This window comes from Streptomyces sp. NBC_00554 (assembly GCF_041431135.1).
GTDB lineage: Bacteria > Actinomycetota > Actinomycetes > Streptomycetales > Streptomycetaceae > Streptomyces.
The window spans coordinates 8,487,940-8,570,000 of the sequence record NZ_CP107799.1 but is presented as its reverse complement, the minus strand read 5'-3'; the positions used below and the strand labels follow the sequence as shown (position 1 = coordinate 8,570,000).

65 protein-coding genes (1 of these 65 running past the window's edge) are annotated in these 82,061 nt (G+C 70.7%); 35 read left to right on the top strand and 30 right to left on the bottom strand.

What is annotated here, in order from left to right; all coding sequences use genetic code 11:
- The first annotated feature begins 3 nt into the window (after positions 1-3).
- Both OG266_RS37840 and ptsP read left to right on the top strand, forming a co-directional pair.
- Positions 4-453, top strand: a complete 450-nt coding sequence (locus OG266_RS37840; protein ID WP_326724462.1) for a PTS glucose transporter subunit IIA — start codon at positions 4-6, stop codon at positions 451-453.
- 77 nt (positions 454-530) lie between these two features.
- On the top strand, positions 531-2,201 hold the full coding sequence (gene ptsP / locus OG266_RS37835; protein WP_371551237.1) for a phosphoenolpyruvate--protein phosphotransferase: 1,671 nt from the start codon (positions 531-533) through the stop codon (positions 2,199-2,201).
- 69 nt (positions 2,202-2,270) lie between these two features.
- On the opposite strand, the gene OG266_RS37830 is transcribed toward ptsP, so the two are convergent.
- Together OG266_RS37830 and OG266_RS37825 are read right to left on the bottom strand one after the other, a co-directional pair.
- Positions 2,271-3,161, bottom strand: coding sequence for a hypothetical protein (locus tag OG266_RS37830; protein WP_329548846.1), 891 nt, complete (start codon positions 3,159-3,161; stop codon positions 2,271-2,273).
- A 135-nt stretch (positions 3,162-3,296) separates the two neighbouring features.
- Positions 3,297-5,264, bottom strand: coding sequence for an acetoacetate--CoA ligase (locus OG266_RS37825; protein WP_371551235.1), 1,968 nt, complete (start codon positions 5,262-5,264; stop codon positions 3,297-3,299).
- A gap of 213 nt (positions 5,265-5,477) precedes the next feature.
- Here OG266_RS37825 and OG266_RS37820 point away from each other — a divergent pair, with 213 nt between their 5' ends.
- Positions 5,478-7,844 (top strand): TIM-barrel domain-containing protein, encoded by a 2,367-nt coding sequence (locus OG266_RS37820; RefSeq protein ID WP_371551233.1) that lies wholly within the window; start codon positions 5,478-5,480, stop codon positions 7,842-7,844.
- A 44-nt stretch (positions 7,845-7,888) separates the two neighbouring features.
- Here the strand turns inward: OG266_RS37820 and OG266_RS37815 are convergent, their stop codons facing one another.
- The gene (locus OG266_RS37815) at positions 7,889-8,431 is read right to left on the bottom strand and encodes an NUDIX domain-containing protein (RefSeq protein ID WP_371551230.1); all 543 of its coding nucleotides are present in this window, start codon (positions 8,429-8,431) and stop codon (positions 7,889-7,891) included.
- Positions 8,432-8,726: 295 nt separating this feature from the next.
- Between OG266_RS37815 and OG266_RS37810 the strand changes: the two genes are divergently transcribed.
- From OG266_RS37810 to glpK, 5 genes are all read left to right on the top strand, one after another.
- Entirely contained in the window at positions 8,727-9,155 is a 429-nt protein-coding gene (locus OG266_RS37810; RefSeq protein WP_266470898.1) for a Zn-ribbon domain-containing OB-fold protein, read from the top strand.
- A gap of 28 nt (positions 9,156-9,183) precedes the next feature.
- A complete protein-coding gene (locus OG266_RS37805; RefSeq protein ID WP_371551228.1) occupies positions 9,184-10,374 on the top strand; it encodes a lipid-transfer protein in 1,191 nt (396 codons plus the stop codon).
- 100 nt (positions 10,375-10,474) lie between these two features.
- On the top strand, positions 10,475-12,142 hold the full coding sequence (locus OG266_RS37800; RefSeq protein ID WP_371551226.1) for an EAL domain-containing protein: 1,668 nt from the start codon (positions 10,475-10,477) through the stop codon (positions 12,140-12,142).
- A gap of 468 nt (positions 12,143-12,610) precedes the next feature.
- Positions 12,611-13,351: an MIP/aquaporin family protein gene (locus tag OG266_RS37795; RefSeq protein WP_266467924.1), complete on the top strand. Its 741-nt coding sequence runs from the start codon at positions 12,611-12,613 to the stop codon at positions 13,349-13,351.
- Positions 13,352-13,364: 13 nt separating this feature from the next.
- Positions 13,365-14,885, top strand: coding sequence for a glycerol kinase GlpK (gene glpK / locus OG266_RS37790; RefSeq protein ID WP_371551224.1), 1,521 nt, complete (start codon positions 13,365-13,367; stop codon positions 14,883-14,885).
- 156 nt (positions 14,886-15,041) lie between these two features.
- Here glpK and OG266_RS37785 read toward each other — a convergent pair whose 3' ends face one another.
- Genes OG266_RS37785 through OG266_RS37765 form a run of 5 tightly spaced genes read right to left on the bottom strand, consistent with a single transcriptional unit; the run spans position 15,042 to position 23,141 of the window.
- Complete coding sequence (locus OG266_RS37785; RefSeq protein WP_266467917.1) at positions 15,042-15,647, bottom strand: ATP/GTP-binding protein; 606 nt, start codon at positions 15,645-15,647, stop codon at positions 15,042-15,044.
- Entirely contained in the window at positions 15,628-19,242 is a 3,615-nt protein-coding gene (locus OG266_RS37780) for a hydantoinase B/oxoprolinase family protein (protein ID WP_371551222.1), read from the bottom strand. Before OG266_RS37780 ends, OG266_RS37785 begins: the two co-directional genes overlap by 20 nt.
- A gap of 24 nt (positions 19,243-19,266) precedes the next feature.
- The gene (locus OG266_RS37775; protein WP_329548836.1) at positions 19,267-19,662 is read right to left on the bottom strand and encodes a DUF742 domain-containing protein; all 396 of its coding nucleotides are present in this window, start codon (positions 19,660-19,662) and stop codon (positions 19,267-19,269) included.
- A gap of 21 nt (positions 19,663-19,683) precedes the next feature.
- Positions 19,684-20,124 (bottom strand): roadblock/LC7 domain-containing protein, encoded by a 441-nt coding sequence (locus OG266_RS37770; protein WP_266467908.1) that lies wholly within the window; start codon positions 20,122-20,124, stop codon positions 19,684-19,686.
- Positions 20,121-23,141, bottom strand: coding sequence for a nitrate- and nitrite sensing domain-containing protein (locus OG266_RS37765; protein WP_371551218.1), 3,021 nt, complete (start codon positions 23,139-23,141; stop codon positions 20,121-20,123). The genes OG266_RS37770 and OG266_RS37765 overlap by 4 nt, the downstream gene beginning before the upstream one ends.
- 422 nt (positions 23,142-23,563) lie before the next feature.
- Between OG266_RS37765 and OG266_RS37760 the strand changes: the two genes are divergently transcribed.
- Positions 23,564-24,232 (top strand): hypothetical protein, encoded by a 669-nt coding sequence (locus tag OG266_RS37760; RefSeq protein ID WP_371551216.1) that lies wholly within the window; start codon positions 23,564-23,566, stop codon positions 24,230-24,232.
- 194 nt (positions 24,233-24,426) lie between these two features.
- On the opposite strand, the gene OG266_RS37755 is transcribed toward OG266_RS37760, so the two are convergent.
- Both OG266_RS37755 and OG266_RS37750 read right to left on the bottom strand, forming a co-directional pair.
- Positions 24,427-25,701 carry an NAD(P)/FAD-dependent oxidoreductase gene (locus OG266_RS37755; RefSeq protein WP_371551214.1) on the bottom strand — a complete coding sequence of 425 codons (1,275 nt, stop codon included), beginning with the start codon at positions 25,699-25,701 and terminating at the stop codon, positions 24,427-24,429.
- A gap of 115 nt (positions 25,702-25,816) precedes the next feature.
- Positions 25,817-26,137, bottom strand: coding sequence for a bifunctional 3-phenylpropionate/cinnamic acid dioxygenase ferredoxin subunit (locus tag OG266_RS37750; protein WP_266467895.1), 321 nt, complete (start codon positions 26,135-26,137; stop codon positions 25,817-25,819).
- Between the two features lie 241 nt (positions 26,138-26,378).
- Here OG266_RS37750 and OG266_RS37745 point away from each other — a divergent pair, with 241 nt between their 5' ends.
- The 9 genes from OG266_RS37745 to OG266_RS37705 all read left to right on the top strand — a co-directional run bounded on the left by OG266_RS37745 (position 26,379) and on the right by OG266_RS37705 (position 38,891).
- On the top strand, positions 26,379-27,215 hold the full coding sequence (locus OG266_RS37745) for an IclR family transcriptional regulator (protein WP_266467893.1): 837 nt from the start codon (positions 26,379-26,381) through the stop codon (positions 27,213-27,215).
- A gap of 278 nt (positions 27,216-27,493) precedes the next feature.
- On the top strand, positions 27,494-28,579 hold the full coding sequence (locus tag OG266_RS37740; RefSeq protein ID WP_266467891.1) for an S-(hydroxymethyl)mycothiol dehydrogenase: 1,086 nt from the start codon (positions 27,494-27,496) through the stop codon (positions 28,577-28,579).
- Positions 28,580-28,608: 29 nt separating this feature from the next.
- Complete coding sequence (locus OG266_RS37735; RefSeq protein ID WP_371551211.1) at positions 28,609-29,217, top strand: MBL fold metallo-hydrolase; 609 nt, start codon at positions 28,609-28,611, stop codon at positions 29,215-29,217.
- 33 nt (positions 29,218-29,250) lie between these two features.
- Complete coding sequence (locus OG266_RS37730) at positions 29,251-31,707, top strand: FAD-dependent oxidoreductase (RefSeq protein WP_371551209.1); 2,457 nt, start codon at positions 29,251-29,253, stop codon at positions 31,705-31,707.
- A gap of 52 nt (positions 31,708-31,759) precedes the next feature.
- Positions 31,760-32,914 (top strand): N-methyl-L-tryptophan oxidase, encoded by a 1,155-nt coding sequence (solA, locus tag OG266_RS37725; protein ID WP_371551207.1) that lies wholly within the window; start codon positions 31,760-31,762, stop codon positions 32,912-32,914.
- Positions 32,915-32,925: 11 nt separating this feature from the next.
- The gene (locus tag OG266_RS37720; protein WP_329548826.1) at positions 32,926-34,056 is read left to right on the top strand and encodes an aromatic ring-hydroxylating dioxygenase subunit alpha; all 1,131 of its coding nucleotides are present in this window, start codon (positions 32,926-32,928) and stop codon (positions 34,054-34,056) included.
- Positions 34,049-35,515: an aldehyde dehydrogenase family protein gene (locus OG266_RS37715; RefSeq protein WP_371551204.1), complete on the top strand. Its 1,467-nt coding sequence runs from the start codon at positions 34,049-34,051 to the stop codon at positions 35,513-35,515. The genes OG266_RS37720 and OG266_RS37715 overlap by 8 nt, the downstream gene beginning before the upstream one ends.
- A 174-nt stretch (positions 35,516-35,689) precedes the next feature.
- Positions 35,690-37,252 (top strand): APC family permease, encoded by a 1,563-nt coding sequence (locus OG266_RS37710; protein ID WP_371551202.1) that lies wholly within the window; start codon positions 35,690-35,692, stop codon positions 37,250-37,252.
- A gap of 88 nt (positions 37,253-37,340) precedes the next feature.
- Complete coding sequence (locus OG266_RS37705; protein WP_371551200.1) at positions 37,341-38,891, top strand: GMC family oxidoreductase; 1,551 nt, start codon at positions 37,341-37,343, stop codon at positions 38,889-38,891.
- A 73-nt stretch (positions 38,892-38,964) separates the two neighbouring features.
- On the opposite strand, the gene OG266_RS37700 is transcribed toward OG266_RS37705, so the two are convergent.
- From OG266_RS37700 to OG266_RS37685, 4 genes are all read right to left on the bottom strand, one after another.
- Positions 38,965-43,860, bottom strand: a complete 4,896-nt coding sequence (locus OG266_RS37700) for a hypothetical protein (protein WP_371551198.1) — start codon at positions 43,858-43,860, stop codon at positions 38,965-38,967.
- Positions 43,861-43,919: 59 nt separating this feature from the next.
- On the bottom strand, positions 43,920-44,798 hold the full coding sequence (locus tag OG266_RS37695; protein ID WP_326724437.1) for a hypothetical protein: 879 nt from the start codon (positions 44,796-44,798) through the stop codon (positions 43,920-43,922).
- A gap of 133 nt (positions 44,799-44,931) precedes the next feature.
- On the bottom strand, positions 44,932-46,458 hold the full coding sequence (locus OG266_RS37690) for a hypothetical protein (protein ID WP_266467853.1): 1,527 nt from the start codon (positions 46,456-46,458) through the stop codon (positions 44,932-44,934).
- Positions 46,459-46,551: 93 nt separating this feature from the next.
- Entirely contained in the window at positions 46,552-47,256 is a 705-nt protein-coding gene (locus tag OG266_RS37685; protein ID WP_371551195.1) for a GntR family transcriptional regulator, read from the bottom strand.
- A gap of 189 nt (positions 47,257-47,445) precedes the next feature.
- Here OG266_RS37685 and OG266_RS37680 point away from each other — a divergent pair, with 189 nt between their 5' ends.
- Genes OG266_RS37680 through OG266_RS37660 form a run of 5 tightly spaced genes read left to right on the top strand, consistent with a single transcriptional unit; the run spans position 47,446 to position 51,871 of the window.
- Positions 47,446-48,765, top strand: coding sequence for an MFS transporter (locus OG266_RS37680; protein ID WP_371551193.1), 1,320 nt, complete (start codon positions 47,446-47,448; stop codon positions 48,763-48,765).
- Positions 48,762-49,613, top strand: coding sequence for a putative hydro-lyase (locus tag OG266_RS37675; protein WP_266467844.1), 852 nt, complete (start codon positions 48,762-48,764; stop codon positions 49,611-49,613). Before OG266_RS37680 ends, OG266_RS37675 begins: the two co-directional genes overlap by 4 nt.
- Positions 49,614-49,632: 19 nt before the next feature.
- A complete protein-coding gene (locus tag OG266_RS37670; RefSeq protein ID WP_371551191.1) occupies positions 49,633-50,391 on the top strand; it encodes a LamB/YcsF family protein in 759 nt (252 codons plus the stop codon).
- Positions 50,388-51,005 carry a 5-oxoprolinase subunit PxpB gene (gene pxpB / locus OG266_RS37665; protein WP_371551189.1) on the top strand — a complete coding sequence of 206 codons (618 nt, stop codon included), beginning with the start codon at positions 50,388-50,390 and terminating at the stop codon, positions 51,003-51,005. Before OG266_RS37670 ends, pxpB begins: the two co-directional genes overlap by 4 nt.
- Positions 51,002-51,871, top strand: a complete 870-nt coding sequence (locus OG266_RS37660) for a biotin-dependent carboxyltransferase family protein (protein ID WP_371551187.1) — start codon at positions 51,002-51,004, stop codon at positions 51,869-51,871. The genes pxpB and OG266_RS37660 overlap by 4 nt, the downstream gene beginning before the upstream one ends.
- A gap of 25 nt (positions 51,872-51,896) precedes the next feature.
- On the opposite strand, the gene OG266_RS37655 is transcribed toward OG266_RS37660, so the two are convergent.
- The 5 genes from OG266_RS37655 to OG266_RS37635 all read right to left on the bottom strand — a co-directional run bounded on the left by OG266_RS37655 (position 51,897) and on the right by OG266_RS37635 (position 57,277).
- A complete protein-coding gene (locus OG266_RS37655) occupies positions 51,897-52,754 on the bottom strand; it encodes an SGNH/GDSL hydrolase family protein (protein WP_329548815.1) in 858 nt (285 codons plus the stop codon).
- Complete coding sequence (locus tag OG266_RS37650) at positions 52,751-53,905, bottom strand: glycosyltransferase (protein WP_266467824.1); 1,155 nt, start codon at positions 53,903-53,905, stop codon at positions 52,751-52,753. The genes OG266_RS37655 and OG266_RS37650 overlap by 4 nt, the downstream gene beginning before the upstream one ends.
- Complete coding sequence (locus tag OG266_RS37645; protein WP_266467821.1) at positions 53,902-55,026, bottom strand: glycosyltransferase family 1 protein; 1,125 nt, start codon at positions 55,024-55,026, stop codon at positions 53,902-53,904. Before OG266_RS37645 ends, OG266_RS37650 begins: the two co-directional genes overlap by 4 nt.
- 139 nt (positions 55,027-55,165) lie before the next feature.
- Positions 55,166-56,584: a HEAT repeat domain-containing protein gene (locus OG266_RS37640; RefSeq protein WP_371551184.1), complete on the bottom strand. Its 1,419-nt coding sequence runs from the start codon at positions 56,582-56,584 to the stop codon at positions 55,166-55,168.
- A gap of 300 nt (positions 56,585-56,884) precedes the next feature.
- Positions 56,885-57,277, bottom strand: coding sequence for an ankyrin repeat domain-containing protein (locus tag OG266_RS37635; protein WP_266467815.1), 393 nt, complete (start codon positions 57,275-57,277; stop codon positions 56,885-56,887).
- A gap of 259 nt (positions 57,278-57,536) precedes the next feature.
- Between OG266_RS37635 and OG266_RS37630 the strand changes: the two genes are divergently transcribed.
- Entirely contained in the window at positions 57,537-57,731 is a 195-nt protein-coding gene (locus OG266_RS37630) for a hypothetical protein (RefSeq protein WP_266467812.1), read from the top strand.
- Positions 57,732-57,766: 35 nt separating this feature from the next.
- The gene (locus tag OG266_RS37625; RefSeq protein ID WP_329548812.1) at positions 57,767-59,311 is read left to right on the top strand and encodes a hypothetical protein; all 1,545 of its coding nucleotides are present in this window, start codon (positions 57,767-57,769) and stop codon (positions 59,309-59,311) included.
- Positions 59,312-59,335: 24 nt separating this feature from the next.
- Here the strand turns inward: OG266_RS37625 and OG266_RS37620 are convergent, their stop codons facing one another.
- On the bottom strand, positions 59,336-60,835 hold the full coding sequence (locus tag OG266_RS37620) for a PLP-dependent aminotransferase family protein (RefSeq protein ID WP_371551181.1): 1,500 nt from the start codon (positions 60,833-60,835) through the stop codon (positions 59,336-59,338).
- A gap of 64 nt (positions 60,836-60,899) precedes the next feature.
- Between OG266_RS37620 and OG266_RS37615 the strand changes: the two genes are divergently transcribed.
- The 4 genes from OG266_RS37615 to OG266_RS37600 all read left to right on the top strand — a co-directional run bounded on the left by OG266_RS37615 (position 60,900) and on the right by OG266_RS37600 (position 64,399).
- Positions 60,900-61,613 carry a YitT family protein gene (locus OG266_RS37615; RefSeq protein ID WP_371551179.1) on the top strand — a complete coding sequence of 238 codons (714 nt, stop codon included), beginning with the start codon at positions 60,900-60,902 and terminating at the stop codon, positions 61,611-61,613.
- Positions 61,610-62,377: a glycerophosphodiester phosphodiesterase gene (locus OG266_RS37610; protein WP_371551177.1), complete on the top strand. Its 768-nt coding sequence runs from the start codon at positions 61,610-61,612 to the stop codon at positions 62,375-62,377. The genes OG266_RS37615 and OG266_RS37610 overlap by 4 nt, the downstream gene beginning before the upstream one ends.
- Positions 62,378-62,417: 40 nt before the next feature.
- Positions 62,418-63,770 carry an MFS transporter gene (locus tag OG266_RS37605; protein ID WP_371551175.1) on the top strand — a complete coding sequence of 451 codons (1,353 nt, stop codon included), beginning with the start codon at positions 62,418-62,420 and terminating at the stop codon, positions 63,768-63,770.
- A gap of 254 nt (positions 63,771-64,024) precedes the next feature.
- Positions 64,025-64,399 carry an RNA polymerase-binding protein RbpA gene (locus OG266_RS37600; protein ID WP_164314920.1) on the top strand — a complete coding sequence of 125 codons (375 nt, stop codon included), beginning with the start codon at positions 64,025-64,027 and terminating at the stop codon, positions 64,397-64,399.
- A gap of 141 nt (positions 64,400-64,540) precedes the next feature.
- Here the strand turns inward: OG266_RS37600 and fxsA are convergent, their stop codons facing one another.
- The 4 genes from fxsA to OG266_RS37580 all read right to left on the bottom strand — a co-directional run bounded on the left by fxsA (position 64,541) and on the right by OG266_RS37580 (position 68,677).
- A complete protein-coding gene (gene fxsA / locus OG266_RS37595; protein ID WP_266467792.1) occupies positions 64,541-65,116 on the bottom strand; it encodes an FxsA family membrane protein in 576 nt (191 codons plus the stop codon).
- 125 nt (positions 65,117-65,241) lie between these two features.
- The gene (locus tag OG266_RS37590; RefSeq protein WP_266467789.1) at positions 65,242-66,033 is read right to left on the bottom strand and encodes a polyprenol monophosphomannose synthase; all 792 of its coding nucleotides are present in this window, start codon (positions 66,031-66,033) and stop codon (positions 65,242-65,244) included.
- A gap of 542 nt (positions 66,034-66,575) precedes the next feature.
- Positions 66,576-68,189 carry an amidohydrolase gene (locus OG266_RS37585; RefSeq protein ID WP_371551172.1) on the bottom strand — a complete coding sequence of 538 codons (1,614 nt, stop codon included), beginning with the start codon at positions 68,187-68,189 and terminating at the stop codon, positions 66,576-66,578.
- Between the two features lie 47 nt (positions 68,190-68,236).
- A complete protein-coding gene (locus OG266_RS37580) occupies positions 68,237-68,677 on the bottom strand; it encodes an Lrp/AsnC family transcriptional regulator (RefSeq protein ID WP_266467785.1) in 441 nt (146 codons plus the stop codon).
- 267 nt (positions 68,678-68,944) lie between these two features.
- Here OG266_RS37580 and OG266_RS37575 point away from each other — a divergent pair, with 267 nt between their 5' ends.
- Positions 68,945-69,382, top strand: coding sequence for a hypothetical protein (locus OG266_RS37575; RefSeq protein ID WP_266467783.1), 438 nt, complete (start codon positions 68,945-68,947; stop codon positions 69,380-69,382).
- Positions 69,383-69,412: 30 nt separating this feature from the next.
- On the opposite strand, the gene OG266_RS37570 is transcribed toward OG266_RS37575, so the two are convergent.
- Together OG266_RS37570 and OG266_RS37565 are read right to left on the bottom strand one after the other, a co-directional pair.
- On the bottom strand, positions 69,413-70,507 hold the full coding sequence (locus tag OG266_RS37570) for a phosphotransferase family protein (RefSeq protein WP_371551170.1): 1,095 nt from the start codon (positions 70,505-70,507) through the stop codon (positions 69,413-69,415).
- A gap of 12 nt (positions 70,508-70,519) precedes the next feature.
- Positions 70,520-71,647: a hypothetical protein gene (locus OG266_RS37565; protein WP_371551168.1), complete on the bottom strand. Its 1,128-nt coding sequence runs from the start codon at positions 71,645-71,647 to the stop codon at positions 70,520-70,522.
- A 197-nt stretch (positions 71,648-71,844) separates the two neighbouring features.
- Between OG266_RS37565 and OG266_RS37560 the strand changes: the two genes are divergently transcribed.
- On the top strand, positions 71,845-72,108 hold the full coding sequence (locus tag OG266_RS37560; protein WP_266467777.1) for a hypothetical protein: 264 nt from the start codon (positions 71,845-71,847) through the stop codon (positions 72,106-72,108).
- Here the strand turns inward: OG266_RS37560 and OG266_RS37555 are convergent.
- Positions 72,071-73,243 carry an acyl-CoA dehydrogenase family protein gene (locus tag OG266_RS37555; RefSeq protein WP_266467775.1) on the bottom strand — a complete coding sequence of 391 codons (1,173 nt, stop codon included), beginning with the start codon at positions 73,241-73,243 and terminating at the stop codon, positions 72,071-72,073. The two genes, OG266_RS37560 and OG266_RS37555, sit on opposite strands and share 38 nt — an antisense overlap.
- A gap of 331 nt (positions 73,244-73,574) precedes the next feature.
- Here OG266_RS37555 and OG266_RS37550 point away from each other — a divergent pair, with 331 nt between their 5' ends.
- Positions 73,575-74,846: a glycoside hydrolase family 18 protein gene (locus OG266_RS37550; protein WP_371551167.1), complete on the top strand. Its 1,272-nt coding sequence runs from the start codon at positions 73,575-73,577 to the stop codon at positions 74,844-74,846.
- Between the two features lie 51 nt (positions 74,847-74,897).
- Here OG266_RS37550 and OG266_RS37545 read toward each other — a convergent pair whose 3' ends face one another.
- Together OG266_RS37545 and OG266_RS37540 are read right to left on the bottom strand one after the other, a co-directional pair.
- On the bottom strand, positions 74,898-75,563 hold the full coding sequence (locus tag OG266_RS37545; RefSeq protein ID WP_371551166.1) for a TetR/AcrR family transcriptional regulator: 666 nt from the start codon (positions 75,561-75,563) through the stop codon (positions 74,898-74,900).
- Between the two features lie 107 nt (positions 75,564-75,670).
- Positions 75,671-75,817 (bottom strand): SCO1431 family membrane protein, encoded by a 147-nt coding sequence (locus tag OG266_RS37540; RefSeq protein ID WP_266467766.1) that lies wholly within the window; start codon positions 75,815-75,817, stop codon positions 75,671-75,673.
- A gap of 211 nt (positions 75,818-76,028) precedes the next feature.
- Here OG266_RS37540 and OG266_RS37535 point away from each other — a divergent pair, with 211 nt between their 5' ends.
- Positions 76,029-77,510, top strand: a complete 1,482-nt coding sequence (locus OG266_RS37535) for a M1 family metallopeptidase (RefSeq protein ID WP_371551164.1) — start codon at positions 76,029-76,031, stop codon at positions 77,508-77,510.
- A 45-nt stretch (positions 77,511-77,555) separates the two neighbouring features.
- Here the strand turns inward: OG266_RS37535 and OG266_RS37530 are convergent, their stop codons facing one another.
- Positions 77,556-78,935: a peptidase C39 family protein gene (locus OG266_RS37530; protein ID WP_371551162.1), complete on the bottom strand. Its 1,380-nt coding sequence runs from the start codon at positions 78,933-78,935 to the stop codon at positions 77,556-77,558.
- A gap of 235 nt (positions 78,936-79,170) precedes the next feature.
- Here OG266_RS37530 and OG266_RS37525 point away from each other — a divergent pair, with 235 nt between their 5' ends.
- Both OG266_RS37525 and OG266_RS37520 read left to right on the top strand, forming a co-directional pair.
- Complete coding sequence (locus OG266_RS37525) at positions 79,171-79,791, top strand: uridine kinase (RefSeq protein ID WP_371553097.1); 621 nt, start codon at positions 79,171-79,173, stop codon at positions 79,789-79,791.
- A 434-nt stretch (positions 79,792-80,225) separates the two neighbouring features.
- Positions 80,226-82,061, top strand: partial view of an AAA family ATPase gene (locus OG266_RS37520; RefSeq protein ID WP_266467758.1) — the 5' portion only. The gene runs 27 nt beyond the window's last position; the window shows 1,836 of its 1,863 coding nt (coding positions 1-1,836); it begins with the start codon at positions 80,226-80,228; its stop codon lies beyond the right edge, outside the window.

The following is an 82,061-nucleotide window of genomic DNA, read 5'->3' as shown; positions in this document are numbered from 1 at the left end:
CCCATGACCACCGTGACGTCCCCTCTTGCAGGACGCGCCATCGGACTCGCCGCGGTACCGGATCCCGTGTTCTCCGGCGCCATGGTCGGCCCCGGCAACGCGATCGACCCCGTGCGTGAGCCTTCGGAGGCTGTTGCCCCCGTGGACGGAGTGATTGTCTCGCTTCATCCGCACGCCTTTGTCGTCGTCGACGACGAAGGCCATGGTGTGCTCACGCACCTCGGCATCGACACCGTGCAGCTCAATGGCGAGGGCTTCGAGCTGCTCGTCAACAAGGGTGACACCGTGACGCGCGGCCAGGCCGTCGTACGTTGGAACCCGGCTGCCGTCGAGGCGGCAGGCAAGTCCCCGGTGTGCCCGATCGTGGCGCTCGAAGCCACGGCCGAGTCCCTCTCCAATGTCCGCGAGGACGGCGATGTCAAAACCGGAGACGAGCTCTTCGGCTGGCAGTGACATCAGCGCCGGCGTAGACGACAAGTTGGACAACCACCGCGGCGGCGGGACTCGCCGCACTATCGGAGACGGGTGAGATGGAGACAACGCTGCGAGGCGTCGGCGTGAGCCACGGTGTGGCGATCGGCGAGGTTCGGCACATGGGAACGGCGGTTCTTGAACCGCCTGCCAAGCAGATCCCGACGGAGGACGCGGAGCGCGAACAGGGGCGTGCCCGCAAGGCCGTGAAGGCTGTGGCAGCCGACCTGATTGCGCGCGGCAATCTGGCGGGGGGCGAAGCTCAGGCCGTGCTCGAGGCTCAGGCCATGATGGCCGAGGACCCCGAGTTGATGGCGGATGTGGAACGGCGGATCGCGGTGGGCAGCAGCGCCGAGCGCGCGGTCTATGACGCGTTCGCCGCGTATCGCGCGCTACTGGCCGGCGCCGGTGAGTACCTCGCCGGTCGTGTGGCCGATCTCGACGACGTGCGGAATCGTATCGTCGCCCGGCTGCTCGGGGTGCCCATGCCTGGCGTCCCGGACAGCGACGAGCCGTATGTCCTTATTGCTCGCGACCTCGCGCCTGCGGACACCGCGCTGCTCGACCCCACTCTGGTGCTCGGTTTCGTCACGGAGGAAGGCGGGCCGACCAGCCACAGCGCGATTCTGGCGCGGGCGCTCGGCGTTCCCGCCGTGGTCGCACTGCCTGGCGCCGGTGAGATCGCCGAGGGCACGATGATCGCCGTGGACGGCAGCACCGGTGAGATCTTCGTGGAGCCGAGCGCCGAGAAGAAGGCGCAGTTGGAGGCCGCCGCGGCAGAGCGCAAGGCGGCACTGTCCTCCGCAACGGGTCCCGGCGCCACGTCCGACGGGCACAAGGTGCCTCTGCTGGCCAATGTCGGCGGTCCTGCTGACGTGCCGGCCGCTGTCGAGGCCGGTGCTGAGGGTGTCGGTCTGTTCCGCACCGAGTTCCTCTTCCTGGACGACAGCAAGAAGGCACCGTCCGAGGAGAAGCAGGTCGAGGCGTACCGGCAGGTTCTCGAGGCGTTTCCCGAGGGCCGTGTCGTGGTGCGTGTGCTCGACGCGGGCGCGGACAAGCCGCTCGACTTCCTGACTCCTGCCGATGAACCGAACCCGGCCTTGGGTGTGCGGGGTCTGCGCTCGCTGCTGGACCATCCCGATGTACTTCGTACGCAGCTGACGGCCCTGGCCAAGGCTTCGGAGGGGCTGCCGGTCTATCTCGAGGTCATGGCTCCGATGGTCGCGGACCGTATCGACGCCAAGGCGTTCGCGGAGGCGTGTCGTGCGGCCGGGCTGCAGGCGAAGTTCGGCGCGATGGTGGAGATTCCGTCGGCCGCGCTGCGGGCGCGGTCGATCCTGCAGGAAGTCGAGTTCCTTTCCCTGGGGACCAACGACCTCGCGCAGTACACCTTCGCCGCAGACCGGCAGGTGGGTGCAGTGTCCCGTCTGCAGGACCCGTGGCAGCCCGCGCTGCTCGACCTGGTCGCGCTGTCCGCCGAGGCGGCGAAGGCCGAGGGCAAGAGCTGTGGTGTCTGCGGTGAGGCCGCGTCGGACCCGCTGCTCGCGTGTGTGCTGACCGGCCTTGGGATCACCTCCCTGTCGATGGGTGCCGCGTCGATTCCTTATGTCCGGGCCTCGCTCGCCAAGTACACGCTGGCGCAGTGCGAGCGTGCGGCTGCCGCTGCGCGCGCGGCGGACACGGCCGAGGAGGCACGCACGGCCGCGCAGGCGGTGCTGTCCGGCGAGTAGCCGGACCACGTCGTCGATCGACTGTTGACGAGGGGCGCTCCACCTGTGGGTGGAGCGCCCCTTTCGGATTCAGTGCGCGTGGCCCGTCGTTTCCCCTTCTTCTCCGAGGTCAGGTGGCACGCAGTAGTCGACTCCCGATTCCGGGGAGACGAGGTCCCCGGAATCGACATCGGTGCAATAGGCGTCGAAGACTTCCGCCGCGGTGAGGGGCTCAAGGTTTTCTCCGCGGAGCCGCCACCCGTAGACACGGTCGGTCGCGTCGTGGGCGGTGGTGCGCATGACGAGTCCCCCGGCGCTCCGGGTGGCGACGCCGAGGGCCAGGACGGTGGTGAATTCGAGGGTTTCTGATTCGTCGACGTGGATGGTGCCCGCGTCGTCATCGGCTCGGAGTGCGGCGACGAGGGTTTCGGGCGCTGCCGAGACGCTGCATACGAGGTGGAGGTCGCCCGGGCCCGCGGTGTCGAGGATGCGGGTGAGTAGGTGAGAGGCGCGGGCGAAGGACGCGCGTCCGATGTCCTCGCCGCAGGACGCGCAGTTGCCGATGCGGGCCAGGATGGTTGTCGCGTACTCCCAGGTGGCCTGGCGGACGGCCTCGTCCACGAGGTCCGGGACGAGTTCGTCGAGGGGCTGTCCCTCGTATGTGACGGTGGGGCCCATTGCGGCCAGTTCAGCCGTGAAGCGTGTGCGGCTCGACGGTGCGTCGGGTTCCAGGCCGCTGTCGGCGCAGAACTCCGCGTACTCCTCGGGGTCGAAGAGTGCCACGGTGGTGTGGCTGCCCTGGGCGGCGAGGGTCCTGAGCAGGGATTCCACCTGCTGGAGGTAGCTGGTGTGGTCGTCGAAGGTGAAGGTGCGATAGCGCCGCATCGCCGTGAAGTCCTGTTCGTCTGTCAACAGGCCGATGGTGCCCGCGATTTCGCGGCGCAGGACGCGTCGCATGGTCTGGTGCTGGGTGTGCGCCATTTTTCCCCCTGTGCGCAGTCGATCAATGCTCACTCACAGTAACTGGCGGCACTGACAACGCTGGTCGGGCGAGGTGTTCGCGCACTCGGCGGGGCTCGGACTAGCAGGTCACGGCGATGGGCGCCTGGGGACAGGTCAGGCGCGCTTCCGGGCCAGGTCTTCGTAGAAGCGCAGCAGTTCGACGTTGTCCACGGAGCCGAGGTTGACCGCCTTTTCCAAGGCGGTGCCTTGGAGAAGACGCTTGATCGGGACCTCGATGCGCTTGCCCGTGAGGGTGTGAGGGACACCGGGGACCGCGATGACCTCGTCCGGGACGTGGCGCGGTGAGAGCTGTTCGCGGATGGTCTGTTTGATGCGGGTCAGGAGGGCCTCGTCGAGTACGGCGCCGGGGGCGAGGTGGACGAAGAGGGGCATCCAGTAGCCGCCGTCGGGTTGTTCGATGCCGATGACGAGGGACTCTTTGATTTCGGGGAGGCGTTCGACGGCTTCGTAGATGTCGGCCGAGCCCATGCGCACGCCCTGACGGTTGAGCGTGGAGTCCGAGCGGCCGTGGATGACGACGGAGCCGCGCGAAGTGACGGTGATCCAGTCGCCGTGGCGCCACACTCCGGGATACGTGTCGAAGTAGCTGTCGTGGTACCGGCTGCCGTCGGGGTCGTTCCAGAAGCGGATCGGCATGGACGGCATCGGTTTGGTGACCACGAGTTCACCGACTTCGTCGATGAGCGGTTTTCCGCTGGGGTCCCACGACTGGAGGTCGGTGCCGAGGCCGGGGGCCTGGAGCTCTCCGATGTACACCGGCAGTGTCGGTACTGCGCCTGCGAAGCAGGAGCACACGTCGGTGCCGCCGCTCACGGAGGCGATCCAAAGGTCGGCGCGGACCTCGTCGTGGAGGTAGCGGAAGCCGTCGGGGGGCAGGGGTGAGCCTGTGGTGGCGACGCACTGCACGCGCGCGAGGTCGAAGTCGCGGGAGGGGCGGACGCCCGCCTTGTGACACGCCATGACGTACGCCGCGGACGTGCCGAAGAGGGTCGCTCCCGTGCGTTCGGCGATGCGCCACTGGGCGCCTGTGTCCGGGTAGCCCGGGCTGCCGTCGTACAGGACGATCGTGGTGCCCGTGAGGAGCCCGGAGACGAGGAAGTTCCACATCATCCAGCCTGTGGAGGTGTACCAGAAGAAGCGGTCCTCAGGGCCGAGGTCGCAGTGCAGGCCGAGTTGCTTGAGGTGCTCGACGAGGATGCCGCCCTGGGACTGGACGATCGCCTTGGGGAGGCCGGTCGTGCCCGAGGAGTAGAGAACCCACAAGGGGTGGTCGAACGGGACCTGCTCGAAGACGGGCTTCACGTCGGCGGACGTCAGAGCGGACCATTCCAGGGCGCCCTGGGGAGCCTCGGTGCCCAGTAGGGGGATGTGCACGACCGCGCGCAGGGTCGGCAGTTCGCGGCGCAGCTCGGCGACGGTGTCGCGGCGGTCGTGGTCCTTGCCGCCGTAGCGGTAGCCGTCGACCGTGAAGAGCACTACGGGTTCGACCTGCTGGAAGCGGTCGAGGACGCTGCGGGCGCCGAAGTCGGGGGCGCAGGACGTCCACACACCGCCCACGGCGGCTGTGGCGAGGAGGGCGACGACGGCCTGCGGAATGTTCGGGAGGTAGCCGCTGACCCGGTCTCCCGGGCGTACGCCGAGCGCGCGCAGTTCGGCTGCCAGGGAGCCGACCTGGCGGCGCAGCTCGGACCAGCTGATCGGGGTCGCCTCATGCGTCTCGTCGACATACAGGAGCGCCGGTTCGTCCGAACGGGTGTCGGCCGCGCGCAGGGCGTGCTCGGCGTAGTTGAGGGTCGCCCCGGGGAACCACTCGGCACCGGGCATGGAGCGGTCGCCGAGCACGCGCGCGTAGGGGGTCGAAAACCGTACGTCGAACCACTTGGTGACGGCTTTCCAGAAGGTGTCCAGTTCCTCCACGGACCAGCGGTGCAGTGCCGCGTAGCCGCCCTCGGAGGGGGCTCCGTGCTGCTCGGCCGCCCAGGTCTGGAACTTCGTGATCTGCGCCTGGGCGATGCGTTCCCCTGTGGGCTGCCAGAGCGGTGAGGGGTTGGAGGTGGACATGGGGCGGCTCCCGGGCTCGGCGCGTCGTGTGCGTCTGGCGCGCACGAGCGGGGGTGTGCGCGTCACGCGGCTGACACGGACGATGCCATGTGATCGACTTGTGCACCAGGGTGCGCCACACATAGTCGCCGACGTGAAGATGTGGTCTGGCCACGGGTGAACGGCAGTTGAACGACTTACACATATGGCCTCGTCAATGGCAGGCTGAGCAGCATGAACGGTCGTGACCTGGTGCGTTCGGTGAAGGCGGTCGGTTCGGCGGGGGCGACCCAGGGGTTGCGTACCGTGCGAGCCGCGTGGCGCAGGAAGCGTGCCGATGCCGTTGGGCTGCCACAGCGGGGCGCCGAGCGTGCGCGGGTGCCAGGGGCGGTGCGGGGCGTGGAGCCGGGCCCCGGTGGTGGAGTCGTCCGATTCACTCGCTCCGAGTTGCGGATCACGGTCGCGGTGAGCGGGGCCGTTTTCTGGGGATGGGACGGGGCGGACCCTGAGCCGTCGTACGCTCTCGCGGGCCACTGCCCGGATCCGGACCCGCGGGCCGTCCTGGAGCCGGACATGGACGGCGGCTGGCGGGTTGTGGCAGAGCGCGTGACCGTCGTGGTGTCGCGGCACGGAGCCGTCGAGGTGCGCACCCCTGGTGGCGTGGTTCTGCGCCGCGATCTGCCGCCCCGCTGGTGGGAGCCGGTCGACGGCGGTGCGGCGCGCTGGATGCAGCGCTCCGAAGTCGCCGCCGACGCGCGGTTCTTCGGCCTGGGCGGGCGCGCGGCGGGGCCCCGGCTGCGCGATGGTTCGTACCGGCTGTGGAACACGGATCCCGGGCATGCCTTCGCGCCCGGCGACGATCCGCTGTACATCACCATGCCCGTGCAACTCGTGGTCGCCGACGCGGCCACCCACCTCGTGTTCCACGACACCTCGTGGGACGGCACGGTGACGTTGCGCGAGGGTGAGGAGGGCGCCGGCTCCGGGCACGACAGGGCCGGATCGTCTGAGCTTCGGATGGACGGCGGCCCGTTGCGCTGCTGGGTGATGGTGGGGACCCCCGCGCGCGTGCTGCATGCCTGGGCCTCGCTCACCGGGGCGCCCGCGCTGCCGCCCGCGTGGGCGCTGGGGCACCATCACGCGCGGTGGGGTTTCGGCAGTGAGCATGAGGTACGGCGGATCGTCGCCGGCTACCAGGAGCGTGGTCTTCCGCTCAACGCGGTTCACCTGGACATCGACCACTACGACGCGCACCAGGTGTTCACGGTCGACCGGGAGCACTTCCCGGAGCTGCCGGTGCTGGCGGAGGAGCTGCGCCGTGACGGCATCCGGCTGGTGTCGATCGTCGACCCCGCGGTCAGGGCCGAGCCGGGCAATGCCGTGTACGACAGTGGCCTTGCCGAGGACGCCTTCGTGCGCGACGCCTCGGGGCGGCTTGTGCGAGGTGTCGTATGGCCCGGGGAGTCCGTCTTTCCGGACTTCACGCACGCGCGCGTGCGGCGGTGGTGGGGCGGGCTCTTCAAGGAGCGGCTCGCGCAGGGGTTCGCGGGTTTCTGGCACGACATGAACGAGCCGACTTCGTTCACCGCCTTCGGGGAGTCGACGTTGCCGCGTTCGGCCCGGCACTCCCTGGAAGGCCGCGGCGGTGACCACCGCGAGGCGCACAACGTGTACGCGCTGGGGATGGCCCGGGCCGGGTACGAGGGCCTGCGTGAACTTGCGCCCCAGGAGCGGCCGTTCATCTTCTCGCGCTCCGGGTGGGCCGGAATGCAGCGCTACGGAGGGACCTGGTCCGGGGATGTGGCCACCGGCTGGCCCGGGCTGCGGGCCTCGCTGTCGCTCGTGTTGGGGCTGGGGCTGTGCGGGGTGCCGTACTCGGGGCCCGACGTGGGCGGCTTCGACGGGAGCCCGTCGCCCGAGCTGTACTTGCGGTGGTTCCAGCTCGGCGCGTACCTCCCGCTGTTCCGTACGCACGCGAGTCTGCGGGCGGGGCGCAGGGAGCCCTGGGAGTTCGGTGACGACGTCCTGGAGCACGCGCGCGTGGCGCTCGTCGAACGGCGGCGGCTGCTCCCGTACTTCATGACCTTGGCGCATCTGGCTCGCCGTACCGGCGCACCGTATGTGCGGCCTGTGTGGTGGGGTGCGCCCGAGGACCGGGCGCTGCGCGACTGTGAGGACGCCTTCCTGCTCGGCGACTGTTTCCTGGTGGCGCCCGTGCTGCACCACGGGGCCGATCGGCGTGCGGTGCAGCTGCCGCGGGGGCGTTGGTACGACACGGTCACTGAGGAGGCCTATGAAGGGCCGGCCCAGGTGCTGATCGACTCCCCCTTGTCGCGGATTCCGGTGCTGGCGCGCGCCGGTGCCGTCGTGCCCGTCAGGGGTGCCGACGGTGGTCTGGAACTGGAGGTGTGGGCTCCCGCCCAAGGACGTGTCGGAGGCGGGCTCGTCGTGCCGGACACGGGCGACGGGTGGGAGGAGCCGGAGGTCGAGCGCTATGTGACGCGCTGGGAGGGGTCGCAGGTGGTCGTACAGCGGGACGGAGAGGGCGGCCTGAGCGAGACCGCGTATCCGGTACGGGTGCGGGGGCTACGGGAGGTGTAACGGCTCGCCAAGCGCCCCGAGCACACCTCCGGTAGCCGGGTCTCTCAGATGTACCGGCCCTCGAACCATGCCCGAACCGCCAAGGTGTGCAGCGGGAAGGCGAGTTCGGCCGACCTGCGCAGCAGATGCCAGCCGTCCGTCTCGTCGGTGGCGGCGGACGGCGGGAGTTCGGCGACCGGGCGTTCCGGGAGGAGCCCGAAGAGCAGCAGGTGCCCGGCCGGGGAACTCATCGCGTCGGCGAGACGTACCTCCCGGCTCATCGCGTCGATGCCCGTCTCCTCCCTGAGCTCCCGGACGACGGCGTGCCGCCAGTCCTCCCGGTGGTCGATGAACCCGCCGGGCAGGGCGATGCCCCCGCGCGCGGGGCTGATGGTCCGGGTGATCACCACCAGAGAGGTGCCACCGGCGTCGTACACGGGCTGGAGGGCCACCGCGACCGGCAGTGGATTGCGGTAGGCCACGGTGGAGCAGACGGCGCAGGTGCGGGGCCAGCCGGAGACACCCTCTCCGTAGGGTGCTCCGCAGCTCGAACAGTGGGAGTCCGGCGCGGAGTTGGTGGGCGGGTGCAGGTGCGGGGATGCGGACACGCCGCGGACTGTATCCGATCACTTGAAGGGCCCCTTCAGGGGCAACCGTCTTGGTGTGCTGATCGACCGGACGGGCGGACCAAAGGGTGTCGCGGCAGCGGCTCGGAGGCCTCGGGCAGTGAGGGACGGCCGGAACCACCCCCGTGGGCCCCGGCCGTCCCTACCGATACTCCGACGCCTGGGAGGCCTCCGCGGTTCTCCATGACGCCCTGCCCAAATCCCGTTGCCCGTGGCACACTTCTGACGTTCCGTCAGATCCAGTGTTGGAGGGGTCTTGTCGCGCACACGCACGCCTGTGGTCGCCGGTTGGTTCGCCGGGGACGGCGACGACTTCCATCTCCTCGGTACGCGCTGCTCGGTATGCGCCTCGGTCTTCTTCCCCCGCGAGGACGCCTTCTGCCGCAACCCGGGCTGCCCGGGAGGAAGCGAGCTGGTCGAGGTGCCGTTGTCGCGGCGCGGCCGTGTCTGGTCGTACACGGACGGCCGGTACCGGCCGCCGTCACCGTATGTGAGCGATCCGGAACTCTCATGGGAACCCTACGCGTTGATCGCTGTGGAGCTGGAGTGTGAGCGGATCGTGGTACTCGGTCAGGCGGTTCCCGGGGTCACGGTCGCCGATCTGGCGGTGGGCATGGAGGTGGAGGTCGTCCCCGGCGTGCTGAACGAGGACGAGGGGACGACCTGGACGACATGGCATTGGCGGCCGACGGCGGTGACGGCATGAAGGACATGTGGCGTACGGGGGTGACGGCGTGAGCGGGGATGTGGCGGTGCTCGGCGCGAGCATGCACCCCTGGGGCAAGTGGGGGCGTGGCTTCGTCGAGTACGGAGTCGTGGCGGCGCGTGCTGCGTTGGCCGACGCCGGGGTCGACTGGCGCGATGTCGGCTCGATCGTGGGTGCGGACACCGTGCGCGGCGGCTATCCGGGGTACGTGGCGGGGGCGACGTTCGCGAAGGCGCTCGGCTGGCAGGGGGCGCGGGTCGCGAGTGTGTACGCGGCATGCGCGTCGGGGGCGCAGGCGGTCAACACGGCGCGGGCGCAGATACTTGCGGGGCTCGCGGAGGTCGTCCTCGTGGTGGGTGCGGACGCCGCGCCCAAGGGGTTCTTCCGCCCGGCCGGAGGGGACAGGCCTGACGATCCGGACTGGCTGCGGTTCCGCGTCCTGGGGGCAACGAATCCGACGTACTTCGGGCTGTACGCGCGGCGGCGGATGGCCGTGCACGGGGACACTCTGGAGGACTTCGCACAGGTCAAGGTGAAGAACGCCGCCCTGGGGGCACTGAATCCGAACGCGCGGTACCGCAAGAGGGTCACCGCCGAGGAGGTCGCCGGGTCCGCGGTCGTCGCCGATCCGCTGCGGCTGCTCGACATCTGCGCGACCTCGGACGGCGGCGCGGCCCTCGTGCTGTCCAGCATGGAGTTCGCACGACGGCACGGTGTCGCCGATCCGGTGCGGATCCGCGCGGTGTCCACGGTGACGCCGCGTTATCCCAACACCGTGCTCGATCTGCCGGACATCGCCACGGACTCCGCGGTCGCGGTGGAGCCCGCGGCGGACACCTTCCGCGCGTCGATCGCCCGGGCGGCGTACGAGGAGGCGGGCATCGGCCCCGAGGATCTCTCGCTTGCCGAGGTGTACGACCTGTCCACGGCCCTGGAGTTGCAGTGGTACGAGGACCTGGGCCTGTGCGCGGACGGCGGGGCGGCCAAGCTGCTGTGGGAGGGTGCCACGGCGCTGGGCGGGCGAATACCGGTGAACGTGAGTGGCGGGCTCGCCTCCTTCGGCGAGGCGGTTCCGGCGCAGGCAATCGCCCAGGTGTGCGAGTTGACATGGCAGCTGCGGGGCGCCGCCGGCGAGCGGCAGGTCGACGGGGCTCGGGTGGGGATCACCGCGAACCAGGGGCTGTTCGGACACGGTTCGTCGGTCGTCGCCGTGCGGTGATCCCGGCCGCAGTGAGCACCCACTGTGACGAGCTGGGAATCCTGCGTGAACAGCTCGTGAATCGCGCCCGGGCGTGCGCGAGGGGCGCCATTCTGCTCGCGTGCCCTCCTGGTCGGATACGGTCCGCTTCGCCTTTCAGCCGGTTGTCAACCTGACGACCGGAGGGGTGGCTGCTCTGGAGATACTCGCCCGCCCGGAAGCCGGTGACATCCTGGCGCAGGCCCGCCGCGACCCCGAACTCGACGGCCGTCTGGCCGCGTTGGCGATCCGGGCAGCGGCCCGCAAGGAGACCTTGCTGCCGCTGCACGTCAACGTGTTCGCCGGGACCCTCGCCGATCTCGGCGGGCTGGCGGCGCTGCGAGACGCTGTTCGTGAGGCCGGGCGGCTGCCGTGGGAGGTGACGGTCGACATCGGTCCGCCGTACACGCATGTGCCGCAGCATGCCCTGCTGGACTCGGTTGCCGCTCTGCGGGGCGAGGGCTTCCGGATCTGCGCGGACGGCGTGGGCGACGGCGACGTACCCCTGCGGCTGCTCACGGACCTCGCGCCCGAGCTGATGAAGCTGGACGTGTCCCTGCTCGCGCGCTCCCCTGCGGTGCGGGCGATGCGGACTCTGTGCGAGGAGTTGGGCGCGCTGCTGTCCGTCGAAGGGGTGGAGACGGAGCTGCAGTGCGCGGCCGCGGTGTCGGCGGGCGCGCAATTGGCGCAGGGCGACCTGTTCGCGCCGCCCGCGCGGCTGCCCGTGGCGGATGTATACGTTCCGGTCCTCACTCCCGGTGTCACCGAGACGGCCCGGTCGGGGCCGTCCGTACGTCAGTTCGTGCGGCCCGCGGCACTGCTGCCCGCCACGGCGTCGGCCGGGCAGGTGCGGGCGCTCCTCACCGGATCGTCCGACGTGTCCGGAGTGCTGCTCGTGGACGCCTCAGGGGTCCCTGTCCGGTCGGTGCACCGGTCGCGGTTCCTGCTGTCGATGTCGGGGCGCTACGGGCATGCACTGTACGCCGACAGGCCGGCCGCCAAGCTCGGCGATCCGCCACGTACGGTCGGGGTCGACGCCACCGCGTGGGAGGTCCTCGACGTGGTGGCGGACGGGGACCGGGACCGTACGTCCGACGATGTCGCGGTCGTCGACCGGTACGGGCGGTGCGTGGGTGTCGTACGCCTGGCCGATCTCGTACGGGCACTCTCCGAGAGCCGGGTGGAGGAGGCCGCGGGCCTCAATCCGCTGACCCGGCTGCCCGGTTCGGACGCGATCACCGGCGAGGTGGACCGGCGGATCGCGGACGGCCGCATGTTCGCGCTGAGCTGGCTGGACGTCGATCACTTCAAGCAGGTCAACGACGGAGCGGGGTTCGCCGCGGGCGACGATCTGATCCGGGCGGTCGGGCGGGCGCTCCAGCTCGCCGCGTCCGGTGCGACGCACGTGGGGCACATCGGCGGGGACGACTTCCTGGTCCTCGCGGACCCGGACACCCTCGACCCGCTGGCCAACTCGGTGCTCGACACGCCCTGGACGGCCGGCGGACGGAGCATCACGCTGTCGCTGGCCACGGTCCTGTGCGCACCCGGCAGCGTGACCGACCACCGGGAGGCGGCCGCCTGCCTGGCACCCCTCAAGAAGGCCGCGAAGGCCCTCAACGGGGCGAGTTGGGTGCTGGGGCGTGCGGGGCTGCCGGGCCACGAGATCCGCCGCGGGGCGGGGACGGCACCGGCGCCGGCGGGGTTCGGGTGGGCGGACCGGGCCGGGAGCGACCGGCTGACCAGCTGACGGGCGGACGGCCGGTCGGGACCAGCCCCGCCGCCGATGACGTCGAGGCGCACAACCACCAGCCCGCAGGCGGCGGGTGGCCCGGCCGAGAACGCGGGGGTCGATGCAAACACCCGCCGAGCGCAACGAACAGTTTTCAGCCAGGGCCGAGCACCGCGACGCGCCCCGCAGAGCCCCTCCAACCGGTGCTGTCCGCGACCTTGACGCCCCCTGGGCACCGGTGAACACTTCCGGGTGTCAGTCGGTATCGCCGCATTCGGGCGTCTTCACGCACCGCGCCGCTCGGGTTTCCGACCTGCACCAAGGGCCATCCTCATGGGCGATTCCGCTGCTACGGCACGCTCGTCACGGACGCCGGGCGGGGAGCGGGACCTTCCTGCCTTCGGCTGAAGTAGCCATGGAAACGTGGGAACGCACCCTGCACGGTGGCCCGGAGCGGCTCGCCCCGGGTCGGCCCTAGGAGCCGCCATGAGCAACGCAGACATTTTTGTCGGGGAGTTGATCGGCACCGCGATCCTGATCCTGTTCGGCGCGGGAGTGTGCGCCGCAGTCACGCTCAACAAGTCCAAGGCCCGGGGAGCGGGCTGGGTGGTCATCGCCTTCGGGTGGGGCTTCGGCGTCCTTGCCGGCGCGTACACCTCGGCGCCGCTGTCCGGTGGGCAGATCAACCCGGCGGTGACGATCGGATTCGCGATCGAGGGTTCCACCAAGTGGGAGGACGTGCCCTTCTACATCCTCGGGCAGTTCGCCGGAGCCATCATCGGGGCCGTGCTGTGCTGGCTGCTTTACCTGGGCCAGTTCAACCTGAACGCCGAAGAGGACCAGGCCATCGAGACGCTGGGGATCTTCTCGACCCGGCCCGAGATCAACAATCCCGTGCAGAACCTGATCACCGAGATCATCGCCACCGTCGCCCTGATGCTGCCCATTCTGGCCATGGTCGGCGGCGACAAGCACGTGGCGGGCATTGGAGACGCGGGACTGCCCGTCCTGCTCATCGCCCTCCTCGTCGTCGGGATCGGTCTTTCGCTCGGCGGCCCCACGGGGTACGCCATCAACCCGGCCCGCGACCTGGGGCCGCGACTCACGCACGCGCTGCTGCCGATTCCCAACAAGGGCACCTCGGAGTGGAGTTACTCCTGGATCCCGGTGGTCGGCCCGATCGCGGGCGCCGCCATCGGAGCCCTGATCTACAACGCAGCCTTCTGACGAAGGGGACGTCATGACGGACCATGCCGAGAAGTACGTCGCCGCAATCGACCAGGGCACCACATCGAGCCGCTGCATCATCTTCGACCACGGCGGCGCGATCGTCGCCGTCGACCAGCGCGAACACCGCCAGATCTTCCCCAAGCCGGGCTGGGTGGAACACGACGCCACCGAGATCTGGTCGAAGGTGCAGGCGGTGGTCGCGGGGGCGATCGCCAAGGCCGGGCTGCGCGCGGACCAGTTGAGCGCGCTCGGGATCACCAACCAGCGCGAGACGACGGTCCTTTGGGACCGCGCCACCGGCAAACCCGTGCACAACGCGATCGTCTGGCAGGACACCCGCACCTCCGGCCTCTGCAACGAACTGGGCGGCTCGGACGGACAGGACCGCTTCCGGGAGCAGACCGGACTGCCGCTGGCCAGCTACTTCTCCGGGCCCAAGGCGGCCTGGCTCCTCGACAACGTCCAGGGGCTGCGCGCGCGTGCCGAGCGCGGCGAGATCGCCTTCGGCACCATCGACTCCTGGCTGATCTGGAACCTGACGGGCGGCACGGACGGCGGGCGGCACGTCACCGATGTGACCAACGCCGGGCGCACCATGCTCATGAACCTGGAGACACTCCAGTGGGACCAGTCCATCCTCTCCGCGATGAACGTCCCGGAAGCGGTGCTCCCCGAGATCAGGTCCTCCGCCGAGGTGTACGGCACCGCCGTGGGCCAACTCGCGGGCGTTCCCGTCGCGTCGGCGCTGGGCGACCAGCAGGCTGCGGTGTTCGGGCAGGCGTGCTACGACGTGGGCACGGCGAAGAACACGTACGGCACGGGCAGTTTCCTGCTGCTCAACACCGGGAACAGGCCGGTCCCTTCGAAGAACGGCCTGTTGACGACCATGGGGTACAAGATCGGCACCGAGGCGCCCGTGTACTGCCTCGAAGGGTCGATCGCCATCACCGGCGCCCTGGTGCAGTGGTTCCGCGATCAGCTCGGCATCATCCGTAACGCCGACGAGATCGAGACACTGGCGGCGAGCGTCGACGACAACGGCGGCGCGTACATCGTGCCCGCGTTCTCCGGCCTGTTCGCGCCCTACTGGCGATCCGACGCACGTGGTGTCGTCACCGGGCTCACGCGTTACGTCACGAAGGCGCACCTGGCCCGCGCGGTCCTGGAAGCGACGAGCTGGCAGACGCGCGAGGTCGTCGACGCCATGTACCAGGACTCCGGGGTGCAGATCACCACCCTGAAGGTGGACGGCGGCATGACCAAGAACAATCTCCTGATGCAGCACCAGGCGGATGTGCTCGGGGTGCCGGTGATCCGCCCGAAGGTCTCCGAGACCACGTGTCTGGGCGCCGCGTACGCGGCCGGTCTCGCGACCGGTGTGTGGAACGACCTGGACGAGCTGAAGTCGCACTGGCAGAAGGACGTCGAGTGGACGCCGTCCATGGAGGCCTCCGCGCGTGACCGCGAGTACCACAACTGGCGCAAGGCGGTGGAGAAGAGCTTCGGCTGGCACGAGGAGGGCCTGAGCTGAAAACAGGGGTCTACGCGCGCGTGCTTTTCGCTGGAGCCACGCGCGCGTGCATGACTGCGGCCCGTACCCCGGTCGGCGAGGGTACGGGCCGTACTCCTGGGCACCTTGCCCTGGACAACTGGCTTTGGGCGCCTTGCGAAAGCCGGGTGCCGTACGTCAGGTTGTGAGAGCTTGGCGCCGGTCGGACGCGGACGCCATCGCGTGCTGGACGACGCCGATGAGGACCTCCTTGACCGACTCACGGTCCCGCGCGTCGCAGAGGACGACGGGCACATCGGGGTCGAGGTCGAGGGCCTGACGGACGGTGTCGGCGGGGTACCGGGCGGCGTCCTCGAAGCAGTTGACGCCGACCACGAAGGGTATGGACCGCCGCTCGAAGTAGTCGACGGCGGCGAAGCAGTCCTCCAGACGGCGGGTGTCGGCGAGCACGACGGCGCCCAGCGAGCCGGTGGAGAGCTCGTCCCACAGAAACCAGAACCGGTCCTGCCCGGGGGTTCCGAAGAGGTAGAGCACCAGGTCCTCGCGGAGGGTGATGCGGCCGAAGTCCATGGCGACGGTGGTGGTGTGCTTGCCCTCCACGCCGCTGGTGTCGTCGACCGGGCGGCCCGCCTCGGTGAGCAGCTCCTCGGTGCGCAGTGGCTTGATCTCGCTGACCGCGCCGACGAGGGTCGTCTTGCCCACGCCGAATCCGCCGGCCACGAGGATCTTGAGCGTGACGGGCTCGACCGGAGGCTTGCCGCGCTCAGAACGCCCGAAGATCATCGATCTCTTCTCCTGCTTGATGGGGGTCGCGCGGCGGTGGGCCGTAGCCACCGCCGCCGGGGGTTTGGATCACGAGTACGTCACCGGGGCCGACGTCGGCCGTGTCACTGCCGCCGAGTTCGGTGACCGTACCGTCCGCGCGCTCCACCCGGTTGGCGCCGAGCGCCCCGGGCTCGCCGCCGGCCATGCCGTAGGGCGGCACCCGGCGGTGCTGGGAGAGCGTGGACACGGTCATGGGCTCGAGGAACCGGATACGGCGCACGGCGCCGTCCCCGCCGCTCCAGCGCCCCGCGCCGCCACTTCCGCGGCGGACGGCGAACTCCTCGAGCTGGACGGGCAGTCGCCACTCCAGGACCTCGGGGTCGGTGAGCCGCGAGTTGGTCATGTGGGTCTGGACGACGGACGCGCCGGGGAAGCCGTCGCCCGCGCCGGATCCGGAGGCCACGGTTTCGTAGTACTGGTACCGCTCGTTGCCGAAGGTGACGTTGTTCATGGTGCCGGATCCCTCGGCCTGTACGCCCAGGGCTCCGTACAGCGCTCCGGTGATCGCCTGGGACGTCTCCACGTTGCCCGCGACCACTGCGGCCGGGGGCTCGGGCGCGAGCATCGAACCCGGCGGCACCACGATGTCGAGAGGGCGCAGACAGCCGTCGTTGAGCGGGATGTCGTCGTCGACCAGGGTGCGGAAGACGTACAGGACGGCTGCGTTGACCACCGCGAAGGGCGCGTTGAAGTTGGTGGTCAGCTGGGGTGACGTACCGGTGAAGTCGACGGTGGCTGAGCGTTTTTCGCGGTCTACGGAGACGCGGACTCGGATGACGGCCCCGGAGTCGGTCTCGTACGTGAACCGACCCTCTTCGAGAGTGTCGATCACGCGCCGGACCGCTTCTTCGGCGTTGTCCTGGACGTGCTTCATGTAGGCCTGGACCACATCGAGGCCGAAGTTGTCGATCATGCGGGCGACTTCGTCGACGCCCTTCTGGTTGGCAGCGATCTGCGCGCGCAGGTCGGCGAGGTTGGTCTTCGGGTTGCGCGACGGGTAGGGCGCCCGGGTGAGCAGGGCCAGGGTCTCGGCTTCGCGGAAGCGGCCGTTCTCGGCGAGCAGCCAATTGTCGAAGAGGATGCCCTCCTCGTCGATGGTGCGGCTGTTCGCCGGCATCGAGCCCGGTGCGATGCCGCCGATCTCGGCGTGGTGCCCGCGCGAGGCGACATAGAAGAGGATCCGTTCACTCTCCGTGTCGAAGACCGGGGTGATCACGGTGACGTCGGGGAGGTGGGTGCCGCCGTGGTACGGGTCGTTGACGGCGTACGTGTCTCCGGGGCGCATGCCGTCTCCGCGCCGCCTGATGACTTCCTTGACGCTGGTGCCCATCGAGCCCAAGTGCACCGGAATGTGCGGGGCGTTGGCGACCAGGCTGCCGTCGGGGGCGAAGAGGGCGCAGGAGAAGTCCAGGCGCTCCTTGATGTTGACCGACTGGGCGGTGGACTCCAGGCGGGCGCCCATTTGCTCGGCGATGGACATGAAGAGGTTGTTGAAGACCTCAAGGAGGACGGGGTCCGCTTCTGTGCCGAGATCGGAACTCTGCGTAATCGCCGCGCGTTCCATGACCAGATGCCCGTCGTCGGTCGTCGCGGCCTGCCAGCCGTCGTCGACGACGGTCGTCGAGCCGGCCTCGGTGATGATCGCGGGTCCGGTGACCGTTTGGCCGGAGGGCAGTTCCTCGCGTCGGAGCAGGGGTACGTCGCGCCGGGCGCCGCCCGTGTGCAGGCCGGCCGTTTCCGGCGCGGTGGAGCGGCTTACGAAGGCGGAGAGAGCGGAGAGATCGGGGGGGTCGGTGAGACCGGTGGCTTCCACAGAGAGGGCTTCCACAACGACCGGACGGTCGAGGGTGAAGGAGTAGGTGGCGCGATGGCGTTCTTCGAAGGTGCGGGTCATGGTGTCGGGCTCGGTGAGCTCGACGGTGAGTGCCGTGTCCGTGCCGTCGTAGCGGAGCTGGGCCCGGCGGGTGACCCGGATGCGGTCCTCGGGCACGTCCTCGGCGAGGAGTTCGGCGCGGGCGGCGCCCTCCAGGTCGTCGGCGGTCTTCAGGATGCCGGGCATCGCGGAGGCTTCCAGGGGTGCTTCGACGGACTGTTCGCGCATGGCCGTCGTATCGGCGAGTCCGATGCCGAGGGCGGACAGGACACCGGCCATGGGCGGCACGAGGACGGTTCGGATGCCGAGCGAGTCGGCGACCATGCACGCGTGCTGCCCGCCCGCGCCGCCGAAGGTGGTCAGCGCGTACCGGGTGACGTCGTGGCCCTTCTGGACCGAGATCCGCTTGACGGCGTTGGCGATGTTGGCCACGGCGATCTGGAGGTAGCCCTCGGCGACCTGCTCAGGGGTGCGGTCGTCGCCGGTCCGCTCCCGGATCTCGCGGGCGAGGGCGGCGAAGCGTTCGCGGACCAGTGCGTCGTCGATGGGCTGGTCGCCGTCCGGGCCGAACACCCGGGGGAAATGGGTGGGTTGGATGCGGCCGAGGGCGACGTTGGCGTCGGTGACGGTGAGCGGTCCGCCGGCGCGGTAGCAGGCGGGTCCGGGTTCGGCGCCCGCCGAGTCGGGGCCCACCCGGTAGCGGGAGCCGTCGAAGTGGAGCAGCGAGCCGCCGCCCGCCGCGACGGTGTGGATGTCGAGCATGGGCGAGCGCAGTCGGACTCCGGCGATCTGGGTGGTGAAGACCCGTTCGTACTCGCCGGCGAAGTGCGAGACGTCCGTGGAGGTGCCGCCCATGTCGAAGCCGATGACGCGGTCGAACCCGGCGAGCTGCGACATCCGGGCCATGCCGACGATGCCACCGGCCGGACCGGACAGGATGGCGTCCTTGCCGCGGAACTGGCCGGCTTCGGCGAGGCCTCCGTTGGACTGCATGAACATCAGCCGCACGCCTTGGAGTTCATCGGCGACGTGCTGGACGTAGCGGCGCAGCACGGGCGACAGGTAGGCGTCGACCACGGCCGTGTCTCCGCGCGGGACGAGCTTCATCAGCGGGCTGACCTCGCTGGAGAGCGAGATCTGCGGGAAGCCCGTGCGGGCCGCCAGCTCACCGATGGCCTGTTCGTGGGCGGGGTGGAGGTGGCTGTGCATGCAGACCACGGCGAGGGCGCGGATCCCGGAGTCGTACGCCTCCTGGAAGGGCCCGGCGAGGGCGTCCAGGTCCGGGGCGCGCAGGACCGTGCCGTCGGCGGCGATCCGCTCGTCGACCTCGACGACACGCTCGTACAGCAGCTCCGGCAGTTCGATCGCGCGGGCGAAGATGCGGGGGCGGTTCTGGTAGGCGATGCGCAGTGCGTCGCGGAAGCCGCGAGTGATGACCAGGAGGGTGCGCTCGCCCTTGCGTTCCAGGAGGGCGTTGGTGGCGACCGTGGTGCCCATGCGGACGGCGTCGATCTCCGCGCCCTCTTCGAGGAGCTCCCGCACACCCGCGACCGCCGCGTCGGCGTACCTGGCCGGGTTGTCGGACAGCAGTTTGTGCGTGAGCAGGCGGCCGTCCGGGCGCCGCGCGACGATATCGGTGAAGGTGCCGCCTCGGTCGACCCAGAACTGCCAGCCTGTCACGTCTGTTCCCCGCTTCCGCCCTGCTCAGAGCGCCCGGAGGCCGTTGATCACGTCGCGCAGAATACTCTCGTCCGGCAGCTCGGCGGGCGGTACTGGACGTGTCACATGGACCATTTCCTCATCCACGAGGTCCCCGATGAGGACCCGCACCACCCCGACGGGGAGATCGAGTTCGGCGGCGAGTTCGGCGACCGACTGCGGGGCGTCGCGGCAGAGTTCGACGATGTCCACGTGTTCCGGGGACAGCGTCTGGTCCACCTCGGGGTCGTGGTCGTACGACTCCGTGACGACCACCGCGATCAGGTCGAGGCGGTGTTGGGCCGTACTGGTGGTGCGGCCGCGCGTCATGGCGTAGGGGCGGACCACCGGTCCGGCCTCGTCGTCGAACCAGGGGCGTCGTCCTTGGCTGTCTCCGCTCACGCTCACACTCATGTCATCCCACTACCCGCCTGCGGGCGGATCGGTGCGCGGAGCGGCGGCCAGATGTACGCCGACCCGCTTGACCAGGAGCGTCATTTCGTACGCGACCTGGCCGACATCCGATTCGGCGTCCGACAGAACGGCCAGGCAGCTGCCGTCGCCCGCAGCCGTGACGAACAGGAAGGCCTCGTCCAGCTCGACGACCGTCTGGCGGACGCTGCCCACCTCGAAGTGGCGGCCGACGCCTTTGGCGAGGCTGTGGAAGCCCGAGGCGACGGCGGCCAGGTGCTCGCTGTCCTCCCGGGTCAGGTCCTTGGAGACACCCGTGGGAAGGCCGTCACCGGAGAGCACGATCGCCTGGCGGATGCTGGCGACACGGTCAACCAGGTCGTCGAGAAGCCAGTTCAGCTCCCCCGACGCCGTGCTGGTCGTGGTGGGCCCTGTGGACTTCGGTGCGGTCATCGACCGTCCCCCTTTGTCTTTCGTGGTGCTGTGCCGTCGTGGGGCTCGTCGCCCGCGGCGTTCTCCTCGCGGCCTCGCTGCCAGCCGCGCTGGAGCGAGGCCATCCGGTTGCGTACCTCGTCGGCGTCACGTTCGGCGGGGTCCGCTCCGCTGCCGGTGCGGGCCTTGTCCCGCTCGGTGCGCCGCTCGGGGCCGTCCTTCAACTGCGGGGCCAGATTGGCCTGTCTGACGCGGCGGGGCAGCGGGCCCGCGCCCGGTTCCGCCCCTGCCGTCGCGCCGTCGGAACGCGGGATGGTCTCGTCCGCGCCGGGCGACGGGGTGGTGCGACGGCTGCGTTGCGGAAGAGCGGGGGCCTCTCGGCTCCCGGCGGTGTGCCGAAGCTCGGTGGTCTCTCGAAGCCCGGGTGCCGGCCGTAGGCCAGAAACCTCGCGCGGTCCGGGGACCCTTCCGGGACCTGTGGAATCAGAGCGCTCGACCCCGTGCCGCAACGGGCTCTCAGCGCTCTCGCCGGCGCGTCGTGCCGGCGTCTCGGCGCGCTCGCTCCCGCGCAGCGCCGGAGTCTCCGCGCGATCGACGCGCCGGGCCGCGAGCGGCTCCGTACCGTCGGGCTCCGCCATGTCTCTTTGTTCCCCCGTCTCCGGGCTCTCCGCCTGCTCCGGACCACGGCCCGGCTCGAAGTCCTCCGCCGGCTCCTCGCCCGCCCCGTCGCGGCGGGACCGCGTCTGGGTCACGGGACGACCGTGCGAGCTGACGAGCTTGGGTGCCCTGCGCCGGGGCAGCGGGACGGGAGCGTCCGGCTGGCCGTCGTCGCCGGATCGGGCGGGCTCGCCCCGGCTGTCGCGGGCCTGCTGGTGCTGTTCACCCGGGACACCCGCGATGGAGCGGCGCGGCCGGAACAGACCGCCGCGTTCGCTGTCGTCGTCGCCGAGTGCGCCGGGGAAGCCGCTGAGGGTGTCCAGGTCGACCGGAGCTTCCAGTTCGACGGGCCCGTCGAGGATCGAGGCGGGCAGGCCGGGAAGGTGGACCGGGACCTGGGAGAGCGCGGCCTTCCGCTCCGCTTCGACCTCGCCCTCCTTTGTGGGCAGCGCGCGGTCGAGACGGAACCCGATGCCGTTCGTGTCCGGCACGTCGTCCGTGAGCAGCGCGTCGGGAATGAAGACGACCGCGGTGGTACCGCCGTACGGGGAGGGCTGGAGGGAGACGCGGACGTTCTGCCGCTGTGCGAGCCTGCTGACCACGAAGAGGCCGAGCCGGTCGGTGTCGGACAGCTCGAACTCGGGGGTTTCGGCGAGCCTCAGGTTGGCGTCGAGGAGCGCCTCGGCCGCCATACCCAGGCCGCGGTCGTGGATCTCCAGGGTGAAGCCGTTGGCGACGCGCTCGCCGAGAACCTGCACGGCCGTGTGCGGGGGCGAGAACACCGTGGCGTTCTCGAGGAGTTCGGCGACGAGATGGGTCAGGTCGGCGACGGCGGGCCCGGTGGCGGCGACGCGCGGAAGCCGGCGTACCTCGATGCGCTCGTAGTCCTCGACCTCGGCGACGGCGGCGCGGACGATGTCCATGAGCTGGACCGGCTTGCGCCACTGCCGGGACGGGGCGGCGCCCGAGAGGATCACCAGGCCCTCGGCGTGGCGGCGCATGCGGGTGGTCAGGTGGTCGAGGCGGAACAGGTCGGCGAGCTCGTCGGTGTCGTCGGTCCTGCGCTCCATGGTGTCGAGCAGGGTGAGCTGCTTGTGGAGCAGGACCTGGCTGCGGCGGGCGAGGTTGACGAAGACCTCGGAGACGCCATCGCGGAGTTCGGACTGCTTGACGGCGGCCTCGACGGCGGCGCGCTGAAGGGTGTTGAGGGCCTGGCCCACCTCACCGATCTCGTTCTTGTCGTACTCCAGGCGCGGCACTTCGGTCTCGACGTCGACCTGCTCGCCCGCGGACAGGCGGCGCATGACGCTGGGCAGCCGGACGCCGGACGCCTCGTGGGCATCCAGGCGCAGTCGGCGCAGGTCGCGGATGAGGCTCCGGCCGATGCGTACGGACATGAAGAGCGAGATCAGCAGGGCGATGAGGCCGAGGACGCCGGCGATGACCGCCTTGAGGATGACTCCCACGGCCACCGGCCGGACCCGGTCCTGGTAGCGGTCGGCCGCTCGGTCGTTGAGCGTGCCGAGCTCGTCGACGACCCGTCCGGCCGCGGTGTCCCAGCTCTTCGCGGTGACACCGCGGGGCGAGCCTGCCGAGGAGGTGACGACGGCCTGCTCGGCCACCCGCAGGGGCGCCGTGTCGGCGTTCTTCCAGTAGCGCTCGTACCGTTCGCGCTCCGAGGAGGGCAACAGCGGCAGGCTCATCTCGTACATCAGGGAGCGCTGTGCCATGAGGTCGGAGACATCGCGGATCTCGTCCTGCGTGATGCGGCCCGCGACGAGCGCGGAGCCCAGGAGGGCGTCCTCGCGGGAGACGAGCTCACGGGCCCGGGCGAGGTTGACCAGTGCGCGGCCCTGCTTGTCCATCTCCACGTTGTTGAGCAGGTGGATGTTGGTCATCAGGACGTAGCAGGGGTCGACCAGACGGTTGTAGAGGTCGAGGGCCTGCGCGCGGTTGACGGTGCCGTCCTCGACGCTCTGGCGCAGCGAGTCGATTCCGTCGAAGGCGTCCAGGATGGTGGTGAGGCGCTCGGAGGTGCGCTCACCCATGCTCCCGCGGACCTGCTCGTCCTTGGCGTTCTTTCGGACCTTCGCCACGGCGTCGTCAGTGGCGGTCCGGCTCCGCTTGAGCGCCGCGAGGGCGTCGGAGGCGCGCGGGTCGGCCAGATAGACGAGAGTCTGGCGGCGTTCCTGCTGGAGGACTCGGACGGCGTCCTCGGTGGGATAGCCGATCTTCTCCACGACGTCCGACACGTTGAACAGGTCGTTGGCCTCGCGCCCGGTGAGCACCGTGGCGAACGCCCAGATCGCGGTCAAGGACACCAGCGGCACCAGGAGCAGCGCCACGATCTTCCTGCGGATGGACTTCCCGCGAAAGCGCATGGCCTCCCCCAGCTCGACCCCCTCCGACCCGGGGGTACACATGTGCGTCAACAAACGGCGTGAGCCTACTACCGACGCTCAAGTAACTCGAAGACCCGTCCGGGAGCACACGCCTCATATGGGGAACAAAACATGGGGAGTTGTCCGTTCATTGGGTGAGATTGCCTCCCCGAATCCGCCCGTTGGGCGGGATTACATCGGAGAGGTGAACTCCGTCAGTTGGCCGGAATTCTTCGCTCCTTGGGAATCTTCAGGGCGCGTTGTTCGTCTTTCTGTACGGGAGATGGGTGCGGAATCGGCCACAGGCGCCGCATGCCACACCCAGGCGGCGTAATTCAGCGCAAGCCGGGCAGCCACTGGGGAGCCGGGGTCACCTGACACCGGTGCGAAGGGTCTGCTGGGCGGTGGGGAGTGACAAGTTGATGGGCACGGCGGAGCGGAGCGGGGCGGCCGGGACCAGCGTTGCGGTACCCGAGGCGGTACAACCGGCCACGCAGGCACCGGATCGCGACATTCCGGTGAACGGGCACGACCGGTCGGCCGAGCGGCACGGTGCGGCAGGCGGTCACGACCAGGCCGACGGGCAGGGCATTGCCGTGGACGGGCGCAGCCGCACGGACGGACCCGGCATCGCGGAGGGCCCCGCCCTTGCGGAAGGCCGGGGCCTCGCGGCTGAGGAGGAGTACGAAGAGCGGGCGTACTACCGGCCGTTGTGGGTCGAGGAGCCCGCACGCAGGCGTCGACTTCCCGATCCGGTGCGTACGGCGGCTGTGCGAGCGGTGATCATCATCGCCGTGACGCTGATCCAGGCCATGGTGGCCTTCCTGTCCACGCTCGCGGGATCCTGGCTGGCGTTCCCCATGGTTCTCAGCAGTGTGGCCAGCACGGTCGTGGCCACCTGGGCCGCCCTCGACGTCTGGGTGACGCGACAGGTGTGGAACCAGCGGAACGGAGTGGTGTCGGTACCGAGCAGCACCGCGCGGGCCTTGCGGCGCGAACGGCGCAGGGCGCGGCGGCAGGCACGGACGGCCGAGCGCACTCAGGAGCGAATACGTCGACAGGGCGGGGCGGGGCAGTTGTCGCATTCGTAGGTGCGATGACGGTCGACCGGGTGCGACCAGGTGCCATGAGTCGCGACTCATCGCGACTAGCGACTCGCGACTCATGGCGACTGCCGACTCATGGCGACCGGGGTCGCGCCTGAGCACGACCCCACCCCGCTACGCCCACTCCGCGGACCACCGGCCCCACGGCCCGCCCGCACGCTCTCTGAACGCTCAGGTCGTCACAGTGCCGCCGACTCCACCGGGCCTGCGCTGCGGGCCAGTTCACGGCGTGCTCGCATGAACGGGCGCGGGCGGTCGACGGAGAGGACGGCTGTCGTACGGCCGTCGCGTTCGTAGAGGGCGAGGAAGCCGCCCTCGGCGGGTGCGCCGTCCTCGATGGCGCCCTCGGCGATACGGACGGTGTCGGCCTCGTGTCGTCGGCCCGCGAACTGGATGCGTGCGCCGTACTGGTCGGACCAGAAGTAGGGCAGGGATCGCACGGTGTCGACGGTGCGGCCGGCGAGCAAGTTGCGTACGGCGACCCGGGGTTGTTCGGTGGCGGAGGTCCAGTGTTCGGTGCGGGCGCCTCCGACGCGGGCGACGTCTCCGACGGCGACCACCTGCGCAAGTCCGGTCACGCAACCGTCGTCGCACAGTACGCCGTCGTGCAGGGCGAGCGTCGAGCCCGCGAGCCAGCCGGTGTTGGGGGTGGCGCCGATGCCCACGATCACCACGTCGGCGGGCAGGGTCCGGCCGTCGGTGAGCCGCACCCCGGTGACGGTGCGCCGCGGCGCGACGTCCTCGGCGACCGACGGGCCGGCGGCGGGGCCATCGTGCGAAGCCGCGGTGCGGCCTCCGCTTGATCGCACGGTGCCGCTCCCCCGCAGGCCGGCGACACCGATGCCGGTGACAAGGCTGACGCCGCCTCGGCGGTGCAGCGCGGCGCACACGGCTGCCATGTCGGGGCCGAGGTGAGGGACGAGGGGCAGCGGGGCGGCCTCGACGACCGTGACGTCATGGCCGAGGGCGGCGCACGAGGAGGCGGTCTCCGCGCCGATGAAGCCGCCTCCGATGACGACGACGCGGAGCGGGCCCCGGGTGAGTTCCTCGCGCAGGGCACGGGCGTCGTCGAGGGTGCGCAGAGTGTGGACGCCGGCGAGGTCGTCACCCGGGAGGCGGCGGGCCGCCGCGCCGGTGGCGATGACCACGCCGTCGGTGGAGACGGTGCGTCCGTTGTCGAGGAGGACGGTGCGGCCGCGGGCGTCGAGGCCGCGGGCACGTACGCCGAGGAGCCACTCGGCGTCGAGTTCGGCGGTCTCCTCGGCGTCGGTGAGGGCGAGTTGGTCCTCGTCGGCGCGGCCGGTGAGGAAGTCCTTGGACAGGGGCGGGCGGTCGTAGGGTCGGTGGGGCTCGTCCCCGACGATCACCAGCCGTCCGTCGAACCCCTGGGTCCGCAGTTCGCGGGCCGCGTACACCCCGGAGAGGGAGGCACCGACGACGGTCACGGTCCTCATGAGGCGCGCCTCCCGGCCCGTACGACAGGGGCGGCGCCGGCATCACCAGCGGCACGCCGAACCACGGGGGCTCCTCGGGGAGCAGTCCGCTCAGGGTCGGCGGTGGTCTCGTACGTCATGCGGCGGTGCCCTCCTCCGCGGCCGGGTGGACGTGGATGACGCCGTCGTCGACGGTGACGCGGTGGGTGCGGACGGGGCGGCGTGCGGGGAGGCACGTCGGTTGGCCCGTACGGAGATCGAATGAGGCGGCGTGCAGCGGGCATTCGACCAGACAGCCCTCCAGCCAGCCCTCGGAGAGGGAGGCGTCCTGGTGGGTGCAGGTGTCGTCGATGGCGTACAGCTCGCCGTCGGCGTTGAACACGGCGACGGGCGGTGTGGTGTCGACACGGACGGATTCGCCCACGGGGAGGTCTTCAAGGCGGCAGACGGGAATCATGGGCCCCCCTCTCGGTCCGGACGCTTCGTCCGCGACCTCTCAAGGTCCAGGTCGTCCGGGAACGAGCGGGACGGGCTCGCCTTCGAGCCCTTTCCGGTTCCGGACGCTTCGGTAACATGATGTTTCGTATGGCGCATGAGGGAGCGCTATGCGCAACAGAATCCGCGCGGGGGTCCCGTCACGTCAAGGGCTTCCCGCAGATGCGGCCCAAACAGGGCCGCCAGGTGGTGAGAGTTGAGCTATGACCCGCACTCAGAAGCAGGCTGAGGGGAACGAGGAGACCGAGGCCAACAGGGCGACGCCGGAGAAGCAGGGCAGGGGCGCCGGCAGTGCAGTCCAGTCGGTGGACCGCGCCGTGAGCGTGCTGGAAATCCTCGCCCGGCTCGGCGAGGCGGGTGTCACCGAGATCGCCGACGAGCTGGAGGTGCACAAGTCCACCGCGTTCCGGCTGCTCGGCGTCCTGGAGAACCGCGGTCTGGTGGCACAGGCCAAGGACCGCGGGAAGTACTACCTGGGAGCGGCCGTACTGCGCCTGGCGGGGGCGGCGGCAGTACGTCTGGACATCTCCCAGGAGGGCGTTCCGGTCTGCCGCGAACTGGCCGACGAGCTGGGCGAGACCGTCAACATCGCGGTCCTCGACGACGACGCGGCGGTCAACATCATGCAGGCCCGCGGCGCCGCCTCCGTCACCGCGCAGAACTGGCTGGGCAGACGGACACCGCTGCACGCCACCTCCAGCGGAAAGGTCCTCCTCGCGCATCTCCCGCCCACGCTGCGCGAGGGCCTGCTCGCCCGCCCGCTGCCGCGGTTCACCGAGCGCACCATCACCGGCACGGCCGCGCTCCGCTCCGAACTGGAAGCGGTCGTCGAGCAGGGCTACGCGTTCGCGCTCGAGGAGCTGGAGCTGGGACTTGCGGCGGTCGCCGCCCCGGTGCGCGCCCACGACGGCAAGGTCATCGGCGCGATCAGCACCTCGGGGCCGGTGTACCGGCTGGACTCCGACCGTCTGCCGGATCTCGCCAAGCGCACGGTCGCCGCCGCGGCCGAACTCTCGCGCCGGATGGGCTACGGCTTCTGACGGAAGCCGTAGCGGACACAGAGCGGACAGCGGGCACGTAGCGCGGCCGGAAAACCCACCCGGCACGGCGCAACCCCGGGACACCGCATCGCATGGACACATGGCGCGGGGCCAGGAATCTCCTGGCCCCGCGCCTCTGTGTGTCGGGCACGTTTCGTCCCGCCCGTTCCTTTTGCCAAGGGTTAACCCCCACCTCTTGACGACCCCCTGTCGGCATTCTCAATATGTTCCTCATCGCGCAACCCATCGTGCATTGCGCAACAGCAGAGGAGCTTGTCGTGCCACACGAGGTCCGTGCCGTAGTCGCTGTCAAGAAGGGCGCACCCGTCGAGGTGCGGACGATCGTCGTTCCCGATCCCGGGCCCGGCGAGGTGCTCGTCGCCGTACAGGCCTGCGGGGTCTGCCACACGGATCTGCACTACCGGGAGGGCGCGATCACCGACGACTTCCCCTTCCTCCTCGGCCATGAGGCGGCCGGCACGATCGAAGCGGTCGGCGACGGGGTCACCGATCTGGTGCCCGGCGACTACGTCGTCCTCGCCTGGCGGGCCCCCTGCGGAAGCTGTCGCTCCTGTCGCCGCGGCCGCCCCTGGTACTGCTTCGACTCCCGCAACGCCACCCAGCCGATGACGCTCCTCGACGGCACCCCGCTCAGCAACGCCCTCGGCATCGGCGCCTTCGCCGAGAAGACACTGGTCGCGGCCGGACAGGCGGTGAAGATCGACCCGGCGGCCCGTCCCGAGGCCGCGGGCCTCATCGGCTGCGGGGTGATGGCCGGATACGGCGCCGCCGTCAACACCGGCAACGTGGGCCGCGGTGACACGGTCGCCGTCATCGGCTGCGGCGGTGTCGGCAACGCGGCCATCGCGGGCGCCTGCCTCAACGGCGCCATGAAGGTCATCGCCGTCGACATCGACGACAAGAAACTGGACGCGGCGGAGAAGTTCGGCGCGACGCACACGGTCAACTCCCGCGGCACGGATCCCGTCGAGGCGGTACGGGCACTCACCGACGGCTTCGGGGTCGACATCGCGATCGACGCGGTGGGCCGGCCGGAGACGTACAAGCAGGCCTTCTACATGCGCGACCACGCCGGTGTGCTCGTCCAGGTCGGCGTCCCCGACCCCGAGATGAAGATCGAGATCCCGCTGATCGACCTGTTCTCGCGCGGCGGCGCCCTGAAGTCCTCCTGGTACGGCGACTGTCTGCCGAGCCGCGACTTCCCGTTCCTCATCGACCAGTACCTCTACGGTCTGCTGGACCTCAACGCCTTCGTCAGCGAGACCATCTCGCTCGATCAGGTCGAGGAGGCGTTCGCGAAGATGCACCGGGGCGAGGTACTGCGTTCGGTGGTGGTCCTGTGACCACGCACAGCACTCGACAGAGCCACCGCGTGCGAGTCCAACGCGTCGTCACCTCCGGCACGTTCAACCTCGACGGTGACACCTTCGACGTCGACAACAACGTCTGGCTGCTCGGCGACGACGAAGAGGTGCTGATCGTCGACGCCGCCCATGACGCCCGTACGATCCACCAGGCCGTCGCGGGCCGTGCGGTGGCCGCGATCGTCTGCACCCACGCGCACGACGACCACATCGACGCGGCCGTCGAACTCGCCGAACTCACCGGTGCACCCGTCCTGTTGCATCCCGCGGACCATGAACTGTGGGCCGCCACGCATCCCGACCGCAAGCCGGACGGCGAGCTGACCGACGGCCAACGCATCACCGTCGCCGGCATCGAACTCCAGGTGATCCACAACCCGGGCCACACCTGGGGCAGTTGCTCGCTCTACGTTCCGTTCCTGGACACGGTCTTCACCGGGGACACCCTCTTCCACGGCGGCCCCGGCGCGACCGGCCGCTCCTACTCCGACCGGCCCACCATCGAGGCCTCCATCCGCAACCGGCTGCTCACCCTCCCCGGCAACACGGTCGTCCGCACCGGACACGGCGAGGACACCACCGTCGCCGCCGAGCGGCCCAACGTCCCCAGGCCCTGAGCGCGTTCGCTCCCCACCCCGGCAAGGAGGGGCATGTCCAGCACACCCGAAACCCATCCCCGCGTGGTCATCGTGGGCGCCGGCATCGTCGGCTGTTCGCTCGCCGACGAGCTGACCTCCCGCGGCTGGACCGACGTCACCGTTCTCGAACAGGGGCCGCTGCCCGCCCCGGGCGGCTCCACCTCGCACGCGCCAGGACTGGTGTTCCAGACGAGCCCGTCCAAGACGCTCACAGCGTTCGCCCGCTACACGGTCGAGAAGTTCAACTCCCTCCAGGTGGACGGGGTTTCCTGCTTCAACCAGGTCGGCGGCCTGGAGCTCGCGACCACGCCGGAGCGCCTGGCCGATCTGCACCGCAAGGCCGGTTACGCCGCCTCCTGGGGCGTGCGCGGCGAGATCGTCAGCGCGGCCCGCTGCAAGGAACTCTGGCCGCTCATCGACGAGTCGACCGTCCTCGGCGGCTTCCACACGCCCGACGACGGCCTGGCCCGCGCCGTCCTCGCGTCCCGCGCCCAGATGGCACGCGCCGTCGAAAAGGGCGCCCGCTTCCTGGACCGCCACACGGTCACCGGCATCGAGCAGGAGGACGGACGGGTCACCGCCGTCGTCACCGACCGAGGCTCCTTCCCCGCCGACCATGTCGTCTCCGCCGCCGGTTTCTGGGGCCCGGTCATCGGCCGTATGGCCGGAGTCGAGGTCCCGCTGCAACCGCTCGCACACCAGTACGCGAAGACGAAGCAGCTCCCCGAGCTGGCCGGAGCGGAGACGGAAGCCTCGAAGCCCATCCTCCGCTTCCAGGACCGCGACCTCTACTTCCGCGAGCACCACGACCGCATCGGCATCGGCAGTTACGCCCACAAGCCGCTCCCCGTCGACCCGTTCGCGATCCTCCCGTACGACGAGGCGCGCGCGAACGACATGGAGATGCCGTCCTCCTTCCCCTTCACCGAGGAGGACTGGGCGCCGAGCTGGGACGACTGCCGCGATCTGATGCCGGCCCTGCGCGAGACGGAGATCGAGGAGGGATTCAACGGCGTCTTCTCCTTCACTCCCGACGGCATGCCCGTCCTCGGGGAGTCGCGGAAACTGCGCGGCTTCTGGCTGGCCGAGGCCGTATGGGTCACCCACTCCGCGGGCGTCGCCAAGGCGGTCGCCGAGTGGATGGTCGACGGCCGCGCCTCCATCGACCTGCACGAATGCGACCTCACGCGTTTCGAGGAAGCGCAGCGTTCACCGTCGTACATCCGTGAACGCGGTTCACAGCAGTTCGTCGAGGTGTACGACGTCCTGCACCCCCTCCAGCCGATGGAGCAGCCCCGTCCGCTGCGCGTCAGCCCCTTCTACGCCCGGCAGCAGGAACTCGGCGCGCACTTCCTGGAGGGCGGCGGCTGGGAGCGCCCGCACTGGTACGAGGCGAACGCCCCGCTCGTCGACGCGCTCGACCCCCTGCCCGAGCGCGACGCCTGGTCGGCCCGCTACTGGTCGCCCATCGCGGCCGCCGAGGCGAAGGCGACCCGCGAGAAGGTCGCGCTGTACGACATGACCCCGCTGCGCCGCCTCGAGGTCACCGGCCCCGGTGCCCTCGGCTTCCTCCAGCGCATGACCACCAACAACCTCCGCAAGAAGCCCGGCGCGGTCACCTACACCTTGCTCCTGGACGAGACCGGCGGCGTACGCTCCGACCTCACGGTCGCGCGCCTCGCCCCCGACCGCTTCCAGGTGGGCGCCAACTCCCCCACCGACCTGGACTGGCTCCTCAGGCACGCCCCCGAAGACGTGCACTTGAAGGACATCACCTCCGGCACCTGCTGCATCGGCGTCTGGGGCCCGCTCGCCCGCGACCTCGTCCAGCCGCTGACCCGCGACGACTTCTCCCACGAGGGCTTCGGCTACTTCCGCGCGAAGGAGACCTACCTCGGGCACGTCCCGGTGACGGCGATGCGCCTGTCCTATGTCGGCGAACTGGGCTGGGAGTTGTACACAAGCGCCGACCTCGGACTCCGGCTCTGGGACACGTTGTGGGAGGCGGGAGAGGAACACGGCGTGATCGCGGCCGGGCGCTCCGCCTTCAACTCCCTTCGCCTGGAGAAGGGTTACCGCGCCTGGGGCGTCGACATGACGGACGAGCACAACCCGTACGAGGCGGGCGTCGGTTTCGCCGTCCGCATGGACAAGGACGGGTTCGTCGGCCAGGAGGCACTGCAGGGTCTGGCCACAGCGGAGCCGGAGCGCAGGCTCACCCCCCTCCTCCTCGACGACCCGGCCTCCGTGGTCCTCGGCAAGGAGCCCGTGTTCGTCGACGGCGCCCCGGCCGGCTACGTGACCAGCGCCTCGTACGGCTACACGCTGGGCCGCTGCGTCGCGTACGCCTGGCTGCCTGCGCTCGCGAGCGGCACGGGTGTGCACATCGAGTACTTCGGCGAGAAGGTCGCCGCGACCGTCGCCGACGAGCCGCTCTTCGACCCGAAGATGACCCGCATCCGCCGCTGACACAGCTGCCGCAGCCACAGTCTGCCGCTGACACACCCTCAGGAGGCTTTCCGTGTCCCCGACTTACGACGTGATCGTGATCGGTCTCGGCGGTATGGGCAGCGCCGCCGCCCACCACCTCTCCGCGCGCGGCGCCCGCGTGCTCGGCCTGGAGAAGTTCGGGCCGGTCCACAACCGCGGCTCCAGTCACGGCGGTTCGCGGATCACACGCCAGTCCTACTTCGAGGACCCGGCGTACGTACCCCTGCTGCTCCGCGCGTACGAGCTGTACGACGAGGTCGAGCGGGCCACCGGGCGGGACATCGCAACGCTCTGCGGCGGCGTGATGATCGGTCCCCCCGACTCGCTGACCGTCTCCGGCTCGCTGCGCTCCGCCACGCAGTGGGACCTGCCGCACGAGATCCTGGACGCGGCCGAGATCCGCCGCCGCTTCCCGACGCTCAACCCGAACGACGACGAGGTCGCGCTCTTCGAGAAGAAGGCGGGCCTGATCCGCCCCGAGAACACCGTCGCCGCGCACCTCCAGCTCGCCACCCGCCAGGGCGCCGACCTGCACTTCGAGGAGCCGATGACGCGCTGGGAGCCGTACAAGGACGGCGTACGCGTCCACACGGCCGAGAACACGTACACGGCTGGCCAGTTGGTGATCTGCCCGGGGGCGTGGGCGCCGCAGCTGCTCACCGATCTGGGGGTGCCGTTCTCCATCGAGCGGCAGGTCATGTACTGGTTCCAGCCGAAGGCCGGGGTCCGGCCGTTCCTCCCCGAGAACCACCCCATCTACATATGGGAGGACGCGGCCGGAGTCCAGGTCTACGGCTTCCCGTCCATCGACGGACCGGATCTCGGCGCCAAGGTCGCGTTCTTCCGCAAGGGCGTCGAGTGCACCCCGGAGAACATCGACCGGACCGTGCACGAGGACGAGATCCAGGCCATGGCGGACCATATGGCCCGCTGCATCCCCGACCTGCCCGGCACCTTCCTCAAGGCCGCCACCTGCATGTATTCCAACACACCCGACGAGCACTTCGTCATCGCGCGGCACCCCGCGCACCCGGAGTCCGTCACCGTGGCCTGCGGGTTCTCCGGGCACGGCTTCAAGTTCGTGCCGGTCGTCGGCGAGATCCTCGCCGACCTGGCCCTGCAGGGCAGCACCGAGCACCCGATCGGCCTATTCGACCCCCACCGCCTCGCCGCCGCGCCCGCCTGAGGAGTACGCACGTGACGACGACCCCCATCTCCCCCAGCCTGATCGCCACCCTCCCCGGGCACTACTACACCGACCCGGAGATCTTCCGGCAGGAGCAGGAACGGCTCTTCGAGTCGATGTGGTTCTGTGCCGTCCGCTCGGCCGATCTCGACAAGCCCGGCGCCTTCCGCACGGTCCAGGTCGGCCGCGAGAGCGTCCTGATCACCCGCTCGCGCACCGGTGAGCTGCGCGCGTTCCTCAACATCTGCCGTCACCGCGGGGCCCGGCTCTGCACGGAGGAGTCCGGCGAGGTGCGCCGAAACCTCCAGTGCCCGTACCACGCCTGGACGTACGACCTCGACGGCAAGCTGGTCGCCGCGCCCAACCTGATCAAGATGCCGGACGTCGACCGCACCGAATACGGCCTGGTCAAGGTCGCCCTGCGGGAGTGGCTCGGCTACGCCTGGGTGTGCCTGGCCGACGAGCCGGCCTCCTTCGAGGAGACCGTGATGGGCGCGGCCGTGGAGCGGCTCGGCAACGCGGCGGCCATCGAGCACTACGGCACCGAGAACCTCGCCCTCGGAAAACGCATCACCTATGACGTGAAGGCGAACTGGAAGCTGATCGTCGAGAACTTCATGGAGTGCTACCACTGCGCGACGATCCACCCCGAGCTCACCGACGTACTCCCAGAGTTCGCGGAGGGTTACGCCGCCCAGTACTACGTCGGCCACGGCGCCGAGTTCGGCGAGGAGATCAAGGGTTTCACGGTCGACGGCAGCGAGGGATTCGCGAAGCTGCCCGCAGTCGCAGAGGACCAGGACCGTCGTTACTATGCGATAACTGTCAAACCGACCGTATTCATCAACCTTGTCCCGGACCATGTCATCCTGCACCGCATGTTCCCCCTCGCCGAGGACCGCACGGTCGTGGAGTGCGACTGGCTCTACGCACCCGAGGTCGTCGCGTCGGGCGCCGATGTGTCGAAGTCCGTGGAACTCTTCCATCGAGTCAACGCTCAGGACTTCGAGGCCTGCGAACGTACGCAGCCCGCGATGGCGTCCCGCGCCTACCGGCGGGGCGGGGTCCTGGTGCCCACCGAGCACCACATCGGGATCTTCCACGAGTGGCTCATAGGCATGCTGGGAGGCATGGATGGCTGATCTCTATATCGACGGCGCCTGGACGAGTGCCCGGGAGAAACGGACCCGCGAGATCCGCTGCCCGGCGGACGGCTCGCTCGTCGCCGAGGTGGACGAGGCGGGCGGCCAGGACACGGCCGACGCGATCGCGGCCGCGCGCCGCGCCTTCGACGAGGGCCCCTGGCCGCGGACGCCGGCGAACGAGCGCGGCGACCTGCTGCTGCGGGTCGCCGATCTCCTCGTACGCGACAAGGACGTGCTCGCCCGCGCGGAATCCCTCGACACCGGCAAACGCCTGGTGGAGAGCGAGTACGACATCGACGACATCGTGAACTGCTTCCGCTACTTCGGGCGGCTCGTGGCGAGCGAGTCCGGCCGGGTCGTGGAGACGGGTTCGGCGGGCGTCGACAGCCGGGTCGTATACGAACCGGTCGGTGTCTGCGCGCTGATCACGCCCTGGAACTATCCGCTGCTCCAGACGGCCTGGAAGGTCGCCCCGGCGATCGCGGCGGGCAACACCTTCGTCCTCAAGCCGAGCGAGCTGACCCCGCACACCGCGATCCATCTGATGCGTCTCCTGGAGGAGGCCGGGCTGCCTGCCGGCGCGGGCAATCTGATCCTCGGCGCGGGGCCCGAGGCCGGGGCACCGCTCGGCGAGCATCCGGACGTGGACCTGGTGTCCTTCACCGGCGGTCTGCAGACCGGCCGCAGGCTCATGGCCGCGGCGGCCGGGACGGTGAAGAAGGTCGCCCTCGAACTCGGCGGCAAGAACCCGAACATCGTCTTCGCGGACGCCGACTTCGACACGGCCGTCGACATGGCGCTGACCGCCGTCTTCCTGCACTCCGGGCAGGTGTGCTCGGCCGGTGCACGGCTCCTGGTCGAGGACTCGCTGCACGACCGGTTCGTGGACGAGGTCGTACGCCGGGCCCAACTCATCAGGCTGGGCGGGCCGTTCGACGAGCGGGCACAGACCGGGCCGCTGATCTCGGCGGCGCACCGGGCGAAGATCGAGGCGTACGTGGCCAAGGGCCTTGAGGAGGGCGCGGTACTGCGCTGCGGCGGGACGCGTCCTGCCGATCCTCCGCACCCGGAGGGCTTCTACTATCTGCCGACCGTGCTCGACGAGTGCTCCGGCGGGATGTCCGTCGTCCAGGAGGAGTCGTTCGGGCCCGTACTCACCGTGGAGCGGTTCGGGGACGAGGCGGAGGCGGTACGGCTGGCCAACGCCACGATCTACGGTCTCGCGGGCGGGATCTTCACCTCCGACGAGGCGAAGGCCCAGCGGGTCGCCTCCGCGCTGCGCATCGGCACCGTGTGGATCAACGACTACCACCCGTACGTCCCGCAGGCCGAGTGGGGCGGTTACAAGCAGTCCGGGTTCGGGCGGGAGCTCGGACCTGCCGGTCTCGCCGAGTACCGCGAGACGAAGCACATCTGGCGTACGACGAATCCGAGCCCGCAGGGCTGGTTCGACTGATTCGACCGGTTCCGCCCTTTCGGATCCATCAACTCCGGCAAGCAGCTGATCCGCAGCAGGACACAGCAGCCGCGGATCAGCCCTATGATCCAGCACCCGCACACACCTACGACCCCGCACGAGCCGCACTCCCCCTCCCGCCCGGGAGAACTCACCTCTTTCAGGAGGCCGCTCATGACCACCACGGCTCAGCCACCCGAGCAACACGAGGACGACTCGGAACTGGCCGAGTTCGGGTACAAACCCGAACTCAAGCGCACCCTCGGCAACTTCCACACCTTCGCCGCAGGCATCAGCTACATCTCCATCCTCACCGGCACCTTCCAACTCTTCTACTTCGGCTACGGCACCGGCGGACCCGCCTACTGGTGGTCCTGGCCGATGGTCTTCATCGGCCAGTTCATGGTCGCGCTGTGCTTCGCCGAACTCGCCGCCCGCTACCCCGTGGCCGGCTCCGTCTACAACTGGTCGAAGAAGGTGGGAAACCCGCATATCGGCTGGCTGGCGGGCTGGACGATGCTGCTCGCCTCGATCGTGTCGATCGCCGCCGTGGCCCTTGCCTATCAGCTGACGCTTCCTCAGATCTCTTCCGTGTTCCAGTTCGTGGGCGATGGCACGGGCAAGTACGACGTCGCCACCAACGCCGTGCTGCTGGCCTCCGTACTCATCGTCTTCACCACCCTGGTGAATGCCCTCGGCGTGAAGCTGATGGCCAGAATCAACACGGCGGGCGTCTTCATCGAGCTGATCGCGACCGTCGTACTGATCATTCTGTTCGCGGTGCACATCACTCGCGGTCCGCAGGTCGTCATGGAGACGAACGGCACGGGAGAGGGCGTGCCCGGCGGCTACTTCGGCGCGTTCCTGATCGCGTCGCTGGCGTCCGCGTACGTGATGTACGGCTTCGACACGGCCGCGTCGCTCGGTGAGGAGTCCGTCGACCCCTCGCGCAACGCGCCGCGCGCCATCCTCCGCGCCATCATCGCCTCGTTCGTGCTCGGCGGACTCGTCCTGCTGTTCGCCCTGATGAGCGTCTCGAACCTGAAGGGCGAGCAGCTGTCCACGGACGGCCTGCAGTACATCGTCCTGGACGTGCTCGGTGAGGACGCGGGCAAGGCCATGCTGTGGTGCGTGTTCATCGCGGTCACGGTGTGTGCCCTGGCCGTGCACACGGCGGCGATCCGGCTGGCCTTCGCGATGGCCCGCGACAACAACCTGCCTGCCGCGTCCAAGCTGGCCAAGGTCAACCCGCGGTTCCAGACCCCGGTGCTGCCCGCGGTCATCATCGGCATACTGGCGCTGGCGATCCTGGTGGTCAACATCCGCCAGCCGCAGATCTTCACCGTGGTCACCAGCATCGGCATCATCATGATCTACCTCGCGTACCTGGGGGTCACCGTGCCCATGCTGGTCGCCAGGCTGCGTGGCCAGTGGCAGCCCGCGGGCGACGGCAAGTTCTCGCTCGGCCGCTGGGGACTGCCCGTCAACATCCTCGCGGTGCTGTGGGGCACGGCCATGACGATCAACCTGCTCTGGCCGCGCGCCGCGGTCTACAACGCGACCGCCCCCTTCCACTGGTATCTGAAATGGGGCGCCCTCCTCTTCGTCGGCATCGTGATGGGAGGCGGCTTCGCCTACTACTGGTTCGTGCAGCGGCACCGGACCGGGGTGCTCACCGAGCACCAGCTGGCGCAGCCCGCGTCGGCACCGCCCGAGGACGCTTCGGCAACCGAGTAGGCGCCCCCTGGGCGACCGAGCAAACGACTGAGTAAACGACTGAGCAAGCGAACCAAGTAAGCGCCTGACTCAAGGAGGTCAACTCCCCATGAACCCAGATGAGTTCGACTACGTCGTGGTCGGCGGCGGCACCGCCGGCAACGTGGTCGCGGCCAGGCTCTCCGAGGACCCGTCCGTCACGGTGTGCGTGCTGGAGGCGGGACCGAGCGACGTCGGCGACGACGACGTGATGAAACTGGAGCGCTGGATGGGCCTCCTTGAGTCCGGCTACGACTGGGACTATCCGGTCGAGCCGCAGGCCAGCGGCAACAGCTTTATGCGGCACGCCCGCGCCAAGGTCCTCGGCGGCTGTTCCTCGCACAACTCCTGTATCGCCTTCTGGGCGCCCGCCGAAGACCTGGACGGCTGGGCGGCGGCGGGCTGTACGGGGTGGAGTGCGGCCGAACTCTTCCCGCTCTACCAGCGGTTGGAGTCGAACGACGCTCCCGGCGACCACCACGGCCGCACCGGCCCGGTGAAACTGCGCACGCTGAAGGGCGAAGACCCCTGTGGCACCGCCCTGTTGGAGGCGTGCGCGCAGGCGGGCATCCCCACCACCGGTTTCAACACCGGCAAGACCGTGATCCGCGGAGCCAACTGGTTCCAGATCAACTCCGACGAGAACAACATCCGCCAGTCCTCGTCGGTGGCCTACCTCCACCCGATCATCGGGAAACGGCCCAACCTGGAGGTACGCACCGGGGTCCGGGCCAAGAAGCTCGTCCTCGAAGGCCGTCGCTGCGTCGGCGCCGATTACCTGGACCCGGACCTGATCCACACCCGGACGGTACGCGCCCGCCGCGAGGTCATCGTGTCCTGCGGCTCCATCGACACGCCCAAACTGCTGATGCTGTCGGGCATCGGACCCGCCGAGCAGCTGCGGGAGGTCGGGGTCGAGGTGGTGGTGGACTCGGCGGGCGTCGGCGAGAACCTCCAGGACCACCCGGAGGGCGTCATCATGTGGGACGCCAAGCAGCCCATGCCCACCACGTCCAGCCAGTGGTGGGAGGCGGGCATCTTCTACGACACCGAACCGGGCCTGGACCGCCCGGACTTGATGTTCCACTACGGCTCGGTGCCGTTCGACATGAACACCGCGCGGTGGGGCTATCCGACGTCCGAGAACGCGTTCTGCCTCACCCCGAACGTGACCCGCGCCAAGTCACGCGGCACCGTCCGGCTGCGCACCCGCGACTACCGGGACAAGCCGATGGTCGACCCGCGCTACTTCACGCACGAGCACGACGTGCGCGTGATGACGTACGGCCTGAAGCTGGCGCGGAAGATCGCGTCACAGCCCGCACTGAGCGGCTGGGCGGGCGCGGAGCTGGCACCCGGCCCGGACGTCCGGACGGACGACGAGCTGCTCGACTACATCCACAAGACCCACAACACCGTCTACCACCCGTCCTGCACCGTGAAGATGGGCGCGGACGACGACACGTCCGCCCCGCTCGACGCGCGGCTGCGGGTCAAGGGGATCGAGGGTCTGCGGGTCGCGGACGGCTCGGTGATGCCGGACCTCATCTCCGTCAATCCGTGCATCACGACGATGATGATCGGCGAGAAGTGTGCGGACCTTCTGAAGGAGGATGCGTAAAGCGCCCCTTCAGGGGCGCGGGGAACTGCGCGACCAGCCACAACCGGCCCGCAGGTTCCCCACAACCGTTCGTCTACGGGGCACTCGGCGCCGGGCGCTTGAACATCCGCGTAGCGGTGATCTCACTGTGCCCGGCCTCCTCGTCGGCAGCCGCACGCGGTAGCCCCGGCCGGAGATGTTCCTCCACGCTGATGTACTTCAGCCCGGCACGCAGGTCCGCATCGTTGCGCAGCCGGATGACGAGCGGGAACTCGGCGAGCGCCGTCGTGTCGAACAGCCCGGTGGTGTAAAGGAGTTGGACACCGAGCGCGTCCGACACGGCCCGCTGGAGCTCCAGCAGATACGTCGCGTTGGCGCGCCCGATGGGGTTGTCGAGGAACAGCGTGCCGGCATGCCGGTGCTTGTCGCGGCCCCGGTCGTTGCTGCGCAGCGCCGCCATCGTGCAGTAGAGCGCGATGGCGGCGGTGAGCAGCTGACCGCCCGAGAACACATCGCCCATCTGCCCGACGGGGACGCGCTCGGCGCGCAGTACGGCGTCCGGCTTGAGGATCTCGACGGCGACGCCCTTGGGCTGAAGGGCGGCGCCGACCCCGCGCAGCAGCAGTGACATGCCGTCGCGGCGCATGTCCGAGTTCTTCTTGACCGCCGCCCGGGTGGCCTCGTCGACGACCTCGCCGAGCCGCTCGGCGAGCGTGGCCTGGTCGGGCTCCTCGAAGCGGATGCGCAGGAACTCCTGCCCGGACCACTCGCCGAGCCCCTCCGGCAGCCGGGACAGCCGCTGCGCGGACCGCAGGGTGGCGAGCGCCGACTCGACGAGCCCCCGCAGCCGGTCCACGATCGAGTCACGATTGCGCTCCAGCTGCTCCAACTCATCCGTCAGCACCCGCAGTCGGGGCGCGAAGGCGTCCGCCCACTTCTGCGCGTGCTCCGGCAGCGCGGACGCGGGCAGCTCACGGATCTGCTGCCGCGCCGGGGTCCGCACCTGCTCGTACCGCGTGGAGTTGGCATGCCGTACGAGGATGTCGCTCGCCTCACGGACGGCGGCCTCGGCGGCGGACAGATCGGTGGCGCAGCCGCGCAGGGAGCGGCGGGCCTCAGCGGCGGAGTGCCGTGCCTCTTCGAGGCTGCCGGGGTACGGCTCGGGCTCCTCCTGCTCCTCGTCGGAGTGCTCGCGCAGCAGGTCCCTGAGCAGCGCGGCGGTCTCTTCGAAGCCTCCACCCGCGTCCTCGGCGGCCCGGTGGGCGTCGAGCAGTTCGGCGTGGGCTTCGCGCGCCCGGCTCAACGCCTCGGCACGGGAGGCGAGTTCGCCGGTGGCCGTGCGCAGCAAGACCTGCGCGTGCTCGGCGTCGCGCGGGACCAGCTCCTCCGACAGCTCGGTGTGGGCCTCGCCGTCCTCGGGGGCGTGCCGCTCGGCCTCGCCGCGCAGCCGTCCGAGCTGCTCGCTCGCGGTCGACATCCGGGTCTCCAGGAGCTGTACGAGCTCCTCGGCGCGGGCGGCCGCGGCCTGCCGGGACGGGCCGTCGGAACCGTCCGGCGACTCCAGGAGCTGCGCCGCGCGCGTACGCACCTTGTTGCTGAGCCGTTCCCACTCGGCCAGCGCCGCGCTCTCCTCGCTCTCGGCCCGTGCCTGCTCGGCCCGGAGGTCGGCTCCGACACCGACCTTCTCGTACAGCTGCGACGCGGCCCGGTAGGCCTCGCGCAGAGCCGGCAGGGACGGCTTCGAGGCCGTCGATTCGTCTTCCGGTACGTCGTCGGGGGCGCCCGCGATCTCCGCGCGCTCGGCGCGCAGCGCGCGGGCGGTGCGGCGGGCGTCGTCGGCGGCGCGCTGGGCGGCGCGGCGGTCCTCGTCGGCGGCGCGGGCGCGCTCCAGGCAGACCTGGGCGCGGGCCTCCGACTCCGTTGCCTCGTCGGCGAGTTCGCGTACCTTGACCTGCCAGCCGGCGCGCTCGCGCAGCCGGAACGCGAGCCCCGCGAGGGCGTCGGCGGCACGCCGGGCCCGCTGCGCGGCCTCCTGCCGATCGTCCCGTACGAGGGTCGCCTCGGCCGCTGCCTCGTCGGCCTCGGCCCGCACGGTGCGCGCCTCGGCCAGCTCGGCCTCGGCCTCCTCGGCGAACGCGCGCGCGTCCCGTGCCGCCGCGGCGAGCTCGACGAGCCGCCCCGCGGGACAGCCGGTGCGCCAGGACGCGAGCCGCGCCGCCAGTTCACGGTCCTTGGCGAGCCGCCCTGCCAGTGCCCGGATCTCCTCGTCCCGCTGTGTCGCGCGCGTGCGCAGCGCCTGTCGCTCCTCGTCGGCGGCGTGCTCGTCGTGCATGGCCGGGTTCGGCGGTACGAGGAAGACGTCACCGTCTCCCGCGCCGGGCGCCGGAGTCGGGGCGAGCAGCGCGGCGGCGGTACCGACGGCGACGGCGGACCTCGGCAGCAGCGCGGCGTCATTGAGCGCCTCGCGCGCCCGGGCGTGCGTGTCCGGGTCGGTGATGATCACGCCGTCGACCAGCTCCGGCCTGGCAGCCAGCACGCGCGCGTGGTCGACGGGGTCGACGGCCTGTGCGAGGTAGCGCCAGCCGGGCAGCGCGGGGATCCCGTGCTCGCCGAGGAACTCGACGGTGGCGAGCACGTCCGGGCCGGGCGGCAGCAGGCCCCCGTCGCCGAGCGCCCCGAGGATCCGCGCGTCGTCGGCCGCGGCGGTCCGCAGGTCGAACAACTGCCGCTCGGCGGAGGCGACACCGTCGTCGAGCAGTTCACGCAGTTCGTCGGCGAAGTGGTCCAACTGCTCGGGGGCGAGGGGGCCTTCGGCGGTCGCCCAGGTCTCGGTGTGAGCCCTGCCCACCGCCCCGGACTCTGCCGACCCGCTGACCGCGCCTGCCCCGTTGGCCCCCCCCGCTCCACCGGCACCCCGGCCAGAGCGGGCCACCGCCGCACCCCCCTGCTTGCCGCGCCCGTCAGAGGCGCCGAGCCCATCAAGCCCGGCCCCGCCCTCATCGGCGCCGTCACCCGCGCCGGGACGAACACGGGCCGCGCGGGCACCGCCCTGACTGTCGTCGCCGACCCCATCGGACACATTGCCCGGGGAACCCTCCGCCCCGGCCCGGGGAACCGGCACTCCACCGCGCCCCCTGCCGGAGGCACCCGGCAGGCTCAGCAACTCCGCCAGCCGCTCCTCCCCCGCCAGCCCCTCCGCGGTGCCCCGCTCGCCCTCGTACGACAGCTCGGCCGCCGTCGCCGCGTCCGCTGCGCGGGCCGCCGTCAGCTCCGCGCGGGACGCCACGGAAGCCGCCTCGCGGGCGTGCTCGGAGGCGCGCCGGGAGGCCTCCCGGGCGGTGTCCCAGGCCGAGACGGCCGTCTTCTCGGCGTCGCTCGCGGCGAGCGCGGCCCGCGCCGGGTCGGCGTCGGGGGCGCTGTCGTCGAGCCAGCCGGCCCGCACCGCTTCGGCGGTCTCCTGCTCGACCTCGCTCAGGCGCTGGCGCAGATGCCCGACCTCACTTCGGGCGCGCTGCGCGGCGGTGGCGGCAGCGGTCGCGTCCGAGTGAGACGTCTCGCCGACGTCCTGGAGCCCGGCGGACCGCTCCTCCTCCTCGTTGGCGAGCGCCTCGGCGCCGTCGGCGGCGCGGTGCAGGGCGCGTACGAGATCGACGGCGGCCTTGGCGCGCGCGGCGAGCGCCGGCGCGGCGTCCCGCTCGGCCTCGCGGATCGCGGCTGCCACGCGCGAGGAGCGGTCGGCGGCGGAGCGGTGCCGCAGTACGGCCTCGGCGGCCTGCCACGCGGAGTGCAGGGTGCGCGCGTCGGCCAGTTCACGCTTCTGCGCGGCTGCGGCCTTCTCGGCTCCGGCGAGCGCCAACGAGGCGTGTCGGTAGGCGAGTTCGGCCGCGATCAGCGCGCTGGTGGAGCGGGTGCTCTCGGCCTCGGTGACGGTGTGCGCGGCGCCGGTGACCCGCTGGGCCAGTTCGCCTGCCCGGCCCCGCTCCCGCACGGCTCGCGCGGAAAGGCGCCTGGCCAGTGTCCGCGTACGCCGCTCGGCGCCCGCGTGGATGTCACGTGCGCGTGCCCGTGCTCCGGCGGCTTCGACGATCCGCCCGAGCAGGTCCGCGGACCCGGCCGTGAAGTCCCGCTCGGCGATGAGCTCGGCACGCCGGCCGAGCTTGTTGCCGAAACCGCCGACCAGGTCGGCGAGCCCGTCGGTGTCCCGGGTGTCGGTGACCGCGCGCAGCAGCAGGTCGGTGAAGTCGGAGTCCTTCTTCACCGCGAAGAGACCGGCGGCCTCACCCTCGTCGGCGTTCATCTCCCGCTGGTAGCGGAAGAGTTCGGGGTCCAGGCCCAGGTCGCCGAGGTGTTCGTTCCAGCGGTCGTGGATCTCCTCCCAGTGCACTTCGAGGTGCGGGTACGCCTTGCCCGCCTCGGTGATCGCGTCCCGGAAGCCCTTCATGGTGCGCCGTCGCCCCTGCGCCCCGGACGCGCCTTCCACGGGCGGCCGTACGGCGGTGGCCTCGGCGACCGGCAGATTGTCCAGGCTCAGTCCAGGACCGGGCCGGAACGAGTACCAGGCCTCGGCGAACTTCCGCGGGTCGTTGGAGACCTGCCTCCCCCGCCACTCACTCACCTTGCCGACGACGACACACTCGCCGGTCAGCGTGTGCTGCCACTCCAGCGCCACATGCCCGCAGTCGTCGGCGAGCAGGAACTTGCGCAGCACACCGGAACTGGCGCCGCCCAGCGTGTTCCGGTGGCCCGGCAGCATCACCGAGAAGATCAGCTTGAGCAGCACCGACTTGCCGCCGCCGTTCTCCAGGAAGAGCACGCCCGCGGGCGCCGGGCGACGCGGCGGCCCGACGGGCTCCTCCGCGAAGAACTCCGCCTGGGTGGGCGCGGGGTCGGGCACCGGCTGACCCACTCCGCGCAGGTCGAGCACGGTGTCGGCGTAGCGCGCACCGGCAGGCCCGATGGAGTAGAGGCGGACCCGGGACAGCTCGTACATGGCGGCGGACTCTCGTAGTCGTGGAGGGAGTTGAGGCGGTCGGTCGGCTGATCGGCGGGTCAGGAGTGGAACGGGAGTCCGGCGCCGGCGGCCAGCTCCACGTCGTCGGTGTCTTCGGCGGGCAGCAGACTCGCGGTGCCGTCGGTCACCGGGACGATGCCCAGCTCAAGGAGCTCGGCCATCGCGGCACTGCCGGCCATGTCACGGACCTGGAGCTGATAGCGGGCCGTCGTCCGGTACGTCCCACCGGAGTCGTCCCCGGTGCGCTGCAGAAACCCGGAGTCGGTGAGGAAGGCGACGGCCTTGCCGACGATCCCGGTGGTGGATCCTGCGAGTCTTCGCGCGTCCTTGGTGGCCCCGGTGGAGCTGCGCCGCGCCCAGATCCGCCAGGCCGCCTCCAGTCCCGGCGATTCCGTCGCCGGGTCGGTGTTGCGGCCCTCCTCCTCGGCCCGCTCCTCCAGGCGCCGGCAGGCCTGCCGTACGAACGCGTCGACCCCGTTGACCGAGACGCGCCCGATGTACCCATCGTCCGCGAGGTCCTCGGGACGGGGAAACGCCATGGCGGCGACGGCGAGATGCGCGAGCCCGTGCAGGAACCGGTCCCCCGAGTCGGCCGACGCCCGGCGCGCATAGTCGCCCATACGCACGGCGAACACCGAGTCCTCGGCGGCGGTCACGGCCATCCCCGCGCGCGGGGACACCTCCAGGACGACCAGCCCGAGCCCGGCGGCCACGGCGTCCGCGAGCCGCGCGAACGGCGGATCCTCGCGGTACCGCCGCAGCAGCTCCGCGTACTCCTGGTCGCGCGCGGGCTGAAGCTTGGGCTGCAGCCCAAAGGCGACGAGCCGCGCGGCATCGGCGGCGTCGGCGGGCGTGATGGGCGCGTTGGCCGGTACGGCAACGGCCTCCGGCTCACTCCACTCGACGTGCTCGGTCACGGGTGAAACTCCTTGGTCTGACAAACGAGGGCGAGGGCAGGTACGTAAGGGGCGCGGGGCTGTGACATATGCGGCTCCGCCGCGTGGGCGCGACCAGCCACGACCGGTCCGCAGTCAAAGAACGACCCACAGATCACGCCGCCTCCGATCTACCGGCTGCCATCCCCACCGCGTCCAACAGAGCCATGCCTACGATGAGATCGGCCCCACCGAACTCCGGATCGTCCAGCTCCGTCCCGTCGTCCACGGCGAACAGCAGCTTCTGCTCACCCTGCCGGTAAGCCGTGCCGACGGGCGGACTCGCGGCGTGCACAGCCAACAGGGCGACGAGGTAAGGCAGTTCAGGGTCCCGCCGACGCGCGTCCGCAAGCAGCCCGGACAACCGCCGCGGCGCATCCGCGGGCAGGTCGAGCAACTCCATGGCACTGGCGAGCTGCTCCTCGCTGAACCGACTGTCGTCGGGCGTGGCGATCAGATCCGGCTCAGGCATCTCCGCACCCAGATGCTCCCGCTCCATGGGAGGCGCCAGCAGTATGTCGACAAGGTCCCCGACCCGTACCGACACGGGCGTACGCAGCCCCGTCCCGCGGGCGAAGAACGCGTCCGTGACCCGCAGCGCCTGCTCCACGGGCAGCGGCAGCAGGGGGGCGACGAGATGCCCGTAGAGATCGATCCCCGAGGTGGTCATGGGCGTGGCGAAGGCCTGCCGGTCCTGCTCGGCACGGAACAGCGGCCCGGCCTCCAGGAGCCGGGACTGCAGCTGCGTATGCCTGCGGATGCAGTCCTTGACGATGTCGACCAGCTCGGCCGCACGGCGCTTCTGCTCGGGGTCCTCGGACTCGTCGCGGGCCTTGCGGATGTTCGTGAGGATCGCGTTCTCGTGGCGGTACCGGTCGGCGACGTGGTCGAGGGCCTCCGCGATCATGTCGGGCACGGCCTCGAGCCAGTCCACGGCCCGCACATTGCGGCGGGTCGCGTCCAGAGCCTTGCGCAGCGTCTCGGCGAACTGCACGGTCCGGTACCTGGCCTGCTCCGCGGCCAGCTGCGCGTCGGCGAGCCGGCCGCGGCTGATCAGCACCTCGAGCTTGACCTCGGCGGCGATCTGCGCACTGGTGACGTCGGTATCGAGGGCGCCGACGAGCACATTGACCGCTTCATCCGTCGTACGGAGATACACGCTCCCTCCGTATCCGGGCACCTCCTCGATCAGCTTGAAGTCGTAGTCACGGCGTACATAGGAGCCGTCGGGTGCGAACGTGCCGTATACGGCGCGGAAGCCGCGGTCGACGCTGCCGACGTTGATCAGGTTCTCCAGGACCCAGCGGGCCACGCGCTCGTGCTCGGCGACGGGCCGCTGCGGGGCCTGGGCGGCGATGCGCGGGATGAGGCGGGCCACTATCTGGTCGTGGTCGGCGCCCGTGTCGAAGTCCATGTTCAGTGTGACGAGGTCGATGGCGGCGAGGGCCACCTCCGCCATCCCGTAGACCGAGTACTCACCCGCGAGATTCGCCTTGCGTACGTCGAGGTCGTGCAGCGGCGCGGTGCAGGCGAGCGCGCGCAGCCGCCGCGCCAGACCCTCGTCGGCGGCCGGGCCCGGTGCGGGGCGCGGCCCCGCGCTGAGCTGGGGCGGAACACGGTCCGTCGATGCAGGCGAAGTCACGGTGCACAGACTAGGTCCTCGGTCTGACAACGGTCGAAACGACGCAGAAGCGACCGCCCGTCACAGCGGCCGCCACGCTCGCCCTCCTGCTGCTCAGCCGGTCCCCTGCGCCCCGTCGGCCACCCGCCGCCCGTACATCGCCACAAGTCCCTTGAGCGAGTCGTCGAGATAGACCGCGAGCAGCCGCTCGGCCCCGTCCCGGTCGCCCTTCTGGAGGGTCTGGAGGATCTCGCGGTTGCGCACGAGGTACGGCTCGTGCAGCCGCCGCGGGTCGTCCACCACGTGGAACGCCAGGCGCAGTTCGGCGAAGACGCTGCGCATCAGCTCGTCGGTGCGGGCGCTCCCGGCGAGCGCGACGAGCTCCCGGTGGAAGTGGATGTTGGCCGTCGAGACGCCCGTCCAGTCACCTTCGCCCGCCGACCGCCGTCCGTTCGCCACAGCCGTCGCGAGGCCGTCCACGGCGTACGGCGGCTCACCGAGACCCCGGACCACGGCGCACTCGACGAGGGAGCGTGTGCGGTAGATGTCCTCGACGTCCTCGACGGTCAGGACCCGCACGAAGACCCCGCGATTGAGCTCGTGGACGAGCAGCCGCTCGTGCGTGAGCAGCCGGAACGCCTCGCGCAGCGTGTTGCGCGAGACGCCCAGAGCCCCGCCGATGCTGTCCTCGGACAGCCGTGTGCCGGGCGGGAAGTACCCCTCCGCGATACGGCTCCTGAGGATGTCCGAGACCCGCTCGGCGGTGCTGGTGCGGCCCAGCAGGGCGCGATCGTCGGCCAGTCCCGTCAGCTCTGCCATGCCCGGAATTCAATCGTAGATACAAGAACGAAACAACATGGGTATTGAGGGATCGTTCAACGATCCTCTACCTTGTCGGTCAGGCGTCAATCGCAGGGCCTCGAAAACGGCCGCGAACCAAGGCGCCGCGCACTTCCCGCACGGCACGGCTCAGTCCAAGCACCCTCCGTCCCTCACTGCGAGGTGCCCATGAGCACGACCCCTCCACCCCAGGCCCTGACCGCCGAAGACCGCCCCGACGCGGCTGAACCCACTCCCCAGGACGGCCCGTTCGCCTGGCTGCACGCTCTCGGTCCGCGCGGCCGACGCGCCTTCGCCGGCGCGTTCGGCGGCTACGGCCTCGACTCGTACGACTACTTCACTCTGCCGCTGAGCATGGTCGCGCTGGCGGCGTACTTCGGACTGGACAGCGGCCAGACCGGCCTGTTCACCACCGTCACGCTGGTCGTCTCGGCGGTCGGCGGCGCCATAGCGGGTGTGGTCGCGGACCGGATCGGGCGCGTCAAGGCCCTGATGATCACCGTGATCACGTACGCGGTGTTCACCGTGGCCTGCGGTTTCGCGCCCAACTACGAGACTCTGCTGGTTTTCCGCGCCCTTCAGGGGCTCGGTTTCGGCGGTGAGTGGGCGGTCGGCGCGATCCTGGTCGCCGAGTACGCGAGCCCCAAGCACCGTGGTCGCACGCTCGGTGCGGTCCAGAGTTCCTGGGCCGTCGGCTGGGGACTGGCCGTGATCGTCTACACGGTGGTCTTCCAGTTCCTCGACGACGACCTCGCCTGGCGCGTGATGTTCTGGACCGGCGCGCTGCCCGCGCTGCTCGTCGTCTGGGTGCGGCGCCGGGTGGAAGACGCTCCGAAAGCGACCGCCGTACGTGAGAAGAGCGCCAAGAAGGGCTCATTCACGGCGATCTTCAAGCCCGCCACGGCCGACGGCCCCGGTCTCCTGCGCACCACGTTCTTCGCGGTCCTGCTGTCCACCGGTGTCCAGGGCGGCTACTACACGCTGGCCACCTGGGTGCCCACGTACCTCAAGACGGAGCGCGGACTGTCCGTCGTCGGCACCGGCGGCTACCTCACGTTCCTGATCTCCGGGGCCTTCCTCGGCTATCTCACCGGCGGCTATCTCACCGACAAACTGGGCCGCAAGCGCAACATCCTGCTCTTCGCGATCCTCTCGGCGCTGTGCATCCTCGCGTACGCCAACATCCCGAGCGGCGCCAACACCCTTCTCCTGGTGCTCGGTTTCCCGCTCGGCTTCTGCATGTCGGCCATCTTCAGCGGCTTCGGCTCCTTCCTCAGCGAGCTGTACCCGACGGCGGTGCGCGGCACAGGGCAGGGCTTCACGTACAACACCGGACGTGCCGTGGGCGCCGCCTTCCCCACCACTGTCGGCTTCCTGGCCGACAGTTGGGGCGTTGGCGGGGCGCTGGTCTTCGGTGCGATCGGCTACGCCCTCGCGGCCGTGGCGCTGATCGGACTCCCCGAGACCCGTGGGAAGGAACTCCTGTGACCGCCACGACCTCTGTGATCCCCGTGATCCACTCCCCCCAGGACCGCCCGTTGAGCCTCCGTGACGGCCACGCGCACGCGTGGACCCCCAAGAAGGCGCGCGCCACGTTCCGTTCGGGCGTGTCGGGATCCACCGCCGGAGTCGCCGCGGGCCACACCCAGGCGAACCTGATCTCGGTGCCCGCCGACTGGGCGTACGACATGCTGCTGTTCTGTCAGCGCAACCCGAAGCCCTGCCCGGTCCTCGACGTCACCGACGCCGGTTCCTGGACCACTCCGCTCGCCGAGGGCGCGGACCTGCGCACCGATCTGCCGCGCTACCGGGTGTGGGAGCACGGGGAGTTGGTGGCCGAACCCACGGACGTGATCGACCACTGGCGCGGCGACCTGGTCTCGTTCCTCATCGGCTGCAGCTTCACCTTCGAGTGGGCGCTGAGCGAGGCGGGCGTCCCGATGCGCCACCTCGAGCAGGGCCGCAACGTCTCGATGTACGTGACGGGCCGCCAGTGCCGTCCGGCCGGGCGGCTGCACGGCCCCATGGTGGTGTCGATGCGCCCGGTCCCGCCCGAGCACCTGGCCGCGGCGATCCGGGAGAGCAGTCTGCTGCCCGCCGTGCACGGGAGCCCGGTGCACTGCGGTGAGCCGTCGGGTCTTGGCATCGGGGATCTCGCGCGCCCCGACTTCGGCGACCGGGTGGACGCCGAGCCCGGCGACATCCCGGTGTTCTGGGCCTGCGGAGTGACACCCCAGGCGGCCGTGATGGCCTCGCGCCCGCCCTTCGCCATCACCCACGCACCCGGCCAGATGCTCGTCACGGACACCCGTGACGAGCAGTACCGCGTGGCCTGAACAGGAGAGACAGCAGCTCATGACACCGATCGATCTCAACGCCGACCTGGGCGAGGGCTTCGGCCGCTGGCGCCTCACCGACGACGAGCAGCTGCTGTCCGTCGTCACCAGCGCCAATGTGGCCTGCGGTTTCCACGCCGGGGACGCGGCCACCATGCGGCGGGTGTGCGAGCTGGCGGCCGAGCGCGGTGTACGGATCGGCGCCCAGGTCTCCTACCGCGACCTGGCGGGTTTCGGGCGGCGCGCGATGGATGTGCCGTCCGCCGAGCTGACGGCCGAAGTGGCCTACCAGATCGGCGCCTTGGAGGTCTTCGCACGTGCGGCGGGCTCGCGCGTGTCGTACGTGAAGCCGCACGGCGCGCTCTACAACCGCGTCGTGCACGACGAGGAGCAGGCGGGGGCGGTCGTCGACGGCGTACTGCTCGCGGGCGCCTCCCTGCCCGTCCTCGGTCTCCCGTCCTCCCGCTTCCTGAAACTGGCCGAGCGGGCGGGACTGCCCACCGTCACCGAGGCGTTCGCGGACCGCGCCTACACCGAGGACGGCACCCTGGTGCCACGTTCCCAGGACGGCGCGGTGATCACGGACGCCGACGCCGTCCTCGAACGCTCGCTGGGCCTGGCCCGCTTCGGCGTCGTGACCTCGCACTCCGGGGAGCGCATCCAGGTCCGCGCCCGCTCCCTATGTCTGCACGGGGACACTCCGGGCGCGGTGGACATGGCACGCCGGGTCCGCGCCGGGCTCGAGTCCGCGGGCGTCCGCGTGGAGGCGTTCGCATGAGGGCACTGCCGGTCGGTGAGCGAGCCCTGCTCATCGAGGTCTCCTCGGGCGAGGAGGCCCAGGCCCTGCACGCCGAACTGCTGCGCCGCCGCGCGGACGGCTCCTTCTCGGTCGCGGAGATCGTCCCCGCGGCCCGCACGGTCCTCCTGGACGGCGTGAACGACCCCGCGCGCCTGGCGGCCCGTCTCGCCTCCTGGGACATCCCCGCACTGCCCACGCGCGCGGAGCGGGCGATCGAGATCCCCGTACGGTACGACGGTCCCGACCTGGCGGACGTCGCGGCCCTGTGGGGGGTGCCCGAGCAGGACGTGCCGGAGATCCACGCGGCGGCCGAATTCCGCGTCGCCTTCTGCGGGTTCGCGCCCGGCTTCAGTTACCTGACAGGTCTGCCCTCCGGGTACGACGTTCCCCGCCGGGCGACTCCGCGTACGACGGTTCCGGCCGGTTCCGTGGCGCTCGCGGGCCCGTACACCGGCGTGTACCCGCGCTCCTCGCCGGGCGGCTGGCAGTTGATCGGGACGACGGACGCGGTGCTGTGGGACCACGCGCGCGTGCCGGCCGCGCTGTTGGCTCCGGGTACCCGGGTCCGTTTCGTACCGACGAGGCACTCATGACCGACCGGGCTCTTTCCGTCGTACGTGCCGGGGCCCTGACCACCGTCCAGGATCAGGGCCGCCCCGGCCACGCCCACCTCGGGGTACCGCGCTCCGGCGCGCTCGACGGACCTGCGGCGGCGCTGGCCAACCGCCTCGTCGGGAACTCCCCGGAAGCGGCCGTCCTGGAGACGACGGTGAACGGGTGTGCCCTGCGCCCGCGTTCATCCGTCACCGTGGCGGTGGCGGGTGCGCCATGCCCGGTCACCGTGGACGGGCGTCCCGCACCCTGGGGAGCGCCCGTACGCGTGCCGGCCGGCGCGCTCCTCGACGTGGGCCCCGCGCGCGCGGGACTCCGCAGCTATGTGGCCGTCTCCGGCGGAGTCGCCGTGGATCCGGTCCTCGGCAGCCGCTCCACGGACCTCCTCTCGGGCCTCGGCCCCCCGCCCCTCACGGACGGCATGGTGCTGCCCCTGGGACGCCCCGACGCCCTCCACGCGCGCGTGGACGTGGTTCCGCAGCCCGCGCCGCCGTCCGAACTGGTCCTGCGGGTGACGCCGGGCCCGCGCGACGACTGGTTCACGGCCTCGGCGCTGCGCACCCTCACCACCCGCCCCTACCGGGTGTCGGCGGCGAGCAACCGCATCGGCCTGCGGACGGAAGGGCCCTCACTGGAGAGGGCCGTTTCCGGCGAACTCCCCAGTGAGGGCATGGTCCTGGGTGCCGTCCAGGTACCGCCCGACGGCAGACCGGTCGTCTTCCTGGCCGACCACCCGACCACCGGCGGGTACCCGGTGATCGCTGTCGTCCGCCCGGCCGATCTCCCGGCGGCCGCTCAGGCCGTCCCCGGCACGCCGGTCCGCTTCGTGGCCGTACGACGACGATGAAGCGGCCCGAGACGAAGCCGGACCGTCATGCCGGGTCCGGCTGCTGTTCACTCACCGACAGGGCGGCCAGCGCGGCCGACACGGCGTGCGAGGCGCTCAGGTCGAGGCGTGCGCTGGTACCGCGCGCCTTGTGACGTACCTCGGCGGCGGCGAGGGTGAGCAGCTGCGGCAGCAGATCGGTGCACCGCCTGGCGACCCAGCCGGTCCCGGCGGTCGCCAGCCACCAGAGGCTCGCCGACCGCGTGGGCGCGGGGAACTCTGGTTCGGCCGAGGGCTGGACACCGGTGGCGATGCCCTGCTCGGCGAGCAGCGCGTGGAACCGGAGCGCGAGCGCCCGGTGCCCCTGCTCCCCCGGATGCAGTTTGTCCGCGCTCCACATCGCGCGGTCCTTCAGCCAGTCCTCCTCCGCGGCGTGCAGATGCAGCGCCCCGTACCGCTCGGACAGCGCGTGGACCACCGCGTTGACGGCCCGCTGCCGCCGGGCCAGCGGCCGCGCCAGGGCACCCGGCAGCCCGAGCATGTAGCCGGGATCCGGCAGACAGGCCGTCATCACCACCGCTCCCTGAGCCCGGAACGCCGCGTACACCTTGTCGAGTCGGGCGGCCACGGAGTGGATGTCGAAGGTGTACCGCAGCGTGTCGTTGACGCCTATGACGACGGAGACCACGTCAGGGCCGAGTGCCATCGCCTCCGGCGTCTGGCGTTCCAGCACGTCACGCGTCTGGGCGCCGCTCACCGCCAGGTTGATGAACTCCACGGGTGCGTCCGCCGGGGCGAGCCCCTGCGCGAGCAGTGCGGCCCACCCCCGCCATTCCTCGCCGACGGGATCGCCCACCCCTTCCGTCAGCGAGTCCCCGAGGGCCACGAAACGCAGCGGTCTCATCCCACGCCCTCCTGCAGGCGCGGCCGCACCTCGACCACCGCGTCGTGCGCGGCGAGGAAGCCCTCGACGGCGGTGCCCCACCCGAAACACTCGGCACGCGCGCGTGCGGCCTCCCTGCGCGCACCCTCGGGACGCCCAAGGAGCAGCCGTACCGCGTCCGCGAAGGAGTCCCCGCTGTCCGCGGCGGTGGCCCCGGCGGAGCCGATGACCTCCGGCAGGGCGGACAGCGAGCTGGCCACCACGGGCGTACCGCAGGCCATCGCCTCCAGGGCGGCGAGCCCGAACGTCTCGGCGGGCCCGGGGGCCAGGCAGACGTCGGCGGAGGCCTGGAGCGCGCCGAGCGCGGCGCGGTCCGCGAGGTGTCCGAGGAAGGTGACGGGCAACCTCCGCTCCCGGGCGCGCTGTTCGAGCCGGGCCCGCAGCGGTCCGTCCCCGGCGACGACGAGGACCGCACGCTGTCCGCGCCGCAGCAGCGCCTCAAGGCCGTCCAGCGCCGTACCGGGCCGCTTCTCCACGGACAGCCTGGAGCACATCACGAGCAGGGCCTCGTCCGCGCGCGCGTAGCGGGCACGCACCGCGGGATCCCGCAGCGAGGGGTCCCGTCCCACCAGGTCGACGCCCAGCGGGGCGCGTACGACGTTGCGGGCGCCGATGCGGACGAACTCGCGCTCGGCGAACTCCGTGGTGCACACGACACGTGAATAGGTGTGTGCCGTACGCACGTTGAGGGCGTCGGCGGTGCGCCGGGCCATCCCCTCGGGGAGCCCCCAGGTCCGCAGCACGCCGTCGGCGGTCTCGTGGGAGACCATCACGGCGGGCACCCGGGCCCGCCGTGCCCAGACGCCGGTCCAGCGCAGGGTGGTCCGGTCGGAGACCTCGAGGCGGTCGGGTGCGAGCGACTCCAGGAGCCGGGCGACCCTCCGCTTGTCGGTGAGCACGCGGTAGCCGCCGGTGCCGGGCAGCACCGGCCCGGGCAGCGTGATGACGCGCCCCTGTTCGGTCTCCCGGTCCGTGGCGCGCTCACCGGGGACGATGAGCACCGGCTCGTGCCCCGCGGCCCGGTAGCCGGTGCCCAGCTCCCGCAGCGCGGTGCGCAGGCCGCCGGATGCGGGGGCGACGAAGTTCGCCAGCCGTACGATGCGCAGGCTCATGCCGCCACCACCGTCCGTGCGGAGAGCACATCGCTGTAGTGCCCGATGAGCTGATCGCCGACGGCGGCCCAGGTGCGGCCCTCGACCATGTCCCGCGCGGCGGCGCCGTAGGCGGCCCGCAGCGCCGGATCGCCGGCCAGGGACCACACCGCGTCCCGTACGGCGGCAGCGTCGCGCGGCGGCACCAGCAGCCCGGTACGCCCGTGGGCCACCAGGTCGAGCGGTCCGCCCGCGGCCGGCGCGACGACGGGCACCCCGCTGGCCATGGCCTCCTGCACGGTCTGGCAGAAGGTCTCGAAGGGACCGGTGTGCGCGAAGACGTCCAGCGAGGCGAAGATCCGGGCGAGTTCGTCACCCGTGCGACGACCGAGGAAGACGGCGCCGGGCAACTGTTCGGTGAGGCTGGTCTGGCTCGGCCCGTCCCCGACGATCACGACGCGTACGCCGTCCAGGCCGCAGACCCCGGCGAGCAGTTCGACCTGCTTCTCGGGGGCGAGCCGGCCGACATAGCCGACGATCAGCTCGCCGTTGGGCGCCAGCTCGCGGCGCATCGCCTCGTCCCGGCGGTCGGGACGGAAGCGGACGGTGTCCACGCCACGCGCCCACAGCTTCACCCGCGGCACACCGTGTGCCTCTAGGTCGTGCAGGGCCACGCTGGACGGGGCGAGTGTCCGGTCGGCGGCGGCGTGCACGGAGCGAATGCGCCGCCACGCCGTGGCTTCGCCGGCGCCCACGTACGTACGGGCGTATCCGGCCAGGTCGGTCTGGTAGACGGCGACGGCGGGGATGCCGAGCCGGGCGGCCGCGGCCATACCGCGGACGCCGAGGATGAAGGGGCTGGCCAGGTGGACGATGTCGGCGCGGTGTTCGGTGATCGCCGCGGCGACGCGTCGGCTGGGGAGAGCGACGCGGACCTGGGGGTAGCCCGGGAGCGGAATGGAGGGGATACGGACGACAGGGCACGGCGCGGTGGCGTCGGGCCCGCTCCCGGCGGCGGTGGCCGGGGCGACGACGAGGGGAACGTGACCGCGATCGACGAGGTGCCGGGCGGTCTGAAGCGCGCAGTGGGCCACGCCGTTCACATCGGGGGGAAAGGATTCGGTCACGATGACGACACGCATACTCGTGTTGTCGCCCCGCTGGACGTGCCCGCGTCAACGTGGATCTTTCCGTACGGGGAACGTCCCATGAGCGTTGCGCTCCGCACCCGTCCAGGTCAGCCCGCGTCCATGACTTCCTGACTCCCGGGTCACCGAACGTTCATACGGCGGGCATGTCCGGCCCGATTCTGCTCCGTACCGCTGTCTGTACCTCGGCCTCTTCGGCTGGATCTGCCGCCAGCCGGCGCAACTGATCGACAACACGTGCATCACCGGTCTCGGCGTGCCGTGCGGCCACCTCGCGGGTGGATTCCTCGCAGTCCCACAGGCACTCGACGGCGAAGCCGGCGGGGAAGGACGGATCGGTGGCGGCGAGTGCGCGGGCGGCGCGCCCGCGCAGATGGGACGAGGCGGTCTCGCGGTACACATGCCGCAGGACGGGTGCGGCACAGATGATGCCGAGCCGCCCGGCCCCGTCGACGAGGGTCCACAGCGTCGGCGCGTCGGGGCCCTCGCCGCGTACGGCCTCGCGCAGCGCGCCCAGGACCAGTTCGCTGTCCTGCGTACCGCCCCGGCAGGCGAGCATCCGGCCCGCGGCGGCCCCCAGGGCGTCGGGCCGGTGGGCCCAGTTCCGCGCCCGGTCGACGGCGGCGACACTGCGCATCCGTTCGAAGGCCTCCACGGCGGCCTCGGCCGCGGTCGGCGAACCGGTGGCCGCCGCGCCCTCGATCAGGTCGAGGGCGTCCGGATCGTTGCTGTCGGCGAGATAGCGCAAGGCGGTGCAGCGGGCTCCGTCGTCGCCGCCGCGGGCGGCCTCGACGATCTCGGGCCGGTCCTCGGGGCCCGCGACGGCACTGAGGCAGCGGGCGGCGGGGACATGGAGTGCGGCCCCGCGTTCGATGCCCTGTTGGGCCCACTCGAAGACGGCCTGCACGCTCCATCCCGGGCGGGGCCCGGCCGGTCGCATCTGGCGCTGCCAGCGGTCGAAGGAGCCCTGTTCCTGGGCCGCACGCACGCGCGTGCCGATGGATTCGCGCGGATCGTCGGCCCACAGCCGCCAGGGCCGTGGTTCGAAGGCGTCGCGCACGGTGGCGGCGAGTGCGGCCTCACCCTCCGCGTCGGCCGGGAAACGGGCCAGTACGGGCGCGGCCAGGGCCCGCAGACCCGCGTCGTCGTCGCGCAGGGCCAGCTCGTCGAGCGCCCAGGCCCAGTTGGCGCCGGAGGCGGCGTACTTGCGCAGCAGTTCGAGCGCGTCCTGCCTGCCGTACGAGGCGAGGTGTCCGAGCACCGCGAGGGCGAGCCCGGTGCGTGACTCGCAGTCGTCGAGGACGTCCTCCACGTCGAAGAGGTGCCGCTCGATCTCGTCGAGCTCACCGCTCAGGTCGAGGTAGAGACGGGCGTAGTAGAGCGAGCGGTTCTCCACCTGCCAGTCGTGGCGGGGGTCGCTCAGCACACAGTGGTTGAGCGCCGCGAGCGCTTCGGCGCGCGGTGCGGTGAGCGCGTGCAGCGTGCCGTCGCCGCGGCCCCTCTGGAGCAGGCCGAGCAGCGTACCGCTGGGCGCTATGACCGGATCGAACATGGGAAACAGCCTCACATCAAGCGTCGACGCAACCGGGATCCTGCATTACCTGGCCGCGTGACAACACGTCGGAGCGCCCGCCGTTTCTTGCTTGCTGAAGACCATCTTCCTCTGCCTCTCGTAGGTGGCCCATGCGGGCCGCATCACGGCCCGCGCGGTGCGGCAACACCTGCCCAGCCATCACGTCCGTGAATCACGACGTCATGATGACCCAGCGGTTCTTCCCGCCGCGACCGCATTTCCGGCGCCCCCGCACCGCCTCCCCGATTTTTTGCGTTTTGCCTGGTCAGAGCATCTAAGTCATCGTGTACCGAACAACTCGAGCAGCTCGGCCTTGGCGAACATGCGCGCCGTGTCGACGGCCGAGGGGGTGCCCGCGGCCGGATCGGCGCCACCGTCCAGGAGCACCCGGATCACGGCTTCCTCGCCCTTGAAGACAGCACCGGCGAGCGGTGTCTGACCCCGGTCGTTGATGCGGTCCGCCTCGGCGCCGCGCTCCAGCAGGGCGCGTACGGCCTCGGCATGGCCGTGGTAGGCGGCGAGCATCACGAGCGAGTCGCCACGGTCGTTGGTGAGGTTGGCGGGAACGCCGGCGTCGACGTACGCCACGAGCGCCTCGGTCTCGCCACGGCGCGCCAGATCAAAGATCTTGGTCGCCAGCTCCACGACCTCGGGGTCGGGGGCTTCACTCATCGGCCGGACCGCCTCTCACTGCAACCGTTCGGGTGAATCGCCAGCGTACTGGCTCCGGCTCCACATGACCGGCACGGCCTGCGGCAAGGATCACAACGGACTTGCCGGACGGAACAGACCTGTTCAGGCGGCCCAAAAGGGTCCGCCACTCGGGTGAAATCAGCGGAAATTCACTCAGTTGCACCTTTTATCGTATGGATACATGCTGTGATCCTGGAAGAACTCATGGTGACTGTCCCCACGAACCAGGAGAGCTCAAATGATTCTGTCCATCTCAGGCGTCGTCCTCCTCGGCATCATCGTCTTCCTCTTCTTCAAGAAGGACGGGCTCAAGGCGTCGCATGCCTTTGTGGCCGCGCTGTTCGGGTTCTACATGGCGAGCACGGCCATCGCTCCGAGCATCAAGGCCGGCGGGGAGAGCCTTGCGGGCCTCCTCGGCGGGATCAAGTTCTGACGTCCCTCTCTCGCACGCACCATCAGGAGACAGCAGTGGCCCGGCGCCCTCTCCCCCGCATTCTGAGCAACGGCAGCGCACAGATCGCCCGAAGCCGGGATCTGGCCCGAACGGCAGCCGACAGCGCCACCGACGTCCTCCACCCGCTGATCACGATCACTCGTGGACTGCGCCGGCTGGCAGCTGCCGGACGGCGCAAGTGGGCCGCCACGCCCAAGGACCGGCGCGGGCCCCTGCTGTTCCTGGTGGCCTCGGTGGTCCTGGTCGTGGCACTGGTGCCGTACGGACCGCTGCTCGCCGTCATCACGCTGATGGCGGCGGCAGCGTGGGCGGGCCGCGAACGCACCGCCCCGGAGCCGACGGGCCCCGACGAGTCGCAGACCCAGCGCCTCCAGTCGCTGTACGAGGCCCTGGTCCCGTACTTCTCCGCGGCCGAGGACCCCGCCCCCCTCTACGCCCACGGCGGCGACTGGGAGAAGGCCTTCTCCTCGTACGACTTCGACGAGGACGGACGTGTGTCCCGGCTCCTCCTCCGCTACCCGGCGTACTTCACCGACGGCGAGGCGGAGTCCCGCGCCCGGATCGAGCAGCTGCTGCACGCCAAGTCCGGCCGCGGCCGCGAATACCACTTCGAGTGGGACGAGGAGGGCAACGAGCTGAGAATCACGGTCCTCCCGCCGCTCCCCACCGACATCGCCGCCCAGCGGTTCGTGACCGCACCCGGCGAGACGGTCCTCGGCTTCACCGACCCCGCCGACGTCCAGCGCACGCTCCCCCTCACCTACGGCGAGGAACAGCGTGACGTCCCCCCGGTCGTCTGGCGCACGGGAGTCCGCTCCACGGAGCCGCATCTGCTGGTCGCGGGCGAGCCCGGCAGCGGCACCACCACGCTGCTGCGCTCGATCGCCCTGCAGTGTCTCCAGTACGGCGATGTCGTGATCGTGGAGGGAGCGGGCACCGGCGAGTACGCGTGTCTGACCGGCCGCGAGGGTGTGCTGGCCGTCGAGTGCGGGCTCGCCGGGGCGCTCGCGAGCCTGGAGTGGGCCGCCCATGAGACGGAACGGCGTCTCATCGCCGCGAACCGCGCCCGTCAGGCCGGCCAGTCCGCGCCGGACGACACCAAGCACCCGCTGTGGATCCTGCTGGACCGCCCGAGCGCGCTGGGCCACTTCGCCGCCGTCGACGGCCGCAACGACCCACAGTCACTCCTCCAGGTCCCCCTGCGCCATGGCCGCGCGGCCGGTGTCACGGTCGTCGTGGCCGAGCACTTCGACAGCCTGGACTCCCTCAGCGACGCCGTCCGCCAGCACACCCGCGCGCGCGTGGTGCTCGGTCCCGCGTCCTCCGCCCAGCTGGAAGCGGTACTGGGCTCACCCCCGCACACCACGCCCACCCGTGAGGTACCCCCGGGTCGGGGCTACGCCCGCCTGGGCACCGGCCCGGTCCTCCGCCTCCAGGTCCCGGCGACCCCGGACCCCTACGACGACGCGACCAGCGACACCCATCGGCGGGCGGTCCTGGACCTCCTACCGGAGCGCACGACTCCGGCAGAGGCGGAGATCAGCCCGTCCGGCGTCTGAGGACGAAGCAGTCCCGCCCCTTCCCTAAGCCACGAACGTACGAGGCGCCTCGCTCCCCCCGCTGCCCCCCGTCTCCACCAGCCGCGCCGCCGCAGCGAGCCGCACCGCCGCCTCCTCGGCCACCGCACCCCCCACAGTGAACGGCAACCGCACATACCCCTCGAAGGCGCCGTCCACCCCGAACCGTGGCCCGGACGGCACGCGGACCCCCACCCGCTCCCCCATCTCGGCCAGCCGCGACCCCGACAGCCCTCCGGTCCGCACCCACAACGTGAGCCCGCCCCGCGGCACCGAGAACTCCCACTCGGGCAGCTCCCGCCGCACCGCGGCGACCAGGTCGTCCCGGTTCTCCCGGGCCTGTGTCCGCCGGATCTCCACGGCCTGCTCCCAGCCCCCGGTGCTGAGCAGCCAGTTCACGGCCAGCTGCTCCAGCACGGGCGTGCCCAGGTCGGCGTACGCGCGCGCGGAGACCAGGCTGCGGATCACATCGGGGGCGGCCCGCACCCACCCGATGCGCATCCCGGCCCAGAAGGCCTTGCTTGCGGACCCGACCGTGATGACGGTCGATCCAGCGGGGTCGAAACTGCTCACGGGGCGGGGCATGTGCACCCCGTCGTCCAGATGCAGTTCGCTCATCGTCTCGTCCACGACGAGCACGGTCCCCGCGGACCGGGCAGCGTCCACGAGCACCCGCCGCTGGTCCTCGTCGGCAAGGGCGCCCGTCGGGTTGTGGAAGTCGGCGACGACATACGCGAGCCGGGGAGCCGAGTCCCGCAGGACCTGCCGCCAGCGGTCCATGTCCCACCCGGCGAGCCCCTCGGCCATGGCGACGGGCACCAACCGGGCCCCGGCCTCGCGCATCAGCTGAAGGATGTTGGCGTAGGAGGGCGACTCGACGGCGATCCGTTCACCGCGCCCGGCGAAGAGATGACAGATCGCGTCGATCGCTCCCATCGCCCCGGTGGTCACCATGATCTGCTCGGGCATGGTCGGTATCCCGCGCGCCGTGTACCGCTCGGCGAGCATCGAGCGCAGCGCGGGCAGTCCGGCGGGATAGTCGCCGTGGGTGTGCGCGTACGGCGGCAGCTCCTCCAGGGCGCCCTGCACGGCCCGGGTGAGCCAGGGCTCGGGCGCGGGCAGCGCCGCGCAGCCGAGGTCGATCATGGATCCGAGGGCTTCGGGCGGCAGCGGTTCAAGGCCGCGCGCGGGCAGCGGGTTCCCCGCGGGCACGGCGGTCCAGCTGCCCGCTCCGCGGCGGGACTCCAGGAACCCTTCGGACCGCAGCGCCTCGTAGGCCGCGGCGACCGTCGTACGGCTGACGGACAGGGACAGCGCGAGTTCCCGCTCGGCGGGCAGCCGCGCGGCGACCGGCACCCGTCCTTCGAGCACCAGCAGCCGGATGCCGTCGGCGAGCGCGCGATAGGCGGGCGGGCGGCGGGTGCCGGGCCCCGCGGGGCGCTCCTGCTGGGAGTTGAGGAGCCGGGCGAGCTGAGCGGCACCCACCGCCGAAGTCCACTGAGTCATGATTCCCAGTCCACCTTCCCCGAATTGGCCATGGATGTGGTTCCTTCTCAAGCCACAGAGTGTCATGTGTCAGGCCACGACCACCACAGGGGGCTTCATCTTGTCCAGCCAATCGGAGACCGGACTCCTCACGTCCGGACGGCTCCCGCGTCGACTCGTCCAGCTGTACGCCGGCCTGGCGCTGTACGGCGCGAGCTCCGCCCTGCTCGTGGAGGCGGGCCTCGGCCTGGAGCCCTGGAACGTGCTGCACCAGGGGCTCGCCGAGCTGACCGGTCTGACGATCGGCGTGGTGTCGATCTTCGTGGGCGCGGCGGTGCTGCTCCTGTGGATCCCGCTCCGCCAGCGCCCGGGCCTGGGCACGGTCTCCAACGTCTTCGTGGTCGGCATCGCCATGGACGGCACCCTCGCCCTCCTGCCCGCCGCGCACAGCCTGGCCGTACGGATTCCCCTTCTCGTGGCGGGCATCCTGCTGAACGGTGCGGCGACCGGCCTCTACATCACCGCACGCTTCGGTCCGGGACCGCGCGACGGCCTGATGACAGGCCTGCACCAGCGGACCGGCCGCTCGATCCGCCTGATGCGCACGGCCGTCGAAGTGGCGGTCGTCGCGACCGGCTTCGCCCTCGGCGGCACGGTCGGCATCGGCACCGTGCTGTACGCCGTCGCGATCGGTCCGCTGGCCCAGTTCTTCCTGCGCGTGTTCGCCGCCCCCACGGCACCGGGCGGCAGCACGGTCGTTGCCACCGGTCAACCGGAGCGCGCCATACTGCCCGGGTGAGCACGCGTATACGCCACCCGTACCTCGACCACCCCGGCCCGATCCCCTTCGCACACCGGGGCGGCGCCGCGGACGGTCTGGAGAACACCCTGGCCCAGTTCCGGCGGGCGGTGGAGGCGGGCTACCGCTACATCGAGACGGACGTACACGCGACGGCGGACGGGAAGCTCGTCGCCTTCCACGACTCGACCCTGGACCGGGTGACCGACGGGGCGGGCCGGATCGCGGACCTCCCGTGGGAGGACGTGCGCCACGCGCGCGTGGCGGGCAAAGAACCGGTCCCCCTCTTCGAAGAGCTGCTCGAAACCTTTCCCGAGGTGCGCTGGAACGTCGACATCAAGGCGGAATCGGCCCTCCATCCCCTGCTCAACCTGATCGGCCGTACCAACGCCTGGGACCGCGTCTGCGTCGGCTCGTTCTCCGAGGCGCGCGTCTTCCGCGCCCAGCGCCTGGCCGGGCCGCGCCTGGCCACCTCGTACGGCACCCGGGGCGTCCTGGGGCTGCGGCTGCGCTCGTACGGCATACCGGCCGCGGTGCGCGGCTCGGCGGTCGCCGCCCAGGTACCCGTGTCCCAGTCGGGCGTGCCGGTGGTCGACCGGCGCTTCCTGCGCGCCGCCCACGCGCGCGGGTTGCAGGTCCACGTGTGGACGGTCAACGAGGCGGATCGCATGCACCGGCTCCTGGACCTGGGAGTCGATGGCATCATGACCGATCACATCGACACGCTGCGCAGGGTCCTGGAGGACCGGGGCACCTGGGTCTGAGCCCGCCGCGCGGTCCGTTCACGGGAAGCGAGGGGCACGGGTGGGCACTGACACCGTGCGCGCACAGGCGGCCGACGAGGCCGCCGAGCGACGGCGCGAGCAACACGGCTGGTACATGTACGACTGGGCGTGCTCCGTCTACTCGACGAGCGTGCTCACCGTGTTCCTCGGCCCCTATCTGACGTCGGTCGCCAAGGCGGCGGCGGACGCGGACGGCTTCGTACATCCCCTGGGGATACCGATCCGCGCCGGTTCCTTCTTCGCGTACTCGGTCTCGGTGTCCGTCATCCTGTCGATCTTCGTGATGCCGATCGCGGGCGCGGCCGCCGACCGCACGGGCCGCAAGAAGCCGTTGCTCGCGGCCGCCGCCTATGTGGGCGCCGCGGCCACCACGGGCATGTTCTTCCTGGACGGCGACCGCTATCTGCTCGGCGGTCTGCTGCTGATCGTCGCCAACGCCTCGGTGGCCGTGTCGATGGTCCTCTACAACTCCTACCTGCCGCAGATCGCACCGCCCGAGGAGCGTGACGCGGTCTCGTCCCGGGGCTGGGCCTTCGGCTACGCGGCGGGCTCCCTCGTCCTGATCGCGAACCTGATCCTGTTCACGGCCCACGACACCTTCGGCGTCTCCGAGTCGACGGCGGTCCGCATCTGTCTGGCCTCGGCGGGCGTCTGGTGGGGCGCCTTCACCCTCGTACCGCTCAAGCGTCTGCGCGACGACAGGCGCAAGACCCCTGCCGGGACGGCGTCCGCGCCCGGATGGCGGCAACTGGCGGCCACCGTGCGCGACATGCGCGGCAAACCGCTCACCCTGTCCTTCCTTCTCGCCTACCTCGTCTACAACGACGGCATCCAGACGGTCATCTCACAGGCCTCGATCTACGGTTCGGAGGAGCTGGGCCTCGGCCAGTCGACCCTGATCGTCGCCGTGCTGCTGGTCCAGGTGCTCGCGGTCGGGGGCGCCCTGGGCATGGGACGGCTGGCGCGCAGGTACGGCGCGAAACGTACGATCCTCGGCTCGCTCGTCGCCTGGACCGTGACACTCGGCGCCGGGTACTTCCTGCCCGCCGGCGCGCCCGTCTGGTTCTTCGTCCTGGCCGCCGGCATCGGGCTCGTCCTGGGCGGCAGTCAGGCCCTGTCGCGCTCCCTGTTCTCGCATCTCGTGCCGAGCGGCAAAGAGGCCGAGTACTTCTCCGCGTACGAGATGAGCGACCGCGGAATGAGCTGGCTGGGCCCTCTGCTGTTCGGGCTCACGTACCAGCTGACCGGAAGTTATCGGGACGCGATCATCTCCCTTGTGGCCTTCTTCGTCATCGGGTTCGTGCTGCTCGCGAGGGTGCCGGTGCGGCAGGCGATACGCGACGCGGGGAATCCCGTACCCGACAGGATTTAGCGCCGGAGGCCAAAGGCCGGTAGTGTACGCGTTTGGCCTGCCAGGCGTACCGTTACTGCGCGTCAAGATACTGAAACGCCGGGTTACATCTGCTCTCAGATGTGACAAAGCGGGCGCAGGTGGGTACAACAAGGGGCGGCTACGACGGCGACGCATGACCCGGAACGGGAATCTTTACCGCCGACCGGACGTTGACCGGATGACGACGACAGCGACACCTGTCCTGTGGGCGACAAGCCCGGGAGGCACGATTCATGAGTGAGCGAGCTCTTCGCGGTACGCGCCTCGTGGTGACAAGCTACGAGACGGACCGCGGCATCGACCTGGCCCCGCGCCAGGCCGTGGAGTACGCATGCGAGAAGGGACATCGCTTTGAGATGCCCTTCTCGGTCGAGGCGGAGATCCCGTCCGAGTGGGAGTGCAAGGTCTGCGGGGCCCAGGCACTCCTGGTGGACGGCGACGGCCCTGAGGAAAAGAAGGCCAAGCCCGCGCGTACACATTGGGACATGCTGATGGAGCGACGCACCCGAGAGGAACTCGAAGAGGTCCTTGAGGAGCGTCTGGCGGTTCTGCGCTCCGGCGCGATGAACATCGCGGTACATCCGCGGGACAGCCGCAAGTCCGCGTAACCCCTCCGGGGGTTGAGTGGCATACCACGAACGCACGCAGCCGCGGGCGCCGTACCTGATGGGTACGGGGTCCGTGGCTTTGTGCGTTCCGGGGACGCCCGGAGGCGCCGGCCCTGGGGGCCGCGCCCCCAGGGCGAGCACTCAGCCGTTGAGCGGCGGGCGCGGGCCGGGCTCCTGGCGGCCCGTGTCGTCCCTGATGACCTCGCCCTGTACGACCTTGCCGTCCGGGCGGTGCATGCGTGCCTGCTGGAAGGCGTCGCCCAGCGTGCCCGGAGAGGCCGCCGCGATCTTGCGGTCGATCGTCCGCTCCGCGTAGCGGCTGAGGGCCTTCTGGACCGGCGGGATCAGCAGGAGCAGGCCGAAGGCGTCGGAGATCAGGCCGGGGATCATCAGGAGGAGGCCGCCGAGCATCATCAGGCCGTTGCCGTCGCCCTTGCCGGTCCCGCTCGTGGGCGCCACCCCGCTCTGCTGCTGTTGCAGCGTCTCGCTGAGGTTGCGGAAGGCCCGGCGCCCGGCCCGCTTGATGACCACGGATCCGAGGATGAAGCCCGCGACAAGCAGCAGGAAGACCGTTAGGCCGCTCGCCGCGCCCGCCACCACGGTCAGCAGCCAGATCTCCAGCACCAGCCACACGGCGATGCCCAGCGGCAGGAAGGTGCGCAGCCGCGAGCGCCGCGGGCGAGCGGGGTACGTGGGAGTGGGAGCGCCAGTCGTCATGTTCCCAGTGTGCCTGGACGCGGCTCAGTACGGGATAAGCGGATGATCAACAGCGCCTGTGGGTCGGGGACGGAGCCGCTGAAGGCCGGAACACGCGCAGAGGCCGTACGTCGCTCGGATCGCCGTCAGCGGGACTTGCGCCCCGTGATCCGTCCGAGCCGCTCCCCCACGCCCCACGTGGTGACCCGCCAAAGGGCCTCCACCAGGATGTCCCGGCTCATCTTGGAGTCGCCGAGTTCCCGCTCGACGAAGGTGATCGGCACCTCGACCACGTGATAGCCGGCCTTGACGGCACGCCGGGCCAGGTCGACCTGGAAGCAGTAGCCCTGGGAGGCGACCTCGGTGAGGCCGAGGCCTTGGAGGGTCTCGCTGCGGAAGGCACGGTAGCCGCCCGTGACGTCGCGGATCGGCACATCGAGCAGGACTCGGGAGTACAGACTGCCGCCGCGCGAGATGAACTCGCGGGACTTGGGCCAGTTCACGACCCGCCCGCCGGGTACCCAGCGCGAGCCGAGCACGAGGTCGGCGCCCTTGAGGGCGGTCAGCAAGCGGGGCAGTTCCTCCGGCTGGTGGGAGCCGTCGGCGTCCATCTCGACGAGTACGCCGTAGCCGTGCTCGATGCCCCAGCGGAAGCCCGCGAGATAGGCGGCGCCGAGACCTTCCTTGCCTCTGCGGTGCAGCACCTGGACCTGCTCGTCCTCGGCGGCTACCTCGTCGGCGAGCTTGCCGGTGCCGTCGGGGCTGTTGTCGTCGGCCACCAGGACGTGCGCCTCGGGCACAGCGGCGCGCACCCTGCCGACGATCTTCTTGATGTTCTCCGCCTCGTTGTAGGTCGGGATGATCACCAAGGCGGTGCCGAGCGGGCCGAACTGTCTCCCCTGGGCTTCCGCCGCGAGGGTCGCGTCGCCGTCGTTCACTGCTGCCCCTTCGAGTCCGTACGCAGAGGTCCACCATAGTGGCCTCAACCTGCGCTGCCACGCCGCGGTGTCGGTACGGGGGTGTCGATTCGACAAGAGGCGGGTAAGAGGAAAACCCGCCTGGCGCAGCTCACCTGCTGCGGATCGGGGCCCGGCGCCCTTCGGGCCGACCAGGGACCCGCTGGCTGCGGGTCGACCGAAAGCCGTTGTCTACTGAACGTCCGGGCCCCACCCGGGTCACACCTGCCGACGTGTCGGAACGTTCCCTCGCCTCTCGTTGCGCGGGTGCTGGGCCTGGCTCCCAGTGGTGGTGCGCCGGTGCGGCACACCGCCCCTGACCCAGCGGCGCTTCGAGACCGCGCGGAAGTTCCCCCGTCGGACGTCCGGTGGTGGACCCGGCCGAACCTACCCGCCACCTGCGGCCAGCTGTCAACAGCCGTCTGACCTGCGCTTTTACCCTCAAACGCCTGGTCAGTGCGGAGGATGCGCAGGTCGCGCGACGGGGCGGCGGGCGGTGATCGGAGCCGCGCCACCCCGGGACATCACTCGTTAGGCCGTACGAATACCGTCCGGCCGCCCACGACGGTGCGCAGGCAGACGGGCAGGTCGTTCCCTGGGGTCAGATCCGGCAGCCCGGGTGTGCCGGAGCGAGGGTCGGTGGACCAGCGTGCGACCCGGTCGTCGGGAGCCTGCACGATCAGGTCCTCGGTGCGCCACAAGGCGTAGTCCGCGGGCGCGCCCGGCACCAGGACACCCGCGTCGTCCCGTCCGATGGCCCGCCATCCACCGCGCGTATGTGCCGTGAAGGCTGCGCGTACGGACACCCGGTGCTCCGGCGTCCGGTGGAAGGCCGCCGCGCGGACGGTGCCCCACGGGTCGAAGGGGGTGACGGGACTGTCGGAACCGAAGGCGAGCGGCACGCCGGTGCGCAGCAGGGCCGCGAACGGGTTGAGCGTACGGGCCCGTTCGGCACCCAGGCGCTGGGCGTACATACCGTCCTCGCCGCCCCAGATCGCGTCGAAGGCGGGCTGCACGGAGGCGGTGAGGCCCAGCTCGGCGAAGGCCGCGATGGTCTCGGGGGTGAGCATCTCGGCGTGTTCGACGCGGTGCCGGGCGGCGCGTACGCGGGCCAGACCGACGTTCTCCGCGGCGGCACGCACTCCTTCGACCACGGAGGTCACCGCGGCGTCCCCGATGGCGTGGAAGCCCGCCTGGAGGCCCGCCTCGGTGCACGCGGCGACATGGGCGGCGACGGCTGCCGCGTCGAGGTAGGCGGTGCCCGTGTGGGCGGCGTCGGCGTACGGCTGGTGCAGACAGGCGGTGTACGAGCCGAGGGAGCCGTCCACGAAGAGATCGCCCGCGGCGCCGATCGCGCCCAGGGCACGGGCCTTGTCGATGTCCTGTTCGGCCCAGTAGCCGACGACCCTGGGGCCCGGCTCCTCGGCGGCCAGCCGCAGCAGCCCGGTGAAGTCGTCCTCGGAGGAGATGTCCGGGCCCGCGCACTCGTGGACGGAGCCGATACCGAGGGAGGCGGCGTGGGCGAGCGCGGTGCGCTGGGCCCGGGTGCGCTGCTCCCCGGTGATGGCGCCGAGGGCGGCGGCACGGACGGCGTGGTGGGCGTCGCGGGTGAGCGGGCCGTCCTGGTACCCGGCGCGATCGGTGACCCCCGGAACCAGGTCCAGGAGGGCGGTGGTGACGACGGCCGAGTGGACGTCGATGCGCGAGAGGTACAGCGGGCGTCCGCCGGTCGCCTCGTCGAGTTCGGCGCGCGTGGGAGGGCGTCCGCCGGGCCAGCGGGCGGCGTCCCAGCCGTGACCGAGGAGGACCCGGTCGGTGGGGCGGGCGGTGGCGAAGTCCCGTACGAGGGCGAGCGCGGCGTCCAGGGAGGGGGCGTCGGACAGGTCGAGGCCGGTGAGCGCGAGGCCCGTCGAGGTGGTGTGCACGTGTGCGTCGGTGAACGCCGGGGTGACCAGTGCGCCTTCGAGGTCCACGACCTCGTCGACCCCGTCCGCGAAGGCGTCGGCCGCGCCCTCCGAGCCGACCCAGGCGACCTGCCCGCGTTCGACGACCATCGCGGTGGCGAAGGGATCGGCGGGACTGTGGACTTCTCCACCGCGCAGCAGCACGGTGTCCGACGGGGCGGTGCTCTCACTCATGGGGAACAGTCTCGCCCCTGTGGCGACCCGCTCCGCGCCGGGGGCCGTCAGATCCGGGGCGGCCGAGCCTCGTAGGGCGTCGACAGCACCACCGTCGTCCGCGTCGACACCCCCGCGAGGGAACGCAGCCGGGCGAGGAGCTCCTCCAGCTCGTGCGGGGTCGAGACGCGCACCTTGAGGATGTAGTTCTCGTCGCCCGCGACGCTGTGGCAGGCCTCGAGTTCGGGCACACCGGCGAGGCGTTCCGCGATGTCGTCGGGGGCGCTGGGGTCGAACGGCTTCACCGAGATGAAGGCGGTCAGGGGCAGCCCGACGGCCTCCGGGTCCACGACCGCGGCATAGCCGCGGATGACTCCGCGCTGCTCCAGCCGGCGCACCCGTTGGTGCACGGCAGACGTGGACAGGCCCGTGGCCTTGCCCAGGTCGGTGTAACTCATCCGCCCGTCCGCGACGAGCAGCTGCACGATTTGTCGGTCCAGCTCCTCCATGGCGCAAGAACCTACAGGGCCCTTGATCCCGTCGGATACCTGAGCGGCGCAGGTCATACCCGGTTTGTGATGTAGCCGGGAGTGGCCTGCGAGGAGACGGGGGGACAAATCCACCGGGCCGGGCACCTGCGGGCGGCATGTGACGAACGCCACATAGTCGGAACCGGGTCCGTGATGTTCTCGTGATTACGGCAGAGACGGGACGGGAAGTGCTTGCTGTGGTCGAGGCCGCAGTGCCTTGTCGGCCCACCCGAGGGGGAGAAACCCATGCAGAGTCTTAAGCGCCCTGGTCGTACCGCGTCCAAGCGGCAGCAGGCCGTGTCCGAACCCGAGCCGGAGGGCGTCGAACCCGACGCCCTGGACGGTGAGGAGTTCGACGCGTACGACACCTTCGAGATGTACCGGGTGATCTGCCCGGACTGCGCGCAGCCCATCGCGCTCCTGGCGGACGAGGAGGTCCTGCCCGAGCACGCGCTGTGCGCCTCGCCGTGGAACCCGTTCGGTCTCACGGTCTGCACCGGTACGGGCCGGGCGGCGGACGACGCGCAGCCCGCGGACGAGACCGCGGAACTCCAGGAGCAGGACACGGCCCTGCTGTTGACGCTCCCTCAGGGGCTCGACTGGCGGACCCAGCCGTTCTCGCACGTGGGCGGCCCGAGCTCGCGCCCCATCCGCGTCCCCGAGATGCGGCGCCTGGCCGCCTGACCGTCCTCGCGTTCCGCGACTGACGACCGGTCAACTCCAGTAGCTGCCCTGCACCATGGCTCGCAGGCTGCCGTGGTGCAGGATCAGTGTGTCCGGGTCCCGGGGGACGGTGACCTCGCCGAAGTGCGCCTGGCGGTAGGCGATGCGCAGCATCACGATCGCGTGGCGCAGAGCGGCGTACAGCGTGTAGAAGTCCATGTCCCGCGGTGTGTGGCCGGTGAGTTCGGCGTAGCGCCGCTCCACCCGGTCGCGGCGCAGGAAGTCGGGCAGGCCCGCCTGGCCGAAGCTCACGGTGAGGTCCTGGAAGAAGCGGTGCAGATAGACGGTCCAGCCGAGGTCCACCTCGCGCGGGGCCAGGGCCGCCATCTCCCAGTCGAGGACGGCGGCGGGTTCGAAACCGTCGTAGATGACGTTCCCGATGCGCGCGTCGCCCCAGTTGAGCACCGCCTCACCCTCGTCGCGCGGCCACAGGTCGTCGAGCCGGGCGAAGGCGCTCTCGATGAGGGGCGAGCGTGACAGCCCGTCAACCACCCATTCGTAGTAGGCGTGTTGTGCCTCGACGTGACGCCTCAGCGGGCTGCCGTCACCCGTGAGGGACAGGAAGTCCGCCTCCTTCACGGGCACTTGGTCGTGCAGACGCGCCAGAAGTCCGATCGAGGCCGACTCGAGGAGTTCTCGCTCCTCGTCGCTCGCCGCGTGGAGCCAATTCCCCTCGTACGTATAGGGCATGACGTCCGGCGGCACTCGCCCGGCGATCCGTTCCATGACGAAGAACGGCGCTCCGAGCGGGCCCGGGTCCTCCTCCAGCCACAGCACGCGCGGCACGGGCAGGTCGGCGTGTTCCGCGACCAGCCGCATCGTGCGGTACTGCCTGGGCATGTCGTAGACGGGGAAGACCGTGTACGCCGCCGGGTCCGCCGCAAGTCTCAACGCGCAGGCGCGCAAGGGTGGTTCGGGGTGCTCGATGTCGAAGAGCAGGGTTTCGCTGGACATGCCGTTGGACTCGGGGACGGTGACGTTCACCGCCCTGGCGCCGGGGAGGCGCGTGGCGAGCCAGCCGGTCAGCCGGCCGGTCAGCTCCTGGAGGTCGCGGGTCGTCGTACGCGGGCGGGGTGCTGTGGTCATCTCAGGGCCCCTTCAGTGCGCGACCGAGTCGAATCCGGTGAAGCCGCTGGGATCGTGGCGGCCGAACGAGCCGTGCTCGAAGATCCCGTGTCCGGTCTGCCCGTTCAGCGTGAAGCGGGCGGCGTGGTCGATCACCCCGTACGCGGCGAGCGGGTGAGCCGACGGGTCGGAGAGGTCGTAGACGCGGCGGTCGGTCCAGCCGCGGCCGCGCCAGGTGCCCTGCTGCCAGTCGTCGGCGGGCGGATAGCCGGCGCCCACGGCCAGCGGGGAGGAGGTGAGGACCTCCACGCCCAGCTCCATGGGTTTGCGGTCCGCCGGATGGGTGAGGTGGATGACGGCGGACGTGGGGTGGCGGGTACCCGGGCGGTAGGCGATGTCGGCCTGGGGCCAGCCGAGTTGGAGGTCGCGCTGCCCGTCGCGTACGAGTGTCGCGTCGTTGAGGGTGCGGTATCCGTCGGCGTCCTCCTGGATGACGACCATCAGGAACCGGTCCTCGAAGCGCACCGGGCACCAGAGCCAGTGGAATCCCTCGGTCGGGTTGTCCTCCGCGAGCCGGCCGCCCTCCTCGCCCGGAATCGGGCGCACGCCCCAGCTGCGGTCGCGGGTGCCGGTCCACTGGTCACCGGTCAGGCGTATCTCCTCGCCGCCGACGCGGATCCAGCCCTCGCAGCGTCCCGCCTGCACGAAGCGCCTGCCTTCCAGAGTGAGCCGTCCGCCTCGCCGCTGCAGGTGGTGCGGCTCCCAGAGGGCCGGGAAATCCGCCGACCAGTTGATCTCGTACGACAGCCCGTCGGGGTCGTCGGGATCGGCCTCACACCGCAGGACGAAGTCCTTCAGGGGGCGTTCGACAAGGATGCGCAGTGGTGCCACGGAGAGGTTCATCCGGTCGTCGCCGAGCGCGTCCGACGCCCGTACCGCGTGCAGGCGGTTCCCGTCCCGCAGGGTGGCGTACGCGTCGATCACCCCGGCGTTCGGATACACGCCGAGCCCCACGATCAGCAGCGCCCGTCCGTGGTGGTCGAAGACGTGGAAGATGCAGCGGTCGTAGGCGTTCCGGTCCCCGGTGGCGACGTGCTTCATGGACAGGGGCACCTGGTGCACGGGGTACTCGTCGAGGGCAACGGGGCGGTCGTCGGGCACGGCAAGCCTCCCTGGGCGCACGGCAGTTGACGTCGCCCGGAGGGGTGCGGCCCCCGGCGGCGCAGATGACGGTACGTCAGATACCTGCCGGGGGCCAGATCGTGCGCCCGTCCGAAGTCCCCGTACGGGCTCACCGCGAACTCACGGTCGATTCCGGGCGCCGGTGACCTGCCCGCCCGCCCATGCGTTGCCCCGGTATGACCCCCACATATTCAGCGACCGGGCGTCGGCGCAGGATCCTCGTTCCGGCTCCCGCAGAATCGGTTCAGCGGCCGGTTCAGCAGGCGCCGCCGCTCCAGGATCCCCCCATCTACCGCGCCCTCATCCGCACCTGGGCCGATCGCGGCCGCACGCTGCCGGGGCGCCACGACCCCGAGTGGGTCCGGCTGGCGTCGCCGTCGGCGATGTACGGCCACGGGCAGTTCAGCGGGACTCAGGACCCGCGAGGTGACGGGCGATGACCATCCGCTGGATCTGATTGGTGCCCTCGACGATCTGGAGGACCTTGGCCTCGCGCATGTAGCGCTCGACGGGGAAGTCGGCGGTGTAGCCGTACCCGCCGAGGACCTGGACGGCGTCCGTGGTGACCTTCATCGCGGTGTCCGTGCACAGCAGCTTGGCCATGGCCGCCTGCTTGGAGAACGGCCGGCCCGCGTCGCGCAGCCGTGCGGCGGCGAGGTAGAGCGCCCGGCCCGCCTCGATCTGCGTCGCCATGTCCGCGAGCATGAAGCGCAGCCCCTGGAAGTCCGAAATCGGCCGCCCGAACTGGAGCCTGCCGGTGGCGTAGGCCAGGGCCTCGTCAAGGGCCGCCTGGGCCACGCCGATCGCACAGGCCGCGATGCCGAGCCGTCCGGAGTCGAGCGCGGACAGGGCGATCGCGAAACCCTGACCCTCGTCGCCGATCCGCCGGTCGTCGGAAATCCGTACACCGTCGAAGTGCACCTGCGCGGTGGGCGAGCCCTTCATGCCCATCTTCTTCTCGGGCGGCGCGGCGCTCAGGCCCTCGGCGTCGCCCGGCACCAGGAAAGCCGTGATGCCGCGGGCACCCTCGGCCCCGCTGCGCGCGAGCACGGTGTAGAAGTCGGCGACTCCGCCGTGGGTGATCCAGGCCTTGGTGCCCGTGATCACCCAGTCGTCGCCGTCCCGTACCGCCTTCGTACGGAGTGACGCGGCATCCGAGCCCGAGGACGGTTCGGAGAGGCAGTACGCGCCGAGCAGGCCGCCGCCGAGCATCGCGGGCAGGTGCTCGGCCTGCTGTTCCTTCGTGCCGTAGTTCGCGAGGGCGTGGCAGGCGAGGGAGTGCACGCTGACGCCGAGGCCGATGGTGAGGCGGGCCGCGGCGAGCTCTTCGAGGGCCTGGAGATAGACCTCGTACGGCTGGTCGCCGCCGCCGTACCCGGAGTCGTAGGGCAGTCCGAGCAGTCCTGACTCGGACAGCAGGCGGAAGACATCGCGCGGGAAGTGCCCGGCGTCCTCCTGCTCGGCCGCCTGCGGGGCGATCTCGCGCTGCGCGATGTCGCGGACGAGCGAGATCAGATCCCGGGCCTCGTCCGTGGGCAGTTGACGGTCCACCGGCTGCGGGGCGCGGTCGGGCATGGGGACGCTCTCCTCCCTGTTGGGCACTGGCGAACGCTCACCTGGGTGGGGTGGCTTCCGCCTGGTCTCACTGGCCTCGACCGATGCTGCCGTTCCGGGTTACAGAACCGGCTGACCAGCGGCTGTGGCGCTGTGAGTATGCCCGATCGGAGGCACCGAGTCACCAGTTAACGACCGCTTACTAAAAGAAAGGGAAATTGGTCCGCACCATTGACGCACTGGTCTAGTCCTCCTAGGGTTCCTCCAACGCCTCACCGCGTTCATGCCAAACAGCACTCGGCAGGTCCCAGCACGGCTCCCCCGCTCTCCCCTCCCCCACGAGGAGACATCGATGCGCAGACCGCACCGTCCCCGCGCCCTCTTCCGGGCGCTCCTGTCCGCCGCCTGTTGCGCCGTTCTCGGCGCGGGACTCCTGGCAGGCGCGGGCACCGCGACAGCCACCACCGATTCCGCCCCCGCCGCGGCCGGCACACAGGCCGGCACCGCCCAGGCCGCCGCGGCCGGTTCCAAGGTCGTCGGTTACTTCACCGAATGGGGCACCTACGACCGCAAGTACTACGTCAAGAACATCGAGACCTCCGGCTCGGGGGCCAAGCTCACGCACATCAACTACGCCTTCGGCAACGTGACCGACGGCAAGTGCGCGATGGGCGACGCGTACGCCGCGACCGACCGGACGTACACCGCCGCGGAGTCCGTCGACGGCGTCGCCGACACCTGGGACCAGCCGCTGCGAGGCAATTTCAACCAGCTGCGTGAGCTGAAGAAGAAGCACCCGAACCTCAAGGTCCTCTGGTCCTTCGGTGGTTGGACCTGGTCGAGCGGGTTCGGTGCGGCCGCCGCCAACCCTGCCGCGTTCGCCCAGTCCTGCTACGACCTGGTCGAGAACTCCAAGTGGGCGGATGTCTTCGACGGCATCGACATCGACTGGGAGTACCCCAACGCCTGCGGCGCCACCTGTAACACCAGTGGCCGGGAGGCGTACAAGAACCTGATGGCGGCGCTGCGTGCGAAGTTCGGCACCGGCAACCTCGTCACCTCGGCGATCACGGCCGACGCCACCAGCGGCGGCAAGATCGACGCGGCGAACTACGCGGGCGCCGCACAGTACGTCGACTGGTACAACCCGATGACGTACGACTTCTTCGGCGCCTGGGCCGCCACAGGACCGACGGCCCCGCACTCGCCGCTGACCTCGTACAGCGGCATCCCGACGGCCAACTACTACACCGACGCGACCATCGCGAAGCTCAAGGGCCTCGGCGTACCGGCCTCGAAGCTGCTCCTTGGCATCGGCTTCTACGGGCGCGGCTGGACCGGCGTCACCCAGGCGACTCCGGGCGGCACGGCGACCGGCGCGGCGGCGGGCACGTACGAGGCGGGCATCGAGGACTACAAGGTGCTCAAGACGAAGTGCCCGGCGACGGGGACGGTGGCCGGCACGGCGTACGCCAAGTGCGGGACCAACTGGTGGAGTTACGACACCCCGTCGACCATCGCGAGCAAGATGACGTACAAGAACGCGCAGGGCCTGGGAGGCACCTTCTTCTGGGAGCTGAGCGGTGACACCACGAACGGTGAGCTGATCAAGTCGATCAACTAGCCGTACTGGCAAGTCACTTGGGGCGGGGGTCCGGCGGCCCCCGCCCCTTGTTCAGCCGTCCCGGCGTGCGGGCTCCGGGGCCACGTACGAGGGGTCCAGCTCCTCGACCGCTCGCATGGCACCGCCCAGCATCTTCACCAGCAGCTCGCGCATGATGTCGCGCGGCAGCGACTGGTCCTGGTGGCCGATCCAGTCGAGGGTCGCCCCCTCGACGCTGCAGAGCCAGCCGAGCAGGGCCATCCGCGGCAGCGGCGCGATCTCGCGCCGCCCGTACGCCCCTTCGGCGATGGTCTCGACGATGACCTCGCGCACGCCGTCCCGGATGGCGTGCACCTCGGCGTCGAAGCCGACGCCGCCGCTGATGATCGTGCGGTACGCGGACTGGTTGTGCTCGGCGTAGCGCAGATAGCCGTCGATGGTGCGGTGCACACGCTCCGCCGGGGGGAGTTCGAGGCCGCTCGCCGCCCGGGAGACCAGCTCGGTGACCGAGTCCTCGATGATCGCGAGGTAGTAGCCGCGCTTGGACTTGAAGTAGTAGTAGATCAGCCCCTTGGCGACATGCGCCTGTCGCGCGATGTCGTCCATCGACAGTGCGTCGTACGACGTGTCGGCGAACAACTTGCGCCCGATGGCGATGAGTTCGGCGCGGCGCGCCAGTGAGCGGTCGGTACCGCGCGCTCTTGGACGCTCGACGCCACGCTGCTGACTACTATTCAATTTCGATCCTGGTCTCCGGCTGCCGACGGAACCTCCGAAGTATGGCAGACGGACGCCACCTGCTCGTTCGACTCTCGTCGACTGCGGGCGCCCACCGAGGGTTCAGCTCACAGCAGGCCCAGCTGCGTGACGAGCATGGCCAGGACGACCACGAAGGTCCAGCCTGCGACGTGCTCCAGGATCTTGGGTCCGTCGTCCTTGGGGCCGCCCGTGCGGGCGCGGACACGGGTGGCGGTGGCGGAGCTCGCGGTCATGGCATCTCGCTGACGTAGTGGTGCGGTGGACTCCCCCGCCTCCGTCGGCTCCCCACCGACCCGACCACCTTGCCACCGGAACGGGTTCCAGTGGTAGAGACCTTGGTCACCCCGAACACTTCGATCAGCTTCGAATGGCTCCTTTCCCCACAACGGTCCCCGCAGAGTGTGCGTCTCATCACACGACAGCCAGCCGACCGAAAGGCCCTTGATGGACACGTTCCGGACGCCCCGCCGCAGCGCCCGTCTCGCCCTCGCGACCGCGATCACCGTGGCGGCCGCCTTGACGGGTCCGGTCTCGCAGGCCGCTTCCACGAGCTCCGGCGCCGCTTCTCCCGGTGCGGCAGGGCTCGGCGACCCGATCTTCCCGCTCGACGGCAACGGCGGCTACGAGGTGAGCCGCTACACCCTCGACTTCGACTGGCGGGCCCCGAAGACACCCTTCGAGGCGTCGACGACGATCAAGGCGACCGCGACGCAGGCCCTGTCCCGCTTCAACCTGGACTTCGCGGGCAACACCCTGCACGAGGTGACCGTGAACGGGCGGCCGGCGGCCACCGTGCGCGACGGCGACGAGCTGGTGGTCACTCCCGCGAGCGCCCTCGCCCGGGGCAAGGCCTTCACGGTCAAGGTCACCTACACCGCCGACCCCACCCAGATTCGCCACCGCGACGACGCCATCGAGGACTACGGCTGGATCCCGACGCCCGATGGCACGGTGCTCTATCCGCAGCCCAACGGCGCCAAGATGATCTTCCCGGCGAACGACCACCCGAGCAGGCGCGCGCCGATCACCTTCCGCATCACCACACCGGCCGGCCTCTCCGCCGTGGCCAACGGCAGGCTCACCGACCGCACCGAGCAGGCCGACGGGCGCGTGCGGTGGACGTACGACTCCGAACAGCCGGTGGCGGCGCAGCTCGCCCAGCTGGCGATCGGCAGGTTCACCTTCGTCGACAGCACGGGCCCGCACGGGCTGCCGATCCGCGATGCGGTCCCGGCCGACCTGGTGGCGCCGACCGAGCAGTACCGCAAGCTCACCGCCGACCACATCGCCTGGCTGGAGGAGCGGCTCGGCCCCTACCCCTTCAACCGGTACGGCCTCCTCGTCGGCGACACCGACCTCGGCGTCGCCCTGGAGACCCAGACGCTCTCCCTGATCCCGAAGGCCGATCTGCTCGGCGACCAGGTCAGCGCCGAGCGGAACCTGGTGCACGAGCTCACCCACCAGTGGACCGGCGACAGCGTGGGCATGAAGACCTGGTCCGACCTGTGGCTGAGCGAGGGCCACGCGCGGTTCTACGAGCGGCTGTACTCGGAGGCGCACGGCGGCGTCAGCTTCGAGGGGACCATGAAGACCGCGTACGAGAACCACGACCAGTGGCGCCACGACTACGGGGCCCCGGCCGAACCGACCGAGCCGAACCTCTTCAAGCGGATGCGGTACGACGGTTCGACGCTCGTCCTGTACGCCCTGCGCGAGCAGGTCGGCCAGGAGACCTTCGGGAAGATCGAGCGGGCCTGGGTCACCAAGTACCGCGGAAAGAGCGCGAGTACGCAGGACTTCGTCGACCTGGCGTCCAAGGTCGCGGGCGAGGATCTCGACGGTTTCCTGCACCCGTGGCTCTACGGCGCGAAGACGCCGCCGATGCCGGGTCACCCCGACTGGGTGGTCAATCCGGTCCAGAACTGAACCGACGGGCGGCCCCTTCACGGGGGTGAGGGGCCGCCCGTCTCCTCAGCGGACGCCGACCGCCGCGAGCGCCGCGAGCTGTCGCACCGACGGTTGCGCCGGGAAGTACAGGTAGCAGACGCCGCCGGTGCCGGACGCGACGTTCCCGGCGGCGTTGTACCGCTTCGTGCGCAGCCAGATGTTCTCGAACTCGCGCCGCGGGTAGACGCGGCGCACCGCCGCGTCATCGGCCGACGCCGGATCGTTGGCGATCACATCACCGTCGGCGGTGAATCCGATGACGGTCATCAGATGGCCCGAGGTGCCGTAACCGGCCCCGGTCAGCTCGGACTTGAGGAACGACTGCGATGTTATGGCCGGGATGCCGGCGGCGATCAGCGTCTCCAGCTCGGTGAGCGAGCCGAGCCGGGTCACCACGCCCTGGAGGTCCTTGTACGTCGACGCGTACGCGGCGTTGAAGGGCCAGTTGCCGCAGCCGCCGTACTGGTAGTCGTACGTGTAGCGGGCCGCGTGGCACACCTGCGGGTCCGTGAAGTCCGGGTCTACCCAGGCCAGTTGCTCCGCCGTCGGCTTGCGGCCCCAGTACTCGACGATCATCTGCGAGGAGGTGGGGCTGCACCAGGCCTCGCCGCCGCTGTCGTACTGGGGGTACTGGCCCGCGTGGGTCTCCTGCGAGTAGCGCGGGACCTTCAGCTCCTGGGCGAGGCCGGGGGTTGAGGCCGGGACGGTGAAGCGGTCCGGGATGTCTGAGCCCATCGCGCCGAGCCGCCACACCGTGGGCGTGACCTTGGTGCCCGGGGCGCGGTACAAGGTCAGCCGTAGCCGGTACGAGACCAGGCGCAGGCCCGAGGCCGCGTCGTCGATGGAGAAGGTGTCGGTCCAGATACTGCTCCTGCCGTCGCTCTGGCCGTCGACGGAGGTCCGCCTGATGTCCTGGTCGCCGGCCGCCCAGCGGCCCAGCACGTACCAGGGGGTGTCGGTGCCGTCCGAGTAGGTGCCCGTCAGCTCGACCTGGAGCCAGGTCCCGGCCGGGGTGTCCGCGTTCCAGGAGGCGACGGCCTCGGTGGAGGGGACCGCGAGATCGTGGAGAGGGGAGGTCCAGGTCGCGTACTCCCAGATGGCGGTCCTGTTGGTGTGCGGGTCGGTGTACGTCCTGGTGCCGGTCGGGGCCGCGATCACCAGACCGGGACGGAGCCCGGCCACGGCCCGCGTGCCTTTCGCGGTGCCGCCGCGCCAGTCGGTGTACGAGATCCAGGCGCGGTTGTCCACGAGACCGGACGGCGCCTTCGAGGGCGCCTTCGACCGGGCCCTCGCCGGGCGCGCGGGCGGGTCCGCGGCTGCCGCCGGACTCGCGGATCCCGCCGCGGCCGCGGCCACCGCCGCGGTCAGGACGGTTCTTCGGGACGGCTGTTCAGCTCTGGGCATGGATGAATGACCCCCGGGTGTCCGGTCCGAAACGGGCAAGCACAGTGCGCGGGTGTGCGCCAACTATGAATGCCGCCCCCGGCTTCTGCCAGCACTTTTGACCTCGCGGCGCCGACCAATATTGGTCAGGACCAGTGGCTGGCCGCGGAACGCGGTGGCCCCGGACGCGGGGCAGCCGCCCGGTATAGAGTTTTGATCAGAAATACGCCAATAACGCACCCTCCCGGGATCCCCCATCCAAGACCTCGCCTCACACCTGCGCCGACTGCCGCCCTCCTGCGGCCCGGTCCGCCTGATCGGCGTCGACGGCCACGCGGGCTCCGGAAAGACCACCTTCGCCGCGCGGCTGGCCACGGAACTGGGCAGCGCACCCGTACTGCACCTCGACGACATCGCGACGCACGAGGAGCTCTTCGCCTGGGACGGGCGGCTGCTGCGCGAGGTCATCGAGCCGCTGCGGCACGGCGAGACGGCGTGCTATGCCCCGTACGACTGGACCGCCCGGAGCTTCGGACCGGTCCGCGAGCTGCCGCCCGCGCCCGTGATCATCCTGGAGGGTGTCGGCGCAGGCCGCCGCGCGCTGCGCCCGTATCTGGCGCGGCTGGTGTGGATGGAGTTGCCGCACGGCGAGGCGTGGACGCGTGGGCGGCGGCGGGACGGCGAGGCGCAGGGCGAGTTCTGGGACGGATGGGTCTCCGCCGAGCGCCGGCACTTCGCCGAGGACCCCTCGAGGCCGTTCGCCGATCTTCTGGCGCGGCAGTGTTCCGAGGGATATGAGGTGCTTCCCGGGCCCACTGAGACCCCTGGACCCAACCCCGACATCACTCACGGTGACGGACCATCCGCAGTGTGCTGAACTTGTGAAGACCCATGTCTGAGAAGTTCCTTCAGTGCCTCAACTCGGCTTGACCCGGGGGCCGTACAGGTCTTACGTTCTGAATGTGCGGCCGTTCGAGGCCGCCCCGCAGACGCGAAGCCCCCGGTTGTTCCCCCGTGATCGGGGGCTTCGTTCTGCCCCGGACCCTTTTCCGGACGCTCCGAGGCGCGATTCGCTCACCCTCGGTCACCAAGCCGAGTGCGCCCCATCTGCTCCCACCTCGTCGAACGAGGCGTGCGGCACCCTTCGGATGGGCACTCCCTCGCAGGTACGATGCCTCTCGGTGCGATATTCGGACGGCTGCTCTGCGCACCGGCGCAACTCCCGTCCGCGGCACAGCGGTTCGACCAAGGCTGCCGACGGGCACCTGCCCGGCGGAGGACCATCGGGGGCACGGTTTGTGGGGGGACGTGATGGACTTCGGCACGCAGGGCCCGGAGGCCCCGGCCGACCTCGCCTGGCTGCGGGGGGTGGACGCCTACACGATGGGCGCCTACCCGCAGGCGGAGGAGGAATTCCGTACCGCGGTGCGGATGGACCCGGGTATGGCGGACGGCTGGCTCGGACTGCACGCGCTGCGGGTGGACACGACGACCGCGCTGCTCAGGATGTTCCGGCACCGGGAGCGCTTCGGGGAGCAGCGCACCCGCCACCGCCGCACCCTCAACTCCTGGTACTGGCTGGGCTGGTGGGTGCAGCCGGTCCTCGAGAGCCCGCGCGATCTGCTGCTCGCGCACGCCTCGCACTGGCTGGACGGACGCCATGTCCCCGAGCTGGACCGGGCGTTGGCGGGTCTGCCGCCCGTCGACACCGACCCTCAGGTGCGCTTCCTGCACGCCTGCCGCGCGTATCTGGTCAAGGACTGGGAGCAGTTGGTCCGGCACACGGATCCGTTGATCCACGATCCGATGCTGGGCATCGAGGCCGGTCTCTTCGGCGGCATGGCCCGGGTGCGCCTGGAGATGTTCGGGCAGGCCGAGCCGCTCCTCTCCTCCGCCCTGATGCGCTGTCGCAGCGAGCAGCCGCAGCGCAAGGAGCTGCGGTACTGGCTGGCGCGGGCGCACGAGGGCACCGGGCGGTCCGCCGCCGCGCTGCCCCTGTACCGGGCGGTGCACCGGGTCGACCCCGCCTTCATGGACACCTCGGCGCGGCTCGCGGCGATCTCCGAGGGCGACGGATACGACGAGGTCAGCGACCTCGCGGCGATCACGCTCGCCGGAGTCGGCCAGGACATGATGGAGGGGCCCGACGGCATCGACCCGCTGTTCGGCACCGAGGGGCGGGACCTGAAGCTCTCGGAGCCAGGGCTGGTGCCGCCGGGCGCGCTGCCGCCGGAGGCCGACGCGGTGCGCGAGAAGGCCGTGGTGCCGGTGCAGCCGCTGCCGCCGGGGCCGACCGACCCCTCGTTACTCGACGAGGCGCTCGCCGAGCTGGAGCGCATGGTTGGCCTGGAGCCGGTGAAGCGCCAAGTGAAGGCGCTGTCCGCGCAGTTGAACATGGCGAGGCTGCGCGCAGGGCAGGGCCTCCCGGTCCAGCCGCCCAAGCGGCACTTCGTCTTCTCCGGTCCCTCGGGGACCGGCAAGACCACCGTGGCCCGCATTCTCGGCCGGGTCTTCTACGCTCTCGGGCTGCTCGGCGGCGACCACCTGGTGGAGGCCCAGCGGGCGGACCTGGTCGGCGAGTACCTCGGCCAGACGGCCGTGAAGGCGAACGAGCTGATCGACTCGGCCATCGGCGGTGTGCTCTTCGTGGACGAGGCGTACTCGCTGTCCAACTCCGGCTACGGCAAGGGCGACGCGTACGGCGACGAGGCGCTGCAGGTGCTCCTGAAGCGGGCCGAGGACAACCGCGACCACCTGGTCGTCATACTGGCCGGCTACCCGGAGGGCATGGACCGCCTCCTCACCGCCAACCCCGGTCTCTCCTCCCGCTTCACCACCCGCGTCGACTTCCCCTCCTACCGCCCGCTCGAACTCACCTCCATCGGCGAGGTGCTGGCCGCCGAGAACGGCGACGTCTGGGACGAGGAGGCGTTGGACGAGCTGCGCTCGATCGCCGGGCACGTCGTCGACCAGGGGTGGATCGACGAGCTCGGCAACGGTCGCTTTCTGCGGACGCTGTACGAGAAGAGCTGCGCGTATCGGGATCTGCGGCTGTCCGGCTATCCGGGCGTGCTGTCCCGCGACGACTTGTCGACACTGCGGCTGCCGGATCTGATGCAGGCGTACGGGGAGGTCCTCTCGGGGAGA

Bases quoted from the DNA above. Each gene is read 5' to 3' on its own strand.
- OG266_RS37830 (WP_329548846.1), bottom strand. From the start codon at position 3,161: ATGGCGCACACCCAGCACCAGACCATGCGACGCGTCCTGCGCCGCGAA.
- OG266_RS37770 (WP_266467908.1), bottom strand. From the start codon at position 20,124: ATGACCGCACCGAAGTCCACAGGGCCCACCACGACCAGCACGGCGTCG.
- OG266_RS37560 (WP_266467777.1), top strand. From the start codon at position 71,845: ATGACCCCCACATATTCAGCGACCGGGCGTCGGCGCAGGATCCTCGTT.
- OG266_RS37660 (WP_371551187.1), top strand. From the start codon at position 51,002: ATGACCGACCGGGCTCTTTCCGTCGTACGTGCCGGGGCCCTGACCACC.
- OG266_RS37645 (WP_266467821.1), bottom strand. From the start codon at position 55,026: ATGCGTGTCGTCATCGTGACCGAATCCTTTCCCCCCGATGTGAACGGC.
- OG266_RS37710 (WP_371551202.1), top strand. From the start codon at position 35,690: ATGACCACCACGGCTCAGCCACCCGAGCAACACGAGGACGACTCGGAA.
- OG266_RS37620 (WP_371551181.1), bottom strand. From the start codon at position 60,835: ATGACTCAGTGGACTTCGGCGGTGGGTGCCGCTCAGCTCGCCCGGCTC.
- OG266_RS37570 (WP_371551170.1), bottom strand. From the start codon at position 70,507: ATGACCACAGCACCCCGCCCGCGTACGACGACCCGCGACCTCCAGGAG.
- OG266_RS37585 (WP_371551172.1), bottom strand. From the start codon at position 68,189: ATGAGTGAGAGCACCGCCCCGTCGGACACCGTGCTGCTGCGCGGTGGA.
- OG266_RS37820 (WP_371551233.1), top strand. From the start codon at position 5,478: ATGAACGGTCGTGACCTGGTGCGTTCGGTGAAGGCGGTCGGTTCGGCG.
- OG266_RS37730 (WP_371551209.1), top strand. From the start codon at position 29,251: ATGTCCAGCACACCCGAAACCCATCCCCGCGTGGTCATCGTGGGCGCC.
- OG266_RS37640 (WP_371551184.1), bottom strand. From the start codon at position 56,584: ATGTTCGATCCGGTCATAGCGCCCAGCGGTACGCTGCTCGGCCTGCTC.
- OG266_RS37765 (WP_371551218.1), bottom strand. From the start codon at position 23,141: ATGCGCTTTCGCGGGAAGTCCATCCGCAGGAAGATCGTGGCGCTGCTC.
- OG266_RS37600 (WP_164314920.1), top strand. From the start codon at position 64,025: ATGAGTGAGCGAGCTCTTCGCGGTACGCGCCTCGTGGTGACAAGCTAC.
- OG266_RS37700 (WP_371551198.1), bottom strand. From the start codon at position 43,860: ATGTACGAGCTGTCCCGGGTCCGCCTCTACTCCATCGGGCCTGCCGGT.
- OG266_RS37655 (WP_329548815.1), bottom strand. From the start codon at position 52,754: ATGAGACCGCTGCGTTTCGTGGCCCTCGGGGACTCGCTGACGGAAGGG.
- OG266_RS37795 (WP_266467924.1), top strand. From the start codon at position 12,611: ATGAGCAACGCAGACATTTTTGTCGGGGAGTTGATCGGCACCGCGATC.
- OG266_RS37575 (WP_266467783.1), top strand. From the start codon at position 68,945: ATGCAGAGTCTTAAGCGCCCTGGTCGTACCGCGTCCAAGCGGCAGCAG.
- OG266_RS37635 (WP_266467815.1), bottom strand. From the start codon at position 57,277: ATGAGTGAAGCCCCCGACCCCGAGGTCGTGGAGCTGGCGACCAAGATC.
- OG266_RS37535 (WP_371551164.1), top strand. From the start codon at position 76,029: ATGGACACGTTCCGGACGCCCCGCCGCAGCGCCCGTCTCGCCCTCGCG.
- OG266_RS37705 (WP_371551200.1), top strand. From the start codon at position 37,341: ATGAACCCAGATGAGTTCGACTACGTCGTGGTCGGCGGCGGCACCGCC.
- OG266_RS37685 (WP_371551195.1), bottom strand. From the start codon at position 47,256: ATGGCAGAGCTGACGGGACTGGCCGACGATCGCGCCCTGCTGGGCCGC.
- ptsP (WP_371551237.1), top strand. From the start codon at position 531: ATGGAGACAACGCTGCGAGGCGTCGGCGTGAGCCACGGTGTGGCGATC.
- OG266_RS37555 (WP_266467775.1), bottom strand. From the start codon at position 73,243: ATGCCCGACCGCGCCCCGCAGCCGGTGGACCGTCAACTGCCCACGGAC.
- pxpB (WP_371551189.1), top strand. From the start codon at position 50,388: ATGAGGGCACTGCCGGTCGGTGAGCGAGCCCTGCTCATCGAGGTCTCC.
- OG266_RS37785 (WP_266467917.1), bottom strand. From the start codon at position 15,647: ATGATCTTCGGGCGTTCTGAGCGCGGCAAGCCTCCGGTCGAGCCCGTC.
- OG266_RS37750 (WP_266467895.1), bottom strand. From the start codon at position 26,137: ATGATTCCCGTCTGCCGCCTTGAAGACCTCCCCGTGGGCGAATCCGTC.
- OG266_RS37715 (WP_371551204.1), top strand. From the start codon at position 34,049: ATGGCTGATCTCTATATCGACGGCGCCTGGACGAGTGCCCGGGAGAAA.
- OG266_RS37670 (WP_371551191.1), top strand. From the start codon at position 49,633: ATGACACCGATCGATCTCAACGCCGACCTGGGCGAGGGCTTCGGCCGC.
- OG266_RS37825 (WP_371551235.1), bottom strand. From the start codon at position 5,264: ATGTCCACCTCCAACCCCTCACCGCTCTGGCAGCCCACAGGGGAACGC.
- OG266_RS37760 (WP_371551216.1), top strand. From the start codon at position 23,564: ATGGGCACGGCGGAGCGGAGCGGGGCGGCCGGGACCAGCGTTGCGGTA.
- glpK (WP_371551224.1), top strand. From the start codon at position 13,365: ATGACGGACCATGCCGAGAAGTACGTCGCCGCAATCGACCAGGGCACC.
- OG266_RS37840 (WP_326724462.1), top strand. From the start codon at position 4: ATGACCACCGTGACGTCCCCTCTTGCAGGACGCGCCATCGGACTCGCC.
- OG266_RS37680 (WP_371551193.1), top strand. From the start codon at position 47,446: ATGAGCACGACCCCTCCACCCCAGGCCCTGACCGCCGAAGACCGCCCC.
- OG266_RS37650 (WP_266467824.1), bottom strand. From the start codon at position 53,905: ATGAGCCTGCGCATCGTACGGCTGGCGAACTTCGTCGCCCCCGCATCC.
- OG266_RS37580 (WP_266467785.1), bottom strand. From the start codon at position 68,677: ATGGAGGAGCTGGACCGACAAATCGTGCAGCTGCTCGTCGCGGACGGG.
- OG266_RS37755 (WP_371551214.1), bottom strand. From the start codon at position 25,701: ATGAGGACCGTGACCGTCGTCGGTGCCTCCCTCTCCGGGGTGTACGCG.
- OG266_RS37540 (WP_266467766.1), bottom strand. From the start codon at position 75,817: ATGACCGCGAGCTCCGCCACCGCCACCCGTGTCCGCGCCCGCACGGGC.
- OG266_RS37745 (WP_266467893.1), top strand. From the start codon at position 26,379: ATGACCCGCACTCAGAAGCAGGCTGAGGGGAACGAGGAGACCGAGGCC.
- OG266_RS37530 (WP_371551162.1), bottom strand. From the start codon at position 78,935: ATGCCCAGAGCTGAACAGCCGTCCCGAAGAACCGTCCTGACCGCGGCG.
- OG266_RS37550 (WP_371551167.1), top strand. From the start codon at position 73,575: ATGCGCAGACCGCACCGTCCCCGCGCCCTCTTCCGGGCGCTCCTGTCC.
- OG266_RS37615 (WP_371551179.1), top strand. From the start codon at position 60,900: ATGTGTCAGGCCACGACCACCACAGGGGGCTTCATCTTGTCCAGCCAA.
- OG266_RS37630 (WP_266467812.1), top strand. From the start codon at position 57,537: ATGATTCTGTCCATCTCAGGCGTCGTCCTCCTCGGCATCATCGTCTTC.
- fxsA (WP_266467792.1), bottom strand. From the start codon at position 65,116: ATGACGACTGGCGCTCCCACTCCCACGTACCCCGCTCGCCCGCGGCGC.